The sequence below is a fragment of the Streptomyces vulcanius genome (assembly GCF_042653945.1).
Classification (GTDB): Bacteria; Actinomycetota; Actinomycetes; order Streptomycetales; family Streptomycetaceae; genus Streptomyces; species Streptomyces mangrovi.
In genome coordinates this window covers 56,691-157,465 of sequence record NZ_JBHSFK010000029.1, presented here as the reverse complement: position 1 = coordinate 157,465, position 100,775 = coordinate 56,691, and the positions used below count along the sequence as shown (strand labels likewise).

92 protein-coding genes, 3 tRNA genes and 7 pseudogenes (1 of these 102 only partly in view) are annotated in these 100,775 nt (G+C 69.7%); 52 read left to right on the top strand and 50 right to left on the bottom strand.

All coding sequences use genetic code 11. The features are described 5' to 3' along the window. Positions 1-921 (bottom strand): AfsR/SARP family transcriptional regulator (locus ACFPIH_RS36530; protein ID WP_385878445.1); only part of this gene is annotated, 921 nt, incomplete at its 3' end. Positions 922-1,102: 181 nt separating this feature from the next. On the opposite strand from ACFPIH_RS36530, the gene ACFPIH_RS36525 reads away from it, so the two are divergent. Next, complete coding sequence (locus tag ACFPIH_RS36525) at positions 1,103-1,543, top strand: Tat pathway signal protein (RefSeq protein WP_381180974.1); 441 nt, start codon at positions 1,103-1,105, stop codon at positions 1,541-1,543. 197 nt (positions 1,544-1,740) lie between these two features. Next, complete coding sequence (locus ACFPIH_RS36520) at positions 1,741-2,256, top strand: cupin domain-containing protein (RefSeq protein WP_381180976.1); 516 nt, start codon at positions 1,741-1,743, stop codon at positions 2,254-2,256. A gap of 102 nt (positions 2,257-2,358) precedes the next feature. Here the strand turns inward: ACFPIH_RS36520 and ACFPIH_RS36515 are convergent, their stop codons facing one another. Beyond that, positions 2,359-4,236 carry an amylo-alpha-1,6-glucosidase gene (locus ACFPIH_RS36515; RefSeq protein ID WP_381180978.1) on the bottom strand — a complete coding sequence of 626 codons (1,878 nt, stop codon included), beginning with the start codon at positions 4,234-4,236 and terminating at the stop codon, positions 2,359-2,361. Positions 4,237-4,260: 24 nt separating this feature from the next. Here ACFPIH_RS36515 and ACFPIH_RS36510 point away from each other — a divergent pair, with 24 nt between their 5' ends. Together ACFPIH_RS36510 and ACFPIH_RS36505 are read left to right on the top strand one after the other, a co-directional pair. Next, positions 4,261-5,469: a carbohydrate ABC transporter permease gene (locus ACFPIH_RS36510; RefSeq protein WP_381180980.1), complete on the top strand. Its 1,209-nt coding sequence runs from the start codon at positions 4,261-4,263 to the stop codon at positions 5,467-5,469. Between the two features lie 91 nt (positions 5,470-5,560). Continuing rightward, positions 5,561-6,244: a carbohydrate ABC transporter permease gene (locus ACFPIH_RS36505; RefSeq protein ID WP_381180982.1), complete on the top strand. Its 684-nt coding sequence runs from the start codon at positions 5,561-5,563 to the stop codon at positions 6,242-6,244. A gap of 13 nt (positions 6,245-6,257) precedes the next feature. On the opposite strand, the gene ACFPIH_RS36500 is transcribed toward ACFPIH_RS36505, so the two are convergent. The 7 genes from ACFPIH_RS36500 to ACFPIH_RS36470 all read right to left on the bottom strand — a co-directional run bounded on the left by ACFPIH_RS36500 (position 6,258) and on the right by ACFPIH_RS36470 (position 14,707). Next, positions 6,258-7,559 carry an RNA-guided endonuclease InsQ/TnpB family protein gene (locus ACFPIH_RS36500; RefSeq protein ID WP_381180984.1) on the bottom strand — a complete coding sequence of 434 codons (1,302 nt, stop codon included), beginning with the start codon at positions 7,557-7,559 and terminating at the stop codon, positions 6,258-6,260. Further along, positions 7,528-8,388: a carbohydrate ABC transporter permease gene (locus tag ACFPIH_RS36495; protein ID WP_381180986.1), complete on the bottom strand. Its 861-nt coding sequence runs from the start codon at positions 8,386-8,388 to the stop codon at positions 7,528-7,530. Before ACFPIH_RS36495 ends, ACFPIH_RS36500 begins: the two co-directional genes overlap by 32 nt. Position 8,389: 1 nt before the next feature. After that, positions 8,390-9,001, bottom strand: a complete 612-nt coding sequence (locus ACFPIH_RS36490) for a carbohydrate ABC transporter permease (protein WP_381180988.1) — start codon at positions 8,999-9,001, stop codon at positions 8,390-8,392. 515 nt (positions 9,002-9,516) lie between these two features. Beyond that, positions 9,517-10,551 carry a LacI family DNA-binding transcriptional regulator gene (locus ACFPIH_RS36485; RefSeq protein WP_381180990.1) on the bottom strand — a complete coding sequence of 345 codons (1,035 nt, stop codon included), beginning with the start codon at positions 10,549-10,551 and terminating at the stop codon, positions 9,517-9,519. A 63-nt stretch (positions 10,552-10,614) separates the two neighbouring features. After that, a complete protein-coding gene (locus ACFPIH_RS36480) occupies positions 10,615-10,932 on the bottom strand; it encodes a putative quinol monooxygenase (RefSeq protein ID WP_381180992.1) in 318 nt (105 codons plus the stop codon). A 29-nt stretch (positions 10,933-10,961) separates the two neighbouring features. After that, complete coding sequence (locus ACFPIH_RS36475) at positions 10,962-13,523, bottom strand: GH32 C-terminal domain-containing protein (protein ID WP_381180993.1); 2,562 nt, start codon at positions 13,521-13,523, stop codon at positions 10,962-10,964. Positions 13,524-13,744: 221 nt separating this feature from the next. Beyond that, positions 13,745-14,707, bottom strand: coding sequence for a carbohydrate kinase family protein (locus ACFPIH_RS36470; RefSeq protein WP_381180995.1), 963 nt, complete (start codon positions 14,705-14,707; stop codon positions 13,745-13,747). A gap of 256 nt (positions 14,708-14,963) precedes the next feature. Here ACFPIH_RS36470 and ACFPIH_RS36465 point away from each other — a divergent pair, with 256 nt between their 5' ends. The 5 genes from ACFPIH_RS36465 (at position 14,964) to ACFPIH_RS36445 (ending at position 19,710) form a co-directional block, all read left to right on the top strand. Beyond that, positions 14,964-15,980 carry a sugar ABC transporter substrate-binding protein gene (locus tag ACFPIH_RS36465; protein WP_381180997.1) on the top strand — a complete coding sequence of 339 codons (1,017 nt, stop codon included), beginning with the start codon at positions 14,964-14,966 and terminating at the stop codon, positions 15,978-15,980. Positions 15,981-16,134: 154 nt separating this feature from the next. Further along, positions 16,135-17,130 carry an ABC transporter permease gene (locus ACFPIH_RS36460; RefSeq protein WP_381180998.1) on the top strand — a complete coding sequence of 332 codons (996 nt, stop codon included), beginning with the start codon at positions 16,135-16,137 and terminating at the stop codon, positions 17,128-17,130. Further along, positions 17,127-17,963, top strand: a complete 837-nt coding sequence (locus ACFPIH_RS36455) for an ATP-binding cassette domain-containing protein (protein ID WP_381181000.1) — start codon at positions 17,127-17,129, stop codon at positions 17,961-17,963. The genes ACFPIH_RS36460 and ACFPIH_RS36455 overlap by 4 nt, the downstream gene beginning before the upstream one ends. A 76-nt stretch (positions 17,964-18,039) precedes the next feature. Continuing rightward, entirely contained in the window at positions 18,040-19,071 is a 1,032-nt protein-coding gene (locus ACFPIH_RS36450) for a LacI family DNA-binding transcriptional regulator (protein ID WP_381181001.1), read from the top strand. Positions 19,072-19,137: 66 nt separating this feature from the next. Then, positions 19,138-19,710 carry a protein kinase domain-containing protein gene (locus tag ACFPIH_RS36445; RefSeq protein ID WP_381181003.1) on the top strand — a complete coding sequence of 191 codons (573 nt, stop codon included), beginning with the start codon at positions 19,138-19,140 and terminating at the stop codon, positions 19,708-19,710. Positions 19,711-19,884: 174 nt separating this feature from the next. Here the strand turns inward: ACFPIH_RS36445 and ACFPIH_RS36440 are convergent. Beyond that, a pseudogene (locus ACFPIH_RS36440) lies at positions 19,885-20,082 on the bottom strand (IS1380 family transposase); the annotation flags it as partial. A gap of 409 nt (positions 20,083-20,491) precedes the next feature. On the opposite strand from ACFPIH_RS36440, the gene ACFPIH_RS36435 reads away from it, so the two are divergent. From ACFPIH_RS36435 to ACFPIH_RS36380, 12 genes are all read left to right on the top strand, one after another. Beyond that, on the top strand, positions 20,492-21,580 hold the full coding sequence (locus ACFPIH_RS36435) for a C40 family peptidase (protein ID WP_381181004.1): 1,089 nt from the start codon (positions 20,492-20,494) through the stop codon (positions 21,578-21,580). A gap of 4 nt (positions 21,581-21,584) precedes the next feature. Then, positions 21,585-22,487 (top strand): hypothetical protein, encoded by a 903-nt coding sequence (locus ACFPIH_RS36430; protein WP_381181005.1) that lies wholly within the window; start codon positions 21,585-21,587, stop codon positions 22,485-22,487. 348 nt (positions 22,488-22,835) lie between these two features. After that, the gene (locus ACFPIH_RS36425) at positions 22,836-23,093 is read left to right on the top strand and encodes a type II toxin-antitoxin system VapB family antitoxin (protein ID WP_381181007.1); all 258 of its coding nucleotides are present in this window, start codon (positions 22,836-22,838) and stop codon (positions 23,091-23,093) included. Next, entirely contained in the window at positions 23,090-23,503 is a 414-nt protein-coding gene (locus tag ACFPIH_RS36420) for a PIN domain nuclease (protein WP_381181009.1), read from the top strand. Before ACFPIH_RS36425 ends, ACFPIH_RS36420 begins: the two co-directional genes overlap by 4 nt. 310 nt (positions 23,504-23,813) lie before the next feature. Next, positions 23,814-24,620, top strand: coding sequence for a DUF6461 domain-containing protein (locus ACFPIH_RS36415; protein WP_381181011.1), 807 nt, complete (start codon positions 23,814-23,816; stop codon positions 24,618-24,620). Positions 24,621-24,716: 96 nt separating this feature from the next. After that, positions 24,717-25,361: a dihydrofolate reductase family protein gene (locus tag ACFPIH_RS36410; protein ID WP_381181013.1), complete on the top strand. Its 645-nt coding sequence runs from the start codon at positions 24,717-24,719 to the stop codon at positions 25,359-25,361. A gap of 986 nt (positions 25,362-26,347) precedes the next feature. Continuing rightward, on the top strand, positions 26,348-26,986 hold the full coding sequence (locus ACFPIH_RS36405) for an RraA family protein (protein WP_381181015.1): 639 nt from the start codon (positions 26,348-26,350) through the stop codon (positions 26,984-26,986). Positions 26,987-27,136: 150 nt separating this feature from the next. Then, complete coding sequence (locus ACFPIH_RS36400; protein ID WP_381181017.1) at positions 27,137-27,628, top strand: DUF2975 domain-containing protein; 492 nt, start codon at positions 27,137-27,139, stop codon at positions 27,626-27,628. After that, positions 27,628-27,849 (top strand): helix-turn-helix domain-containing protein, encoded by a 222-nt coding sequence (locus tag ACFPIH_RS36395; protein WP_381181019.1) that lies wholly within the window; start codon positions 27,628-27,630, stop codon positions 27,847-27,849. The genes ACFPIH_RS36400 and ACFPIH_RS36395 overlap by 1 nt, the downstream gene beginning before the upstream one ends. A 144-nt stretch (positions 27,850-27,993) precedes the next feature. After that, positions 27,994-28,116 carry a hypothetical protein gene (locus ACFPIH_RS36390; RefSeq protein WP_381181021.1) on the top strand — a complete coding sequence of 41 codons (123 nt, stop codon included), beginning with the start codon at positions 27,994-27,996 and terminating at the stop codon, positions 28,114-28,116. A 154-nt stretch (positions 28,117-28,270) separates the two neighbouring features. Beyond that, positions 28,271-29,383, top strand: a complete 1,113-nt coding sequence (locus ACFPIH_RS36385; protein WP_381181023.1) for an alpha/beta fold hydrolase — start codon at positions 28,271-28,273, stop codon at positions 29,381-29,383. A 1-nt stretch (position 29,384) separates the two neighbouring features. Then, positions 29,385-31,772 carry a GMC oxidoreductase gene (locus ACFPIH_RS36380; RefSeq protein ID WP_381181025.1) on the top strand — a complete coding sequence of 796 codons (2,388 nt, stop codon included), beginning with the start codon at positions 29,385-29,387 and terminating at the stop codon, positions 31,770-31,772. A gap of 143 nt (positions 31,773-31,915) precedes the next feature. Here ACFPIH_RS36380 and ACFPIH_RS36375 read toward each other — a convergent pair. Continuing rightward, positions 31,916-32,306: pseudogene (locus ACFPIH_RS36375) on the bottom strand (zinc ribbon domain-containing protein); the annotation flags it as partial. A 637-nt stretch (positions 32,307-32,943) separates the two neighbouring features. Here ACFPIH_RS36375 and ACFPIH_RS36370 point away from each other — a divergent pair. Beyond that, positions 32,944-33,237: a hypothetical protein gene (locus ACFPIH_RS36370; protein WP_381181027.1), complete on the top strand. Its 294-nt coding sequence runs from the start codon at positions 32,944-32,946 to the stop codon at positions 33,235-33,237. Positions 33,238-33,376: 139 nt separating this feature from the next. Here the strand turns inward: ACFPIH_RS36370 and ACFPIH_RS36365 are convergent, their stop codons facing one another. From ACFPIH_RS36365 to ACFPIH_RS36355, 3 genes are all read right to left on the bottom strand, one after another. After that, entirely contained in the window at positions 33,377-34,060 is a 684-nt protein-coding gene (locus ACFPIH_RS36365; RefSeq protein ID WP_381181028.1) for a response regulator, read from the bottom strand. A 52-nt stretch (positions 34,061-34,112) separates the two neighbouring features. Beyond that, complete coding sequence (locus ACFPIH_RS36360) at positions 34,113-35,315, bottom strand: sensor histidine kinase (RefSeq protein ID WP_381181030.1); 1,203 nt, start codon at positions 35,313-35,315, stop codon at positions 34,113-34,115. A 299-nt stretch (positions 35,316-35,614) separates the two neighbouring features. Further along, entirely contained in the window at positions 35,615-36,823 is a 1,209-nt protein-coding gene (locus ACFPIH_RS36355; protein ID WP_381181032.1) for a sensor histidine kinase, read from the bottom strand. A 200-nt stretch (positions 36,824-37,023) separates the two neighbouring features. Between ACFPIH_RS36355 and ACFPIH_RS36350 the strand changes: the two genes are divergently transcribed. Further along, positions 37,024-37,434 (top strand): hypothetical protein, encoded by a 411-nt coding sequence (locus ACFPIH_RS36350; protein ID WP_381181034.1) that lies wholly within the window; start codon positions 37,024-37,026, stop codon positions 37,432-37,434. A gap of 170 nt (positions 37,435-37,604) precedes the next feature. Beyond that, a pseudogene (locus tag ACFPIH_RS36345) lies at positions 37,605-37,802 on the top strand (hypothetical protein); the annotation flags it as partial. Positions 37,803-37,887: 85 nt separating this feature from the next. Here ACFPIH_RS36345 and ACFPIH_RS36340 read toward each other — a convergent pair. Then, on the bottom strand, positions 37,888-38,724 hold the full coding sequence (locus tag ACFPIH_RS36340) for a hypothetical protein (RefSeq protein ID WP_381181035.1): 837 nt from the start codon (positions 38,722-38,724) through the stop codon (positions 37,888-37,890). Next, positions 38,705-39,019 carry a hypothetical protein gene (locus tag ACFPIH_RS36335; protein ID WP_381181037.1) on the bottom strand — a complete coding sequence of 105 codons (315 nt, stop codon included), beginning with the start codon at positions 39,017-39,019 and terminating at the stop codon, positions 38,705-38,707. The genes ACFPIH_RS36340 and ACFPIH_RS36335 overlap by 20 nt, the downstream gene beginning before the upstream one ends. A 483-nt stretch (positions 39,020-39,502) precedes the next feature. Here ACFPIH_RS36335 and ACFPIH_RS36330 point away from each other — a divergent pair, with 483 nt between their 5' ends. The 4 genes and pseudogenes from ACFPIH_RS36330 to ACFPIH_RS36315 form a co-directional block, all read left to right on the top strand. After that, positions 39,503-41,284, top strand: a complete 1,782-nt coding sequence (locus ACFPIH_RS36330) for a substrate-binding and vWA domain-containing protein (RefSeq protein ID WP_381181039.1) — start codon at positions 39,503-39,505, stop codon at positions 41,282-41,284. 59 nt (positions 41,285-41,343) lie between these two features. Further along, positions 41,344-42,159 (top strand): hypothetical protein, encoded by an 816-nt coding sequence (locus ACFPIH_RS36325; RefSeq protein ID WP_381181041.1) that lies wholly within the window; start codon positions 41,344-41,346, stop codon positions 42,157-42,159. Between the two features lie 385 nt (positions 42,160-42,544). After that, positions 42,545-43,216: an SDR family oxidoreductase gene (locus tag ACFPIH_RS36320; protein WP_381181220.1), complete on the top strand. Its 672-nt coding sequence runs from the start codon at positions 42,545-42,547 to the stop codon at positions 43,214-43,216. Positions 43,217-43,938: 722 nt separating this feature from the next. After that, a pseudogene (locus tag ACFPIH_RS36315) lies at positions 43,939-44,319 on the top strand (alpha/beta fold hydrolase); the annotation flags it as partial. 26 nt (positions 44,320-44,345) lie between these two features. Here ACFPIH_RS36315 and ACFPIH_RS36310 read toward each other — a convergent pair. Then, entirely contained in the window at positions 44,346-45,134 is a 789-nt protein-coding gene (locus ACFPIH_RS36310) for a hypothetical protein (protein WP_381181042.1), read from the bottom strand. 202 nt (positions 45,135-45,336) lie between these two features. Continuing rightward, on the bottom strand, positions 45,337-45,699 hold the full coding sequence (locus ACFPIH_RS36305; RefSeq protein WP_381181044.1) for a hypothetical protein: 363 nt from the start codon (positions 45,697-45,699) through the stop codon (positions 45,337-45,339). Positions 45,700-45,862: 163 nt separating this feature from the next. On the opposite strand from ACFPIH_RS36305, the gene ACFPIH_RS36300 reads away from it, so the two are divergent. Next, positions 45,863-49,411 (top strand): BTAD domain-containing putative transcriptional regulator, encoded by a 3,549-nt coding sequence (locus ACFPIH_RS36300; protein ID WP_381181046.1) that lies wholly within the window; start codon positions 45,863-45,865, stop codon positions 49,409-49,411. Positions 49,412-49,429: 18 nt separating this feature from the next. Here the strand turns inward: ACFPIH_RS36300 and ACFPIH_RS36295 are convergent. From ACFPIH_RS36295 to ACFPIH_RS36270, 6 genes and pseudogenes are all read right to left on the bottom strand, one after another. Then, a pseudogene (locus ACFPIH_RS36295) lies at positions 49,430-49,606 on the bottom strand (carbohydrate kinase family protein); the annotation flags it as partial. 73 nt (positions 49,607-49,679) lie between these two features. Beyond that, a pseudogene (locus ACFPIH_RS36290) lies at positions 49,680-49,943 on the bottom strand (transposase family protein); the annotation flags it as partial. Between the two features lie 366 nt (positions 49,944-50,309). After that, entirely contained in the window at positions 50,310-50,621 is a 312-nt protein-coding gene (locus ACFPIH_RS36285) for a hypothetical protein (protein WP_385878433.1), read from the bottom strand. A gap of 255 nt (positions 50,622-50,876) precedes the next feature. Beyond that, entirely contained in the window at positions 50,877-51,392 is a 516-nt protein-coding gene (locus tag ACFPIH_RS36280) for a GNAT family N-acetyltransferase (RefSeq protein WP_381181050.1), read from the bottom strand. 407 nt (positions 51,393-51,799) lie between these two features. Continuing rightward, positions 51,800-52,228, bottom strand: coding sequence for a hypothetical protein (locus ACFPIH_RS36275; protein ID WP_381181052.1), 429 nt, complete (start codon positions 52,226-52,228; stop codon positions 51,800-51,802). Between the two features lie 953 nt (positions 52,229-53,181). Beyond that, complete coding sequence (locus ACFPIH_RS36270; protein WP_381181054.1) at positions 53,182-53,730, bottom strand: AfsR/SARP family transcriptional regulator; 549 nt, start codon at positions 53,728-53,730, stop codon at positions 53,182-53,184. 142 nt (positions 53,731-53,872) lie between these two features. On the opposite strand from ACFPIH_RS36270, the gene ACFPIH_RS36265 reads away from it, so the two are divergent. Together ACFPIH_RS36265 and ACFPIH_RS36260 are read left to right on the top strand one after the other, a co-directional pair. Continuing rightward, on the top strand, positions 53,873-54,274 hold the full coding sequence (locus tag ACFPIH_RS36265; protein WP_381181056.1) for a hypothetical protein: 402 nt from the start codon (positions 53,873-53,875) through the stop codon (positions 54,272-54,274). Between the two features lie 122 nt (positions 54,275-54,396). After that, entirely contained in the window at positions 54,397-54,954 is a 558-nt protein-coding gene (locus tag ACFPIH_RS36260; protein WP_381181058.1) for an NmrA family NAD(P)-binding protein, read from the top strand. A 266-nt stretch (positions 54,955-55,220) separates the two neighbouring features. On the opposite strand, the gene ACFPIH_RS36255 is transcribed toward ACFPIH_RS36260, so the two are convergent. The 5 genes from ACFPIH_RS36255 to ACFPIH_RS36235 all read right to left on the bottom strand — a co-directional run bounded on the left by ACFPIH_RS36255 (position 55,221) and on the right by ACFPIH_RS36235 (position 57,246). Continuing rightward, complete coding sequence (locus tag ACFPIH_RS36255) at positions 55,221-55,628, bottom strand: PIN domain nuclease (protein ID WP_381181060.1); 408 nt, start codon at positions 55,626-55,628, stop codon at positions 55,221-55,223. Beyond that, entirely contained in the window at positions 55,625-55,858 is a 234-nt protein-coding gene (locus ACFPIH_RS36250; protein WP_030606313.1) for a type II toxin-antitoxin system VapB family antitoxin, read from the bottom strand. Before ACFPIH_RS36250 ends, ACFPIH_RS36255 begins: the two co-directional genes overlap by 4 nt. Before the next feature lie 223 nt (positions 55,859-56,081). Then, positions 56,082-56,420 carry a helix-turn-helix domain-containing protein gene (locus tag ACFPIH_RS36245; protein ID WP_381181063.1) on the bottom strand — a complete coding sequence of 113 codons (339 nt, stop codon included), beginning with the start codon at positions 56,418-56,420 and terminating at the stop codon, positions 56,082-56,084. After that, positions 56,417-56,665: a type II toxin-antitoxin system RelE/ParE family toxin gene (locus ACFPIH_RS36240; protein ID WP_381181065.1), complete on the bottom strand. Its 249-nt coding sequence runs from the start codon at positions 56,663-56,665 to the stop codon at positions 56,417-56,419. The genes ACFPIH_RS36245 and ACFPIH_RS36240 overlap by 4 nt, the downstream gene beginning before the upstream one ends. A 137-nt stretch (positions 56,666-56,802) precedes the next feature. Further along, entirely contained in the window at positions 56,803-57,246 is a 444-nt protein-coding gene (locus tag ACFPIH_RS36235) for a winged helix-turn-helix transcriptional regulator (protein WP_381181066.1), read from the bottom strand. Positions 57,247-57,358: 112 nt separating this feature from the next. Between ACFPIH_RS36235 and ACFPIH_RS36230 the strand changes: the two genes are divergently transcribed. The 3 genes from ACFPIH_RS36230 to ACFPIH_RS36220 all read left to right on the top strand — a co-directional run bounded on the left by ACFPIH_RS36230 (position 57,359) and on the right by ACFPIH_RS36220 (position 59,723). Further along, positions 57,359-57,997: an FMN-dependent NADH-azoreductase gene (locus tag ACFPIH_RS36230; protein ID WP_381181067.1), complete on the top strand. Its 639-nt coding sequence runs from the start codon at positions 57,359-57,361 to the stop codon at positions 57,995-57,997. A 207-nt stretch (positions 57,998-58,204) separates the two neighbouring features. Then, entirely contained in the window at positions 58,205-58,885 is a 681-nt protein-coding gene (locus tag ACFPIH_RS36225; RefSeq protein WP_381181069.1) for a DsbA family oxidoreductase, read from the top strand. A gap of 205 nt (positions 58,886-59,090) precedes the next feature. Then, on the top strand, positions 59,091-59,723 hold the full coding sequence (locus ACFPIH_RS36220) for an NAD(P)-dependent oxidoreductase (protein ID WP_381181071.1): 633 nt from the start codon (positions 59,091-59,093) through the stop codon (positions 59,721-59,723). Positions 59,724-59,827: 104 nt separating this feature from the next. On the opposite strand, the gene ACFPIH_RS36215 is transcribed toward ACFPIH_RS36220, so the two are convergent. After that, positions 59,828-60,307, bottom strand: a complete 480-nt coding sequence (locus tag ACFPIH_RS36215; RefSeq protein WP_381181073.1) for a TetR/AcrR family transcriptional regulator — start codon at positions 60,305-60,307, stop codon at positions 59,828-59,830. Between the two features lie 4 nt (positions 60,308-60,311). Here ACFPIH_RS36215 and ACFPIH_RS36210 point away from each other — a divergent pair. Then, positions 60,312-61,168, top strand: a pseudogene (locus ACFPIH_RS36210) (carbohydrate kinase family protein); the annotation flags it as partial. Positions 61,169-62,020: 852 nt separating this feature from the next. Here the strand turns inward: ACFPIH_RS36210 and ACFPIH_RS36205 are convergent. The 3 genes from ACFPIH_RS36205 to ACFPIH_RS36195 form a co-directional block, all read right to left on the bottom strand. Continuing rightward, a tRNA-Ile gene (locus ACFPIH_RS36205) sits at positions 62,021-62,094 on the bottom strand. A gap of 211 nt (positions 62,095-62,305) precedes the next feature. Beyond that, positions 62,306-62,378: transfer RNA gene (locus ACFPIH_RS36200), tRNA-Asn, on the bottom strand. A gap of 5 nt (positions 62,379-62,383) precedes the next feature. Further along, positions 62,384-62,456, bottom strand: a tRNA-Asn gene (locus tag ACFPIH_RS36195). Between the two features lie 158 nt (positions 62,457-62,614). Between ACFPIH_RS36195 and ACFPIH_RS36190 the strand changes: the two genes are divergently transcribed. From ACFPIH_RS36190 to ACFPIH_RS36175, 4 genes are all read left to right on the top strand, one after another. Then, positions 62,615-62,917, top strand: coding sequence for a YtxH domain-containing protein (locus ACFPIH_RS36190; protein ID WP_381181074.1), 303 nt, complete (start codon positions 62,615-62,617; stop codon positions 62,915-62,917). A gap of 54 nt (positions 62,918-62,971) precedes the next feature. Continuing rightward, on the top strand, positions 62,972-64,429 hold the full coding sequence (locus ACFPIH_RS36185) for an FGGY family carbohydrate kinase (RefSeq protein WP_381181076.1): 1,458 nt from the start codon (positions 62,972-62,974) through the stop codon (positions 64,427-64,429). A gap of 163 nt (positions 64,430-64,592) precedes the next feature. Further along, positions 64,593-66,326, top strand: a complete 1,734-nt coding sequence (locus tag ACFPIH_RS36180; protein ID WP_381181078.1) for an ABC transporter ATP-binding protein — start codon at positions 64,593-64,595, stop codon at positions 66,324-66,326. Further along, positions 66,326-68,254, top strand: a complete 1,929-nt coding sequence (locus ACFPIH_RS36175) for an ABC transporter ATP-binding protein (RefSeq protein WP_381181079.1) — start codon at positions 66,326-66,328, stop codon at positions 68,252-68,254. Before ACFPIH_RS36180 ends, ACFPIH_RS36175 begins: the two co-directional genes overlap by 1 nt. Positions 68,255-68,297: 43 nt before the next feature. Here ACFPIH_RS36175 and ACFPIH_RS36170 read toward each other — a convergent pair whose 3' ends face one another. From ACFPIH_RS36170 to ACFPIH_RS36150, 5 genes are all read right to left on the bottom strand, one after another. Next, positions 68,298-69,488: an RNA polymerase sigma factor gene (locus ACFPIH_RS36170; protein ID WP_381181222.1), complete on the bottom strand. Its 1,191-nt coding sequence runs from the start codon at positions 69,486-69,488 to the stop codon at positions 68,298-68,300. A gap of 115 nt (positions 69,489-69,603) precedes the next feature. Beyond that, on the bottom strand, positions 69,604-71,508 hold the full coding sequence (gene dnaG / locus ACFPIH_RS36165) for a DNA primase (RefSeq protein WP_381181081.1): 1,905 nt from the start codon (positions 71,506-71,508) through the stop codon (positions 69,604-69,606). Positions 71,509-71,656: 148 nt separating this feature from the next. Next, positions 71,657-72,922 (bottom strand): NAD(P)/FAD-dependent oxidoreductase, encoded by a 1,266-nt coding sequence (locus ACFPIH_RS36160; RefSeq protein WP_381181083.1) that lies wholly within the window; start codon positions 72,920-72,922, stop codon positions 71,657-71,659. A gap of 156 nt (positions 72,923-73,078) precedes the next feature. Continuing rightward, a complete protein-coding gene (locus tag ACFPIH_RS36155) occupies positions 73,079-74,383 on the bottom strand; it encodes a deoxyguanosinetriphosphate triphosphohydrolase (protein ID WP_381181085.1) in 1,305 nt (434 codons plus the stop codon). A gap of 74 nt (positions 74,384-74,457) precedes the next feature. Continuing rightward, complete coding sequence (locus ACFPIH_RS36150) at positions 74,458-75,243, bottom strand: sirohydrochlorin chelatase (protein ID WP_381181087.1); 786 nt, start codon at positions 75,241-75,243, stop codon at positions 74,458-74,460. A gap of 182 nt (positions 75,244-75,425) precedes the next feature. On the opposite strand from ACFPIH_RS36150, the gene ACFPIH_RS36145 reads away from it, so the two are divergent. Next, positions 75,426-76,100, top strand: a complete 675-nt coding sequence (locus tag ACFPIH_RS36145; RefSeq protein ID WP_381181089.1) for a SanA/YdcF family protein — start codon at positions 75,426-75,428, stop codon at positions 76,098-76,100. A 19-nt stretch (positions 76,101-76,119) separates the two neighbouring features. Here ACFPIH_RS36145 and ACFPIH_RS36140 read toward each other — a convergent pair whose 3' ends face one another. Together ACFPIH_RS36140 and ACFPIH_RS36135 are read right to left on the bottom strand one after the other, a co-directional pair. Then, positions 76,120-76,728, bottom strand: a complete 609-nt coding sequence (locus ACFPIH_RS36140; RefSeq protein WP_381181091.1) for a hypothetical protein — start codon at positions 76,726-76,728, stop codon at positions 76,120-76,122. Beyond that, entirely contained in the window at positions 76,718-77,245 is a 528-nt protein-coding gene (locus ACFPIH_RS36135) for a SigE family RNA polymerase sigma factor (protein WP_381181092.1), read from the bottom strand. Before ACFPIH_RS36135 ends, ACFPIH_RS36140 begins: the two co-directional genes overlap by 11 nt. Positions 77,246-77,415: 170 nt before the next feature. On the opposite strand from ACFPIH_RS36135, the gene ACFPIH_RS36130 reads away from it, so the two are divergent. Then, on the top strand, positions 77,416-77,709 hold the full coding sequence (locus tag ACFPIH_RS36130) for a hypothetical protein (protein WP_381181094.1): 294 nt from the start codon (positions 77,416-77,418) through the stop codon (positions 77,707-77,709). A 74-nt stretch (positions 77,710-77,783) separates the two neighbouring features. Here ACFPIH_RS36130 and ACFPIH_RS36125 read toward each other — a convergent pair whose 3' ends face one another. The 3 genes from ACFPIH_RS36125 to ACFPIH_RS36115 form a co-directional block, all read right to left on the bottom strand. Beyond that, positions 77,784-78,422 (bottom strand): hypothetical protein, encoded by a 639-nt coding sequence (locus ACFPIH_RS36125; RefSeq protein ID WP_381181096.1) that lies wholly within the window; start codon positions 78,420-78,422, stop codon positions 77,784-77,786. Positions 78,423-78,445: 23 nt separating this feature from the next. Further along, positions 78,446-79,189 carry a DUF6215 domain-containing protein gene (locus ACFPIH_RS36120; RefSeq protein WP_381181098.1) on the bottom strand — a complete coding sequence of 248 codons (744 nt, stop codon included), beginning with the start codon at positions 79,187-79,189 and terminating at the stop codon, positions 78,446-78,448. Between the two features lie 148 nt (positions 79,190-79,337). Beyond that, positions 79,338-80,984 carry a M4 family metallopeptidase gene (locus tag ACFPIH_RS36115; RefSeq protein ID WP_381181100.1) on the bottom strand — a complete coding sequence of 549 codons (1,647 nt, stop codon included), beginning with the start codon at positions 80,982-80,984 and terminating at the stop codon, positions 79,338-79,340. A 144-nt stretch (positions 80,985-81,128) separates the two neighbouring features. Between ACFPIH_RS36115 and ACFPIH_RS36110 the strand changes: the two genes are divergently transcribed. From ACFPIH_RS36110 to ACFPIH_RS36100, 3 genes are all read left to right on the top strand, one after another. Continuing rightward, complete coding sequence (locus ACFPIH_RS36110; protein ID WP_381181102.1) at positions 81,129-81,566, top strand: gamma-glutamylcyclotransferase family protein; 438 nt, start codon at positions 81,129-81,131, stop codon at positions 81,564-81,566. 217 nt (positions 81,567-81,783) lie between these two features. After that, complete coding sequence (locus ACFPIH_RS36105) at positions 81,784-82,371, top strand: hypothetical protein (protein ID WP_381181103.1); 588 nt, start codon at positions 81,784-81,786, stop codon at positions 82,369-82,371. 112 nt (positions 82,372-82,483) lie between these two features. Next, positions 82,484-83,179: a class F sortase gene (locus ACFPIH_RS36100; protein ID WP_381181105.1), complete on the top strand. Its 696-nt coding sequence runs from the start codon at positions 82,484-82,486 to the stop codon at positions 83,177-83,179. Between the two features lies 1 nt (position 83,180). Here the strand turns inward: ACFPIH_RS36100 and ACFPIH_RS36095 are convergent, their stop codons facing one another. Next, positions 83,181-83,963 carry a sulfite exporter TauE/SafE family protein gene (locus ACFPIH_RS36095; protein WP_381181106.1) on the bottom strand — a complete coding sequence of 261 codons (783 nt, stop codon included), beginning with the start codon at positions 83,961-83,963 and terminating at the stop codon, positions 83,181-83,183. A 301-nt stretch (positions 83,964-84,264) separates the two neighbouring features. Between ACFPIH_RS36095 and ACFPIH_RS36090 the strand changes: the two genes are divergently transcribed. Genes ACFPIH_RS36090 through nirD form a run of 3 tightly spaced genes read left to right on the top strand, consistent with a single transcriptional unit; the run spans position 84,265 to position 87,418 of the window. Then, the gene (locus ACFPIH_RS36090; RefSeq protein WP_381181108.1) at positions 84,265-84,450 is read left to right on the top strand and encodes a hypothetical protein; all 186 of its coding nucleotides are present in this window, start codon (positions 84,265-84,267) and stop codon (positions 84,448-84,450) included. Next, entirely contained in the window at positions 84,450-87,068 is a 2,619-nt protein-coding gene (gene nirB / locus ACFPIH_RS36085; protein ID WP_381181110.1) for a nitrite reductase large subunit NirB, read from the top strand. Before ACFPIH_RS36090 ends, nirB begins: the two co-directional genes overlap by 1 nt. Continuing rightward, positions 87,065-87,418, top strand: coding sequence for a nitrite reductase small subunit NirD (gene nirD / locus ACFPIH_RS36080; RefSeq protein ID WP_381181112.1), 354 nt, complete (start codon positions 87,065-87,067; stop codon positions 87,416-87,418). The genes nirB and nirD overlap by 4 nt, the downstream gene beginning before the upstream one ends. A 135-nt stretch (positions 87,419-87,553) precedes the next feature. Here nirD and ACFPIH_RS36075 read toward each other — a convergent pair whose 3' ends face one another. Both ACFPIH_RS36075 and ACFPIH_RS36070 read right to left on the bottom strand, forming a co-directional pair. Then, positions 87,554-89,056, bottom strand: coding sequence for an ATP-binding protein (locus ACFPIH_RS36075; protein WP_381181114.1), 1,503 nt, complete (start codon positions 89,054-89,056; stop codon positions 87,554-87,556). After that, complete coding sequence (locus ACFPIH_RS36070; protein WP_417801381.1) at positions 89,056-90,129, bottom strand: response regulator transcription factor; 1,074 nt, start codon at positions 90,127-90,129, stop codon at positions 89,056-89,058. The genes ACFPIH_RS36075 and ACFPIH_RS36070 overlap by 1 nt, the downstream gene beginning before the upstream one ends. 254 nt (positions 90,130-90,383) lie before the next feature. Between ACFPIH_RS36070 and ACFPIH_RS36065 the strand changes: the two genes are divergently transcribed. Then, positions 90,384-90,989 (top strand): carbonic anhydrase, encoded by a 606-nt coding sequence (locus ACFPIH_RS36065; protein ID WP_381181116.1) that lies wholly within the window; start codon positions 90,384-90,386, stop codon positions 90,987-90,989. After that, the gene (locus tag ACFPIH_RS36060) at positions 90,986-93,142 is read left to right on the top strand and encodes a SulP family inorganic anion transporter (RefSeq protein WP_381181118.1); all 2,157 of its coding nucleotides are present in this window, start codon (positions 90,986-90,988) and stop codon (positions 93,140-93,142) included. The genes ACFPIH_RS36065 and ACFPIH_RS36060 overlap by 4 nt, the downstream gene beginning before the upstream one ends. Before the next feature lie 30 nt (positions 93,143-93,172). Here the strand turns inward: ACFPIH_RS36060 and ACFPIH_RS36055 are convergent, their stop codons facing one another. Further along, on the bottom strand, positions 93,173-94,138 hold the full coding sequence (locus ACFPIH_RS36055; protein WP_381181120.1) for an oxidoreductase: 966 nt from the start codon (positions 94,136-94,138) through the stop codon (positions 93,173-93,175). 168 nt (positions 94,139-94,306) lie between these two features. Between ACFPIH_RS36055 and ACFPIH_RS36050 the strand changes: the two genes are divergently transcribed. From ACFPIH_RS36050 to ACFPIH_RS36040, 3 genes are all read left to right on the top strand, one after another. After that, positions 94,307-95,464, top strand: coding sequence for an alkaline phosphatase PhoX (locus ACFPIH_RS36050; protein ID WP_381181122.1), 1,158 nt, complete (start codon positions 94,307-94,309; stop codon positions 95,462-95,464). Between the two features lie 105 nt (positions 95,465-95,569). Beyond that, a complete protein-coding gene (locus ACFPIH_RS36045; protein ID WP_381181124.1) occupies positions 95,570-96,028 on the top strand; it encodes an excalibur calcium-binding domain-containing protein in 459 nt (152 codons plus the stop codon). A 123-nt stretch (positions 96,029-96,151) separates the two neighbouring features. Next, positions 96,152-96,598 (top strand): TIGR03668 family PPOX class F420-dependent oxidoreductase, encoded by a 447-nt coding sequence (locus ACFPIH_RS36040; protein ID WP_381181126.1) that lies wholly within the window; start codon positions 96,152-96,154, stop codon positions 96,596-96,598. 798 nt (positions 96,599-97,396) lie between these two features. Here ACFPIH_RS36040 and ACFPIH_RS36035 read toward each other — a convergent pair. From ACFPIH_RS36035 to ACFPIH_RS36025, 3 genes are all read right to left on the bottom strand, one after another. Further along, a complete protein-coding gene (locus tag ACFPIH_RS36035; RefSeq protein WP_381181128.1) occupies positions 97,397-99,691 on the bottom strand; it encodes an FtsX-like permease family protein in 2,295 nt (764 codons plus the stop codon). Beyond that, entirely contained in the window at positions 99,688-100,356 is a 669-nt protein-coding gene (locus ACFPIH_RS36030; protein ID WP_381181130.1) for an ABC transporter ATP-binding protein, read from the bottom strand. The genes ACFPIH_RS36035 and ACFPIH_RS36030 overlap by 4 nt, the downstream gene beginning before the upstream one ends. Positions 100,357-100,453: 97 nt before the next feature. Continuing rightward, positions 100,454-100,775, bottom strand: the 3' portion of a protein-coding gene (locus ACFPIH_RS36025; RefSeq protein ID WP_381181224.1) for a hypothetical protein. The gene runs 65 nt beyond the window's last position; only the last 322 of its 387 coding nucleotides appear in the window; its start codon lies off the right edge, out of view — the gene reads right to left on this strand; the stop codon is at positions 100,454-100,456.

Below are 100,775 nucleotides of genomic sequence, written 5' to 3'. Positions count from 1 at the left end.
ACCGGGAGCCGGGACGGCAGCTGGACCGGGAGCCGGGACGGCAGCTGGACCGGGAGCCGGGACGGCAGCTGGACCGGGAGCCGGGACGGCAGCTGGACCGGGAGCCGGGACGGCGGCGGGACCGGGGGCCGGGACGGCGGCTGGGCTGACTGTGGGGACCGCGGATGGGACGTTCAGTGCGGGATCGGTGGTGAGGATCCGCTGGTGCAGTTGCCGCAGCGGGAGGCCGGGATCACAGCCGAGTTCTTCGGCCAGCAGCTGCCGGATCCGCTGGTAACGGCTGAGGGCATCGGCCGGGCGGCCACAGCGGTACAGGGCGAGGATGAACTGGCCGGCCAGCCGTTCGTCCAATGGGTGCGTCTCGACCCGGGCGGACAACTCGGCCAACAGTCCGCTGTGATGACCGCAGCGGAGCCGGACGTCGGTGTGGTCCAGCTCGACCGCGACCCGTTCTTGGTCGACCGCGTCTCGCAGGGCGTTGATCCAAGGCGTGTCCAGACCCGCGAAGGCATCTCCCCGCCAGAGGCCCAGTGCCTGCCCGAACAGAGTTGCAGCCTGCTCGTCCTGCTCGTTCCGCACGGCCGCCCGGGCCCGTGCGACAACGTCACGGAAACGGTGCAGATCCACCGCCGTCGCCTCGACCTCAAGGACATAACCACCGGAACGCCGGACGATATCCGCCCCCTCGGCGACGGCCAAAGCCTGCCGCAGACGGGAGAGGTAGCCATAGAGCGTGTTCCGGACCCGCTGCGGACGACGGTCGGCCCAGACGCGCTCGACGAACTGGTCCACCGAGACCACCCGGTTCGCGTCCACCAGCAGCACCGCCAGCACACACCGCTGCCGGGCATGACCCAGATCGACGATCCGGCCGTCCACAAGCGCCTCGACGCTGCCGAGCACACCGAACTCAACCGTCACCGCACGCCCCCGAGTCTCAGATCCCCACCCTGGCATAACACCTTCGACCAGCCAATTCAACGTTCGCCCAAGGTTCACCGACGGTCGGCCGCGCACCTTGGTCCAGGTCAGGAAACAGCGCGACGGACCAACCCGGAGGCCCAGCTCGGCTGGCGTCCCGCCGCACAGGAGGAGGACCACCATGGTCAATGGCATCACGCTCAAGGGCATGCGGAAGAAGATCGCGGTCGCGGCGGCCGCCGCAGGGCTGGTCATGGCCTTCGCCGGCCAGGCTCAGGCCGCGACCTATTACCAGAGGACGTCCGACGGCTGCGCCTCCGTCAACGGCTCCTACATCTACTGGCAGGTCGGGACGGCCGGCGGCTACGCCCTCTACGACACCAACTGGGACTTCGAGATCTGGGACAACTGCGCAGACGGCAAGGGCGCGGGGCTCTACACCACCTACCAGAAGTGGGAGAATGGGGGGTGGAACTACCACGGCTACACCAAGCTCGGTTCGGACAGCAACGGTTTCAACAACACCCCCGGCTACGCGAACAGCAACGGGTACAGCGTCCGCGACGTGAAGCTGTACGTCTGCTTCGTCGGTGACGGCAATTCCTGCGTGTCGCTGTTCTAGCGTTCCCAGGAGTCGCTCCGGGCGAGCCCCCGGCATTCGCCGGCGACACCCCGTAGGGGGCACACCCACGGCCCCGGTGCGCCCGTTCTCCCGCTCATGGACGACGGGCGCCCCGGGATGCTCGGGACCTGGTTGCGCGGCACCGGCTGAAAGCCCCGAACCCGACTGAAGGCCCTGAACTCGGGAAACGAGGACACATGACCGATGGACTGCTGCTGCCGCCGGGTGGCGGCCGCCGGATCCAGACCATGACCATGAAGGCGGGTGCGGAACAGTCGACGACCTGGTCGACGTTCGAGGCCGAGGTCGCGCCGGGATTCGATGTCGGAGCGCACCTGCACCACCGGGCCGAGGAGGTGTTCTACGTCCTGGAGGGCGAACTCGATCTCCTCGCCTTCCACCCGACCGCCCAGGCCACCGGCGACTGGCGCTCCTGGGAGTCCGAGACCGGTGCGACAGTGTTGCGGGGCGGACCCGGGAGCTTCATGTTCGTGCCCGCCGGATGCCCGCACGCCTTCTCCAACCCTGGGGCCGAACCGGCCCGGATGCTCTTCCTGGTGTCCCCCGCGGGCCACGAAGCGTATCTCCAGGAGCTCACCGACCTCCTGGGCGCCTCAGGGCCACCGGACCAAGCCGAGATCGCGGCCCTACGGCTCCGCCACGACATCCACCAACTCACCCCGCTCACCTCCCGGCCGCGGACCGAGGGATGAAACCGTAAGTCCCTTGGGGACCTTGACGGGCCCTGTGTTCGGGGAGTGCGTCATCATCCGGCTCGGCTCATGAAGGGGACGACGAACCGCCCGGGGTCGTCCTCAGGACCGCGACGCCGTGTGTTCCTCGACGACGAGTCCCGCAGGGGCCGAAACCGACTCGACCCGGCCGTCGGAGCCGATGGTGACGTCGAGCCGCTCCCCCGCGACGGTGAGCCCTGCGACCGTGAGGGCGCCGACGGGAAGCGGGCCTGTCGGCCGGACGTGGAGGCGGCCGGTGGGGACGTCGGGCTCCAGTCCGGTCAGTGCGGTCATGAGGGCGATGGCCGATGCCGCCGACCAGGCTTGTGGCCGGCAGGCGGCCGGGTAGGGGACCGGCGCGGGGGTGTCCGCGCGGGCGTCGCCGCCCCACAGTTCCGGCAGCCGGTAGTCGAAGGCGGGCGCCGCGTCGAGGATGCCCTCGATGAGCCGGGCGGCGGCTTCGGGGTGTCCGGTGCGGGCGAGGCCGGCGACGGCGATGGCGGTGTCGTGCGGCCAGACGGCGCCGCAGTGGTAGCGCAGCGGGCCGAAGCCTCCGGACCGGGACGACATCGTCCGCAGCCCGTAGCCGTCGGACATGTCGGGGGCGGCGAGCCGTGCGGCCACGGTGTTGGTCTCGTCGGCGTTGAGGATGCCGGTGGCCAGCAGGTGACCCATGTTGCTCGTGACGGAGTCGACGGGGCGGCCGGAGCCGTCGAGCGCCATGGCGGGGTAGGGCCCGTGCCCGTCGGAGACCCAGAACCGGGCGCGGAAGCGGTCGGCGAGGCCGGCCGCGAAGGTCCGCCAGCGTTCGCCGTCGGCCGGTCCGAAGGCGTCCGGCGGTCCGAAGGCGTCGAGGAGTGCCGCCCCGGCGAGGGCCGCCTCGTAGGCGTAGCCCTGTACTTCGGCGAGAGCGAGGGGAGCCTCGGCGAGGCGGCCGTCGGCGAACCGGGCGGCGTCCGCTGAGTCCTTCCAGCCCTGGTTGGCCAGCCCGGTGCCGCTGTGGTCGATGTAGGAGAGGAACCCGTCTCCGGCCCTGGCCGCGGCCTCGATCCAGCCGAGGGCCGCCTTGAGAGAGGGCAGCAGCGGTTCGATGTCGGCGGCGGGCAGGCCCCAGCGCCATGCGTCGTGGAGCAGGCAGATCCACAGGGGGGTCGCGTCGACCGTGCCGTAGTAGACCGGCGGCAGGCGGAGGCCCATGCCGTCGTCGAAGACCCCGCGCCGCACCTCGTGGAGGATCTTGCCCGGCTCTTCTTCCGATGCCGGGTCGGTGCGGGTGCCCTGCTGGGCGGCCAGGGTGCGCAGGGTGCCCAGTGCGAGGTCGGTGCCCAGGGGCAGGAGCATCCGTGCGGCCCACAGGCTGTCCCGGCCGAAGAGCGTGAAGAACCACGGGACGCCCGCAGCGAGGAAGGTGTCACCGGGCGACGCGGCCGTGGCCATGCGCAGCGAGTGGAGGTCGTCCAGGCTCTGCGCGACGAGGGCGGGCAGGCGGCGGTCGTCGGCGGTGACGTCCGGACGCTGCCAGGTGGGCCGGGGGCCGGCGGCCGTGACGACCGCGTCGGGTTCCGAGACCTCGACGGCCAGCCGCAGGTCGACGCTCTCGCCTGGCTCGACCGTGAGGGTCCAGGTCAGCGTGGAACGCTCGGCGTCGGGCGTCGCGCCGGGGGCGGTGACGGCGACCTCGATGGCCTTGTCGCCCCAGCGCAACACGCCGTCGCCGGAGAGCAGTTCGCTCGTCGGCCTGGCGGCGCCCAGTTCCCGCAGGACAAGGCGTTCATCGACGGCGCCGCGTACGCCCAGGCCCCGGTGAATGTCGCGAAGATCGACCAGGTGCTCGCCGACTTCGACACCGGCCTTCAGTCGCTGCCGGGCGCCGACCCGAAGCAGATCCTCGCGCGGCTCCAGAAGAACGCGCAGGCGGTCGTAGGCCAGTAACCCGGACCACCCGGACCACCCGGACACGAACAGAACGAGAGTGAACCTGCGATGAGTGAACCGAATCCCGGGCCCGCACAGGGCCCGGGCAGCGGCCCGGCACCGGCCCGGACGGCAGACACGGCCAAGGCCGGCGGGGGCCGACGCCGCCGTGACCGAGCCCCCCGCGGCGGTATCCGGGGCCGGGAAGGTCTCGCGGGCTGGCTGTTCGTCTCACCCGTCATCGTCGTGCTCGGACTCTTCCTGGTCGTGCCCATTGTCATGGCGCTCTGGGTGAGCCTGTCCGACTGGAACGGTCAGGGCAGCCCCTTCTCGTCGGGCGTGCACTTCGTCGGCGGAGAGAACTACGCGCCGCTGGTCACCGAACCCGGCCTGGCGCAGAGCGACTTCATGATGAGCCTGCGCAACAACGGCTACTACGTGCTCTTCGTCGTCCCGCTGCAGACCGCGCTCGCGCTGGGCCTGGCGCTCCTGGTCAACGGAAGACGCCTGAAGGGCAAGGGATTCTTCCGCACCGCGTACTACTTCCCGTCGGTGACGAGTTCGGTCGCGATCTCGGCCGTCTTCCTGTTCATCTTCTCCTCCAGCGGTGTCGTCAACTCCCTGCTGGCGAAGGTCGGAGTCGACGGACCGGCCTGGTTCGCCGATCCGCGCGGGGTCGTCCATCTCGCCCTCGGCGCCTTCGGCGTGAACTCCGACGCGCCGCCCTCCGCACTCGCCGACACAACGGTCGGCGGCCTGTCCCTGTGGGACTGGATCTCGGGCCCCAGCGTGGCCATGTGCGCGATCATCACCCTGGTCGTGTGGACGACGGCGGGCACGTTCATGCTCATGTTCCTCGCCGCGTTGCAGGACATCCCCCTCGATGTCGAGGAGGCCGCCGAGATCGACGGCACCGGGCGCTGGCAGCGGTTCCGCCACGTCACACTGCCCATGCTCAAGCCGACCCTCTTCCTCGTCCTGCCCCTCGGACTCATCGGCACCTGGCAGGTCTTCGACCAGATCTACGTCATGACCAGGGGCCAGCCGGCGAAGACGACGATGACCCCCGCGTTCCTGTCGTACCAGTCCTCGTTCATCGACAACGAGTGGGGACAGGGCAGCGCCATCGCCTTCATCCTCTTCGCGATCATCGTCGCGATGACGCTCCTGCAGCGGTTCGTCCTGCGCGACAAGGACGAGGCCCGCGCCAAGGCCGCCACACGGCGCGCGGCGAAGGCGGCCCGCTCCGGGTCCGGCCCGACCACGGGGGCGGCCTGATGTCCCGCACCGCCGCGACGGCCCACCCCGCACACCCCGGAACCGACGCCGCCCCGGCGGCCACAGCCGACGTCCACAACAGAGGCACGCGATGAGCCCACAGCACCAGCTCGCCGACGCAGACGACAAGCACACCACCACCCGCCGCACAGGCGCAGGCACACGCCGCGGCGGTGGCCTCACCCGCGCACTCGGCTACACCGCCCTCGTCGCCATCGCGCTGCTCTACATCTACCCCTTCCTCATCCAGCTCGCGACGAGCTTCAAGACCGACGCGGACGCCACCAGTCATCCCCTGTCCCTGTGGCCGCAGCACTTCACGACAGCGGCCTTCGGCCGGCTCGCCGAGGCGGACTATCCGCGCTGGTTCGCGAACTCCGTCGTCGTCTCGCTCTTCGTCACCGCGGGCCGCGTGTTCTTCGACTCCCTGGCCGGATACGCACTGGCCCGGCTGCGCTTCCGCGGCCGGGGCGCGCTGTTCGCCGCCGTCATCGCGGTCATGGCCGTACCCGGTGTCGTCCTGCTCATCCCGAAGTTCCTCGTCCTCAACCAGCTGGGGATGTACGACTCCTACTCGGGCATGATCGTTCCGCTGCTCGCCGACGCCGCGGGGGTGTTCATCATGAAGCAGTTCTTCGAGTCGATCCCCGTCAGCGTCGAGGAAGCGGCCCGGATCGACGGCGCGGGCACCTTCCGGACCTTCTGGTCCATCGTGCTGCCGATGGCCCGCCCGGCCCTCATCACCCTGACCATCCTGTCGTTCCAGGGATCTTGACATCCTCCCCCTCTTAAAAGAGGGGGATTCCAACCCAGGTGGGTTGAGGTTCACGGGTGCTCGAACGGCTGGTGGCCGTTGTCACCCCTCCGGCACCGGCTGTTCGCCGGGGGCGGGGGATCCCGCCCTGTCCTGCCGCGACGTTGGATGCTGCGTTGGTGTCCGCGTTGCAGGTGAAGCCACAGGAGGAGCAGACGAACTCGGCTTGGCTCTTGCGCGAGTTCTTGTCGATCCATCCGCAGGCACTGCACCGCAGAGACGTGTACGGGGCCGGGATGTCCTCGACCCGGCCCGGCGCCTTGTGCCCGGTGCGCTGACGCAGGAGACCCCAGCCCTGGGCGAGGATGCCCCGGTTCAGCCCCGCCTTCTGCGCCACATTCCGGCCGGGCCGCTCCACGCTGCCCTTCGCGGAGCGGGTCATGTTCCTGATGTTCAGCTTCTCGAAGCGGATCAGGTCGTAGGACTTGGCGAGCAGGGTACTGGTCTTCTCGCACCAGTCCTTGCGCCGGTTGGCCTCGCGTGCCTTGAGCTTCGCGACCTTCGCGTACCCGGCCGCCTTGGCCTCGCTGCCTTTGGGGGCGCGGGCGGCGCGCCGCTGGTGTTTGCGGATCTGTGCGCGTTCCCGGGTGGTGAGTTGCGGGCAGTTGAGTTTCCGCCCGTCGGAGAGGGCGGCGGTGATGGTGACGCCGCGGTCGATGCCGATGATCTCGCCGGTGCCGGGTGCGGGTGTCGGCTGGGGGACGACGGCGAACGCGGCATGCCACTGCCCGTTGCGGAAGGTGACGCGGAACGTCTTCGCGTCGGGCAGTTTCGCGCCCTTGCCGTCGGCGCTGAGGCGGAAGCGGACCCAGCCGCAGCCGGGCACCTTCACCTGCGCCCACCGCCGGTTCAGCTTGCGCACCACGACCGAGCGGCCCATGACCTGCCGGCCGGTCTTCGCGTTCAGCTTCACCGAGCCGTCTGCGTGGTACTCGGGGACGCGGTCGGTGCCGATGACACGGAAACCCTCGTGCATGAACTTCTTGCGCCAGGTCGGCTCACCGAACCCGGACGTGAAACGCGCGCTCTTGGCCGTGCCGAAGTCCCTGAGGGCCTGCTGCTGCACGTCCGCGTTCCCGGCCGCCAGCCACTCATTGGCGCGCCGGGCCTCGGTGAGCTGACGGCACTGCTCGGCAAACCCCGGCGCGGACCCGCGGCCCGGCTTCCAGTGCGCATGCTGCTCGACGGCAAGGTTCCACACATACCTCGCGTGCGCGCAGTGCAGCAGCATCTGCCGCACCTGCTCACCCGTCGGATACAACCGAAACCGCGCCATGCCGCGAACGTAGACCACACGTTCCCCAGCCGCGCACAACATCGATCACCATCACCCATGCGAGTGACCACCCCACCCACTGCCGGCCGCCAGCCACGGGCCCCAGGACCTCGGCGTCCCGTCGCCACCGCCCGTCCGTGGCCACCCTCGGCATCCCGGACGACGACGCCGGACCGCCCTGGCGGCGATCCGGCCATCCCTGCCCCGCACCACAGGAACGGGCATTCACCCCGGCCCCGAAGGACCGGGCACCCCGCCCGAAAGCCAGGTGGAAGAGGAAGACGAAGAGGGCGTTGCCGACGAACGGCAGGATCTGCACCTGGTAGGTGTCCAGCCAGCCTTCGGTCACGACGAGCCGGCCGCCGTCCAGTTGCAGCCAGGGCAGTTTGTTGACCCACCAGACCATGGGCAGGGCGAAGGTCTCGAACGGCACGATCAGCGTCGCGATCACGGCGGTGAGCACGATCTTCTTGCCGCGCCACCGCATCCGGGACAGCGCGAACGCCGCGAGGCTGTTGATGAAGATGCTCAGCACCACGGTGATGACGGAGATCCCGACGGAGTTGAGCAGGAACCGGACGGCGGGCACCCGGTCGAAGACCCCGGTGTAGTTGTCCAGGGACAGGTGGCCGACCGGCAGGAACGCCTTGATGCCGTCCAGGTCACCGAAGATCTGCTCGTCGGGCTTGAACGACGACACCAGCATGAAGACGATCGGGAACGCGAAGAACAGTGCGAGCGCGATGCGAGCCGCGTGCAGGCCGATCCGGCGCGGCGACGGCCTCCGGCGGCGGCCCGGGTGGGCGGGAGCAGGGGATACGGAGGTCATGTCAGTCCTTCTCCCGGGTGAGGAAGCGCTGGACGAGGGAGACGGCCAGCACCAGAACGAAGAAGACGAGGGAGATCGCGGACGCGTATCCGGTCTGCTGCTGGCTGTATCCGGTGCGTACGGCCTGGTAGACGACCGTGCTGGTGGAGTCCAGGGGCCCGCCCTGCGTCATCACGCTGACCTGCGTGAACAGGGCGAACGCGCTGATGGTGATGGTGATGAGTACGAAGGTGCGGGTGGCGCTGAGGCCGGGCCAGGTCACGTGCCGGAAGCGTGCCCAGCGGGTGGCGCCGTCCATGTCGGCCGCCTCGTACAGCTCCTGCGGGATGGTCTGCAGTCCGGCCAGCCAGATGATCATGTGGAAGCCGACGCCCTGCCAGACGGACATGACGATGATGGCGGGCATGGCCGTGGACGGGTCGGTCAGCCAGTCCGGTCCGTGCACCTGGCCGAGGGTGAGGTGGGAGATGAGCTCGTTGACCAGCCCGGTCTTCTGGTACAGGAGCGTCCACAGGATGGAGACCACGACCATCGAGGTGACGACCGGGAGGAAGTAGACGGTGCGGAAGAAGTTGACGCCCTTGACCTTGGCGTTGACGAGCAGCGCGAGCACCAGCGCCAGACCGCCCTGCAGCGGGACGACGACGACGGCGAAGTAGAGTGTTGGACAGGTCCAGCGGCGCGAGGTACCCGCCCCAGGCCCAGTTCGGGACGTTGGGCCCGTCGACGTCGAGGAGGCACGGCAGCTTCTTCGCGGAGGCCGCGGCGACCACCGAGTCGTTGTAGGAACCCTGCGGGAACGCCTGGATCTTGACCTTGTACTTGCTCTGGCCGGCGTTGAAGTCCTTGACGATCTGCTTCACGACGCCGTACTCGGCGGCGTTGCCGGCGTTGTGCGTCCACAGGGTGAGCGTGTTGCCGTCGGCGCCCGACGAGCCGGTGCTCCCGCTGCCGCCGCACCCGGCCACGAGCGCCGCCGCGGCGAGGGCGGCTATGCTCGACACGGCGAGGCGCCTGGTTCTCGATTCCACCGGGTCCCTCCAGATTCACTGGGCACGGTCCTGACAGACCGTGCCGGCGGCCGGTAGTGACGGCCGCTTGTACCGGTGGTGCTTCGCCGTTCCGAGGTCAGAGTCGGGGCGGCGAAGCGACCGATGCCCGTGCCACCAGTGGGCAGGGCAGCATTTCCTGGGCAGCCGGACCGGTCCCCCGGTCCTTTGCGCCCGTGAGCGCGAGCAGCTGTGCGACAGCCCGCGCCCCCATCTCGTAGTGCGGCAGGGCGACGGTGGTCAGCCCGGGGAACATGCCGTCGCAGATCAGTTCCTGGTTGTCGAACCCGATGACGGACAGGTCGGCGGGGATCGACAGCCCCAGTTCGGCGGCGGCGTGGTAGACGCCCATCGCCATCCGGTCGGCGAAGCAGAACAACGCGGTGGGCCGTTCCGCCGCCCGGAGCAGCGTGAGTGCCGCCCGGTAGGCGCCGGCGGCGGAGGCGGTCTCGGCCACCACCAGCCGGGGGTCGAACGGGACGCCGGCTTCCGCGAGGGCCTGCCGGTATCCCTCCAGGCGTCCGTGGGTGGCCGGGATGTCGTCGACGTTGTTGAGGAAGCCGATACGGCGGTGGCCGTGGCGGAGCAGTTCCCGCACCGCCGTCGCCCCGCCCTGGACCTCGTCGGGTACCACCGACGGTACGGACGGGTCGTCCGCGCGTGCGTCGAGCAGCACCGTGGGGACCGAGCGCAGCTGCTCCGGCACCTCCACGACCCGGTGGTACATCGACGCGTACAGCACCCCGTCGACCTGGCGCTGGAGCAGCAGTTCGATCTCCCTGCGCTCCAGCTCCCGGTCTCCGCCGGTGTTCATCATGAGCAGCAGGAGGTCGTGCTTGGCGGCCTCCTCCTGTGCTCCGAGGATGATCCGGCCCGCGTGGGGGGTGGTGGCGATCTGGTCACTGACGAAGCCGATGGTGCTCGACCGCTTCAGCCGCAGGCCACGGGCCAGTCCGTTGGGCGCGTACCCCAGTTGCCGGGCCGCCTCCAGAACGCGCTGCCGGGTCTCGGTGTTGACGCGCTTGCCCTCGACCTCGTTGAGGATGTGGGAAACGGTCGTGACCGAGACTCCGGCGGCTGCCGCCACGTCCTTGATCCCGATCCGCCTGCCCATGTGGTGCCCAATCGTTTTGGCAGGTGAGTGCGGGATGAGACTGCGCCCCGGCGGGGGACCATGTCAACGGCTCGTAAACGAATCTCGTCGCCGCAGGGGGTTCAGGAACGTCAGCACGGAGGCGTCCTCTTCGATCAGCGGGGTGAGGACGGCGTTGAAAGGGCCGCCGTACGGGGCGTTCAGGTGCGCCTGGAAGGCGTCCTCGTCCCGGTACACCTCGAAGATCCAGAAGGCGCGCGGGTCGGCTGCCTTGGTGTAGACGTCGAAGGCGATGTTGCCTTCTTCCTCGCGCACCTTCAGGGCGTAGTCGCCGATCAGGCGGGCGACCTCGTCCTCCGCTCCCTCGCGGGCGGTGAACTCGGCGAGCAGGGTCTTCTTCACGGTCTCGTTCTCCTTGTCGGCTGCGGGCGTCACTCGTGGGCGGAGCCGAGGTGCCAGACGACGGCCTTGTCCAGCTTCACCGTGCCGTTCTCCGCGAAGACCTGCACTCCCTGGCTGGCGGGGTCGGGGAAGATCTGGTCGGTGATCGCGGCCTCGCCGCTGCCGCCGAAGACCTCGACGGACGACCAGTCGACGAGGATCCGCAGCTTCACCTTGCCGTTCTCGGCCTTCAGCGGTGCGGTCTGGACGCCGGGGAAGGTGCTGTTGAAGTCGACGGCGCCGGAGTGGGTGCGGTCGACGTACAGCTCCTGCGTCGTGGTGTCGTAGCCGATGACGGTCTCCTCGCCGTTCGCTCCCGTGCGCACCTTCAGGCCGAACCGGTCGGCGTCCTCGAGGGAGAACGTGGCCTGGATGTCGAGCGCCTTGCCCTTGGCCGCGGGGCCGATCAGGGTCTTGGAGGCACTCGTGACGGTGACGCCGGACGCGGACACCGCGTGCGGCTGGCGCAGGGATGTCACGCTGTTCACGGGCTGGCTGATCAGCCGGATGCGGCCGTCCACCGTCCGCAGGGCCATCTCCCGGGGGATGCTCTGCGCGCCGCGCCAGGGCGACGTGGGGATGGCCCCGCCGTAGTCCCAGTTGTTCATCCAGCCGATCATGTACCGCTTGTCGCCCGGCGCGTTCTCCCAGGACACCGCCGCGTAGTAGTCCTTGCCGTAGTCGGCCCAGTCGGCGCGCTGGACGACGGACTTCGCGGCCGTGTCGGCGGCGGTGAACCGGTCGGCGAGGAGGTGGCCCCAGCCGGCGGTGTTCATGTCGACGATCTGGATCTGCGCCTGCTTGCCGGCGTAGGGGCGCATGTCGAAGGAGGCCCAGTCCAGGGTCTCGCTGTTGGAACCGGTGGCGCTGCGGACGACCTTGCCGTCCACGATCAGATTGACGGACGTCTCCTGGGAGACGGGCTGGGCCTGGGTGTCCGAGAGCATGATGTGGTCGACGTTGAGGTGGCCCCAGCCACCGCTGTTGTCGTCGACGATCTTGATCTGGGCCTTCTTGCCGGCGAGGTCCTTGACGTCCCAGGAAGCCCAGTTGAGTGCCTCGCCGTCCTGTCCGGTGGTGCTGCGGACCACCTGGCCGTCGACGAGGAGTTCGACGGCGGTCGGGTTGTCGGAGCCGGCGGGGTGGTTGCCGCCGCCCACAAGGAAGTTGACGTAGTCCTTGTCGAGGGTGAACTCGGGCGAGGTGAGGGTGCCGGTGGTGGTGTCGCCGTTCAGGTAGCTGTTGACCAGGCCGCTGCCCAGGAAGCCGGAGACCTCCTGCTGGTTGGGGAGGGTGCCGGCGGCAGGTGCGGTGCCGAAGGCGTCCCCGGTCGTCGTCCAGTCGCCGTAGGTGCCGCCCTCGAAGTCGGCGAGGACCGTGCCCGCGGGCGGCGGGCCCTGCTCCATGACGGTGCCGTCCACGTGCGGGTGCCGGCCCCCACCGACCTTGAAGTTCAGGTACTTGCTGTCGACGGTGAAGGAGGGCGAGGTCAGGGTGCCGGTGCCGGCGTCACCCGAGTGGAAGCTGTTGGCGAGGCCCTTGCCGTCGAACCCGTCGACCGCACCCTGGCCGTCCACCGCCCCGGCGGCCGGCGCCGTGCCGAACGCGGTGCCCGTGGTCGTCCACGAGCCGAAGTCGGTGCCCTCGAAGTCCTGCACCACGGTGCCGGTGGGCGGGGTGTAGGTGCCCTTGTCGTCGGCGGTGAACTTCTTGCCGTCGAAGTCGCCGACGAAGTACTGGGCGGCCGAACCACCCGCGATGCCACCGGGGTTGATGTTGACCACCAGGACCCACTTGATCTTCTTCTTGTTCCCGTCGACCGCCAGGGGGAACAGGTCGGGGCACTCCCACACGCCGCCCGTCGCGCCGGACGGCCCGAACTCGCTCTGCAGGTTCCAGTCCTTGAGGTTCTTGGACGAGTAGAACCGCACCTTGTGCTCGGCGGACATCGACACCGTCATCAGCCAGCTCTTCGTGGGCGCGTACCACTGGACCTTGGGGTCGCGGAAGTCCTTGGAGCCGATGTCGATGACGGGATTGCCCTGGTACCTGGTCCAGGTACGGCCGCGGTCGGTGCTGTAGGCGATCGACTGGGCCTGTACTCCGGTGTCCTTGTTGTAGCTGGTGTAGATCGCCACCATGGGCGGGTTCTCCTTCGTGCCGAACCCGGTGGTGTTGTCCCAGTCGACGACCGCGCTGCCGGAGAACACCATCTCGTTGTCGTCGTACGACAGGGCGAGCGGCAGCTGCGTCCAGTGCACGAGGTCCTTGCTCACCGCGTGGCCCCAGGACATGTCGCCCCAGGAGTTGCCGTTGGGGTTGTACTGGTAGAAGAGGTGGTACTCGCCCTCGTAGTACACGAGGCCGTTGGGGTCGTTCATCCAGTTCTTCTCCGGCGTGAAGTGGAACTGGGGCCGGTAGGTCTCGGAGTACGGCGGGGTGTCGGCGGCTACGGCCTGGGGGGCGAGCGGGGCTGCGGACAGGGCGCCGACGGTCGCCACCGCCGCCATCATCCGTATGCGGGCATGCCGGGATACACGTCTTGAGCTCATGGTGTCTCCTGTGCTGTGGCCGTCCACCGGGCCGTGCCTGCGGCTCCGGCGTGGACCGCCCGAGAGTGACGCCCGGGTCGGCGTCGTCGTCCACGCCGTCGGCCCAGGGGTGTCATCGTTGACTTGTGTCATCGATGACATCGAGTGGCCCGATGATGAGCGGAATCCGGCCGATGCGTCAACGGTCCGGGCGGAATTACCCGGCGCGGCCCGCCCGCCCGTCAGGCGCCGCCGGTGGCCGTGAGCTGCTCCAGCTGGTTCCGCCACGGCGGATTGGGACCGGCGACCGAGCAGGTCAGGGCCGCGACCCGAGCGCCGAACCGGCAGGCCTCCGCGACCTCGCCGAGACCGAGACCGGCCAGCCGGCCACCGAGGAGCCCGCGAGCACCGAGATGATGCAGCAGACCGGCGGTGAAGGAGTCCCCCGCCCCGACCGTGTCGACCACCCGCGTGACCACCGCCGGAACCCGCACCCGTTCACCGTCGAGCGAGGCCAGGGCACCGCCGGCGCCGAGCGTGATCACAACGAGCCGCACCCCCGCGGCATGCCAGATGTCGCACGCCCGCTCGGGCGAAGTGCCCGGCAGGAGGAGTTCCAGATCGTCCTCGCTCAGCCGCAGGATGTCCGCGAGCGCGCACCAGTGCGCCAGCCGGGCCCGGTAGACCTCGGGGCGCACCAGCAGCGGCCGGACGTTGGGATCGATACTGATCGTGGCCCGCGCAGCCACCGCCGCCAGGAACTCCTCCACCACCGCCCCGCCGGGCTCACGCACCAGCGCCAGCGACCCGGTATGCACACACGCCGTCCCGGACAGATCCACCCCCGCCAGCTCCCCCGCAGTCCACTGCCAGTCCGCCGTGTTCTGCGCGTGGAACGAGAACGCGGCCTGCCCAGTGTCATCCAGCTCCGCCACCGCCAGCGTGCTGGGCTCCGCAGCGGCGACGGCGTACGACAGATCCACACCGGACCCCTCCAGATGCGCCCGGAACAGCCGGCCGAACACATCGCCCGACAGCCGCGCCAGGAAGCGGGCCGGCGTGCCGAGGCGCGCCAGGGCCACCGCCGTATTCGCAGGTCCCCCACCCGGCAGCACCCGCAGAGCGAGTTCGGTCGAGTCGTTTACCGATGCGGCGAAGGCGTCCGCGACGCACTCCCCCAGAACAGTGATCTGACGCGGGCTCATGGGCTGCTCTCTCTCGGAAGGCTCGGAAAGACCGGGCAAAGGGGCCGCGCGGCGGCACAGGCGCTGACCAGCCGCGCGGCGACGGGGGCTACGGACGTTGCCGATTCGTGACGAGCAGAAGGCATTGACGTTGCCGGGATCCGGAGTCCATCATCCTCGCCAGGCAGTGTCAACGATGACATAAGTCAACGTTGACACCCCGGGCGGCATGCTCTGATCCCAACCCCGTGCCGCCCGCTACCCACAGGAGTCGATGATGTCTCGCACCACCCGCCTGTCCTCCTCCCTCCTCAGAGCCGCCGCGGTCACGGGAGTCGCGGCCCTCACCCTGACGGCCTGCGGTTCCGGCTCCGGTTCGGGCTCCTCGGGCTCCGGCTCGGGCACCGTCAAGGTCGGTCTGATCACCAAGACCGACACCAACCCGTTCTTCGTGAAGATGAAGGAGGGCGCGGAGAAGGCCGCCAAGGAGAACGGCGCGCAACTGTCCACGGCTGCGGGCAAGTTCGACGGGGACAACGCCGGGCAGGTCACCGCCATCGAGAACATGGTCGCCGCCGGGGTGAAGGGCATCCTGATCACCCCGAGCGACTCCAAGGCGATCGTGCCCGCGATCGAGAAGGCCCGCGCCAAGGGTGTCCTGGTCATCGCCCTGGACACCCCGACCGAGCCGGAGAGCGCGGTCGACGCCCTCTTCGCCACCGACAACCTCAAGGCCGGCCAGCTGATCGGCGAGTACGCCAAGGCCGCCATGAAGGGCAAGACGGCGAAGATAGCCGCCCTCGACCTGGCGCCGGGCGTCTCCGTCGGCGTCCAGCGGCACAACGGTTTCCTGAAGGGCTTCGGCGCCACCGACAAGGACGTCGTATGTGCCCAGGACACCGGCGGTGACCAGGCCAAGGGCCAGACCGCGATGGAGAACTGTCTGCAGAAGTCGCCCGACATCAACGTCGTCTACACCATCAACGAACCGGCCGCCCTGGGCGCGTACACCGCGCTGAAGGCCAAGGGCCGGGAGAAGGACGTGCTGATCGTCTCCGTCGACGGCGGCTGCACCGGCACCCAGGCCGTCAAGGACGGCAAGATCGCCGCGACTTCGCAGCAGTACCCGCTGAAGATGGCCGCAGAGGGCGTCAAGGCCGTCGTGACGTACGCCAAGGACGGCAAGAAGGCGTCCGGTTACACCGACACCGGCGTCACCCTGATCACCGACAAGGCGCAGGACGGGGTCACGTCGAAGGACACCGGCTACGGCCTGGAGAACTGCTGGGGCTGAGCCGCCGCACAGGACCGTACGACACCGCCACTCCCCTCAGCGGGGCGGTCGGCCCACCTCCCCGACCAGGGACGACCGCCCCCCTTGTCCCGGCGGCGGGGGCTTGCGCCCTCGTCCTCCGACAAGGGCATCTGTCTTCCGACAAGGACTTCGCATGACAGCGACGACAACGCCGTACGCCGAGCTCAAAGCACCGACCGCGGCCCGCAGACTGCTCACGGCGCCGACCACCGGCCCGCTGGCCGCCCTCCTCCTGGCCTGCGCCTTCTTCTCCTTCTCGACCGACCAGTTCCTGACCGGCGGGAACTTCTCGCTGATCGTGCAGCAGGTGATGGTCGTGGGCACCCTCGCCATCGGGCAGACCCTGATCATCCTCACTGCGGGGATCGACCTGTCGTGCGGGGCGGTGATGGCGTTCGGCAGCATCGTGATCGCCAAGATGGCGGCCGAGGGCTCCGTCCCACCGCTCGTCGCGATCGCGCTGGGCATGGCCGTCTGCGGCGGATTCGGCCTGCTCAACGGGCTGTTGGTGCAGAAGATCCCGCTGCCCCCGTTCATCGTGACCCTCGGCATGCTCAACGTGGCGTTCGCGCTGACCCACATCTACTCCGAGGAGCAGACGGTCACCAGCCTGCCCGGCTCGCTGACGGCCCTCGGGGAGACCTTCCCCCTCGGCCACACCGACATCACCTACGGCTCCCTGGTCACCATCGCCCTGTTCCTCCTCCTCGCCTACGCGCTGAGCAGCACCGGCTGGGGCCGGCACGTCTACGCCCTGGGCAACAGCGCCGAGGCCGCCCGGCTGAACGGCATCCGCACCTCCCGCCTCACCATCGGCATCTACACCGTGGCCGGCCTGCTGTACGGCGTCGCCGCCCTGCTGCTCATCTCCCGCACCGGAGTCGGCGACCCGCAGGCCGGGCAGACCGACAACCTCGACAGCATCACCGCCGTGGTCCTGGGCGGTACCAGCCTCTTCGGCGGACGCGGATCGGTCCTGGGCACCTTCATCGGCGTGCTCATCGTCGGCGTGTTCCGCAACGGCCTCCAGCTGATGGGCGTCGCCTCCATCTACCAGACCCTGATCACCGGTGTCCTGGTGATCCTCGCGGTGACCGTCGACCAGATCTCCCGGAAGAAGGCCCGATGACCGCCACCCCCTCCCCCACACCCGTGCTGCAGGCCCGCGGTCTGGTCAAGCGGTACGGCCAGGTCACCGCCATCGACGGCGCCGACTTCGACCTGCTGCCCGGCGAGGTCCTCGCGGTCATCGGCGACAACGGCGCCGGCAAGACCAGCCTGATCAAGGCCCTCACCGGCGCGGTGGTCCCGGACGCGGGCGAGATCCGCCTCAACGGCAAACCCATCACCTTCTCCGGCCCGCAGAGCGCACGCGCCCACGGCATCGAGACGGTCTATCAGGACCTCGCCGTGGCCGCCTCCATGGACATCGCCTCGAACATGTTCCTCGGCCGCGAGCTGCGGCGCCCCGGCCCCCTCGGCAGTGTCTTCCGCATGCTGGACAAGAAGCGCATGCGCCAGGAGGCCGCCGAGCACATGGCCGACCTGAAGATCGGCCTGCGCTCGCTGACGCAGTCGGTCGAGACGCTCTCCGGCGGACAGCGGCAGGCCGTGGCGGTCGCCCGTTCCGTCGCCTGGGCCCGCAGCGTCGTCGTCATGGACGAACCCACCGCCGCCCTCGGCGTCAAGGAGTCCGGCCAGGTCCTCGACCTCATCCGCCGAGTCCGCGACAAGGGCATGCCGGTCGTCCTGATCAGCCACAACATGCCCCACGTCTTCGAGATCGCCGACCGGATCCACGTCCACCGACTGGGCCGGCGTGCCGCCGTGATCAAGCCCTCCGACTACTCCATGGCCGAGGTCGTCGCCATCATGACCGGCGCTCTCACCGTCGACGAGGCCGGAGATACTGTCGTAGCGGATTCGGAGGCCGCGAAGGCCGCCGGAGTCCAGGCCACCTGACAGCACAACCGAGCTCTCCCAGTTTCCGGCCGAGGCCGCGGCCGGAACCGAGAGCCCTCAGGAGACGGTTTCCTCCATGGCAGCGAACCGCCGCCCCACCCTGGCCGACGTCGCCCGAGAAGTCGGCGTCAGCGCGAAGACGGTCTCCCGCGTCCTCAACGAGGACGGTCCCGCCTCCGCGCAGACCAGGGAACAGGTACTCGCCGCGGTGGCCAAGCTCGGCTTCCAGCCGAACCTCATGGCCCGCAACATCCGCGTCGGCGGCCCGGACACCACCGTCGGCCTGGTCATCCCCGACCTCGCCAACCCCTTCTTCGGAGCCGTGGCCCGCGCCATCGAGGACACCGTCCGCGACCGTGGACTGACCCTGCTCATGGGCTCCTCCGCGGACGACCCCGAGCGGGAACGCTCCCTGACGGACAAGTTCCTCGCCCGCCGCGTCAGCATCCTGATCGTCGTTCCGTCCGTCGGCGCCGACCACTCCCACCTCAAGTCCCACCGTACGGCGGGACTGCCCGTGATCTTCCTCGACCGACCCGGAGCCGGCCTCGCCACGGACAGCATCGTCAGCTCCAACCGTGCCGGAGCCCACGACGGCGTCGCCCACCTCGTCGCCCACGGACACCGGCGCATCGGCTTCGTCGGCGACCTGCCCCTGAAGCTGTACACCCGCCGTGAACGTCTGGCCGGCTACCGCTCCGCGCTCCAGGAAGCCGACATCCCCTACGACCGCTCGCTCGTCGCCAACGCCCACGACCAGCAGGGCGCCGAGGCCGCGACCGCCCAGCTCCTCGGCCTGGCCGATCCCCCCACGGCCCTGTTCGCCGGCAACAACATCATGGCGCTGGGCATCGTCGCCGAACTGGCCCGCAGCAAGCGCAAGGACGTCGCCTTCGTCGCCTTCGACGAGGTGGCGCTCGCCGAGGCACTCGAGCCGGCCCTGACGGTCGTCGCCCAGGACGCGGAGGAACTCGGCAGGGCAGCCGCGACCACCGCCCTGGCCCGCCTGGACGGCGACCGCACTCGCGCCCGCACCATCACCGTTCCCACCCGTCTGATCGTCCGAGGCTCGGGCGAGCTTCCCGTCCCTGCGCTGCAGGAGGCGTGACGCGCCGTCGCGACCGGTGCCCGCCATCCACGCTGCCGGGCCAGGCAGCAGACCATCGCCGAGCCCGTGACTCGACTCCTACGACCGCGTGTTCATGTGCTGCTCGCCGAGGACGGCCGGGTGGTCCTCACCGACTTCGGCATCGCCCAGGCCGCCGAGTCCTCGGCTCTCACCCGCACCGGCCAGTTGGTGGGGTCGGTCGACTTCATGGCTCCCGAGCGCCTGGTCGGCGCCAAGCCGGGTCCGGAGGCCGACCTGTGGGCGCTGGGCGCAACGCTTTTCCAGGCGGTCGAGGGCCGCTCGCCATTCCTCCGGGACACGGTGGCGGAGACGATGTACGCCGTTGCCATGGAGCCGGCTCCCGAAGTGCGAGGCGCCGGGCCGCTGACCCCGCTGGTCCAGGGTCTGCTCGCCGGCAACCCGGCCGACCGCATATCGGCCGAGGACGCCGAGCGCCTCTTGCGGGCAGCGGACGCCGACCCGGGACGCATACGCCGAGCCACACCCCGGGCCGCGCCCGGGCCGGCGCATACGCACCAGAGGCCTCCGCGCTTCGTCCGTCCTCCGTGGTGGCTCCGGAACCGTGCCGATGCTGCTCCGCCTCGGTCCGGGAACTCTCGGTCGCCTTGCTGTCCATAGTCGTGTCCCGCGCTGCCGGTGCCCGAACGTCCAGCATGAGGAAGGGGCCACGCCTTCATCACCGCCGCCAAGGACCAGATGAAGGGAATGGGGCACCGCCCTTTAGGGCACACCCATCGCGTGCGGGGACTGCGGTGGCCAGTTCACCGTCCAGCAGCAGGGTGCGGGTCCAGGTCGGTCCTCGGCTCCGGCGTGCGCGCGGTGGCGGACCTCCAGGTGCTGGATGGATCCGCCGCCCGCGATGGGAGTGTCGGTGAGGAAGACCTGGTGGGGCATGCCCCCGTCCAGGTCGAACAGCGAGAGCTGGGCGCCGGGATGCGGGCGCTCACGCCGCACGATGATCCAGGTGCCGTCGGGATGTCCCGAAAGGTCGCCGGCCTTCGGAGGCGTCGGCCGGGCGGTGGCGCTTTCACGGCTGCGCCCCACGAGAGCGAGCGGGGGTGCGTCGTGCAGACCGCCGTCGACACCGGCGAACTGTCGGTACGGGGCTCTGGAGAGCGCCGTGAACTGCTGCGGGAGAACCAGCGCATCGTCGCCAGGACCGGCGCCCGCATGCGGGCCGAGACGCGCGAGGAGTGGAAGCGCCGGGCGCCGAGAGGGCGACGGTTTGGAGAAGTTGCGTGCGAGCAGGTTGACACGCGCGGGGATACAGGGGTCAGCCGTTCGGGGGACGGTACTGTGTTCGAGACTTGAACGGCCCTCCGCATGAACCGCGGTGGCGACTGCGATGAGCACGTCGTCCGTCTGCGCCGCCTGCACGCGACCTCTGAAAGTGGAGCTGATGAACGTGTCGACCGGCGCCGGACGGCTGCGGAGTCGGGCCTCCTTAGCAACCCTGGCCCTTGCGATCGCCCTGATATCCGGGCCGAGTTACGCGGCCCCGAGCGAGCCCGACCCGCAGGGCGACCAGTCGATCGAGAACATCCGCGGCGAACTGGACGACCTCTACCGCGAGGCGGAGGTGGCCACCGAGGCGTACAACACCGCGGACGAGAAGGCGGCCAAGCAGGAGAAGCGGCTGACGTCGCTCCGCGAGGGCCTGGCCCGCACCGAGAGCCGGGTGGACGATCTGCACGACCTCGCGGGCGCGGCTGCCCGGACGCAGTACCGCGGGGGCAATCTCGCTGCCACGGGCATTGAGTTACTGCTCGGCGACCACCCCGACCAGGCCCTGAACGAGGCGTCCCAGGCCCGCCAGGCATTGCGGAGCCTGGTCAACGTCTCCGAGACCCAGCAAACCGCCCGCATGGAGCTCAGCCGGCAGACCGACACCGCCGCGAAGCAGCTTCGGGAGCTGAAGAGCAGCCGCGCGGACAAGGCCGAGGCGAAGCAGAAGATCGAGGGCAAGATCGCCGAGGCTGAGCGGATCGAGGCCGGGCTTGAGAAGGAACAGGCCCTCAAGCTGGCCCAGTTGGAGAAGGAAGAGGCGCAGGCGGCCAAGTCGAGGTGGACGGGCCCCGATGCCGGCGGCGGCACCTCGACCGGGACCGGCTCGGGCGGCGGCGGGGCGAAGGCGAGCGGAGCAGCCGCGCAGGCCGTCGGCTTCGCGATGGCGCAGATCGGCAAACCGTACGTGTGGGGCGCCGTGGGCCCCTCGTCGTACGACTGCTCGGGACTCACCTCCGCGGCGTGGGCGGCGGCCGGGCACCCCATACCCCGTACTTCGCAAACGCAGTGGCAGGGAGTGACCCGGGTCACTCTGGCGTCCGCGCAGCCCGGCGACCTGATCATCTACTACAGCGACGCCACACACGTGGGCATGTACATCGGAGGCGGGCAGATCGTCCACGCCCCGCGGCCCGGACGCACGGTCACGACCGCGCCCGCCGCCGAAATGCCCATCCTCGGTGTCGTGCGACCCGGAGTCTGAGCGGATGTCCCACTCGCTGACACCCCGTGACAAGGGGAACCTGCCCGCGCTCAGCGCACCGCCGCTGATCCGACTCGACGCCTACGTGGCCGAGGACGGGTCGACGGTGGTCAACGGCCATCTCCTGGAGATGGGCGGCAGGCGTCCGCCCAACGAGGCGATCCTCGACGCCGTCGCCATGTTCGCCCGGACCCTGGGGGCCCCGGTGGCGGCCACCGTCATCGACCGCACCGAGAAGCAGGTGGCACGCCTGCGTGTGTACCCCGACGGATCGAGCCGGACCATCGACGAAGAGGACGACCTGCCGCCCGGGCGCGAGCGTACCGCCGCGGAAGAGGAGGCGTTCCCGCCGCTCGCCCGCGTCGAGCGCATCATCCAGCACGCGCAGCACGAGGAGCTGCACGCCGCGTTCGTCCTCGCCAGCGCGCTGCGGGAGCACCTCACGCTGCGCAGGGGCGCGGAGGACGAACTCGCCCTGGAGGCACGGGCGATCGAGGCGTACCTCGCGTATCTGCGCGGCGACTACTCGCTCTCCATCACCCTCGCGCTGACCGTCGCGCGCATCCGGTGCCGCACCGACCTGAACCGGGCGGCGCCCGATGTGGCCCGCGCCACCGCGGCGTGGCAGCGGCTGATGGACGACGGGCAGGTGGTCACCCGGGGACAGGAGTTGCTGCACATGTGGGAGCGGCTGTCCACGGAGGGCCTGCTGCTGGAACCGTCCCACCAGGCCATGGCCCACACCGTCCGGAGCCGGCTCGAACAGGGCGGACGGTCCGTACCGGCTCCGGCCCTGACCACGGGCCAGGAGCCGCTAGCCCCCGAGGACAAGCCCCTCAAGCCCGCGCGACGGGGGCTGCGGCGTTTCACCCGGCGGCCCGGCCGGTCCACCGAGTCATCGCCCTAGCCCCGGACCATCTCCAGGACGCCCCCTCAGCGACCACTCACCTCAAGGTCCGCTGTCGGCACTCAGGCCGCCGCCCCCTGGCCGACGTCGTCCTACCCGTGCCTGCGCGGGTAGGACCGGTATCTGCGCCGCCTCCGCTGCCTGCGCGGAATCAATCCGGAGCCGAACGCGCCGGGCGGCCGCGGCATGGCCCACCTCGGCGACCTTGGTCGGCGTCGTGCGGTTGCGTCGGCTCCAGATCCCATGGCATGACCCCGCAGACGCGGGCCCCCTCACGGCATCGCGGTACTCATATATAAAAGATCTTGTATCTTGATATATTCTGGCTGGTATACAGAGGAGGCCGCCATGAGTCGCACCGTCATCGACCTCGACGACGAGGCCCTGGAAGAAGCAGCCAAGGAACTCGGCACCACCACCAAGCGCGACACCATCAACACCGCTCTGCGGGAAGTCACGGCCCGCTACCGGCGTCTGCGCGCACTCGAGGAAGCCCGCGAACTGGTGGCCGACGGCGCCCTGAACATGGACCTGCTGCTGAACAAGCACGCGTACCGCCCCGCGGGCACGGCAGGCGACGAGCGCGGCACCGGAGCGGACGGGTGACCGTCGCCGACTACCTCATCGACACCTCCGCCCTCGCCCGCGTCCTGCTCCGCCAGAACACCGCCGAATGGGACGACAGGATCGCCGCCGGCCTCGTCGCGATCTGCGACCTCACCGAACTGGGAGTCCTCTACTCAGCCCGTTCGGCTGCGGACCGCACCCGGCTGAAGGCGGCACTCGACGCCCACTACGCCTGGTGCCCGATGCCGGACGGCATCTACCGCCGCTCCCGCATCGTCCAGGAACAACTGACCGCCAAAGGGGAGCACCGCAGCGCGGGCCCCGTCGACCTCCTCGTGGCCGCCGCCGCAGAGGAAGCGGGACTGACACTGCTCCACTTCGACCACGATTTCGAAACCATCGCCCGCACGACCGGGCAGCCGGTCCGCATGATCGACCTCAGGCAGTAGCCCCTGCACGGCCCCACGGACGGGCACCAAGCCTCTCGCCGGCCGCACCCGCAGCGGTGGTATCGCGGCGGACTCGAAGACCACCGGGCGGCACTGCCGATTCCTTGCGTCCTGCCAGCGTCCCGAATTTCGACGTCCAACCCCTCGCACGCGCCACCCGCGCCCTTGTCAGGCTGTTCTCAGTCGTCTGCGGCGGATTCCCATTCCACCGCGCAGAGGCTCCGCACCCAGTACTGAGGGGCGGAGCCTCTGCAGCGTGCCTGCTCCCTGATTCACGGTCTTGTCAGTGGCAGCAGGCAGACTGCGGTGCATGACTTCGGTGACCGCACATGACTATGCCTGGATACGTTCCTCTCCGTTGTTCCGCTCCGCACTGGAGACCGGGTACACGCTGAGCCTGGTGCGGGGCGTCGCCCCGGGGGAGGTGCTGCGGGTGATGGAGGCGGAGCCGCAGGGCACGTGCACAGGAGCGGACGCGCTGATCAAGCGGCAGGACGAACTGCTCGACCCGACGGACTACTGGGACGAGTCCTTCCTCGCGGGCGCGTTCACCGTCCCGGGCGAAGGTGGCGACTGGACGCTCGTCCTGCACGTCGGAGACGGGGGCATGGGGATGCAGTCGCGCTTCCTGGAGGCCCTGTCGGCCGACGGGTGCGCCGCGGTGCACTCCAGCAATGGAGGCAAGCCCATGCACTTTTTCCACTGGTACGAGGACGGCGAACTTCGGACCACCTTCGAGTGGCCCACAGTCAGGGGCGGCAACACGCCCGATGCCCTCAACTCGGTGATGCGTGATGTCGGTTTCGAACTGTCGGACGACGAGGGCGAGACGAACAGTCGCGTCGACACCAAAGCGGCGGTCTTCGCCCTCGCCGAACGGCTGACCGGGGTTCGGGTGACGGAGGAACTGCTCCGGGATGCCGAATACCAGCTCGGGCATGTACCCGAGGAGCCCGCCGAGGAGTGGACCAGCATCGTCATCGACATCACCGACGCCCACGGGGAACGCTTCTACAAGGAAGTCACCCGCGACGAGGTCGAGGTCGCCACCGCCCGCGCCCGCGCCCAGGCCGCAGAACCGATTGTCATCCCCGGGCCTTCATCGCCCACTACCTGACCCGCGGGCTCGTTTTGGTGCAGTAGCAACGATGAGTCTGCCGGCGCCCACAGGTCTACCTCTCGACCGAGACAATCACCTCATCGGGAGTACGGCATGGGCCTCATCCACATCGAGCTGTTCGCGACCCTCGACCTCGTCGGGCAGGCGCCCGGCGGCCCCGACGAGGACCCGGAGGGGTTCCCGTTCGGCGGCTGGCAGGCGCCTCTGCTGGACGAGACCGCCGGGGCGCAGGTCGCTGCCGCGTACGAGGGCACGGACGCCCTCCTGCTCGGCCGCCGGACGTATGACATCTTCGCCGCCTACTGGCCGCACCAGGAGAGCGGCGAGGACAACGAGATCGCCAGGCTCTTCAACAGAGTCCCGAAGTACGTGGCCTCCCACGGCAGGCCCGACCTCGCGTGGGCCGGGTCCACGCAGCTCGGCCCGGATCTGGCCGACGCGGTGCGCGAGATCCGTGACAAGCACGAGCACGTGAAGGTCGTCGGGAGCCTGGACCTCGTGCAGACCCTCCTGCTCGAGAAGCTCTTCGACCGTCTCGACCTCTGGGTGCACCCGATCGTGCTCGGCGTCGGGAAAAAGGTGTTCGACGGGGGCGCGGTGCCCACGAACGTCACACTCCTCGAACCGCCCGTAGCCGGTCCGAAGGGCACCGTGTACCTGCGCTACGGGCTCGCCGATGGCACGCCCGGGACGGGGGACATGAGCGCACCCGATCGCGGTGTCGGGCGTGACGAGTGAAGTCGTCGGCGGTGATCCGCCAGGTCGGCATTCCGACCGGAGGAGCCCGAGGTGCATGCCGCACCCGCGCGCAGTCACACCGGCCGCGTAACCAGCCAACCGGCCGCTGCGTAGGGCGCGGTCGACGGCGTCCCCGGTCGACGATCTCTGCCCGGGCCGTGTTGATCAGGTAGGCCCCCGTTTCATCGTGGCCAGCAGTTCGTCGCCGAAGAGGCCCTCGGTTTCGGGGCGCCGCTGCACCGACCGAAGTGGCGGACCGTGGGCACCTGGGGCGGCCGAGCAGGTGTCCCGAGGCGCGGCCGTCCGAATGTGTGGTGGAGGGCGAGAAGGCCGTCGAGTGTGTCCGGTCGTTACTCGCGGAGCATCGCGCCGCCGTTGACGGTGAGAAGGCCGCGACGATGGTGCGGGCCAGTTCCTCAGCGACCCCGGCGCTGCCGAGGCTCTGCTCGTCGAGCTGGTCGAGTGCGGCGACGACGAGCCCGCCGTAGGCCGCGACCAGCCAACGCTCGCCCGAGCTGCGTGCGGCGGCCGTGGCAGCGTCGCGATGTCAGCTCTCCTACGCGCCCGACAGCGCCACCAGTTCCGCTCAGCTCCAGAATCACCGCCCCCGACCCCGGTCCGCCGGCCCTTCACCGACATCAGCAGCACCGCGCCGCGGGTGCTGCTGCGGCTCGCAGCCGTCGAGCCCCTGGACGTCCACAAGGTGGAGCTGGCCACCCAGCGCGTGGTCAGCAGCTGCCCGGCTCACTCCAGTCATACGACGCCGACGGCGGTTGGGTGGTCGGCGACGGCGGAACCGTCCTGTCCTCACGCGCCGGCGGGCGGTGGAGTCCACAGCCCATCGGCCCGGCCATGATCGTGGGCGACGAGGGCACCGTACTGTCGACGCCGGACGGCGGCGCCACCTGGGTGCAGTACTTCGACAGCCCGGAAAGGGACGCGGCCGCGCGTCCGCAGCCACAGCAACGATGAAGGACAGAGGAGCCATGCCAGACGCCACCGAAGCCGCCGCTTCCCCGTTCGCGGACGTTCCGACCACCACCCTCGCCGACGTCCTGGGCCGGGAGCAGGTCATGGACATCGGCATCCGCCCGTTGTGGTCGCCGGTGCCGCGCGTGGCCGGACCGGCGTTCACCGTGAGGTGCCCTCCCGGCGACAACCTCATGCTGCACGCGGCCATCCACCGCGCCGCACCGGGCGCCGTCATCGTCGTCGAGTCGGGCGACCTGGACTACGCGCTGGCCGGCGGCAACGTGTGCGCCGTCGCGCAGCGCCGGGGCGTCGCGGCCTTTGTCGCCGACGGGCTGATCCGCGACCTCGCCGAGGTCCGGGACCTGGGCTTCCCGGTGTTCGCCCGGGGGGTGATCCCCATTCCCGGAGGCAAGAAGGCCGTCGAGCCGCTCAATGCCGAAGTGCGCTGCGCCGGAGTCACGGTGAACGCCGGCGACATCGTCGTCGCCGACGAGGAAGGCGTCGTGGTCGTCCCCTCCGCCCGCGCGCAGGAGACCCTGTCCGCCGCCCGGACCAAGCTGGCCAAGGAGGCCGACGAGACCCTCGACGCATGGGAGGAGGCCCACCGCACCCGCATCGACAAGATCCTGCGCGACCAGGGCTTCGAGGGCTGACACGGACGATTTCGCCCCGGCGTCACTCCACCCTGCCGGGACGAACCGAAGCGAGACGGTGTGAAACGGCCGTCCACCCTCCACCCCAGCCCTTGCCTAACCTATCGAAATTCGATAGATTCCCATCGTCATTCGATGGAAGGGTGTGCGATGGGAAAGCTGACCGTACGTGCGCTGCGCGCCGTGCTCGTGGTCGTACTCGCCGGCACCGTGTTCGTACAGGCATTGATGGTGTGGGTGTTGGTCAGCGGGAGCGACCCGGAGGACGGGTCGCTCCCGCTGACCGGGCTGCGCGTGGTCACGATCCTGGGCATGGTGTCGGTCCAGGTCGCCCTGGTCTGCGTATGGCGGCTGGTGACGATGGTGCGACGCGGAACCGTGTTCTCCCACGCCGCCTTCCGGTACGTGGACGGCGTGATCGGCGCGATCGTGGCGGCTGCCCTCGTGTGGTTCGCGGTCACGGCCCTCAATGCGCCGGGCCAGCGGGACGACCCGGGCGTCACCGTCATCATGGGCGGGGTCGGCGTGGCCATCCTGGGGGTCGCGCTCATCGTGCTCGTGCTGCGGATGCTGCTCGCCCAGGCCGTCGCGCGCGACGTCGAGGCGGCGCAGATGCAGGCCGAGTTGAACGAGGTGATCTGATGCCGATCACCGTCGACATCGACGTGATGCTGGCCAGGCGGAAGATGTCCGTGGGCGAGCTCGCGGACCGCATAGGGATCACGCCCGCCAACCTGGCGGTACTCAAGAACGGCCGCGCCAAGGCGGTGCGCTTCGCGACCCTCGCCGCGCTCTGCGAGGTGCTCAAGTGCCAGCCGGGCGACCTGCTGCGCTGGGAGGCCGAGGACGCCGCAGGCGGATGACGTGTCCCAGGACGGTCGTGAAAACGCCGGGCACCACCGGCCCACGACACGGCACGTGGACGGGTTGACCCGCACCGCACCGCCCTGGTCGACGATCGCGGCACCGCAGAGCAGGCCACACCCGCACGATGGCGACCTGGCGCGATGGCGACCTGGCGCGACCTGGCCGCCGGAGCACTGCGACCGACCGGCGTCACGAACATCGCGGCCGGCCTGCGCCGCAACGCCCGCTCCGCGAACGCACGCAGCCGCGGTGAGGTGCCTTGAAGAGCGACGGCAACCCAGCCTGACCTGGCATCGGCGCCGTGACGTGCCGATTTCAGGTTTTCCGCAGGTACACCGAAGCCGGGAGCGCCACGATGACCTCTGCCTGGCCGCCGACGCCATCGTGGGGCGGCCGACCGACTGAGGGGGGACAATCGTGCCGATCCAGAAGGGCGCCGCCGTCCCCCGTCACACCACAACCGGCGTTCCCGACGCCCGGGTCACCGTCCACCCCGTCACCACGGACGACGGACTCGGCCTCCAACTGACCCGTTTCCGCCGGGCGGAGTGCGACGACGTCGTACTCCTCGTACATGGACTGACCGCGTCCAGCGACCTGTTCATCATGCCCGAGCACCGGAATCTGGCGACCTGCCTCCTCGACAACGGTTTCGCGGACGTATGGACGCTCGACATGCGGATGAGCAACCGCTTCCCGTACAACACGGAACCGCACGCACACACCCTCGACGACATCGCCCTGTACGACTACCCGGCCGCGCTCGCCGAACTGCGCCGGCATGTCGGCGAACGGCGGGTGCACGTCGTGGCGCACTGCCTCGGGTCGATGACCTTCCTCATGAGCCTGTACGCCGGCGCCGTACGGGACGTCACCAGCGTCGTCACCAGCGCGGTCGGCCTGCTGATGCGCGTACCGGCCTGGTCGCGCTGGAAGCTGGCGTACGGCCCCGCGCTCGTCGAGGGCGCGCTCGGGCTGTCCCAGCTCGACCCGCGGAGCGGCGACGCGGCCTGGTTCAGCCGGAGCGGGTTGTTCGCCCGTCTGGTGTCACTGGCGCACCCGGAGTGCGACAACCCGGCCTGCCACATGGTGAGTTTCATGTGGGGCACCGGCTGGCCCGCGCTCTACAGCCACGACAGACTCGACCCCGTCACTCACGACCGCGTCGCGGACCTGCTCGGCCCTGTCGGGCTGGGCTACCACCGGCACATCGGCAGGATCGTACGAGCGGGTCGTGCCGTGAAGTACGACGACGCCGAGCCGCGCCACGCGCGCCTCCCGGACGACTACCTCGCGGCGGCGGCCAAGGGCGGCCCACCGGTGCTGTTCCTGACCGGCGAGCACAACCGCGTCTTCGGGGACTCCGTCGTCCAGGAGCACGAGGAGATGTCGCGGGAGACGGCCGACCCCGACCGCTACGAACTGTTCGTGGCCCCCGGCTACGGCTACGTGGACACGATCATCGGCCGGGACGCGCACCGGGACGTGTTCCCGCACCTCCTGGACTTCCTCCACCGAAGGGCTGTATGAGATGACGGAGTCGCACGCCGAACACGTCGGAACCGTCGTCGTCGGCTCGGGATTCGGCGGCTCCGTGGCCGCGTACCGGCTGGCCGCGGCCGGACAGCAGGTGGTCCTGCTGGAACGCGGACGCGCCTACCCGCCCGGCGGCTTCGCCCGTTCCCCTGCCGAACTCGGCCGTGCGTTCTGGGACCCGCGGGCAGGCCTGCACGGCCTGTTCGACGTGTGGAGCTTCCGCGCCTTCGACTCCGTCGTCGCCAGCGGACTGGGCGGCGGATCACTCATCTACGCGAGCGTGCTGCTGCGCAAGGACGAACGCTGGTTCGTCGACGAACAGCCGCTGCCCGGCGGCGGCTACGAGTCCTGGCCCGTCGGCCGCGCCGAACTCGACCCGCACTACGACGAGGTCGAGCGGATGCTCCGCCCGGTCCCGTACCCGCTCGACCGCCCCGGCTACACGGACACACCCCGGGCGCACGCGATGCGTGAAGCGGCCGAACGGCTGGGCCTGACGGCGGAACGGCCGCCGCTCGCGATCAGCTTCGCCCCAGAACCGGGCGCCGGCCCCGAGCCCGGACTGCCGATGGCCGACACCGACCAGGGCAACCTGCACGGTGTCGGTCGCCGCACCTGCCGGCTGTGCGGTGAGTGCAACCTCGGCTGCAACGACGGTGCCAAGAACAGCCTCGACCACACCTATCTGTCGGCGGCACGGCGGCACGGTGCCGAACTGCGCACCGGGCACGAGGTACGCGCGGTGCGGGCACTCGCGCGAGGCGGATACGCGGTGGACTACGTCAGACACGGAAGACACGAAAGAAACGGACCAAATGGCGAAGGGGGAGGGGAAAGGGGTGATCCGGACGGCCGCGGGGACGGAGGAGGCGCGTCCGGATCACCCCACCCCTACGGATCACCCCGTACCTCCCGAACGCTCCACACCATCAGCTGCGACCGTCTGGTCCTCGCCGCCGGCACCTACAACACGGTCTCGCTGCTGCTGCGTTCCCGCCGGAACCTACCCGGTCTGAGCCCGGCGGTCGGCAGCCGGTTCTCGACGAACGGCGACCACCTCGCGTTCGTGCTCCGGGCCAGGCGGGGCGACGAGCCCCGGCCGATGCGTCCCAGCCGCGGTCCGGTCATCACCAGCTCCATCCGGCTGCCCGACGAACTGGACGGCGTACCGGGCGCGGGGCGCGGAGGGTACATCCAGGACGCGGGATACCCGGGTTTCGTGGAGTGGCTCGTCGAAGGCGCTCACGCACCGCAGGGAGTCTCCCGGGCGGCCCGCTTCCTGGCCGGGAGACTGCTCGACCGGATCTCCCGCGCCCCTGACCCCAGCCTCTCGGGCGCGTTCGCCGAGCTCCTCGGCGACGGCGCGTTCACCGGTACGTCCCTGCCGCTGCTCGCGATGGGCCGCGATGTGCCGGACGGCGAACTGCGCATGCGTGGCGGCCGGTTGGACAGCACCTGGACGGTACGGGGCGGCAGCGCGGCCCAGTTCGAGCGGACGCGCACACTCATGCGGCAGATCGCCGGCGCGCTCGGCGGCGGATACGCCGACCATCCGCTCTGGCACCGGGGCCGCGTCCTCACGGTGCACCCGCTCGGCGGCGCCCCCATCGGCCGGCACCCCGGCACCGGGGTGTGCGATCCGTACGGCGAGGTCTTCGGCCACCCGGGCCTGTACGTCGCAGACGGGGCGGCGATGCCCGGCCCGGTGGGCCCCAACCCGGCCCTCACCATCGCGGCCCTGGCCGACCGTATGTGCACCCGTCTGCTGGAGCACCGGCCCGCCACTCCACGGGCGGCCGCGCACCGCACGTACCCCCGCCGTACCTCTCTCCAGTTCACGGAGGAACTGCGCGGACGCTACGCACCCGGCGCGGACGGGTCCCGGACCGAACCGTTCGCGTTCCGGCTCACCGTCACGGCCGACGACGTGGACGCCTTCCTGGAGGAACCGGACCACGAGGCGCGCGCGGACGGCTGGATCGACAGCCCGTCCTTCGGAGGGCGCCGCCCCGTCCTGCACGGCAGCGTCCGCCTGTTCGCGGACGGCCGCGGCACGATGCGCTACCGGCTCCACTTCACCGACGCCGACGGCCACCCCCGCACCTTCGCCGGCCGCAAGGACCTGGCGCCCGGCGCCCCGGCCCGGCTGTGGACCGACACGACCGGGCTGGCCTTCCGCGTCCTGAACGGACACGGCCACGAACCGGGCGGGACCGACGCCGAAATACTGGGCACGGGGACGGCGAATCTCGGCGCCACCGATCTCGCCCGCCTGCTCACCACGTTCCGCACAACGGGCCCGCACGGCACCGCGGCACTCACTCGCTTCGGCCGTTTCTTCGCCGGCGAACTCTGGAACACCTACGCCCTGCGGCGCCCCTGAGAAGCTCAGGAAATACCGCCCCGTCCTAGCCCCCCGGGGCTTCGGCGTAGTCGCCGGGCATCCGGTTCATGACACACGTCGTCGTTACGCCGTAAGGGCCCGACCTTGAAGTGCTCTCCCGGCTGAAGCCGGGAGATTCCTGCTTACCTTGCGGCAGCGGGTTTGACGCGCTGTACGCGCCTGACGACTGCCCTCCCGGCAGCCGGGATGAGCGCGAGGCCCATCCGGTACAGGTGTAAGACGTTGCGGGCTGCGTTGTGGTCGGCGTTGCCCGACCACAACGCAGCCCGGGTTCCTGCACACGAACACGGCCTGGCTCTCCCGGCTGCCCGGTGTGGTGAAGCCGCACGCCGAGCAGCGTCTGGAGGTACCGGGGGCGGGGACCTTGACCACGGTGCCGCCGAGCCGGGCGGTCTTGTACGTCAGCATGGTGACCGTGCGGCCCCATGCCTCCTGGCTGATGGAGCGGTTCAGCCCAGCCTTCTGGGCAACGTTCTTGCCTGGCTCCTCGACGGTTCCCCTGGCAGACTTGACCCGTCGAAGCCACCAAGCACCTGGGCACCCCCTGATCCTCGACTTCCAGCACACCGCACGGGCCGACCACCTCGTGACATCGCCGCCCGGGCGGTCTCGGCCGCGCGAACCAGGGGCTCTCTTCTTGGCCGGGAGGACGCGGTCGAGCCTGCGGTCGGCCAGCGTCCGGACCAGGCGGGTGACCAGGCCCCGTTCAGCCGGCCCGACACCCCCACGGACACCTACATCCGCGCAGGTCAGAGCCATTCGAACTATCAAGCCCGGCCGCGAGGCCGAACTCACGAGCAGCGGATTCTGCTGCGCGGCTGGCTTCCTGCGCACGTCCGGGTCGGGGTTTCAACCTGGCGCCGGCGCCGCGGGTGATCTTCGCGCCTGTCTTGGGCCGCTCCGCGCCATAGCTCTTGGCGAACGTAGGCCGGGAGCAATCACTCCACCCGGCTTACAACCACAGCTACACCCCTGGTGGTACACCCGCAACCACCCTGGTTGCAGGCGCAGTTCAACCCGCGGTTGGTCGAGAGGGAACAGCCCTTCCAGTTAGCTTTCCCTGTACCCGGACAGCATCGCCCCGAGTGGGCAACTGCACCACCGCTGGGCGACGGTCTCCCCTGTATTCGGGAACTGAAAGGACCTGGAAATGAAGCGACTGCTCATGAGTACGTTCGCCATCCTGACCTTGGCCGGCTCCGGCCTCGGGGTCACGGCGAACAGCGCCTCCGCCGCAGCGTCCGCGATCACCTGCGCGAAGGTGTTCGACGACGGCAACACGGCCGGGATCAAGTGCACCGGCGGCGCCTTCAACGGGTGGGCGAGGTGCAAAAACGGCAAAGACGCGATTGGCGCCACCGCGGCTTCCGGGACGACGTCCTACGCATATTGCACGAGCTACAACTCCTCACTCGCCTACCCGCGTGTTTGGGGCTACGGGTGAGCGTAGATGTGGGCCAACAGTAGGGCAGCCGACCGCGTGCCGGCCCGTGCGGCCGACGCCGCCCGGCGCTGGCGCCCGGCTGCGGTCGCGCTCCTTTGACGCTCCCGGGGGCCTTTGACGGCATGGCAGTTCCCACACCTCAGATGTTGTCCGTGCCCCAGGATGCGGCGCCTCGGGAGGTCAGTCCGGTCTCGTACGCGAAGACCACCGCCTGGGCCCGACTGTTCAGCGTGAGCTTGCTCATGCAGCGGTGGACGTGTGTCTTGATGGTCGCCGTGCTGAGCACGAGCCGCTGGGCGATGTCGGAGTTGGACATGCCCGCCCCGACCAGCCCGAGGACCTCTAACTCCCTGGGCGTCAGCGCGTCCAGCCCGAAGTGCGCCTCGGGCGCGGCCGGGCGGGGGGTGTAGGTCTCGATGAGCCCTTTGATCACCGAGGCGCTGAACAGCATGTCGCCGGCGTGCACGGTGTCGATGGCGGCGAGCAGCCGGTCCGGTGGGGTGTCTTTGAGCAGGAAGCCGCAGGCGCCGACCTTCAGCGCGCCGTAGACGTACTCGTCGAGGTCGAAGGTGGTCAGGACGAGGATCTTGGGGGGCGGGGGCGCAGCCTGGGCAAGGATGCGCTCGGTGGCGGTGATCCCGCTGATGCCCGGCATCCGAATGTCCATCAGGATGACGTCGGGTCTGGTCTGCGTGGCGATCTCGATGGCCTCCTCGCCGTCCTGCGCCTCGCCGATGACCTCGATTCCCGGTGCGGCCCGCAGGAGTGCGACGAGTCCCGAGCGGATGAGGATCTGGTCGTCTGCGACGAGCACTGTGGGCATGCGTGTTTTCCGCCTTCCTCGCGGCTGCCCGGCCGGGCGCCGAGACGCTTGTTCACCTGTCGCGGGACACGGGGACGGTCAGTGCGACTTCGAACCCGCCCTGCGGGCCGGGTCCGGCGGTCACCGTCCCACCGTAGATACCGGCCCGCTCGCGCATGCCGATCAAACCATGGGCAGTGGGCCCCGCGGTGGTGTCGCCCAGAACTGGTTCCTGTCCGTCATCGGCCACCCGGACGCGGACCGCGGCCTCGTCGAAGTGCACCGTGACGCTCGCGTTCGCCGCCGGCGCGTGCTTCATGACGTTGGTGAGAGCTTCCTGGATGACTCGGAAGACGCACAGGTCGACGCCCGGCGGCAGCGCGAACGGGGCACCCGTGATCCGGACGTCGACGGAAACGCCCGCGGCTTCCACGCGCCGGGCCAACTGGTCCAGCCGCCCGAGTCCGGGGGTCGCGGTGGGGTCGCCCGCCCCCTCCTGGGCGCGCGACGTCCCTTCCCTGAGCACGACCAGCATGCGGCGCATTTCCGCCATGGCCTCGTGGGCGCTGCCCGCGATGGTCTCCAGCGCCGTGCGGGCGGTCTTCGGATCGGAGGTGAAGACGTATCCGGCCAGGCCGGTCTGCACGGAGATCGCAGACACGTGGTGGGCGACCACGTCGTGCAGTTCACGGGCTATGCTCATGCGCTCGGCCATGACGGCCTGCTGCGCCTTCTCCTCCTGCTCCAGGCGCAGTTGCTCGCTGAGCACCGCGAGCCGCTCGCCGCGTTCCGCGAGCCGGCGGGACCGGTCGCCGGTCACCCACAGGACGGCTACCGTCACGGTCACGAAGACCACACTGAGCGGGCCGATGCCGGGCTCGGCGAGCCGCGTGCCCCACAGCAGCACGAGCAGCGACCCTGCGGCGCACTTCGCAGCGACCCTGCGCGGACACTGCGCCGCGACGGTGTAGAACGCCAGGCCCAGTCCACAGACGACGACCACGTGGTAGTAGGCCAGGGTCATATAGCACAGCGTGCAGGCCGCCGTGCCGATGAACACGGTCAGGGGAGCCCTGCGGCGCACGGCCAGCGGAAGATAGACCAGGACGATCAGCACGTAGGCCCATACATCGGTCTGCCGCCAGTAGCCCTGCGAGTTCGGCCAGTTGCGCAGCATGGTGCCCATGATGCCGAGCGACACCACCGCGTAGACGATGTCTGCCACCTGTGGGAAGGCCTGGCGAACCGTCCCGCCCCACGTGCGCTGCGCGAACATCGTCCGAGCGTAGGCCGCGAGCGACCACTCCACCCCGCATTCGACCACAGCTACACCCCAGGTTGTACACCGGCACGGTCCGAGCGGGCTCCCGGCATTCGCTGGGCGACGGGGCCAACTGGGTGGCTCTCCTGGAGCTGCCGGCTGTCAAGCTGCGAAGGCTGATGTGCCCGCTTCCCTGGCCGGAGGTCAGCTTGGACGACTCGTGGTTCCGGATCTCCGCGCAGATCAACGAGCACTGTGGGCAGGCGCGGTGTCGCCTTCCTCGCGGCTGCCCGGCCGGGAGCCGAGGCGCTTGTTCACCTGTCGCGGGACACGGGGACGGTCAGTGCGACTTCGAACCCGCCCTGCGGGCCGGGTCCGGCGGTCACCGTCCCGCCGTAGATACCGGCCCGCTCGCGCATGCCGATCAAACCATGGCCGGCGGGCCCCGCGGTGGTGCCGACGGGAATTGCCTCCTGTCCGTCGTCGGTCACCCGGACGCGGACCGCGGCCTCGTCGTAGTGCACCGTGACGCTCGCGTTCGCCGCCGGCGCGTGCTTCATGACGTTGGTGAGAGCTTCCTGGATGACCCGGTAGACGCAGAGGTCGGCGCCCGGCGGCAGCGCGAACGGGGCGCCCGTGATCCGGACGTCGACGGAAACGCCCGCGGCTTCGACGCGCCGGGCCAACTGGTCCAGCCGCCCGAGTCCGGGGGTCGCGCTGTGGTCGCCCGCTCCTTCCTCCTCCTGGGCGCGCTCGGTCCCTTCCCTGAGCACGACCAGCATGCGGCGCATTTCCGCCATGGCCTCGTGGGCGCTGCCCGCGATGGTCTCCAGCGCCGTGCGGGCGGTCTTCGGATCGGAGGTGAAGACGTATCCGGCCAGGCCGGTCTGCACGGAGATCACGGACACGTGGTGGGCGATCACGTCGTGCAGTTCACGGGCTATCTTCATGCGCTCGGCCATGACGGCCCGCTGCGCCTTCTCCTCCTGCTCCAGGCGCAGTTGCTCGGTGAGCACCGCGAGCCGCTCGCCTCGTTCCGCGAGCCGGCGGGCCCGGTCGCCGGTCACCCAGGCGACGGCGACCATCACGATCACGAAGGCCACACTGAACGGGCCGCTCCCGGGCTCGGCGAGCCGCGCGCCCCACAGCAGCACGAGCAGCGATGCGGCGGCGCACTTCGCAGCGACCCTGCGCGGGCACTGCGCCGCGACGGTGTAGAGCGCCAGGCCCAGTCCGCTGACGACGACCACGTGATAGTAGGCCAGGGTGAAGTAACACAGCACGCAGGCCACCGTGCCGATGAACACGGTCAGGGGAGCCCGGCGGCGCACGGCCAGCGGAAGGTAGACCAGGGCGATCAGTACGTAGGCCCATACATCGGTCTGCCGCCAGTAGCCGTGCGGGTCGGGCAGGTTGCGCAGGGCGGTGCTCGAGATCCAGACCGACACCACCGCGTAGACGATGTCCGCCACCTGTGCGAAGGACTGGCGAACCGCCCCGCTCCACATGCGCTGCGCGAACATCGTCCGAGCGTAGGGCCCGAGCGACCGCTCCACCCCGCTTTCCACCCCAGCTACACCCCAGGTTGTACACCGCCAACCACTCTGGTTGCAGGCGCAGTTCAACCCATGGTTGGGCGAGGGGGAACAGCCCTTCCGACTAGCTTTCCTACACCCGGGCAACATCGCCTCGGGCAGGCCCTGCTTTGGATGGGATCAAAACCATGAACCGTGTGCGCAGTCTCGCCACCGCTGCCATTATCACCGGCACCTTGCTGGGCGGTGGCATATCGACGGCGACCTCGGCGGCCGCGGCCGCACAGTCGATCGACTACATCGCCGGCAAGGACACCTACGCAGGGAGCTGCAAGGGTTGGTTGAACCGTGACTCCAGCAACGGCTACGTACAAGCTCTCGGCCAGTCATGGAACAACAACCAGTGTGTTGTGTACCTGGAGCGCATGCGCCTCGGCTCTGGCGGCTACGGCTGGACGCCGGTATCGAGCAGCTACTTCCTACTGAACTCCACGGCTGCGACCGGCTTCCACTGGAACGGCACAGACGCCGCCTCGCACGTCTGCATCGACAACGCAACGACCGGACAAAAGCACATCTGCGGGGACGCAGCTTGGTAAGCCGGTAGGCATTGTGGACTGAACCCGTTCTGGGTTCGGCAGAGAATCTGCCGAACCCAGAACGGTTCAACGCCTCGGCATGCAGCCCCTCGTTGCCCCGGGAGGCGGAGCCTGGTGGCCGCCATCGCTCAAGCGGGATGACGAGTACGACGCAGTAGGGCCATCTCCGCGTGCAAGGGGAGGTTCCCGTCGTCACGACCAAGATCGTGCAAGGGCAACGAACCCAGCAGCGCGACGACGCGAACTGCTGCCACTGGAACGGCCCGAGCCGGCCGTACCAGACGAGCCGGATCCTGACCGGCATGGCGAACCTGCTCCAGGACTACCCGGCGCAGAGCTACGTCACCAAGCAGTTCGCCGACCTCCAGCACAAGGACGGCAAGCCCTACATCGCCGAAGCCGCCAACGGCGACACCGGCGAGTGGACTTGGACGGCTTCAACTTCAGCGAGAACTACAACCACTCCAGCTTCAACGACCTGGTACTCACGGGCCTGTTGGGACCATCCAGGGCCTCCGGTTCGGCCGACAGCAGCATCCCCAGGCCGGGCAGGTGATACAGCGCATACCGCCCGGGTCCGAAGAACGTCTGCGCCACCGTCGAGGCCACGGTGAAGGTCATCCCGCCCGCCGACAGCTGCCACCATGTCCCGGCCCCGCGTACCGATATCGCGTCCACCGCGCACCGAACAGGATCCGACGTGCGCAGCGCGCGCCACAGAACGACGAGCCGGCTCTCGGCCACCTCAGCCCACAGGATGACTGCGATCGGTCCGGCGAAACAGGCGCCGAACGCCAGGCAGAACAGCAGGCCGACCAGGTCACGGAACCCAGGACCGGTCGGCCCGGAGACGACCAGCTCCACGATGGCCGCCACGCTGGGCCACAGGAAGATGCCGATCCCGACGACCGCGCCCAGGCCCCAGCAGACTGCGTGGAGGCAGAACCTGCGGATGAGCGGCCGACGCTGCCGGGCTGTCAGCCGTCCCGCCCGGTTCGCGTCCAGGTCCCGCTGCGTCAGGCCCATCGCGTCCGCCGGCAGCGGCCCTCGCCCGGCGGCCTCTGCCGACGCGAAGTCCGTGGGTGCCTCGGCCTCCTGCCGGTCCAGCGGCATGGCGGAGAGCAGCAGCGGGCCAGGGCCGGCCTTGGCCGACTCCAGCCAGTACAGCCGGTAGGCACCCAGCGGCGGCAGCGCCGGAGCCCCCTCCGGCACGGACAGGCGGCTGGCGCCGACCAGTGCCTCAGGTTCGCCGCCCGGTCGAGCGACGACTTCACCGACCGCGCTGGACATCCGACAGACGACCAGGCCGGCGATCCGGCGGCGTCGACGCCGCCGGGAGCGCCAACGCGAGAACGAACGGGACTGTCAAACCCCCGAACAGGGCCATCCCCGGGGCGGCCGCAGCCAGGCCGTCCGGGTTGCCCCCGGGGCCGTCCCCCGCGGCGATGGCGGCCACCCCCATCAGCCCCACCATGGCCAGCCACACCGCGAACAGCGCGTACGCGCCATAGGGCGGCCGGATCCCTCGGCCCGCGACCACCGCATACTGCGCCGGGGTCACCCGGCCGGCGGCGTTGGCCGCCACCGCGTCCTCATCCGTCCACCAGGACTCCGTTGTCGGTAGGCCCCCGAGTTCGGCACCTCGTCGCCACATCCCACGCCCCCGTCGCCGTCGTCCGGTCTCATTCCCTTGAGGATGCCCCGCCCCCGCAATGTCCACTGCGGGGAGGGCCCGGCCGCATACGGGGATTCCCATGACAGACACCGACCCATCGCAAGGTCCACGGCAGGGACGCGGACGCCGGGAGCCGGGTCCGCACGGCCGGTTCGGGCACGTACCCGAAGGTGACGCTGAACCTGCCGGCCAGGCATTACCACTTCTTTACCAGCGCGACGACGCCGTCGACAGCTCCGGCCGCGTCCTCGACTACGACACGGGGACACGGATCCCGTCCCGGCCACACGTACACGGGCTGCAAGTACGTCATCCGGCGCAACCGGCTGGACGGTCTCGATCCGGCGATCCGAGCAGAGCCCGCCTCGGGCGAGGCACGGACACGGGGGTGCCATGAGAAACGTACGCAGGCTGCCGCTGCTGGTGGCGGTCGTGGTGGGGCTGGCGCTGCTCGCGGCCGTCGGCGTGGTGGTGAGCGTGTCCGTCGGTGGTTCGGACGGCGACTGCGCGGTACGGCTGGAGGTGAACTCCTCGACGGAGAAGGGCGATCTGCTCGCCGAACTGGCCAAGGAGTACAACGACTCCGGGCGTGAGCTCGTGGGCGGGCAGTGCGCCCGGGTGACGGTGTCGGAGACGAGTTCCGGCATCGCCAAGGACGCCCTGGCCCAGGGGTGGGACGAGCGGCGCGACGGCGCGCCCGAACCGCAGGTGTGGACGCCGTCCTCCTCGCTGTGGCTGACACTGCTCCAGCGCGACGCGACCGCCGCCGACCGCAAGCTGCTCACCGACGAGAAGCCGCAGTCGCTCGCCACCAGCCCGCTGGCGATCGCCATGCCCAGGCCCATGGCGGAGGCACTCGGCTGGCCGAAGAAACGGATCGGCTGGAGGGACGTGCTGTCGCTGACGCAGAAGGGCTGGGCCTCGGTCGGCCGGCCCGAGTGGGGCCGTTTCAGCCTGGGCAAGGACAACCCGCACACCTCCACCTCGGGCCTGGCCGCGACCGTGGCAACCTTCTACGCCGCCACGGGCCGCTCCAGCGACCTGACCCTGGACGAAGTCAAGGACGCAAAGACCCGGCGGTTTGTGGCGGGGGTCGAGGCAGGCGTCCTGCACTACGCCTCCGATGCGACCGCGTACATGGCCAACCTCGCCGAGGCGGACGCTGACGGGCAGGCCCTGTCGTACACCAGTGCCATCGCCGTACAGGAGCAGTTGATCTACCTGTACAACCAGGGCAGCCCCACGGGTGAGACCGACCGGATCGGCAAGGGGAAGAAGCCGAAGGTGCCTCTGGTGGCCGTGCACCCGGCCGACGGCACGCTGATGTTCGACCACCCTTACGTCGTGCTGCCCACGGCCTCCAAGCAACAGCGGGCCGCTGCCGCCGACTTCCGCGACTTCCTGCTGCAAGACGCCCAGCAGCACCGCTTTCAGCAGACCGGATTCCGCGACCACGAGGGCAACGCCGGCAGCGAACTCGCCCGCTCGGTCAGCCTGTCCGAGCAGAGCAAGCGGAACCTGTCACTGATCGACCCGCCCGCGCCCCAGGTGCTGGCGGCGGTCCTGGACAGCTGGGACGAACTGCGCAAGAAGGCCCGGGTACTGCTCGTCATGGACGTCTCCGGGTCGATGAACCACGCCGCGGGCGGCGGACAGAGCCGACTGGAGGCGGCCAAGAAGGCCGCCGCCGCCACGCTCGGCCTCTACCACCCCGACGACGAGGTCGGCCTGTGGGCGTTCTCCTCCGAGACCGGCGACGGCACCAAGCCGTACCAGCAGATCCTGTCGCCGGGCCCCATGCGCGACAACGAACAACGGCTCACCGATGCCATCAACGGGCTGCACGCCGAGGGCGGCACCGCCCTCTACGCCACCGTGCGCGCCGCCCAGCAGGCGATGCTGGCCGACCTGGACAGCAACCGCATCAACGCCGTCGTCGTACTGACCGACGGCAGGAACGAGTATCCGCCCGACAACGACCTCGACGGACTTCTGGGGGACCTCGACGCCGGCCGACTGGAGCGGTCCGTACGCGTCTTCACCGTTGCCTTCAGCGACCAGGCCGACTTCGGCACACTCACGAAGATCGCCACCGCTACCAAGGCCACCTCCTACGACGCCCGCGACCCGGCGGTCATCGACAAGGTGATGGTCTCCGTCATCAGCAACTTCTGACCCGCCGGCACCGGAAGACGGGTTCGGACCCCATGGGCAGTGCAGACAGAGAGGACACGATGGGCAGCCGTCTCCTTCCCACCGCCGCGGCCGCGCTGTTCGCCGTCGCGGGCAGCGTCACGGCCCTCATCGCCGGCGCCCCGACCGCTATCGCCCTGCCCGTCGGCGCGGGTGTCGGCGGCCTCGTGTGGGCGGCGTACGCCATCACCCACCGCCTCACCCGCCCCGCACCATCGGCATCCGCGAGGCCCGCGACCGGCCGGACGGACAGCCAGGACGCGGACGGGCCGACGGACGCACTCCCTGAACCGCCCGCCGACGCCGCCCGATGGCTGACCCGCGCGGCAGCGGCCGCCGACAGGCTGGAGCACCAGTGCCGACATAGCCCCAGCGCCTCGCTCTGGCCCGCGCTGGCAACGGCCGCGACATCCGTACGGGCCGCAGCCGACCGGCTGACGGCAGCAGCCCACGCGGTCCGCGTCATCGACACCAGCGGCGCACCCGCCGACCACCGCGTCCTGTACGGCGAGCAGGAGCGCCTGGAGGAAGAGGCCCTGGCCCTGCCCGACGGCCCGCTGCGGCGGGCCAAACAGGACGCCGCCCTCGCCACGGGCGAACGCGCCGCGACCCTGAAGCGCCTGACCGAACTGCGCCAACTCCTGATCACCACCATGGAGGCCACCGCCCTGCGCCTGGAAGCCGCAGCGGAGCGCGGCGCCATGCTGCTGTCCCTCCAGGCCGCGACAGACGCCTCCACCGTCCCGCCGGATCTCACCGCCCTCGACCACGAGCTCGATGCCGTACAGGCCGGACTGGACACACTCGACGAGATCACCCGCTCACTGCACGGCACAGCCGGCGAACGACCGGGGTGAGGAGGCGGCGCATGGTCGGAAGAAGACGCATCGTGGCCGCGGTGCTTTTGAGCTGATCGTCGCAGGTCAGCGGCGTGGTACCGAGGGCAGAGATGGGCCGAGCACTGCGGGCAGATGCCGAGACAGTCGCGAGAAATGCGCCGATCAGCGGCCCCGCGAGCCTCGCGACCCGCGACGCGCAGATGACCGCGTGGTCGTGGTTGGCCCCTTGGGCCCTCCACGACCTACGGAGTGCCGCCGCGTGTGCGTGGAACGCCGTGTCGGGATCGGTGGCATCGCCCCCGAGGGCGTCGACGATCGCCTGCTGAAGGGCGTAGTGGTTATCCAGGTGCTTGGCCCGCAAGGCCGGCGTCGAGATCATGAGCCGCAGGCGGGCGAGCAGGAACTGCTCGCCCGCCGTCAGGTCGTCTCCGTGTGTGCAACGGCGACGGTCGACGAGATCGAACGTACCGGTGGAACCGCGCTCGCCGTCGGGGCGGAGCTGGGCGTGGATAACGACGTCGACACGCTCTTCACGGGAGTCGAGGCCGGCCTGGCTGGGCGGCCACTCGACATCCTGGTCAACAACGCGGCGGCTGCGCCCGCCGGCCCGCTCGGAGCCACGACGAGGAAGGAGTTCGACCACCTCTTCGCGGTGAACGTGCGAGCGCCGTACTTCATCATCCAGCGAGCATTGCCGTTGCTCCGTGACGGCGGCCGCATCGTCACGATCTCGTCCGTGGCGACCCGGATGGCCAACCCCGCCCAGACGTCCTTCGCCATGACGAAGGGTGCGGTCGAGACGATGACCATGACCTTGGCGAACGAGCTCGGGGTCCGGGGCATCACGGTGAACGCGGTTGCTCCCGGCGCCACTCGGACGGCGACCAACGGATCATTCTTCGAAGCGCCGGGCCTGGTCGAACTCATCGCTGCAACGACGGCGCTCGATCGGCTGGGCGGGCCCGACGATGTCGCCGACGTGGTCGCGTTCCTCGCCTCCGACGCGGCGCGCTGGATCACCGGGCAGGTCATCGACGCAAGCGGTGGACTGTTCCTCGGACCGCGCGCCGGATAGCAAGGGACGGCCCGGCCTGGCCAATTGCGACGACCGCAGAGACCCTGGGCCGGTAGCGCAAGGACTGCAGGACCGTTCCGCCAGGGGGATCTCTTCGCCATGCGAGTGGAGACACTTGAGGACGTCCTCATGCCGGGCCTGCCTGGACTTCGAGGTGCGGCAACTCACAACCGTCGGCGGCCACTTGCCGCCCGACGCGGCTGCGTGTGACCCGCCAGGCAGGTGTCCGCAATGCACGCATCCTGCCACGCGGCACAGCCGGGACCGGCGTCGGATATCCGAGTTGCCCGTCGGCGGGCGGAGGTTGACCGTACGTCTGCAGGTACACCGGTTCTTCTGCGGCTCCACCGCCGGCGGACTGCCAGACAGCCGTCGGCTGCCCCGGCGACGAATCTTCTGGACCGCGTGCACCAACGCCACCGGGAGGTCGACGAATTGGCGGCCAGGGGGTTCCTCAGCGCCCTCGGCCGCCGCCTGCAACCGGACCGCGAAACAGTACGGCGCTACCGGCAGAAAGGCCTTGAGGACCTCCGCGTTTCAGCACGGGACCGCGGCCAGGGTGTCGGGTGTCCTCGATGCCGCGCCAGGGTCAGCCAGTGGTGCGATCCTTGGCAGCGAGCACGAGCTGAGTCTGGGTCGCCTGTCCCACGAGCCGGCCCTCGTCGTCGTGTAGGTCGGTCTGGACCACCACGAGGGTCCCGCCGACATGTAGCGGGCGAGCGGAGGCGCTGCGCCCGCGTCTCGCGGCCTGGCTGGAGCAGCCGGTCCTCATCGTTCCCGAACTGCGCGCGTTCGTCCGGGCGAGTACGCGGGCCTTCCGGATACGCCGACCCGCGCCGCTGCAGCTGACCGAGGACGAGCTGCGCACCATCCGCACCCCGCTCTATCTCGTCCTCGGCAAGCGAAGCCTGATCCTGCATCCGAAGCGGCAACTGGAGCGTGTGCCGCGACTGATCCCCTCAGCCCGCGCCGAGATCATCGCCGACACCGGCCACGGCCCCCCGATCGACCACCCCGAACTGCTCAACGCCCGGATGCTGGACTTCATGGACGGCATCGACTCCCGCGACCCCGTCGCGGTCCGGGGCGCCGGCGACGCCTGACGCCCGGGACGGCCGGTCCGGCACCCTCACCTGACGTCGACGAAGTCGCCGGCTGCCGTGGACGGGCCGGTGGTGGCGGTGCCGGTGAAGAGGAAGCGGAAGTAGCCGTCGGTCCGGGCCGTGGTGGTGGTCTTCAGCGTGCCGTGGCTGCCGCTGGTGATGGTCTTCAGGGTGGTGTAGGTGGTGCTGCCCTTCTTGCGGAACTGCAGCTGAACCGACCGGCCCTGGTAGCCGGTGTAGGTGCCGCTCTCCCAGTTGGCACGGGTCAGCTTGCCGGTGACCGTGACGGTCCTGCCCTTCTTCACCGGCTCGGGCGAGGCGTTGACCGTCACCTTGGCGTACCGCTTGAACTGTGCCGTCCCGGCGACGTCGATCTCCGTCCAGTCGTCGTTGGCGTCCTGCGCCCCGGCGAGCACCTTCCAGGTGCCGGCGAGGCCGTTGTGGTCGAAGTCCCGCGCGGCGTCCACGCCGAAGCTCACCTTGCAGGTGGAGGTGGTGTGGTCGGTGGGCGACACGGTGCACGTGCCCGCCGGCGGGTAGGACGGCAGGATGCCGTCGGCGTCGTCGGTGTTGGGGCCGTGCCACAGGTAGGCCCAGGACGCGGCGACGCCGTCCGGGTCCGTCGCCGTCCACGTGATGGTGACGGTCTTCCTGGTGGTCAGGCCGAGCACGATCTCCTTGCCTCCGTTGACCACGACGTTCGAGAACGTCGTGTCGCTGGACGCGGCCCGGCCCGCCGCTTGGGCGGCTGCCGGAATCGATGCGGTAAGGGCGGTCGCAAGGGACACGACGGCGACGGCAGGGCGGATGCGCATGGAATCCCCCTTCGGGATCATGGGCTCGCCGTCTCCTCACGGCGAAGCCTGATGGCTAGACCCGTGAGGGCCGGTCGCGGTTGCCCCCTTCCGCGGCCGGTCTTGAAGGCCAGTCACCCTGGTCCGCCGGATACCGGTTCGGGAGTGCGGTGGCCGGTGTTCCGGCCACCGCAGACACGATGTTCCGTTGCCTACGGCCCGGTCACCACGGGTAGGTGTCCCAGGCTGTGCAACTGGTGCCGGCGCCGTTCACCCCGGCGCAGGTTCGCGCGCGGACGATGTAGCCGCCGCCGGTCGGCGCCTCGCCGCCGCAGCCGGCGGCGCTGCCATTGGCGTCTCCGACGATGTCGGTGACACCGTTGCTGGTGGTGTACTGGGTACGCACTCCCCAGTTGTCGGCGAACATGTCGCACGCCCCCGCGAACGTACCCCCGGTGCTGATCACGCCGTAGCCCCGTCCGGGGATGTCGAGGTACGTGGTCGCCGAGGCGCTCCCGGACATCAGTGCCAGGGACGCGCACGCGGCGCCGGCGACCAACAGGCCGCGCTTGGCCGTGGGGTTCATTTTCACAGGTTCCTGCCTTCCCTCGTGGATCACGCCTTCTCGATGCGTCGATGGTGGTCCTCCGACCTGGTCACGACCTGGTCGAAACCTTGTCCGCCCCGCACGCGCCTGCTGTGATGGACCCGCGCCCAAGTGCGGGGACGGACCGACCAGACGGGTGGGCATGACGGATTTCCGACTGCTGGGCCCGCTGGAGCTGCGGGTGGCCGGCCGAGCTGTGGATCCCGGTCCGCCTCAGCGGCGGGCAGTGCTTGCCTTCCTGCTGGCGGATGCCGGACGACCAGTACCGGTCGACACGCTGATCGACCGGCTGTGGGGTGAGCACGCGCCCTCGGAGGCCCGCGCTTCGCTCTATTCGCACGTCGCCCGGATCCGTCGGCTCCTGGAGAACCCGGCTCCAGAGCACGCGGGCCCCAGCACGCCCCCACGTGTCCTGCGCCGCGCCGACGGATACCTGCTCGACGTCCCCCCGGACGAGGTGGACCTGCACCGGTTCCGGCATCAGGTCGAGCAGGCCCGCGGATACGCCCGCACACAGGGAGAACGCGCACTGGCGCTGCGTCAGGCATGTGCGTTGTGGCGGGGAGAGCCCCTGGCCGGGCTACCCGGACCCTGGGTTGCCCGGGCCCGGGAGAGCTGGAAGCAGGAGTACCTCGCCGCGCTGGTCGCCTGGGCCCACTGCGAGCTGGAAGCGGGCAACCACGCGGCGGTGGTGGGGCGGCTGGCCGACCTGGTCGCCGAGCACCCGTTGGTCGAGCCGCTCGCCACGGCGTTGATGAGGGCGCTGCACACCGGCGGACGCCGCCCGGAAGCCCTTGCCTGTTTCGCTGCCTTGCGGGAGCGGCTGGCCGAGGAACTCGGCACTGACCCGGGACCCGAGGTGCAGCGGCTGCACCAGGCGATCCTCCGCGGAGAAGACACCGCTCCCGGCCGGAGCGACCGCGATGAGGGCAGCGGAGCCACCCGCCCCCCAGCGGCGCCCCCCACCGTCGCGACACCTCCCGTGGTGCGCAGCCGTCTGGGCGGTCGGCTGGTGGGACGTGCCGACGAGATGGCGACGTTCGACCGCGCCCTCAAGGATCTGACCACCGGTGAGTCCGCCACCCAGGCACACGTGGTGGAGCTCGCCGGTGAACCGGGTATCGGCAAGACGCGCATGCTCGCCGAACTGGGCGAGCGGGCGAGGCAGCGTGGTCTGCTCGTGCTGGCCGGGCGCAGCGTCCAGTTCGACCAGGCTCCGTACGGTGCCTTCGTGGACGCGCTGGACGACCACCTCGCCTCCGCGGACCCGGGCGGCAACCCTGTGGACGCGTTGCCCAAGGCGGCCGTGCTCCAGCTCGGTGCCGTCTTTCCCGCACTGTGGGACGACCGCCTGGCGGCGGGACCGGTACGGGCTGAGCGGTACTGGCTCCACCGGGCGGTGCGGTCGTTGCTGGAAGCCATGGCCGGTGACGGCCAGGGGCTCGTGCTCAGCCTGGACGATCTGCACTGGGCGGACGACGCGACCACCGAGTTGATCGACCACCTGATACGGCATCCGCCGAAGGCACCGGTGCTGCTCGCGCTCGCCCACCGCCCTCGGCAGATTCCGCCTCGTCTGTCGGCAGCCCTGGCCCGGGCCGGGGCGGACAGCCGGATGTCGCGGCTGGGGTTGGGCCCCCTGTCGCCCACGGACGCGGTGGAACTGTTCGCGGGCGACATGGGCCCAGGGCGCTGGCGGCGGCTGTACGAGATCAGCGGCGGCAACCCGTTCTATCTGGAGGCACTGGCCCGGGTGCCCTCCGAGCAGCTCGCGACGGCCACTCCGTTGGATCCGGCAGCCGCCGTGAGAGACGTGCCCCGACCGGTGCGGGACTCGCTCCTGACGGAGTTACAGGGGCTGTCGGATCCGGCGCGGCTCACCGCGCGTGTGGCCGCGGTTCTCGGCGACTCCTTCGCCGCCACGATGGTCGCGGCCGTCGCCGGGTCCGATCAGGCGGGCACTCTGGCAGCCCTCGACGAACTCACCGCGCACGACGTGATGCGGCCCGTGGGAGCCCCGGGCCAGTTCAGGTTCCGCCATCCGCTCGTACGTGCCGCCGTGTACGAAGGAGCGGGCGCCGGCTGGCTGCTGAGCGCGCACGGCCGCGCCGCGGAGTGCCTGGCGGCGCGCGGGGCCTCCTCGGCCGCCCAGGCCTCGCACGTACAGCGGTCGGCGCATCCGGGCGACGCGAAAGCCGCGGATCTGCTGGCACGGGCTGCCCGCGACGTGCTGACCATCGCTCCGGCCACCGCCGCGCACTGGACAGGGGAAGCCCTCCGGCTGCTGGGTGAGGACGGCCGCCTGAGGCCGGAACTGTGGTTCCAGAGGGCAAGCGCGCTCGGCGCGGCCGGACGGCTGCGCGAGAGTCGTGACCTGCTGCGCGCCACGGCCTCGCTGCTGCCCTCCCGGGCGGGGGACATGCGGGTCCGAGTCGTCGTCGCCCAAGCCACGATGGAGTGGATGCTCGGGAAGTACCAGCAGGCAATGCGCTTGCTGCTCCGGGAGCTGGAGGACCGTGAGGGCCGGTCGGAGCACGACATCGCGGAGCTGGAGATGGCGCTCGCCGCCATCGCACAGCGCACGGACGAGTTCTCCACGGCGGTCCACTGGAGCGAACGGGCCCTTGTTTCGGCGGAGAGAGCGGAAGACCCCCCACGGCTCGCCCTGGCCCGAGGCTTGCTGGCGCTCGCGTACGCTTCGACCGGCGAACACGCCCGCTCCCGCTCCCACCTCACCCGACTGCTCGGGACGCTCGACGGGGCGCGGAGCGAGCAGCCGGAGTACATCGACGCCCTGTCCGTGATCGGCTGGACGGAACTGCTGGAGGGCCGATACGACTCGGCCCTGCACCATCTCGACCAGGGACTCGAGTTGTCCCACCGCACCGGCAACAGCCTGTTGCTCAGTGACCTGTTCGCCGCCTCCGCGCACACCCACCTGCTCCTGGGACGCTTGGACGACGCGAGCAGATGCGCCGAGGAGGCTCTGGAAGCCGCGTCGTTCGTCGGCAGCGAAGAGGCGTCCTCGTTCGCCTCCGCCGTGCTCGCCGCGACTCGTCTGTGGCAGGGGGACTACGCCACGGCCAACTCCATCCTGGAGAAGCTGGTGATCTCCCGGCACACGGCCGATGATTCCGAGCCTCCACAGGTCAGGTCGGTCGCGCTCGGGATTCTCGGGCAGGCCATGCTCTTCAACGGTGCCCCGGACGACTGCGTCCGCACGGTCCTCCGCGCGGGCGGCGGCCCTGACCTGCTCAGGTTCGAAGCTTCGACGCGCACTCTGTGGTTCGGGCTGCTCACCGGCGCGGAGCTGGCCAGGGGTGACCTCGCCGCCGCCGACTCATGGTCGGACCGGGCGGCGGCCGCGGCCGGTCCTGACGGACCACACCACCAGCGGGCCTTCGTCGCGCTCTCCCGCGCCGAACTCCACCTCGCCCGGCAGGACAACGCGCTGGGAGCGCGGTGTGCACAAGATGCCGCCGAGGTGTTCAGCGCCTGCCGTATGCCGCTCTACGAAGCGATCGCCCGCATCAAGGCCGGCGTCGCGCTGGCCGCTTCGCCTGAGCGCAGGATCGACGCCCTGGCCCAGCTCGAACAGGCGCGATCGCTGTCCGGGACACGGGGTGCCCACGGACTGTCCGCCTGGGCCGAAGCGGAGTACCGCCGCCTCACCGATTCACCCGAACCCTGACCACCTCGCCGGAGCCCGTCAGGCGCCTTCGGCGGTCGCGAGCCGTGCCAACCGGTTCCGCCACGGCGGATTGGGACCGGCGACCGAGCAGGTCAGCGCCGCGACCCGGGTGCCGAACTCGCAGGCTTCCGCGACATCGTCGAGACCGAGCTCGGTCAGCCGACCACCGAGGAGTCCGCGGTCGCCGAGGTGGTGCCCTGGCCGCCCTGCTGATCGTGGCCCTGCTCTTCGCGCTCTGGAACCACCCCACGGCCCTGACCATCCTGCTACTGGTCCTCCCCGCCCGGCCGGTGTGGACATGATGGGCGTACGCCCACCGTGCCGCGGAGTCCGAGGGCGGGGCGGCAGATATCCAGATCAGGCAGCCCCTCTCGTCGGTCAGGGCGAGAAAGTGCAGGCCGTGATGGTGGTGTTTACCGGAGTGGTTCCGCCGGTTGGCCTTTCCTGTGCGGCGCTGGGTGGGGATGAGGGTGCCGTCGATCAGGACCACCTCCCCGCCCTGCTTGGCGACCTTCTTCAGGGCGCGGTCCATGCGCGGCGCCTGGGCGGCAAGCAGGGTGATCAGCTCGTCACGCCAGCGGCGGACAGTGGACTCGGACACGTTGTTTCCGCCGGCCATGTCGGCCAAGCACTGGTCATGACGCAGGACAGCCACGACGATCACCGCGATCTTTCCTGGCGGCAGGATCCGCCACCTGGACCGTATTGCCTTCAGATGGCGCCGCAGCAGATCGGCGAGGTGGTTGACGGTGCGCGTGGACAGCGGCAGACGGCACTGGTGGACGAGCGGGCAGGTGTCCTCGGCGAGCCCTTTGGTTTTCGTCACACCATTCCAACGGCCGCCGGGGGCACCCCGGTTACGCCCGTGCCAAGCCGCTCCGAGTGGCGGTGCTCCTGGTCACAGGCGGGTGGTGAACCGGCCGTCGGGCAGTTTCCGCAGCCAGCCGCGATCGGCGAGTCTGACCAGCTTGCTGCGTAGCGGTTCCAGCTTGGCCCGAACGCTGACGTCCACCCCCACCACCTCGCCGACCTCGCGGGCCATGACCGGTCCAGCAGCCTGCCGCACGGCAGCGATGATGCGCTGGTCCCACGGGAGCGAGTCTTCCTCCACGCCCGGTTCGCGGTGCGGGATCAGCATCACTGTTCGTCCGGCCACCTGCCCGGGCACTGGCCCGGCCATGGCGCGTTCCTCGGCGAGCTGCCCAGTCATCCGTTCAAGGACACGTTCGGCGACGCGGAGTTCGTCCCGCTCAGCCCGCACTTCCGCAAGCTGATTGGCCAGCTGTTCTTCGAGTTCGTCCGGCTCCGCGCGACGCACGGTGATCCGTTCCGGCAGCTCGGGATCCAGCAGGGACCGGATCGTAGAAGGCCGCCCGTTCACGGTGAGCGGGAACCGACAAGTTGGCCCCTGGAGAGGGAGATGGCAGTCCTCGACCTGACAAGGATGCACCCAGCGTCGCCTGACTCAAAGCAGGCGCTGGTAGCGGAGCTCCGTGAGCGTGATCCCGTCGTAGACGTCGTCCTGAGCCGCACCGTCAGCCTGGTAGCCGGCTCGTCCGTAGAAGCGCTGGGCTCGTTGGTTGTCACGCAGAACCCACAAAGCTGACGCCTCGAAGCCCTGGCCCTTCATTTGAGCATGAGCCTCACCGAGGAGGATCCGGCCGATGCCCTGGCCGATCAGATCCGGCGAGATGTACAGGGCGTACACCTCACTGACCCGTCCCACACCGGGCATCTCACTTCGACACGGCCCGAAGCAGATCCACCCCACCGGGCCACGGTCACCGAGCGCCACAAGGTCTCGTGACTTTCGTCCGGGTTGAGAAAACCACTGCCGCCGTTGACCAGCATCACCTTCCACCGTCATGGCATCCAAATACGTCTGGGGAACGACGCCGGCGTACGCCGCCTGCCATCCTCGGACTCGGATCGCCGAAACGGCCTCGATGTCGGCCGCATCCATCTCCCGCACGTGCACCATCGCGCCACCGTAATGGCACAGGTACCTCGGGACGAACTGCTTTACCCCGCTGTTGGTGTCTCCCCTAACGAGAGCGGCTCCTGACGAACGATCTTCTCCGCGGACTCCCGCCCACGACCAGCGTGAGCACTCCGAGAACCGGTCGCACCAGCCCTTTGATCTGCGACTTCAAGTTGACAGAGGCTCAGTGCCCCTCCCGGCAGTCGGCCCCGCGCGGCAAGGCTTCAGCGTACTGGCCGGAGCCGAGTCCGCTGCTTCTTCTGATGCGCTTCACTCTGCAGGGGAAGGCTCCTGACGGACCCGCTGCCAGCATCGCCATCACAGCGAACAACCACCGCTCGCTGGGAAGGACTCACTGTGACGGAGGCCGTGGTGATCGGTTTCTCGATCATCGGAGGCATAGGCAGTTACCGCCGGTCGGAGGTTCGATTCTTTTGGCGGGCGGCAATCGAGCCGGGCTCGTTCCGCATATGCGGGGGCACCAGAAATTTAGGGACGTTGAACAAAGCGATGGAGAGATAGACGACGCCACACAGCAATATCCCGGCGAGCGACGCTCTGAGGATGTCGAGCATCACCCCTTGGGCTGGGCCCTGGTGGCTCTGGCGCCAGATCCCGTCCGCCAGCACCAGGAGGCCACCGAACGCGAGACCGGCGGCTGTGGCCACGGACGCACGCACCATCCCACGGCGGAACTCCTCGCTCAAGGGATAGATCCTCATCGCCCCCCCATGGAGGGTGACCCTGCCGGGATCCTTCCAGAGGCGGATGGTCAGGTAGGCCTTGACCCCGGCACCGCAGATCGCCAGCAACCCGACTGCCACAGCAGAGTTCATCGCATGTCCGTTCCGAATCGTTCGCTCACCAGAGATCCGAGATGGCGTTGTTCGCAAAACTGGACAGTGCCACGCCGGCGAGAGCTCCCACGACACCACCGACAACGGTACCGGCGCCAGGAACCACCGAGCCGATCGATGCTCCTTCGACGAGGTCGAACAAGGCTGCCCCCACAAGTCCTTCTACAACCAGACGGGTTCGCTCGCGGACAGCGGGTACTTGGGGTTCGGCTACAACGGCCGGCAGGAGGGCTCCTGCTACACCGGCCGGGAGCACGCGATCTACCAGTGGAAACTGTCGTCCACGCTCTGGGGCGCCCACATCAACACCGCCACCGTCAACGCCACCGAGATCTACTCCGCCGCCTGCTCCAGCTCCTACACCGTCAACCTGCACTGGTCCGGCGGCATAGGATCCGGCACCGACTGGAGCAACCGGCCCGGCTACAACAGCTACTCCACCTCCGCCAGCTACGCCCGCGCCTACAACGGGGTCTACTGTCCGTCCAACGGCTCGGTGACGCACGGCCTGAACGTGTACACCCCGATCTCCCGTAACGCAGCCGGACACGCCTCCACTCTCAGCGCCACGCTCAGCGAGGACTCCGCCGAATCCAGCCACGACGATGGCGGATTCTCCCGGTTCTCGCACAACCCGAGCCTGGAGATCTTCTACAACCTCATTCCCTCCAACCCCTCCAAATCGACCATGTCCGCGGTCTCCAGTACGGACGACGCGGCCTGCGACACCACCTCCCCGTATCCGTACATGGGCAAGACCATCGCCACCACCCCACCGGTGCTGAAGGCCAAGGTCTCCGACCCGGACGGTGACAAACTGCAGGCCGCGTTCCGGTACTGGATCAACGGCTCCTCCACCAAGTACACCGGGCTCAGCGGCGACAACCTGAGCAGCGGCTCCTACGCCGGCTACAGCCTGCCGTCCAGCTTCATCATAATTCGGCCAACAGTCCGATGTGGTGACCGCAGCGGAGCCGAACGTCGGTGTGGTCCAGTTCGGCCGCGACCCGTTCTTGGTCCACGGCGTCGCGGAGGGCGTGGATCCACGGGGTGTCCAGACCCGCGAACGCATCTCCCCGCCAGAGGCCGAGTGCCTGCCCGAACAGGGCCGCCGCCTGCTCGTCCTGCTCGTTGAGCGCGGCTGCGCGGGCCTGAGCGACACCGTCACCGAAACGGTGCAGATCCACTGCCGTCGCCTCGACGTCGAGGACATAACCACCGGATCGCCGGACGATATCCGCCCCCTCGGCGATGGCCAAAGCCTGCCGCAGACGGGAGAGGTAGCCGTAGAGCGTGTTCCGGGCCCGCTGCGGAGGACGGTCGGCCCAGACGCGCTCGACGAGCTGGTCCACCGAGACCACCCGGTTCGCGTCCACGAGCAGCACCGCCAGCACACACCGCTGCCGGGCATGACCCAGATCGACGATCCGGCCGTCCACACGCGCCTCGACGCTGCCGAGCACATCGAACTCAACCGCCACCGCACCCCCCGAGACTCAAGTCCCCACCCTGACACAGCACCTTCGACCAGCCAATTCAACGTTCACCCAAGGTTCGCCGACGGTCGGCCGAGCACCTTGGTCCAGGACAGGGAACAGCACGACACACAACAGGAGGTACCTCATGAAGAGGCAAATCGCCCTCTCGCTCGGTGCTGCCGCACTGCTCATCGCGGCCACCGCATCCCCGGCCAGCGCGGGAACCGCCCATAACAGCGGGTCTGGCACGATCTGGACCGGCTCCGACGGCACCGTACTGTGTTACACATCGATAGAGAATCGCGACTACGACAATCACCATTCAGACGTCAAGGGCCGTTTCGAGTCGCATGTCGGCTTTGGATGCCAGGGTTGGCTGGAGCGCAAGAGCGACGAATACAACTGGACGAGAGTTTCGAACAACTATTTCATCTCGGACGGTCAGCACGCCTCAACCGCATGGCACTGGAATGGCGGCAGCGCACAATCTCGGGTCTGCATAGTCCTGACCGCCAATGGCGAGAAGGTATGCTCAACAGGCCTTTGACATAGGCGATATCCCGCACGAATTCGGCACGGCGGGCTGCCGGCCCGTTCTCCTGACCATCCGTCATGGCGACTCAACCCCTGCGCGACGTAACGGCCCAGCCTTTTCCGCGAGGTGCTTCGTTGGCAGATCCCAGGGGACCGGTACTGGTCATCGGTGCCACCGGCCAGCAGGGCGGCGCGGCCGTACGGCAACTGCGCGGGGGTGGCTGGCCGGTCAGGGCCCTGGTGCGCGACCCCGATTCACCCCGCGCCAGGGCACTGCGTGCAGCAGGAGCCGGCCTTGTCGTCGGCGACCTGGATGATCCGACGTCGCTCCGGAACGCGATGAGGGGCGCGCATGGTGTATTCCTTGTGCTGACCATGATGGTCGGCCCCCGGATCAGTCCCGAAGGCGTGGTGGCCGAGGAGCGGCGGGGAAAGGCCGTGGCGGACCTTGCCGCGGAGTTGGGTGTCGAGCACCTGGTCTACAGCTCGCTCAACGGCGCGGACGCTCACTCCGGAATCCCCTACTACGAAAGCAAGCAGCGGATCGAAGGAAACCTTCGCTCGCCGGCGCTCCCGGCGACCTGCGTCCCGTTTCCTTCATGGACAACTTCGCCACCTACAACCGGCCGGTCCTGGACAACGAGGAACTGGTCCTCGGCCTCGCTGTACAACCGCAGATTCCGATGCCGCTGATCGCGGTACGGGACATCGGCGCGTTCGCCGCGCTCACGTTCGACCGGCCACCTCCCCAACCGCGGGCTGAGAGAACAAAAGCGGCATCGGATCAGGGAACGTACGTCAGCGCAGGTGAACCGGTCGGGGGGCAGCGGGCTTCCCATGACCGGCGCAGGTCCCTGCAAGGGCCGGGCATGCCGGAACCGGGCGGCAATCAGAATCCAGGTCCAGCGGTCCGCCGATGCACTACGGCCCAGGCGGGGCGTCGGACCGGCCCCAGGAGATCAGGCTCGTACGTCCCGCTGCTGAAGTTCCTTGAGCACTCCGGCCACCGTCGCGAAGTCGTTGTCCACATGGAGGACGGTGTGCCCGTGGTGAACCGCGGTCGCACACACCAACAGGTCGATAGCTCCGGCCGCACGATGCTGACCCTGCTGGGTCAGTTTGTACTGGGCGGTGTCGACCCACCGCCAGGCATTCTTCGGAACGGGAGAGAGGTGGCAGAGTGCGTCCAGCTCCTCCACGAGCTCGTCCCGGTGGGACGGGCTGGTTGCCGAGTAGAGAAATTCGGCGCGTGTCGGCTCGCAGAGGTGGAACACCCCGGCGGCGATATGCCCCTCCCAGGGCGGCAACGCTCCGGGGGTGCGGAAAAGGTGCCACAGGGCGGACGTGTCGAGCAGGTATGTGATCACTCGAAGGCCTCGCGCCGGGCACGCTTGCCTGCGTCATGCGCCGCCGCGGCCTGCTCGAACTCGCCACGCGCACCGCGCGCGGCCAGCTTCTCGGCGGCATCGAGGCGCTTGATCCGTGCCACATAGTCCCGCAGGGCCGCGTTGACCGTTTCCTTCTTCGTCGTGACACCCATCAGCCGCATGGCCTCGGCGAGCGCTTCGTCATCGAGATCAATCTGCGTGACGGACATCGAGCACCTCCAGCATCCGTGATGTATGCCATCAGGATACATCGCCAACATTGCAGCGCGCCACGACGGAGAACCACCTGCCCGAAGCGCCGCTGGGCTGTCAGGGCTGCGGAGACGAGCCTCACACGCAAAGACAAGATGGGGTGGAGCACCATCCCTGACGTCAGGACGCGAGCTTGCCCACCGGACTGCGCATCGACCTGGGTCGCAGCCTTCGATCGGGTCAGCCGAGGACGTAGCTCTCGTCGCCGAAGTCGGCGACGCTCTTCAGCTTGCCGCCGAGCGCCTTGACATAGGCAGCGAGGGTGTCGACCTCGCTGCGCTCCAGTTGGCCCTTCTCGATGCGGGAGACGCGAGCCTGGGTGACACCCATGGCTTCGGCGACCTGGACCTGCGTGGTGTGCTGCCGCTTCCGTAACTCGGCGAGGCGGTGCACACGGGAGGCCGGGACCATCGCCTGCGCCCCCTTCTGGATCTGGTCCTTTTCGGCATCGGTGAAGGCGAAATCCTCGGCCAGGTCTCCCCGGGAGACGGCCTGCGGGTCCTTGAGGTGATCAGTCATCGTGCCCCGTCCTCTCCATCGATTCGCTTCAGATGCTCCGCGTATGCCTGCTCGGCCTGGGGCACCGCGACGCGGTACCAGCCGGACCAGTTGCCCGCCTTGTCACCGCCGACCAGGATCACGGCCTGGCGGTCCGGGTCGAACACGAACAGCAACCGCACTTCCGTCGCCCCTGCCGAACCGGGGCGGAGTTCCTTGAGGTTCGACAGATGGAGGTGGGCAATCTGCCGCTGGCGGGTGATCATCCCGCACTCCCAGGGTTCCCCAGACGCATCAGAGTGTCTCGCCAACGGCGTCTGGCGTGGGGCCTCGGCACCGGGATCGGATGCTCATGGCATGGCACACACCTCCAGTCCAGGGCCCACTCGGGGCCTGGAGGTGGTCAGCTTTTCGCGTTCATGGGTGTCGGCTTCGTTGTCGACTTCGTTGTCGCCTGGCCGGCGTGCGTGCGGTGCTCACGGATCTCGTCGTGATGGGTCGAGACCCAGTCGATCAGGGCACCGACGATGTCGAGGAGGCTGATCCCGAGGGGGGTGAGGGCGTACTCGACGCGTGGGGGGACTTCGGCGTATGCGGTTCGGGTGACGAGGCCGTCCTGGACGAGCTGCCGCAGCGTGAGGGTAAGCATGCGCTGGGAGATCCCCGGCACGGTGTGGTGCAGATCGGAGTAGCGACGCACGCCCTGTTGCAGAGTGGCGATCACGAGCAGTGTCCACTTGTCGCCGACACGCTCGAGGATCTCGCGGACGAAGTCTGACTGCCCTTCCGGGATACGGGCGCACGGCCCTGTCGGCATCGTGTCGGCGGTTACACCGGCGGTGTCCATGACGCACATACTCCTTCGGTACAGACATGAATGTGCCTTTTGTAGAGGTCTCCATACTGCCGCATGATGGCGCTGCGCACAAAAGATAAGTTTCGGTTTTGGAGGCACCTTCATGTCCTATCTGCTGCACATCGATTCCTCCTCCCTGGGCGCCGACTCGGTGTCCCGGCAGGTCGCCCAGTCTTTTCGGGATTCCTGGCAGGGGCCGGTCGTGCACCGTGACCTCGGAGCCGCGCCGGTGCCTCACCTCAGTGCCGTCGGCATCGCCGCGCGCAGCGCGGACCAGGCCGCTCGCACCCCGGAGCAGGCCGCGGCCGCGGCGATCCAGGAAGAGCTGATCGAGGAGTTCCTCGGCGCGAGCGCCTACCTGTTCACGGTGCCGATGTACAACTACTCGATGCCCTCGGTGTTCAAGGCATGGCTGGACCAGGTCATGACCGTGGGTGCCACGGTGGCGCTTCCCGACGGGCCGTCGGCCGCGGGCCGTCCTGCCCTGGTCGTATCGGCCCGTGGCGGCGGCTACGGCCCCGGCACCCCCAACCACGGCATGGACCATGTGGTCCCCACCCTGGAAACCGTCCTGGGACACCAGCAGGCGCTCGGCCTCGACGTGAGCGTCCTGACCCCCGAGCTCACCCTCGCCCCGGTCGTCCCCTACATGTCCGAACTCATACCGCTGCACGAGGCGTCCCTGGCGGACTCCCATGAGCAGGCCCGCAAGCTCGCCGAAGCCTTCCAGGCCGCCCTGTAGGCCCTGTAGGCCCTGAAAGGGTCGCTCTCGGCTGCACACACGCCCGGCGCGGGACGGCCTTCCGGATTGACCCGAGGCTGTCCGGCGCCGAGACCCGCCGTCATCCGCGGTGCCTGGCTCCCGACCCGAACCGGCCCGCAGTCCCGCCTGCGGTGACGGGACGAAACCCGCGCTCGCGGGCAGATCGTGCACAGGAATGAGGCTTCCATGACCACGTCCACCGCGCCGGAATCACCGACACCGGACACCGGCTCTCCTCTGGTCATCGAGTTGTGGACCGATCTGGGCTGCCCCTGGTGCTACATCGGCAAGCACCGGCTTGAGCAGGCCGTCACCACAGCTGCAGTCGGGCAGGTACAGGTGGTCCTTCGTTCCTTCCAACTGGATCAGGACATGGCCTCAACACCGGTATCGGTGCCGGAAGTGTTCGTCGCCAAGCACGGAGGCACGACCGAGCACGCCCGCCGGATGGAAGCGCAGATGGCCGCCTTGGCCCGCGCCGACGGCCTGCCGTACAACGTGGACCGCCCGGCCGCGAACACCTTCGACGTCCACCGGGTTCTGCATCTCGCCCGCGCTCACGGCGTGGCCACGCCGATGTTCTCGACGTTGCAGCGCGGCTACTTCGCCGGCGAGCTCAACCCGTTCGACGACGACATACTGGTCCAGGTCGCCGCCGACGTCGGAGTTCCGGCCGAGGAGACCCGCGCGCTGCTGTCGAGGGACACCTACGCACAGGCCGTCCGCGACGAACGGGCGGCAGGCCAGGCGCTCGGCATCACGGGTGTGCCGTTCGCCGTCTTCAACGGCACTCACGCCGTTGCCGGCGCCACCCATGTCCAGGGTTACGCAACCGCCATCGCGCAGGCATGGGGAGCGTCCGCATGACCGCACCCACCACGCGTCACACCGAGGCGGCCGACTGCAACACCCTCGTCGCGGCCGGCGACGGCGACTCCCACGGCACGCCTCCACCCGCGCTCACGCTCATCAGCACTCCGAAAGGCGCCTTCTGCGACGCCCAAGGCCACTGCTCGGATGGAGTTACGGACATGAACCCTGCCCCATGGCCCGGTCCCGTAGAGGTGAACCCATGCGCATAACCGTCTTCGGCGGTACCGGCCCCACCGGCCTGCTCCTGATCAACCAGGCCCTGGCCGAGGGCCACGAGGTCGTCGCCTACGCCCGTACGCCCGCGAAACTGCCCTCCCACCAGCGGCTCACGGCGATCCAGGGACAACTCGACGACGCATCGGCCATCGGCGAGGCGGTGCGCGGCAGCGACGCCGTGCTCAGCGTCCTGGGCCCGGGCACCAACAAGGCGGAGATTCCCCCGCTGGTCTCCGGCTATCACAGCATCATCGCGGCGATGCGGGAACACGGGGTCGACCGCCTCGTCGCGCTGGGCACCCCGAGCATCACCGACCCGGCCGACCGCAGGGAGCTCAAGGTCGGGCTCATGGTCACCGGCATCCGGAAGTTCCAGCCCGTGGCCTACGACGCCATCGTCCGCATCGGTCAGACCGTCCGCGACTCCGGGCTGAACTGGACCATCGTCCGCGTCCCGCTGCTGACCAACGGCCCGAAAACCGCCGCGATCAACGTCCGCGCGGTCGGCGACAAGGGCGGTGTCCGCCTCTCGCGGACCAACGCGGCCGCGTTCCTCCTCCAGCAGGCCGCCGACTCCACGCATATCGGCGCAGCACCGTTCATCACCGACAAATAAAGGAAGGGTGCAGGGCCCATGCCAAGCTGATCGAGGCAGTGCCCAAGCGTCCGCGACAAGGGTGACGGCCCGTGGGTGTTGGCCGCCCCGGTCGAGTCACTCACTTACGCGGCCGTCGGAGGGGGCGCTTCGTTCGACGCCATGGCCGACTGGAGAGTCGCGAAGGCGACGTCCAGGTGGTCGGAGAGCGGACCGCGGTGCGCGTCATGGCCCCAGTTCTCGATGGCGAGGCGCAGTACACCGATGCCGACGACGGCGACGAGGCGGAGTTCGGACTGGCATGTGGGGTCGGGCCAGCGTTCGGCCAGAGCGGCGTACAGGGAGCGTTCCTGACGCTCGTAGTTGGCCTGCTTGCGTGCCCGCAGGGCGTCGGTCGAGCGCATCAGCCGGTCGATGGCCAGGGCCTCTTCCGTCTGGTATCGGGCGGTCAGCGCGTGCATCGCCTGCTGGACGGCCGCCAGGGGGGCGGCTTCGGGTGGCTGTTCGGCGACGACGGACCGTACGAGCTCCTCCAACTCGCCCACCCAAGCCGTGAGGATGGCGTCCTTGGAGTCGAAATAGTGGAACAGGGTGCGGCGGGACACGTCGGCCCCCGCCGCGATCGGCACCCCCACCCGCTTCCTCGGGCGCTTCTCCACGGATGTCTTCGGCACCCTCTTCCGTGCCCGCCTCAGCGCCTCCGGCGTCGACCTGACCGGCAGCGTGACCGCCCCCGAGCCCAGCACCCTCGCCGTCGCCGACCTCGACGAGACCGGCCAGGCGACCTACACCTTCTACGCCGACAGCGCGGCCGACTGGCAGTGGACCGACGAGGAACTCACCACCACCGGGTGGGACAGCGCGGCCTGCCTGCACACCGGCTCCCTGGCACTCATACGCCAACCCGGCGGCACCCGCATCGAGGACCACCTCGCCAAGGCCCGCGAACACGTCACCGTGTCCATCGACCCCAACGTCCGCCCCCTGCTCGTACCGGCCGCCGCCTACCGCGAACGGCTCCCCCACTGGTGCGCCCTCGCCGACATCCTCCGCCTCAGCGAAGACGACCTCGCCCAGCTCCTCCCCGGCGTCAGCCCCGAGAAGGCGTGCGACACCTGGCGCGCCGCCGGCGCGCGCCTGGTCGTGATCACTCTCGGCGGGCGCGGTGCCCTCGCCTCCCTCGACGGCCACCGCGTCACCGTCCCGACCCCGGCCGTGGACGTCGTCGACACAGTGGGGGCCGGGGACTCCTTCACCGCGGGCCTGCTGCACCGCCTCGCCGCACTGGGACACCTGGGCGGCCGACTCGATGCACTGAGCCCCGAGGACGTCACCGACGCCTGTACCTCGGCGCGGGCGTCGCTGCCCTGACCTGCTCAGTCCCGGGCGCGAACCCGCCCTGGGCAGAAACCTCCGCGATCTCCGTTCCCGCGACATCCGGACGCCGTCCGCTCCGTCGGCAGTAGTCCAGTGATCGAAGCGCAGCGTTGCGACTGGATGCCGGGGCGCTCCGCCAGCTGCGATATGCGGTAGGTCGTCGCACCACGGACGGTAAGGCCTCGCCACAACTCGAAGGTCAAGCCCCATCGCCAAACCACCCGAACCCCCGCCTGGACGGACAGCCAAGAACCGTCCGTATGCAGGTTCACTCGCCGGAACCTCCAGGATCGCGGGGACCCGCGCGCTTCCCCCTTGGACGTGCTCGCCGACGCCGGCCCGCCGATCGCGCCAGCGCGGTCTACCACCCACACTGAAGGAGGCCATTCTCTGGCCCGAGGCGCTCAAAGGCGCGGTCACTGCTGCCCAGCCGGCGCACACCTGTTCGCGGCATTCCACAGCTGGACAGGGCCTATTGGTGACCGTTCCACCGGTCTGACCCGTCGAACCGCAGGGCTCTGCGCAAGAGCGGCGAGTAACCCACCAGGGCGGTTTCCTCTTGGGGCAGTTTCCCTACCCCTGGACGTCATCACAGGTCGAGCGACACGAGGGCGACAGAGTCTCCACAGCACGATGGCAGCCCATGCCGCACAACCGGCAAATGGGACACCGATTCGCCCCGTAGACACCGCCACCTGGGCCCGACCACGCCGCCCCGGCCCCTGTACGGCCCCTGGGTCTTGGCATCGGCCCTCAGCGCAGCCACCCGGACCACGAGCGGCAACCGCGAACACCTACTCCACCGCAGGTCAGATGGGTTGGAACTCCCCCGAGCGCCGCCGGACTCCAAACCCACGAGCAGCGGATTCAGTCCGTTCAGGCAAAGTTGACGCTCCGACACCCACAAATGAACGTTTCCGCAAATCACAGGCCTGCGCAGGTGGGGCGGGTGGGACTCGAACCCACGGCCGACGGATTATGAGTCCGCTGCTCTAACCGGCTGAGCTACCGCCCCATAGCGGCGTGTCGCGTACATGCGTGCGCGTCGTCTGCCGCAGCATAGCCGCTCATACGATCTCACGCTTCGGCCAGCCGATCTTGCACGACCATGGAGACCACGCTGCGGCCTGCGTGGTTCCCGTCGGCGTGGACGCCGACCCGAAATGTGACACCGGCATGAGACACCACATGAAAAAGGACCCCCCTCGGGGTCCTCGTTCACGATGCTCCCCCGACTGGACTCGAACCAGTAACCTGCCGGTTAACAGCCGGCTGCTCTGCCAATTGAGCTACGGAGGACCGCGCTCCCCCGACTGGACTCGAACCAGTAACCTGCCGGTTAACAGCCGGCTGCTCTGCCAATTGAGCTACGGAGGATTGCTTCGTTGCATCGAACGTAGCTACCTGGGTATTCGCCAGGGGGCGCTCGCTCGCTGCGACACATACATTAGCGCAAGCAGGGGGGTGCTCCGCCAATCGGTTCCCCCGGTGCCGTCGATCGTGCCAGGGGCCTACTCAAGGGAAGGGTGGCCGTCATGCGCTACCGGCTCACGTTCGTCGTCGGACTCGCCGTCGGTTACGTGCTGGGCACGCGGGCCGGGCGCGAGCGATACGAACAGTTGAAGAAGTCGGCCCGGCAGGTCGCGCAGAACCCGGCGGTGCGCAACACCGCCGAGACCGCCGCGCAGCAGGGCCGGCAGTACGCGGGCAAGGCCTACCACGCGGTGAGCGCGAAGGTCGGCGACCGGATGCCGGACTCGGTGGCCGGACGGGTACGGTCGCTGCGTGAGCGGGGGCGGACCGGTGCGGAGGACGACTGGGGCACGAGCAATACCTGAGGCTGCCCGAAGACGCGGCGCGGTCACCCCGCGCGGTGCGGCAGAATTTTCGCCATGGGGATAGTCGCCGGGTTGGACAGTTCACCCGATTTCACTCGCATCGTCGTCTGCGACGCCGATACCGGAGCCGTGCTCAGGCAGGGCTACGCGCCGCATCCGATGGAGGGCCCCGACAGCGGCGGGGCCCGGCCCAGTGACGTCGATCCACAGGCATGGCTGCTGTCCCTGGGTGAGGCCGCCGGGGGCGGGCTGCTGGAGGGCGTGCAGGCGATCGGGGTGTCCTCGCAGCAGAACGCCCTGGTCCCGCTGGACGCCCAGGGCAACACCGTCCGCCCTGCGATGGTCGGCGGGGACAAGCGGGCGCAGGTCGCCGCGGCCGATCTCATCGACGCGCTCGGCGGGCGCGAGGCCTGGGCCCAGGCGGTGGGCTGCGTACCGCAGGCCGCGCAGCCGGTGACCAAGCTGCGGTGGCTCGCCAAGACCGAGCCGGAGGCCGCGCTGCGCACCACCGTGCTGTTGCAGGCCCACGACTGGCTGGTGTGGCAGTTGCTCGGGCGGCCGGTCAGGAGGACGACCGACCGGGGCGGCGCTTCGGGAACCGGGTACTGGTCCGCCGCCACCGGCGGATACCGGCCGGATCTGGTCGAACTGGCGCTCGGTCACCAGGCCATGCTCCCCGACGTGATCGGCCCGTCCGAGGCGGCCGGTACCACCCCGGAGGGGCTGCTGATCTCCGCCGGCACCGGCGAGACCATGGCGGCGGCCCTGGGCCTCGGGCTCGGCATGGGCGACGCGGTCGTGTCGCTCGGCGCCTCCGGCTCCGTGATGGCCATCCACCCCGAGGCGCTGGTCGACCAGACCGGGATGATCACCTCCCTGGCCGACGCGACCGGCATGCACCTCCCGGTCGTCACCACCCTGAACGCCGTACGGACTCTGCGCGGTGCCGCCGAACTGCTCGGCGTGGCCGATCTGGAGAGCCTGTCCGAGCTGGCGATGAAGTCGACGCCGGGGGCGCACGGGCTGGTGCTGCTCCCCTATCTGGAGGGCGAGCGCACCCCCAATCTGCCGCACACCGCGGGGACCCTGGCCGGGCTGCGGCGCGAGTCCATGAAGCCCGAGCACTTCGCGCGGGCCGCCTTCGAGGGCATGCTGTGCGGGCTGGCGGACGCGCTCGACGTGCTGCGCGGGCGGGGCGTGGACGTACGGCGGGTCTTCCTCCTGGGGGCCGCGGCCGAGCTGGCTGCCGTACAGGCCGCCGCGCCCGCGCTCTTCGGCGCGCAGGTCGTCGTACCGCAGCCCGCCGACTACGCGGCGATCGGGGCGGCCCGGCAGGCCGCCTGGGCGCTCGGGGTGAAGCAGCAGACGCTCGACCCGCGCACCCCGCCGGCCTGGCAGGGGGCGACGGCCCAGGTCCTGGACCCGGGCGACGAGCTGGCCGTGGGGCAGGCGGTGCGCCAGCAGTACGTGTCCGTGCGGGAGCAGACCCACCCCGGGGCCTTCCGTGGATGAGGCTCCAGGTAAGAAACCGATCAGGAACCTACGCGGAAGGCCGTATATCGCACTGCTCTCGGCTTAATCAGTTGAGGTAACGCGGGTGGAGTGTTCCACGATAGGGGCCAGGGGCAACTGATTGCCTGCCCGTGCCCCGCCCGCCCACTCCGAGAGACGTAGCGTGCTCATACGACTACTGCGGACCTTTCTCAGGCCGTACAGGAAACCCATCGCCCTGCTGTTGCTGCTGCAGTTCCTCCAGACCTGCGCCACCCTGTACCTGCCCACGCTGAACGCGCACATCATCGACAAGGGTGTCGTCGAGGGGGACACCGGCTACATCCTGTCCTTCGGCGGCGTGATGATCGGCATCTCGCTGGCGCAGGTGGTCTGCAACATCGGGGCCGTCTACTACGGCGCCCGTACCGCCTCCGCGCTCGGCCGGGACGTGCGGGGGGCGGTGTTCGACCGGGTGCAGTCCTTCTCCGCCCGCGAGGTGGGCCAGTTCGGCGCGCCCACGCTGATCACCCGGACCACCAACGACGTCCAGCAGATCCAGATGCTGGCCCTGATGGCGTTCACCCTGATGGCGTCGGCGCCGATCATGTGTGTGGGCGGCATCGTCATGGCGCTCGGCCTCGACGTACCGCTGTCCGGGGTGCTGGTGGCCGTGGTCCCCGTCCTCGGTATCTGTGTGACGCTGATCGTGCTGCGGCTGCGACCGCTGTTCCGGTCGATGCAGGTGCGGCTCGACACGGTCAACCGGGTGCTGCGCGAGCAGATCACCGGCAACCGGGTGATCCGTGCCTTCGTCCGGGACGACTACGAGCAGCAGCGCTTCGCGAAGGCGAACGGCGACCTCACCGACATCTCCCTGAAGACCGGCAACCTGCTGGCGCTGATGTTCCCGGTGGTCATGACCACGGTGAACCTGTCGTCGATCGCGGTGGTCTGGTTCGGGGCCCACCGCATCGACAGCGGCGGGATGCAGATCGGTGACCTGACCGCGTTCCTCGCCTACCTGATGCAGATCGTCATGTCCGTGATGATGGCCACCTTCATGTTCATGATGGTGCCGCGCGCGGAGGTGTGCGCCGAGCGCGTCCAGGAGGTCCTCGACACCTCCTCGTCCGTGGTACCGCCGGTGGCGCCCGTCACCGAGCTGCGGCGGCACGGGCATCTGGAGATCCGGGGAGCCGGCTTCCGCTACCCGGGCGCCGAGGAGCCCGTCCTCAAGGCGATCGACCTGGTGGCCCGGCCCGGCGAGGTGACCGCCGTCATCGGCTCGACGGGCAGCGGCAAGTCCACCCTGCTGGGCCTGGTCCCCCGGCTGTTCGACGCCACCGACGGGGAGGTCCTCGTGGACGGCACCGCCGTCGCCGAGCTGGATCCCGTCCTGCTCGCACGGACCGTCGGACTCGTCCCGCAGAAGCCGTACCTGTTCGCGGGCACGGTGGCCACCAACCTGCGCTACGGCAACCCGGACGCGACCGACGAGGAGCTGTGGCACGCGCTGGGGGTGGCGCAGGCCAAGGGCTTCGTCAGCAAGCTGGAGAACGGTCTGGACTCCCCCATCGCACAGGGCGGGACGAATGTCTCCGGTGGTCAGCGGCAGCGCCTCGCCATCGCCCGTACGCTCGTCCAGCGGCCGGAGATCTACCTCTTCGACGACTCCTTCTCCGCCCTCGACTACGCCACCGACGCGGCCCTGCGCAAGGCGCTCGGCGAGGAGACCGCCGAGGCGACCGTGGTGATCGTCGCCCAGCGGGTCGCGACCATCCGTGACGCCGACCGGATCATCGTCCTCGACGAGGGCCGGGTGGTCGGCACGGGCACCCACGGCGAACTGATGGCCGGCAACGAGACCTACCGGGAGATCGTGCTCTCCCAGCTCACAGAAGCGGAGGCTGCCTGATGGCCGGGCCCATGGGGCGCATGATGGCCGGCACCGGCCCCGACAGCCGTTCGATGGACTTCAAGGTGTCCGGCAAACGGCTGCTCGGCCATTTCAGGGCGGAGCGGCTCACCCTCTACGTGATGCTGTTCTGCGTGGTCCTCAGCGTCGGCCTCAACGTGGTCGGCCCGAAGATCCTCGGCAAGGCCACCGACCTCGTCTTCGCCGGCATCATCGGCCGCGAGATGCCGGCCGGCGACAGCAAGGAGCAGGTGCTCCAAGCGATGCGTGAGCGCGGCGAGGGCAGCGTCGCCGACATGCTCAAGGGCACCGACTTCACCCCCGGCAAGGGCATCGACTTCGACCAGGTCGGCGAGGTCCTGCTGCTCGCCCTCGTGGTGTTCCTCGTCGCCGGTCTGCTGATGGCGGTGGCGACGCGCATGGTCAACCGGGCCGTCAACCGCACGATGTACCGGATGCGCGAGGACGTGCAGACGAAGCTGTCGCGGCTGCCGCTGTCGTACTTCGACAAGCGCCAGCGCGGCGAGGTCCTCTCCCGCGCCACGAACGACATCGACAACATCGGGCAGACCCTCCAGCAGTCGATGGGCCAGCTCGTCAACTCGCTGCTGACGATCATCGGTGTGCTGGCGATGATGTTCTGGGTGTCCTGGCTGCTCGCGCTGGTCGCGCTGGTCACCGTCCCGCTGTCGGCGTTCGTCGCGGCGAAGGTGGGCAAGCGGTCGCAGCCGCACTTCGTGCAGCAGTGGCGCACCACCGGCAAGCTCAACGCCCATATCGAGGAGATGTACACCGGCCACACGCTGGTGAAGGTGTTCGGCCGTCAGGAGGAGTCGGCGCAGGCGTTCGCCGAGCAGAACGACGCGCTGTACGAGGCCGGGTTCAAGGCGCAGTTCAACAGCGGGATCATGCAGCCCCTGATGCTCTTCGTGTCGAACATCAACTACGTGCTGGTGGCGGTGGTCGGCGGTCTGCGGGTCGCGTCCGGCGCGCTGTCCATCGGTGACGTGCAGGCCTTCATCCAGTACTCCCGGCAGTTCTCGATGCCGCTGACGCAGGTCGCCTCGATGGCGAACCTGGTCCAGTCGGGCGTCGCCTCCGCCGAGCGGATCTTCGAACTCCTGGACGCGGAGGAGCAGGAGGCGGATCCGGTCGCGGCAGAGCGGCCCGAGGAACTGCGCGGGCGGGTGGCCCTCGAGAACGTGTCCTTCCGGTACGACCCCGAGAAGCCGCTCATCGAGGACCTCTCGCTGACCGTCGAACCCGGCCACACGGTCGCGATCGTCGGCCCGACGGGCGCCGGCAAGACCACCCTCGTCAACCTCCTCATGCGGTTCTACGACGTCTCCGGCGGCCGTATCACCCTCGACGGCGTCGACATCGTGAAGATGACCCGGGACGAGCTGCGCGCCGGGATCGGCATGGTCCTCCAGGACACCTGGCTGTTCGGCGGCACCATCGCGGAGAATATCGCCTACGGCGCCTCCCACGAGGTCACCCGGGGCGAGATCGAGGAGGCGGCGCGCGCGGCCCACGCGGACCGGTTCGTCCGCACGCTTCCCGAGGGGTACGACACCGTCATCGACGACGAGGGCAGCGGGGTCAGCGCCGGTGAGAAGCAGCTGATCACCATCGCGCGGGCGTTCCTGTCCGACCCGGTGATACTGGTGCTCGACGAGGCGACCAGCTCCGTCGACACCCGTACCGAGGTGCTGATCCAGAAGGCGATGGCGAAGCTGGCGCACGGGCGCACGTCGTTCGTCATCGCCCACCGGCTGTCCACCATCCGGGACGCGGACACCATCCTGGTGATGGAGAACGGCTCGATCGTGGAACAGGGCGCGCACACCGAGCTGCTGGCGGCGGACGGGGCGTACGCGCGGCTGTACAAGGCGCAGTTCGCGCAGGCGGTGGCGGAGGTGGACTAGCGGCCGAAGGGGGCCGCCTCCCTTCCGGGAAAGCGGCCCCTCTTCAGTCCAGGTAACCCCTCAGCTGGTCCGCGAAGGCGTGGTCGCGGAGTTTGTTCAGGGTCTTCGACTCGATCTGGCGTATCCGCTCGCGCGTCACGCCGAAGATGCGGCCGATCTCCTCCAGGGTGCGCGGGCGGCCGTCCGCGAGGCCGTAGCGCAGTTGTACGACCTTCCGCTCGCGTTCGCCGAGGGTGGAGAGCACGGCCTCCAGGTGCTCGCGCAGCAGCAGGAACGCCGCCGACTCGACCGGGCTCGCCGCGTCGCCGTCCTCGATGAGGTCGCCGAGGGCGACGTCGTCCTCCTCGCCCACCGGGGCGTGCAGGGAGACCGGTTCCTGGGCCAGGCGCAGCACCTCGCCGACCCGCTCCGGGGCCAGGTCCAGCTGGTCGGCGACCTCCTCGGACGTCGGCTCGTAGCCGCGTTCCTGGAGCATCCGGCGCTGGACGCGCACCACCCGGTTGATCAGCTCGACGACGTGCACCGGGACGCGGATGGTGCGGGCCTGGTCGGCGAGGGCGCGGGACATGGCCTGGCGGATCCACCAGGTGGCGTACGTCGAGAACTTGTAGCCGCGGGCGTAGTCGAACTTCTCGACGGCCCGGATGAGCCCGAGGTTGCCCTCCTGCACCAGGTCGAGCATGGTGAGCCCGCGGCCGACGTACCGTTTCGCGACGGAGACGACGAGCCGCAGATTGGCCTCGATGAGGCGGCGCTTGGCCATCCGGCCCATGACGACGAGCCGGTCGAGGTCGAGGGCGAGTTCGCCCTCCAGGTCGGGTGTGCCGCCGAGTTTCTCCTCGGCGAACAGGCCGGCCTCGACGCGGCGGGCCAGCTCGACCTCCTCGGCCGCGGTGAGCAGTGGGATGCGGCCGATCTCCCGCAGGTACTGGCGGAAGAGGTCGGACGAGGGGCCGCTGGTGTCGGTGACGCGGGCCGGGGCCACGTGCTCTGGAGCCTCCTCCAGCGCCTCGGCGGGCGGCTCGGCGGGTGGTTCGGTCTCCGTCTCCGGGTGGTGCGCGGCACGGTTCTGCGGCGGGACGGCGACCAGGACGTCGGTCTCGGCGTCCGGATCCGTGCCCTCGGTGGTCGGGCCGGCGGTGGTGGTGCTGTCGGTCGTGCGGTCGGTCTGCGTCAGAGTCTGGGTCTGCACGGGGGCGACCTCCAGGATGATCGCTGCTGAGGTGAGCGGCAGCGGTGCTCCGGGGGCCGCTCCGAGGACTCAGGCACCGGGACCAGTGTGGGGGACGACACATCCCCGCCACGAGGGGCGTGCGGTGACTTTTTGGGTCCGGGCCGTAACGGCCTGCTCAGAGGGCTGCGGCGCCGTGCGTTTGCAGTGCCTGGTCGTACTGCTGGAGGACCCACAGCTCGTTCTGCACGGCGGCGAACCCCGCCTGGTCGCCGACGGCCCCGATGCGGGCCAGCTGGGAGTTGACGTCGCGGATCCGGCGTTCCACGGCCCGGCGGCGGACGGTCACCAACTGGAGTCCCGCGTAGAGCTCGTCGACCGTCTTGCGCATGATCGCCTCGACGGCCAGCTCCGTGACCATCGCGCGGACCGTGTCGTCCGGTGCCGCCTCGCGGACCCGCATCAGGTAGTCCTGCGGGTCCTGTACGCCCCACTCGGCGCCGCCCGCGTCCATGACCGCCTGGCGTACGGCGGCGTAGGGGGCGGCGGTGAACTCGTCGACGCCGTACGCGTCGAAGTGCGGGGAGACCAACTCGGGGCGTTGCAGGGCGAGTTTCAGCAGTTCGCGTTCCGTCGCGTAGACGGGGTTGCGCAGGGTGAGGGCGGGGCCGCCGGTGGCGGGGCGGGGGGCGGCCTCGTACTGCTGGGGGGCGCGGTTGCCGCCGGGGGCCGGACCCTTGCCGCCGCGGTCGCGGGCCCAACGGGCCAGCTGGGCCACGCGCTTGACGACGAACTGGGTGTCCAGGATGCCGAGCATGCCGGCCAGCTGGACGGCGACCTCGTGCTGCGCACCGCTGTTCTTGATGCGGGCGACGATGGGCGCGGCCTCGTCCAGGGCCGCCGCGCGCCCCGCCGGGGTGTCGAGGTCGTAGCGGACGACGATCTGGCGCAGCGCGAACTCGAAGAGCGGTGTGCGGGGTTCGGCGAGGTCGGCGACCGCCTCGTCGCCCTTGGCGAGGCGCAGGTCGCAGGGGTCCATGCCGTCGGGGGCGATGGCGATGTACGTCTCGGCGGCGAACTTCTGGTCGTCCTCGAAGGCGCGCAGGGCCGCTTTCTGGCCGGCCGCGTCGCCGTCGAAGGTGAAGATCACGCGGGCGCTGCCGTTGTCCATCAGCAGCCGGCGGAGGATCTTGATGTGGTCGCTTCCGAAGGCGGTGCCGCAGGTGGCGATCGCGGTCGTCACCCCGGCGAGGTGGCAGGCCATGACGTCGGTGTAGCCCTCGACGACGACGGCCCGGCTGGCCTTGGCGATGTGCTGCTTGGCGAGGTCGATGCCGTACAGCACCTGGGACTTCCTGTAGAGCGCGGTGTCGGGCGTGTTGAGGTACTTGGGTCCGTTGTCGGCCTCGTACAGCTTGCGCGCGCCGAAGCCGACGACGTCCCCGCCGATGTCGCGGATCGGCCACATCAGACGGCCGCGGAACCGGTCGATGGGACCGCGGCGGCCCTCCTGCGAGAGCCCGGACAGGAGCAGTTCCTTGTCGGTGAAGCCCTTGCCGCGCAGGAAGCGGGTGAGGTGGTCCCAGCCCTGGGGGCTGTAGCCGACGCCGAAGTGGACGGCGGCGGCCTGGTCGAAGCCGCGCTCGGCGAGGAAGATCCGGCCGGTGTCGGCCTCGGGGCTGATGGCGAGCTGTTCCGCGTACCAGTCGGCGGCGATCTTGTGGGCCTCGACCAGGCGGATGCGTTCGCCGCGCTGGTGGGAGGGGTTGTATCCGCCCTCCTCGTAGCGCAGGGTGATGCCGGCCTGGGCGGCGAGGCGCTCGACGGCCTCGGAGAAGGTGAGGTGGTCGACCTTCATCACGAACGTGATGGTGTCGCCGCCCTCCTGGCAGCCGAAGCAGTGGAAGAGTCCCTTGCTCGGGCTGACCTGGAACGACGGCGACTTCTCGTCGTGGAAGGGGCAGAGACCCTTGAGGTTGCCGCCGCCCGCGCCCCGTAGCTGGAGGTACTCGGACACGACGGCGTCGATCGGGACCGCGTCCCGTACCGCCTTCACGTCCTCGTCGTTGATCCGTCCTGCCACGAGGTGATTCTACGGGGCCGCACCGACACCTCCGGGGCGCGGGCGCGCCCCTCAGGGGCGCGGGGCTGTGACATGTGCGGCTCCGCCGCGTGGGCGCGACCAGCCACGCACGGCCGGCACCCGCGAAGTCACGGGTCTCGGCAGATGCTCAGGCGCCAAGGCTCTCCAACGGCACATGTGGATTCGCCAGAGCCTCGGTGTCCACCGGCGCCCGGTCACGGATCAGCTTCTGGATGGGCTCTGTGACGTCCCACACGTTGACGTTCATCCCGGCGAGGACGCGGCCCTCCTTCACCCAGAACGCGATGAACTCCCGTTTGCCCGCGTCGCCCCGGATCACCACCTCGTCGTACGAGCCCGGTGGCGCCCAGCCGCTGTACTCCATCCCGAGGTCGTACTGGTCGGTGAAGAAGTAGGGCACGCGGTCGTAGGCGACGTCCTGGCCGAGCATCGCGCGGGCCGCGACCGGACCGCCGTTCAGCGCGTTGGCCCAGTGCTCGACGCGCAGCCGGGTGTCGAACAGGCCGTGCGGGAAGGACGCGACGTCCCCGGCGGCGTGGATGTCGGGGTCGGAGGTGCGCAGCTTGTGGTCCACGGCGATGCCCCCGCCGTGGGCGCGCTCGGCCAGCGCCAGGCCCGCCGCCTCCGCGAGGGAGGTGCGGGGGGCCGCGCCGATCGCCGCGAGGACGTCGTGCGCCGGGTGCTCCTCGCCGTCGTCGGTGCGGACGGCGAGGACCATGCCGTCCTGGCCGACGATCTCGGTGAGCCGGGCGCCGAAGTGGAAGCGCACGCCGTGCTCGCGGTGCAGCTCGGCGAAGACGTTGCCGAGTTCGGGGCCGAGGACGCCGTACAGCGGGGTCGGCTCCGGTTCGATGACGGTGACCTCCGCGCCGTACTCGCGGGCCGCCGCCGCGATCTCCAGGCCGATCCAGCCGGCGCCGGCGATCACCAGGTGGCCGTTGTCCCGGCCGAGGGAGGCCAGGACGCCCTTGAGCCGCTCGGCGTGCGCGAGCCGGCGCAGATGGTGCACGCCCGCGAGGTCGGTGCCGGGAATGTCCAGACGGCGCGGCTCGGCGCCGGTGGCCAGAAGCAGTTTGTCGTAGTGGACGAGTGTGCCGTCGTCGCCGAAGCGGACGGTCCGGGCGCCGCGCTCGATTCTGTCGACGGTCTGGCCGAGGTGCAGCTCGATGTCGTTCTGCGCGTACCAGGCGGGCTCGTGCACGAAGACGCTCTCGCGGGTCTCCTTGCCGAGCAGGAAGCCCTTGGAGAGCGGGGGCCGCACGTAGGGGTGGTCGCGTTCGTCGCAGATCAGTATCACCCGGCCGGTGAAGCCCTCCGCCCGCAGCGTCTCGGCCGCCTTCGCGCCGGCCAGGCCTCCTCCGACGATGACAAATGTCTGATCCGCGTCGACCACGTGATGCCTCCTCGTAAACGAACAGCCACATGCGAGCGTCCCGCACAGACACGTGATGGGGGAAGGGGACGTGCCCCGATCAGGCCACGCTGGGTCAGGTTCGAGCCCGTTTGGGCGCACCCGGCCGTTCTTTTTCCTGACCTTGTCCCACTCTTTTCACGTCCTTCCCGTCTGCCCCGTCAGCCGGGTGTGAAGCGAGCGGGCGGAGGCGTCGGTGAGGGAGGCGATGTGGTCGACGACGACCCGCTTGCGGGCCCGGTCGTCGGCGGCCTGGTCGAACAGGGCGCGGAACTGGGGGTCGAGGCCGTCCGGCGCGCGGGCGGTGAGGGCCTCGGCGAGCTCGGAGATGACGACGCGCTGGTCCGCCCGCAGCAGCTCCTGCTCGGCGCGCTGCATGACGTACCGGTCGGCGACGGCCTTGAGGACCGCGCACTCCAGTCGCGTCTCGTGCGGTACGACGAGCTCGGCGCCGTAGCGGGTGAGCGGCCCGGTGCCTCCCCCAGTGCCTGAACGGCCTGGGAGGTACCCCCATCGCTCCCGGGTGGCGCCCTCGGCGGCGAGGCAGAAGCGGCCGATGAGCTGGCTGGTGGCGTCCTTGAGGCGGGCCTGGGCGGCTGCCGTGCCGTCGTAGCCGTGCGGCCACCACTCCTCGGCCAGCAGACGGTCGAGGGCGGCGGCGAGCTCGGCCGGGTCGGTGCCGGCGGGGACGTAACGGCCGATCGCGACCCGGAACACCTCCTGGCGCTCGTGCTCGGCGCGCAGGCTGCCGGGCTCGATGTGGCCGGCGTGCAGGCCGTCCTCCACGTCGTGCACCGAGTACGCCACGTCGTCCGCCCAGTCCATGACCTGTGCCTCGAAGCAGGTACGGGTGCCGGGGGCCTCCTTGCGGACCCAGTCGAAGACCGGCCGGTCGTCCTCGTAGACGCCGAACTTCGGGGACGCCGGGCTGGTGGGGTGCGCGCCCCGGGACCACGGGTACTTGGTGGCCGCGTCGAGGGTGGCGCGGGTGAGGTTCAGGCCCACGGAGCCCTCGGCGGTGAAGCGCTTGGGCTCGATGCGGGTGAGCAGCCGCAGCGACTGGGCGTTGCCCTCGAAACCGCCGCAGTCGCGCGCGAAGTCGTTCAGCGCCTGTTCGCCGTTGTGGCCGAAGGGCGGGTGGCCCAGGTCGTGCGAGAGACAGGCCGCCTCGACGAGATCGGGATCACAGCCGAGGGCCGCGCCCAGCTCCCGGCCTACCTGGGCGCACTCCAGGGAGTGGGTGAGGCGGGTGCGGGGGGTGGCGTCCCAGGCGTCGGTGCGCGCCCCCGGTGTGACCACCTGGGTCTTGCCCGCGAGTCTTCTGAGCGCGGAGGAGTGCAGGACGCGTGCGCGGTCCCGCTGGAAGGCGGTGCGGCCCGGGCGCTTGTCGGGCTCGGGAGCCCAGCGTTCGGTGGACGGCGGGTCGTAGGGCACGTAGGGCATGTTTCGACAGTAAGCGGCGGTAGTGACAATTGGGTGCCTACTGGGGTGCCGGGTGGTGCGGTTCGCCGCGCCCCTCAGGCAGCGGCGTTGCTCGCATCGCTTCTTTCAAGCGCTCGGTCGTAGCGGTGGAGCAGGAGGTCGGCCATCGCGGGGTGGGTGCCCAGGGGGGCCGAGGCGATCCACGGGGCCGCCGCCGCGGACTCCGTCGCGAAGCGGCCGGGGGCGGTGAAGCAGGAGGCGATCGCCACGCTGTCGCGCCCCCTCTCGCTGAGCGCGCGGACCGCCTCGGGGACCGTCGGGGTCGCCGTCGAGGCGTAGGCCGGGATCACCGGGACGCCCAGGCGCTGCGCGAGGAGGTGGGCCGTGCGGCGGGTGTCGGTCGCGGAGTCGGGGTCGCGGGAGCCGGCCGCCGCGAGGACCACCCCGCGCGTGCGGAGCTCCTGGGGCGTCATCGCCGGGGGCCAGCCCGCCTCGAGCAGGCGGGTGTGCAGGGCGTCCACGAGGAGGGGGTGCGGGCCGAGCGGGTCGGCCACGCGCGTGCGTACCCGCGCGGCGGCGGCCATCTCGGGGATGTCCCGCTTGACGTGGTAGCCGCGGGCGAGGAGGAGCGGGACCAGGACGGCGTCCGTGGTGCCGCTCGCGTCCAGGCCGGCCAGGGTGTCCGTCAGCAGGGGCTCGTTGAGCTCGATGTGTCCGAGGTGCACGGGCAGGCCGGGGCGCTGCTCGCGGACGCCGTCGAGGAGTGCGCGGACGGTGCGCAGGGCGCGCGGGTCGCGGCTGCCGTGGGCGACGACGACCAGCGCGGGCGGGCCGGGGCGCCGGCGTCCGCCGAACTGGACGAGACTGGACTGGCTGCTCATGACCCGATCCTCGCCGAGCGAGGTTGCGCACCCGTTGCCTGACCCTTCCCATGTTTTTTCGGGGGGTTCACGGTGCCCGGGGACGCGATGTGAGGTGCGGCCTCCGGTGCGGGCGGGCGAACCGGATCGACCTGTACCGCGTCTTCCCGGGTCGAACGAGAGATCGACGCAGGGGGCACCTCATGAACATCCGTCGACCGCGGCTGCCGCGCACCCGGGCCGGACGGCGGCGGCTGGTGCAGGCCGTGATGGCCGGGTGCGTGCTCGCGCTGCTGCCGGTGACCTGGCTGTACGTGTCGACGGCCGACCGGCTCCGTACGACGGCCGACGCGCCGCGCACCGAGGTCGCGGTCGTCTTCGGCGCCGGTCTGTGGGACGGGGAACCGTCGCCGTATCTCGCGCACCGCCTGGACGCGGCGGCGAAGCTGTACCGGGCGGGCCGGATCGAGGTCGTCCTCGTCACCGGCGACAACAGCCGCGAGGACTACGACGAGCCCGACGCCATGCGCGCCTACCTGAAGAAGCACGGGGTGCCGGACACGCGGATCGTCAGCGACTACGCCGGTTTCGACACCTGGGACTCCTGCGTCCGCGCGAAGAAGATCTTCGGCGTGAACCGGGCCGTACTGATCAGCCAGGGCTTCCACATCCGGCGGGCGGTCGCCCTGTGCGAGGCGGCGGGGGTCGACTCGTACGGCGTCGGGGTCGACGCCAAGCACGACGTCACCTGGTACTACGGCGGCACCCGGGAGATCCTCGCGGCGGGCAAGGCGGCGCTGGACGCGGTGTTCGAGCCGGATCCGCACTTCCTGGGCCCGAAGGAGCCGGGGGTGGAGCGCGCGCTGGCGGCGGGCTGAACTCGCTCCGCCCTCGCGGTCAGGACCCGTCGGGACAGGACCATTTCGAGATTCTCATGGTGCGGAGATCGAAATCGACCTCGATCGATTCCGGTGAGCTGCTGCTCGTCACGCGGGCGCGGACGGTGTCGGCCCCGGCGCTGCGGGGGTCGCCGACGGTGAAGGTGGTGGCAGCTTCCACATGCCCACACGTGGCCGCCAAGTCGCCGGCTCCGCTGCCTTCGAGAACGACTTCTCGCTTCAGTGCCGTGTCCGTGAAATGAGCGGTCATCAGTTTCCACAGCTTCGACGTCGAATCCGGCGTGGCAAAGGCATCCGGCAGAACCGAGTAGTAAGCCCGCAGTTTCTCCTGGGCCGCCGATATTTTGGCCGCCGATATTTCGGAAGCCTCCCCGTGGCGGGAGGGGTCTTTCCCCGATCGGTCCGCGCCCACGGAATTCCAGTAGGTGCCTGCACCGAGTGCCGTCACGGCAATCGCCGCAATGGCGGCAGAACGCGTACGGCGTTGACGGCGTCGGACACTTCGGCGACGCAACTCCTGTGCGGGCACCGGCCGGTCTACCCGGACACTCTCCAACTGGGCGATGCTCTCGGTGAGCCAGACAGGACGCTCGTGCTCATCCGACATGCTCCACCTCCTGGTCCGGCAGGGGGGAGAAGTGGCGGGCGAGTGACAGGCGCCCACGGACCAGCCAAACCCTGATGCTACCGGCCGGCCAGCCCGTCTCGGCACTTATCTGCTCGACGCTGAGGTCGCACAGATGGTGGAGGACAACGACACTTCTGTGCTTCTTCGGAAGCGTGCGAAGTGCCTCGACGAGAGCAACGCGTTCGGGGGACGGGCCTTCGGTGTGGCGCTGTTCGTGATGACGCTGCATGAGTTGCACACCGCGCCGCACACGCCGGAAGCGGGATACGGCGAGCCGCCAGGCCGTGGTGCGGATCCACGACTCCCGGGAACCGCCGCTCGCGAATGTCCCACGTCGGCCCCAGGCCCTTATGAACGCCTCCTGCACGACATCCTGGGCCTCCGGCAGATCGCCGGTCATCGCGTAAAGCTGGCGAACGAGCCTGGGGTAGGCCAGTGCATAGAATTCATCGAACTCCTCTTCCTCCGCGCCTCTCGCCACTCTTCCGCCATTCATATCCGTCCGCAGAACGGCCAGGGGACCTCTGTACGGGAAGTACGCACCGGCGCCGATCCCCCGCTACAGCGATTCTCTGTGATCTGTATCACCGCATCCGAGTGTCGCGTCCGGGCGCCCGCGCTGCGTAGTCCAGCTGTCCAAGTCGAACCGACAGCAGAGGAACTCCCATGCGCCATGCCGCCCCCCGCAAGTCAAGCAAGTTGGGAACGACGTTCAGGACCGCCGCGGTCAGCGCTCTCGCGCTCGGCAGCCTGACGGTGGCGGCGGGGTCGCAGGTCCACGCGGCCGCGGCGACCTCGCACTCCGCGACGGACGACGACTCCGTGCGCACACAGAAGCAGAAGGCCAAGGCGGTCGCCGCCGCGGCCAAGGAGAAGGCTTCCCCGCCCGTGACGGACCCCGCGGCGGTGCGCATCCTGAAGATGAAGACGATCGCGATGGCTCACGCGCCGAAGGGCTGATCAACCTCGTGTGAGCGCTTGGCGGCGGCCCCGCGGCCAAGCGCTCAGGAGGCACCGGCCCCGGTCAGCCGTCGTCACCAGTACGTCAGTTCCAGCACCCGCGCGCAGTGCGGATCCTCGCCGTCCGCCACCATCCGCTCCTCCTCGCCCCGCAGCAGCGAAGGCAGCGCCGCGATCAGGGCGGTGAGCGCGCCGGTCGTCCGGACGTCGGCGGCGGTCACCCCGGTCAGCCCCTCGACCCGGTAGTAGAGCCGCACCCGGTCCTGGTCCAGGAAGAGAAAACCGTGCAGCAGGGGTTCCCCGTACGTCTCGTCGTACGGGGGCCCTGCCAGGGTCCGCAGCAGCCGCAGCCCCCGGTCCGCGGCGCTCTCGGCGGCCCGCGGCACGGTCGCCGGGTCCACGGCGACGAGCGGCATCCCCAGCACCGAGCCGACCGCCGGCGGTCGTTCGCCCTCCGCGCACAGGGTGCGCAGCATCCCGATGACGTCGTACGCGGTCATGACGTCGTCCCCGACGAGGTGCGGGAACTCGTAGAGCGTCAGCTCCCGTGTCGACACGGCGGTTTCGGGCCCTACGGCGACCCGCACGGCGTCGGCTCCGCCCGGCGCGGGCAGGACACCGCGCAGGTACGAGGTCCCCGTGAGCGGGGTGTGCAGATGCTGGAGCAGGAGGGGGATCAGGTCGGCCTGGTCCTGTGCGGTTTCTTCGTCCACGGGAGAATTGTGGGCCAGGGGGCTCAGCCGGTGGTCTTCCATCCCGGGAGGGTCGGCAGGATCCGCGCGGCGAGCCGGAGGAGCACCGCGTCGTCCGGGCGCGCGAAGTCCTGGCGCCAGATGGAGATGTCGTAGGAACCGCCGCCGTCCTTGGCGTCCCGGGCCACCACCAGTCTGCGGGTGACGTGGCCGGGAGCGCCTTTGACCGTGCCGCCGCCGGCCTGGACGCCGAGGACGAACGCGTAGGTCCGGTCCGAGTAGAGCACCGCCGGGCGCCCGAGGAAGGTCCGCTCCCGGGCGTCGCCGCCCAGCAGATCGGCCATTCCCTTGACCGCGAAGTGATCGTAGGTCGCCGCGAGTTGGACGGAGTACGTGGTCAGCCTGACGTTCACCTCGGGTGCGGGGATGTCACTGCCGCCCATCGCGACCGAGTCGTCACCGCCCCCGTACGACAGCGCCTTCTCGCCCGGTGTGCCGAGCAGCGTCGTCAGGTCCGGACGGTTCAGTGCCTCGCAGAGCTGGTTCGCGGAGACGTACTTGACGCCCGCCCGCACCATCGTCGGGATCCCCGTGGGCGTCGACGTCGAGCAGGTGATCGGTCCGGCGGCGGCGCTCACCCTCTTCTCCGCCAGCTCCGCGTCGTTGCGCTGCTGCACCTTCCACAGGCCCCCCGCCAGCGCCGCCACTATCACGAACGCCGCTGGGACCTGCAACCACGCGTTCGGGCCCTTCTCGGCTGTGGTGACTCTCTCGGCTTCCTCGGTCATGTCCCCTGTTACCCCCGGTTCCCCCTGGTCGCGCGGGTTGCGCGCGGAGGGAGCCTAACGGGGCGACCGGTGCGCGGGAAAGCGAGTAGTTTTCACACCCTCCCCACATGTCCCCCACGCACCGTCCAGAACCGGCAGGCGCCCGGGCTCAGTTCACGTTGACCGCGCTCCAGGCCGCCGCCACGGCGTTGTACTCCGTGGTGCCGGCGCCGTAGAGGTCGCGGGCGGCGTTCAGGGTCGCCGTCCTCGCCCCCGCGTAGTTCGTCGACGAGGTCATGTAGACCGTCAACGCCCGGTACCAGATGGCCCCCAGCTTGTCGCGGCCGATACCGGTGACCGTCGAGCCGTTGTACGTCGGGGAGTTGTAGGTGACCCCGTTGATCGTCTTTGTGCCGCTGCCCTCGGCCAGCAGATAGGCGAAGTGGTTGGCGACGCCGGAGGAGTAGTGGACGTCGAGGCTGCCGACCGAACTGCTCCAGTAGTCCGCGGAGTTGGCGTCCTTGCTCGGCTTGTCCATGTAACGCAGGGCGTCCCGGCCGAAGCCGGAGCGGACGATCTTCTCGCCGATCAGGTAGTCACCGGCGTCGGAGGAGTTGCCCGCGTAGAACTCGACCAGCGAGCCGAAGATGTCGGAGGTGGCCTCGTTCAGACCGCCGGACTCGCCCGAGTAGGTCAGGTTGGCCGTCTTCGACGTGACGCCGTGGGACATCTCGTGGCCCGCCACGTCCAGCGCCACCAGCGGGCCGAGCTGCGTGGCGTTGCCGTCGCCGTACGTCATGCAGAAGCAGCTGTCGTCCCAGAAGGCGTTCGCGTAGTTGTTGCCGTAGTGGACGCGGTTGTAGGAACCCTTGCCGTCGTTCCCGATGCCGTTCCTGCCGTGCACGTTCTTGTAGTAGTCCCAGGTCACGTCCGTGCCGTACTGGGCGTCCACGGCGGCCGTCGAGCGGTCCGCGGCGGCGCCCGTCCCCCAGTGGTTGTCGGCGTCCGTGAACAGCGTCGCCGGGGCACGGCTGATGCAGATGCCGAAGATGCACAGGTCGGTCTTGTTCTCCGCGTCACCGGTGTACGTGTTCCCGCGCGTCGGGTCCTTCAGCTGGTACGTCGAGCCGGAGAGGGTCGTCTCCAGCGGGACCGTGCCGCCGTACAGGGACCTGCCGTCGCCGGTCGCCGTCTCGATGCTGTCCCAGGCGTCGATCTGGGCGCCGGTGCGCGCGTCGGTCAGTACGGTGCGGGCGACCGGGTTGCCGAGCGAGTCCAGGCCGACGGCGTTCGTCCGCCAGGCCAGCTTCGGGGCGCCGTGCTGTGCGTCGACCACCAGCTGCGGCTTGGCCTTCACCTGCTCGAGGGTCTCGCCGAGGTTCGCCGCGCGCAGGGCGTTCACGGCGGCGTCGGCGGCCTTGGGGGCGGAGAGCTTCGGCGTGATGGACGGCAGTGAGATCGCCGCCCTCGTCGCCCTGTCGGCGCTGCGGTACGTGCCGTCGGCCGCCAGATGGACCACGAAGTCGCCTCCCAGGACGGGGAGTTCGCGGTAGGTGCGGTCGTAACGGACGTGCTGGGTACCGTCCTTGTCGATGACGACGTCACGGACCGCGGTGCCCTGGGGGGCGGTGAGGCCCAGGCTCGCGGCGTGGCCGGCGAGGGCGGCTGCCGCGTGGTCGAGCGCGGTGGCGCGGGTGGGTCTGTCGGCCGCGTCGGCGGCCGGGGAGAGTACGGCGGCCAGCAGGGTGGCCGTGGTGACGGCGATGCCGGCGGTGGCGAGACGGGAACCTCGGACGTGCTGCCGTATCCGACTCATCAGTCTGCTCGGTCTCCTCGGGAAGGCGCCGTGGGGGGCGCGCGTGGGGGCGGCTCATGAAGCCGTCCTGAGATTTAAGGGGGCATGACAACTCATGTCCATAGCGCCCGCGTGCCGGTGCGGTGAGGGGAGAGAATCGTTTCCGTGCGCGTCTCCACCCCACCCCCCGGCCCCCACCTCCCTTTCTTCGTCTACGGCACGCTCCGCCCCGGCGAGGTCAACCACGACCTGTTCCTGCTCGGCCGCACGCTGAACGAGGAGCCCGCCCTGTTCCCGGGCGCGGTGCTGTACGACGGGCCGGGCTATCCGTACGCCCTGGAGGAACCCGCCGGAAGGGTCGCCGGCGAACTCGTCACCGCCCGCCCCGAGGCGTACGCGGGACTGCTCACCGAGCTGGACCGGCTGGAGGAGTACCGGCCGGGCGACCCGCGCAACCTCTACGAGCGCGTGGTGCGAGAGGTGATGGTCGGGAACGGGGATCGGCGCGCGGCGTGGGTGTACGTGGCCGCACCGGCCGTCGCCGCCCGGCTGCGGTCCCGGGGCAGGCGCATCGAGGGCGGGGACTGGCGGGCGCGACGGTGACGGTCACCCGTTCACACCCTCTGCGCGGCCTTTTCCAAGCCGTACCGCCCGCACGTCGGTGACCTGCTGAAACAGCGGGACGGACAACGGCCGCGCCCCGGCACCTGACACCCATTCATCCCATTCCTGACGCGCCCTCAGGAAGCGCGCTCGGCGCGCTGCCACTTACCTCGGAAGGGCAGGAACGCGACCCGAAGAGCTCGAAGGAGCAGTACAGATGCGACGTACCGCCCGGCTGCTGACCGCTACCGCGCTCGTCGTCACCGCCGCGGGCGGGATCGCCGCACCCGCGTACGGCGATCCCGTCCTCGGCGGCGCCGACGGCGGAGGCGGCGGAGGCGGGGGCCGAGGCGGAGGGGCCGATGGCGGGGGCGGCGGTCTGGAGATCCGCCCGGCCAGTGTCGTACCGGGCGAGCCGGTCACCGTGCACACACCGGCGTGCGGCGCGGACGGTACGGCGACGGGTGACGCCGGCGCGGTGGGCGCGGGGCGCTTCACGCTCGCGCCCGACACCGGCCGGGGCGAGGCGAGCGGGGAGTTCCTGGTGCCGCCGAGCGCGCAGCCGGGGACGTACGAGATCGTCGCGCAGTGCGCGCGGGGCGGCCGGCGGCTCACCGGGGACCTGGTGGTGACGCTCAGCTCGGCGCGGCAGCCGGTGGCTCCGCGCGGAAGTGTGAAGACGGGGGTCGGCGGCGCACTCGGCCCCGACCCCGTGCAGACCGCGGCCGGTGTGGCGGCTCTCACCGTCGCCGCCGCGGGCGGTACCTGGCTCCTGCATCGCCGGGCGAGAGGCGACGGGATCTGACGGACACCCTCCGCTGTCCGTCCGCCGGTACCGCATGTCCCCTCCCCCTCCGGGCCCGACGCCCCTCGCGGCCCGGAGGGGGGTACGGGGACTCCCGTAGGGGAGAAAGGTCGTGGAGCACGTGCGCGAGATCGGGAGCAGGGTCGGGAATCAGGTAGGAAACACCGTCATAGCGGCCGGCACCGCGGTCGCCCTCTGCGCGGGCGCGTGGCTGCTGCACAACGGCACCGAGACACACGCCCCGCCGCAGCCGTCCGCCGCGCAGAACGGCGGCACGACGAGCGAGGGCGGGACGGGAGAGGGCGGGACGAACGCGGTCGCGGGCGCGGGCAGACGGTCCGCCCCTCCCCTTTCCGCCTCCCCGCCCCGGCGGATCCGCATCCCCTCGATCCGCGTCGACGCCCCGCTGACCGGTCTCGCCCTGACCCCCACCGGCAGCCTCGCCGCCCCGCCCGCCGAGCGGACGAACCTCGCCGGCTGGTACGAGGCCGGCACCACACCGGGCGAGCGCGGCACCGCGATCGTCGCCGGGCATGTCGACAACGCCGACGGCCCCTCCGTCTTCTACCGCCTCGGCGCCCTGCGCAAGAACGCCGCCATCGAGGTGGACCGGCGCGACGGCGGCGTCGCCGTCTTCACCGTCGACGCCGTCGAGGTGTACGACGCCCGCCGCTTCCCCGACCGGAAGGTCTACGGCGCGGCCCCCCGCCCGGAGCTCCGGGTCATCACCTGCGGCGGCGGTTACTCGCGGGCGACCGGTTACCAGGGGAACGTCGTCGTGTTCGCCCACCTGACCGCAAGCCGCTGAGCTAGCCCGCCCACTGCTCGTACGCCAGATTCGCCACCAGCGCGAACACCACCGTGAGCAGGACGACACGGACGAAGCCGCTGCCCTTCTTCAGTGCCGTGCGGGCGCCGAGGGTGCCGCCGGCGAGGTTGAACACGGCCATCAGGGCGGCCAACTGCCACAGCACCGTGCCCTGCCAGGCGAAGGTGGCGAGGGCGCCCGCGTTGGTACAGCAGTTGACGATCTTCGCGGTGGCCGAGGCGGTGACGAGGTCGAGATGGAGTACGGCGGTCAGGGCGAGAACGAGGAAGGTGCCGGTGCCGGGCCCGACGAGGCCGTCGTAGAAACCGATGCCGAGACCCGCGAGGGCGATGGCCGCCAGGACGCGGCGGCGGCCGGCGGGGCCCGGCGCGGGGGCGGTGCCGAAGGCGGGGCGCAGGATCACGAAGGCGGCCACCACGAGCAGCACCACCATGATCAGCGGCTTGAGGACCTCCGTACTCATCCCGGCCGCGAAGAAGGCCCCGGCGGAGGATCCGGCGAGCGCCGCCAGACCGATACGGACGGCGGTGCGCACGTCCACCCGCGTCCGGCGGGCATAGGTCACCGCGGCGCCCGAGGTGCCGACGATGGCCACCGCCTTGTTGGTGCCGAGCGCGTACGCGGCCGGAGTGCCGGCCGGCAGACCCAGCAGGAGGACCGGCAGGAGCAGCAGCCCGCCCCCGCCCACCACCGCGTCGATCCAGCCGGCCGCGAGCGCGGCGAGACACAGGGCGGCGATCATGGCGAAGGGTATGTCGGGCATGACCAGGACCCTACGGGCCTGATGAATGCACAGGCCACACACCTGAGGATCTTCCGAGCCGCCGGTCTCCTGACCGGCTGCCCCGCGCGTGAGGTTTCTGCTTCCTGACCGGCTGCCCCGCGCGTGAGAGTTCGGCTTCCTGACCGGCTGCCCGCGCGTGAGGTTTCGGCTTCCTCACCGGCTCCCCACTCGCCGCTTCGAAAACCCTCACACCCCTGCCCGCCCCCCGCTGAGGGCAGCGTTCCTCACGGGAAACAGTCGTGATGCGGTCGGGTAACCTCCGCGCCGCACGCTCGACGGCATGACCTCGAACTCGCGTGTGGTGGTGATCGTCGGCCCAGGCCGGGCGCGGCACACGGTGGCCTGTGCGACCGGTAAGGACATCGCATACGACCCACCGCTCCTCGGCTCCGAGGTCCGGAACGTGCGCCGCGGCTCCGGCGGCGGCTCCTCGCTCCACCCGCTCACCAACGACGGAGGCTCCTGATGTCCACGACCGCACCTGTTGGGGACCGGCCCCGCCCCACGATCGTGCTCGTCGGCCACGGCATGGTCGGTCAGCGCTTCCTCGAAGCGCTGGCCGAGCGCGGCCTGACCGCCACGCACCGCGTGGTCGTGCTGTGCGAGGAGCCACGTCCCGCATACGACCGGGTCGCCCTCACCTCGTACTTCTCCGGGAAGTCTCCCGAGGAACTCTCCATGACCGACATGGAGTTCATCGCCGAGCACGGCATCGAGCTGTACATCGGCGACCCTGCGGAAACGGTCGACCGCGAGGCGCGGAGGGTGACCGCCCGGTCCGGACTCGCGGTCGACTACGACGTGCTGGTCCTGGCCACCGGCTCCTACCCGTTCGTCCCGCCGGTCCCGAACAAGGACGCCACCGGCTGTTTCGTCTACCGCACGATCGAGGACCTCCTCGCCATCGAGGAGTACGCGAACTCGAAGGCGACGACGGGCGCGGTGGTCGGCGGCGGTCTGCTCGGCCTGGAGGCCGCGGGCGCGCTGAAGGGCCTCGGACTCGACGCCCACATCGTGGAGTTCGCGCCCCGGCTGATGCCCGTCCAGGTCGACGAGGGCGGCGGCGCCGCGCTGCTGCGCACCATCGAGGACATGGGTCTGAGCGTCCACACGGGCGTGGGCACCCAGGAGATCGTCACCGACGAGTCCGGCGCGGTGACCGGTATGAAGCTGTCGGACGGCTCCGAACTCGCCACCGACCTGGTGGTGTTCAGCGCCGGTGTCCGCCCCCGCGACCAACTCGCCCGTGACTGCGGTCTGGTGGTCGGTGAGCGCGGCGGCATCACGGTCGACGAGCAGTGCCGCACGGTCGGTGACCCGCATGTGTTCGCGATCGGCGAGTGCGCGCTCGCGTCCGACGGCCGGGTGTACGGCCTGGTGGCGCCGGGCTACGAGCAGGCGGAGACGGCCGCGGCGACGATCGCCCAGGACGAGGCGGAGTTCACCGGCGCCGACCTCTCCACCAAGCTGAAGCTGCTCGGCGTGGACGTGGCGTCCTTCGGCGACGCGCACGGCACCACCGAGGACTGCCTCGACGTCGTCTACTCCGACGCCCGCTCGGGTCTGTACAAGAAGCTGGTCATCGGCCGCGACGGCACCCTGCTCGGCGGCATCCTGATCGGCGACGCGGACGCGTACGGCACCCTGCGCGCGTTCACCGGGTCCGTGCCGCCCGTCGCCCCCGAGTCGCTGGTCCTGCCGGCCGGCGCCGGAGACGCCGTACAACTGGGCCCGTCCGCCCTTCCCGACGAGGCGATCATCTGCTCGTGCCACAACGTCACCAAGGGCTCGATCCGGGGCGCGGTGACGGAGCACTCCTGCGCGACCGTGCCCGAGGTGAAGAAGTGCACCAAGGCCGGTACCGGGTGCGGTTCGTGTGTGAAGGTCCTCGGGCAGCTGGTCACCGCCGAACTGGAGGCCAACGGCGTCACGGTCGACAAGGGCCTGTGCGGCTGCTTCGCCCAGACCCGCGAGGAGCTGTACGAGATCGTCCTGGCCCTGCGCGTCAACACCTACCAGGACCTCCTCGACCGCTACGGCCGCGAGGGCGCCCGGGGCGGCGACGGCTGCGAGGTGTGCAAGCCGGCGGTGGCGTCGATCATCGCCTCCCTCGCCCCGACGATCGGCGCGAGCGGCTATGTCCTGGACGGCGAGCAGGCGGCCCTTCAGGACAGCAACGACCACTTCCTCGCCAACCTCCAGAAGAACGGCTCGTACTCGGTCGTCCCGCGCATCCCCGGCGGCGAGATCACCCCCGAGGGGCTGATCGTGATCGGTGAGATCGCCCGGGACTTCGGCCTCTACACGAAGATCACCGGCGGTCAGCGGATCGACATGTTCGGTGCGCGGGTGGAACAACTCCCTCTGATCTGGGCCAGGTTGGTGGACGCGGGCTTCGAGTCCGGCCACGCCTACGGAAAGTCACTGCGTACCGTCAAGTCCTGTGTGGGGCAGACCTGGTGCCGTTACGGCGTCCAGGACTCCGTCCGGATGGCGATCGACCTGGAGCTGCGCTACCGGGGGCTCCGCTCCCCGCACAAGCTCAAGTCCGCCGTCTCCGGCTGCGCCCGCGAGTGCGCGGAGGCCCAGTCGAAGGACTTCGGCATCATCGCCACCTCCAACGGCTGGAACCTCTACGTCGGCGGCAACGGCGGCGCCACCCCGCGCCACGCCGACCTGCTCGCGCAGGACCTCACCGACGCCCAGCTGATCCGCCTGATCGACCGGTTCCTGATGTTCTACATCCGCACCGCCGACCGGCTGGAGCGCACCTCCACCTGGCTGGAGCGGATCCCGGGCGGCCTGGACCACGTACGGGACGTCGTCGTGGAGGACTCCCTCGGCATCTGCGAGGAGCTGGAGTCCCTGATGGCCGCCCATGTGGCGCACTACGCCGACGAGTGGGCCACCACCATCAACGACCCCGAGAAGCTGGCCCGGTTCGTGTCCTTCGTCAACGCGCCGGACACCCCGGACCCGGTCGTCGGCTTCGTCCCCGAGCGCGAGCAGATCAAGCCCGACCTGCCGCTGCTGACGATCGGCACGCGTCCCATGGAAGCTCTGGAAGGGAGCGCCCAGCGATGACCCTGGCACCCGAGACCACCGACCTGAAGGTCCAGCTCCAGCTCGAGGACGGCTGGTTCACCATCTGCGACTTGCAACAGCTGGTCCCCGGCCGGGGCGTGGCCGCGCTCCTGCCCGACGGCCGTCAGGTGGCCCTGTTCCGGGACCGGACGGGGCAGCTGTACGCCGTCGACAACCGCGACCCGTTCGGCGGCGCGGCGGTCCTCTCCCGCGGCCTCACCGGCACCCACGAGAACCGCCCGTTCGTCGCCTCCCCCCTGCTCAAGCAGCGCTTCGACCTGCTGAGCGGGGAGTGCCTGGACGACGAGACGGTACGCATCGCGACGTACGGCGTACGGACGGCGGCCTGAGCCAGTCCCTGGTGGGAGCGCAGCCGTGGCAAGCGGCTGGAAGAAGTGGACGACGGTCGTCGCCGCGCCGGCACCGGGTCGGCCGCGCCGGCCTGGTGGCCGCCGAGGGGGAGGGCTGGGCCGGTAGTCCGGCGCTCAGCTCCTCCCCGGTGTCGCCGTCTGCAGGTGTCTGGCCTGCTGCCGGCCGCCCGGTGTGCCCGTGCCGGCCCGGCTCCCCGCCGGCGACACCACCGCGGGGAGCCGTACGACCGCGTCGAGACCCCCGCGCGGCGCCCGCCGCAGCAGCGCCTCGCCGCCGCTCGCGTGCGCGAGGCGCTGCACCAGCGCGAGGCCCAGGCCGGTACCGCCCTTGGGTGCGTCCGGAGCCCGCCAGAAGCGGTCGAAGGCGCGCCGCCGCTGCTCCTCGGTCATGCCGGGCCCCTCGTCCATGACATGCAGTTCGACCCATGTCTGGCTGGTCGAACGATGCGGGAACCGGCGCTCGTTGGGCGTGTGGTGACGCGGGTCGATCGAGACCGTGGAGCCGGGCGGCGACACCCGCAGCGCGTTGGAGAGCAGGTTGTCGAGGATCTGCTCCACCGCCCCGGGCAGGGCCAGCACCTCGCCCGTGTAGTCCCCGGCCAGCGCCAGCCACACGCCGTGCCGCTCGTACAACGGCCGCCAGGCGTGGTGGCGTTCGGCGCACAGCCCGCCGAGGTCGATCCGCTCCGGTTCCGCCGCGCTCTCGTCGAGCCGGGCCATGGCCAGCAGCGCCTCGACCATCCGGGCCAGCCGGTCGGTCTCGGTCAGCGCGGCGGTGAGCGAGCCCCGCGCGTTGAGCGCGATGTCGTTCTCCAGGTTCTCCAGCCGCAGCCGCAGCGCCGCGAGCGGGGTCTTCAACTGGTGCGAGGCCTCGCCCGCGAAGGCGCGCTGGGAGGACAGGAGGTGTTCGAGGCGGGCGGCGGTGCGGTTGAAGGTGGCGGCGAGACTGCGGACTTCGGGCGGCCCCTTGGTGATCGCGACCGGCACGGCGGTGCCGCCTACGGCCAACTCATGGGTGGCGTGCTCCAGTTCACGGATGGGACGGCCCGTCCACCGCGCGATGCCGAAGCCGATCACGGCGACCGCGGTGAGCGTCACCAGTCCGCCGAGGACGAGCAACAGCCAGACGTGGTGCACCCGTTCGTGAACCATGCTGGTCGGCACGGTGATCCGCACGGCACCCTGCCGCTCCGCGCCGTGCATCACCGGAGTGGCCACCGCCAGGTACTGCACGCCACCGATGGTGGAGGTGCGGACGTCCGCCGTGGCGGTGCCCCGCAGCGCGGCGGCGATGCCCGGCCAGGAGGGCAGTTCGCGCTGCTCCCGCTCGGACAGGGGGTGCGAGGAAGCGAGCACGGCACCCGACAGGTCCACGATCAGCACCTTGCCGCCGATGCGTTCGGCGCAGTGCGCGGCCCGCTCGGGCAGGTCCTGCGCGGCCCGGCCCGCCGACACCGACAGCGAGGCGAACGCCGACACCGACTCCGCCTCGTCCTTCGCCGCGTTGGTCACCCGCTCCCGCTCGCCCCGCGAGTAGACGAAGCCGAGCGGGATCTCCAGGGCGAGCAGCAGCAGGGCGGCGAGCGAGAGATAACTGAGCAGCAGCCGACGGGTCATCAGAAGGCCGCCGAGGGGTGGGGTGCGGGGTAGGGGCGGGCGAACGGGGAGTCGTAGGCGGGCTGTTCGTACCGTGGCAGGTCCTGGTACTCCCCGTACCGGTGATCGGCGACCTGGTGCCCCATGGACTGGTGGCCCATGGACTGGTGGTCTGCGGGCTGGTGGTCTGCGGGCTGGTACGGCTGTGACTCGTAATGGGGCGGGGAGTTCGGGGACGGCGTGTTCGGCGGCCGGGTCTGGACCGCCAGCCGGAAGCCCACGCCGCGCAGCGTCTGGATCCACGCCGGGTTGCCCAACTTCCGCCGCAGCGTGGCGACATGCACGTCGAGCGTCTTGGTCGGCCCCTCGTAGTGGGGGTCCCAGACCCGGTCGAGGATCTGCTGCCGCGAGTACACGGCTCCCGGGTCCTCGGTGAGCAGCGCGAGGAGTTCGAACTCCTTGGGCGTCAGCGTCACGGCCTGCTCCCCGACCCACACCTGCCGGGTCCGCCGGTCCACGACCAGCGGACCGACCGCGCCCTCGACGGCGGCGGACTCCACGGGCGAGGACATCGGCACGGGTTCGTAGGGGGCGGCGGCAGCGGGGGCGGTCATGTGCGCCGAGGGTGCGGTGGCGGCTGCGAAGGAGTCCCCCCACGCCGGCTCCGCCCCCTGACCCCCCGGTACGCCCTGCACTCCCGGCATGCCCTGTCCCGCGAACTCCCGCTCCGCCAGGCCACGGTGGGTCCGCCGGGTGACCGCTCGCACGCGGGCCACCAGCTCCCGCATGCTGAACGGTTTCGCCAGATAGTCGTCGGCACCGAGTTCGAGGCCGAGTACCCGGTCGGCCTCCTCGCCGCGGGCGCTGAGGATGATGATGGGGACGTCGGAGGTCTGGCGGATGCCCCGGCAGACGTCGATGCCGTCCACATCGGGCAACCCGAGGTCGAGCAGGACGACATCGCCGTACGGCCCTCTCAACCCCTCGTTCCCCGTGCTGACGTGATGCACCGTCAGCCCGAAATGTCCGAGACCCTCGACGAGCGGCTCGGCGATCGTGTGGTCGTCCTCGATCAGCAGGACTCGTACGCCCATGCGTTCCCGTCTCTCCCATGAACCGAATTCGCGTGTTCCGTGGACCCGCCACGGTACAAGAACGATCGATAAAACGCCGTGCCGATCCGGACAATGTGAGCAGCGGCTCAGTCCGGGACGAAAACTGTCCCATTTTTGTCGGCGGTTTAGTGTTCCTCTAACCTTCGCCTGGCAAACACTCCCCTACGGTGATGGAGAACTGGTCACACCCCCACGGCGACCAGCTCTGAACCGGCTCTGACCTGGGAGGAACCGTGAAGGCACTACTGAACCGCGCCCGCTCGTTCAATCGGCAGGTCGAATTCGAAAGCGGCAAATACCGGCGACTGGCCGAGGGCCAATACCCCGAGGCATTGTTCATCACCTGTTCGGACTCAAGGGTTATTCCAGCCCTGATCACAGGCGCGCGCCCCGGCGAGATATTCGAGCTGCGAAACGCAGGCAATATCGTTCCGCCGCATGGCCGGCCGGGCGCCTCGGGGGAGGCCGCCACCATCGAGTACGCGCTGGAGGTGCTCGGCGTTCAGGACATCGTGGTGTGTGGCCATTCCCACTGCGGTGCGATGGGCGCCCTCAAGTCCGGCGACGATCTGTCCGCGCTGCCCGGTGTGGACGCCTGGCTCCAACTGGCCCGCCCACGGCTGGCGGCCGTCCTGGACGGCGCCGTCGAGGATCCCCGGCTGCCTGAGATCGCGCAGCTGAACGTCGTCAACCAGCTGGCGGTACTGCGGAGTTACCCGGCCGCGCGGCGGAGGCTGGACAGCGGACAGCTGCGGTTGCACGGCTGGTACTACGAGGTGGACACCGGCCGGGTGCACGAGCTGGAGGAAGACGGACTGTTCCGGGTGCACGCGGCATGAGCGGCGCGCACGCCCGGCACTCGGTCCCGAGGATGCCCGCCGGCCCGCCGGGCAGCTCCGATGGGTTCGGGCAGGGTTACTCCGATTCGTTCGGGCCGGGCAACTCCGACGACCGGCCGGACCCGCACACCGCCGGCTGGGGGGACTTCGCCGACGAGGGGCAGTCCTTCGACGCGTGGCACGCCTCGGCCGAACGCCGCGCCTTCGCCGAACGGGCCGCCCGGCCGGGGACGACCGCCCCGCCGCCCGGCAGAAACGCCTCTCCCGGCTGGGACGCCCCACCCGGCAGGAATCCGGCCCATCCGGCCCATCCGGCCTCCGGCAGGAATCCCTCCTCCGGCTGGGACGCCCCGCCCGGCATGGGGCCCGCAGCCGAGACCCTCACCAGCGAGGCGCCGAACGCGAAGGGCCTGGGCCTGAAGGGCCTGAAGGGTCTGAAGGGTCTGAAGGGCCCGAACGGGTCGACGGCGGCGGCGAAGGGCCCGAAGATCGACTTCGCCACCGAGATCACCGCCTCCCTCGTCGTCTTCCTGGTCGCGCTCCCGCTGTGCATCGGCGTGGCCGTCGCCTCCGGCGTCCCCGCCGAACTGGGCATCATCTCGGGCGTCATCGGCGGTCTGGTGGTGGGCGCGGCGCGCGGCAGTACGCTGCAGGTCAGCGGCCCGGCCGCCGGTCTCGCCGCGCTGGTCGCGGAGACCGTCCTCGAGTACGGCGTGGCCATGCTCGGCGTGATCGTGCTCTTCTCGGGCCTGCTGCAGATCGTCCTCGGACTGGTGAAGCTGGGCCGTTTCTTCCAGGCGATCTCCCTGGCCGTCGTCCAGGGCATGCTGGCCGGCATCGGTCTGCCGCTGATGTTCAGCCAGGCGTACCCCGCAATGGACTCGAAGGCCCCCGGCACCCCGATCGAGAACATCGCCGGCATTCCGGGCCTGCTCGCGGACACGTTCGCGAACCCGCAGGCACTGATCGCGGCCGGCCTCGGCGTCGTCACGGTCGTGCTGAGCTTCCTGTGGAAGAAGATGCCGGGCCCGGTCAAGAAGGTCCCGGCCGCCCTGGTCGCCGTGGGCATCGGCATCGCGGTCGCCGCGCTGCCCGGGGTCGAGGTGAAGACCCTCCAGGTGGGCAACCTGCTCGCCTCGGTCGACGTACCGGGCGCCGAGCAGTTCGCGGGCCTGGCGGACGCGGGGATCATCACGGCGATCCTCACCTTCACGGTCATCGCCTCCGCGGAGTCCCTGTTCACGGCCGCCGCGGTGGACCGTATGCACGACGGCCCGCGCACCCGCTACAACCCCGAGCTGATCGCCCAGGGCGCCGGCAACACGATCGCCGGTCTCCTCGGTGCCCTCCCCATCACGGCGGTGGTGGCCCGCAGTTCGGCGAACGTCCAGGCGGGCGCCAAGACCCGTCTCTCCCGCGTCCTGCACGGCCTGTGGCTGCTGGCCTTCGCCATCCTCCTCCCCCAGGTGCTGGCCCTGATCCCGATCTCGGTGCTCGCGGGCGTGCTCGTGCACAGCGGCTGGAAGCTCTTCGCGCCCGAGGAGTTCCCGAAGATGTGGAAGCAGGACCGGGGCGAGTTCGCCGTCATGACGGTGACCACGGCGGTCATCGTGGCGACGGCCCTGCTGGAGGGCGTCCTGATCGGCCTCGCGGCGGGCATCGTGCTGGCCGCGGTGCGCATGTCGCAGACCGTCATCCGGCAGCACATCGAGGACGACACCGCGAAGGTGGTCATGGCCGGCAACGCGACGTTCCTGCGGCTGCCCCAGGTCATCGAGGCCCTGGAGTCCGCCGCCGAGGCGGGCAAGCCGCGGATCCGTCTCGACCTCACGGGCGTGACGCATCTCGACCACGCCTGCCGCAGCCAGGTGGAGGAGTTCACGGCGCAACAGCGCGGAAAGGGCCTGCGGGTGGAACTCCTGATGCCGGGCCCGGCGAAACGACCGATCGGCGATCCCCCCGAGGAACAGCCGACGGCCGGCTACTCCGACCCCCTCCCCCGCCGCACAACGCCCCCCATTCCCACCCCCACCCCGGATACGGCGGCCCCCGGCCCCACGGCGCAGTGGTTCTACCTCGACACGACACCCATGCCGGAGGACTTCGCGCGGCGGTACGCGGAGGAGTACGCGCAGGGCTACGTGCAGAGGTAGACAAGACCGGCAACGCCGCGAAAGTCCAGGTCAGGACTTGAGGTCGTCGTAGGACACCCCGGTCAGTTCCTCGGAGACGGCCCACAGCCGTCGCGCCACCGCGTCGTCGGTGGTCCAGGGCGCCCGCCGTGACGGCGCGGGCGCCCCTCGCCACATCGCGAACGACGGCCCGGTGAAGGAGTCCGGCCGGACGCCGGGCGCGGTCGCCGCGTAGAGGGCGGGCAACGCGCCGGCCTCGGCGGACTGGGCGACCACCCGGTTGCCGAGTTCCATCAGCCGTTCGGCGACCCGCCGCCCCTCCGCGCGCGGTCCGGCGGTCTGGAGGTTCGTCGCCGCGTACCCCGGGTGCGCCGACGCCGCCACGACACCGGACCCGTGCGCCGCGAGACGGTGCGCGAGTTCGTGCGTGAACAGCAGATTGGCGCTCTTGGACCGGCCGTAAGCGACCCAACGGCGGTACCGGCGCCCGGAGTTCCCGGATGCAAGGTCTCCCAGATCTCCGAGATCTCCCAGGTCGATGCTGCCGAGCAGATGGGCCATGCTGGAGACGGTGACGATCCGAGCGGGGCCCGCACCTCCGCCCGGTGTGCCCAGCAGCGCGGGCAGCAGCAACCCGGTGAGCGCGAAGTGTCCGAGGTGGTTCACGCCGAACTGCGTCTCGAAGCCGTCGGCCGTGGTGCCGTACGGCAGCGCCATCACACCGGCGTTGTTGAGAAGCAGGTCGAGCCGCCCTTCGTACGACGTCCCGAACTCCCGTACGGAGGCGAGATCACCGAGGTCCAGCCGCCCGAACTCGGCGTCGGCGCCCGGCACTTCGCCGCGCAGCCGCTCGACGGCGGCACGTCCGCGCGCCTCGCTCCGACAGGCGAGCACCACCCGGGCGCCCCTGCGGGCGAGTTCGCGGGCGGCGACGTACCCGAGACCGCTGTTGGCCCCGGTGACGACGGCGACCCGGCCGCTCTGGTCGGGAATGTCGTGCGCGCTCCAGCCGGACATGGACGGTACCCCTTCCGTCGCCCCCTGGACGCGAAGCCTACGGCGCTTCCGGCCACGCACCCCGCATCTCCCCGTTACGACATGTCCACGACACAGCTACCCTGCGCCTCTAACGTCACCGACCAAACGACTCGCACGACTCTGACGACTCTGACGACTGGAGTGAGCGTGGAACGTCGTACCTTCCTGCGCGCGGCCGCGATCGGCGGCTCCTCCGCCGTACTCGGCGGAACCCTCTGGCGTGGCGCCGCCTACGCCGCCCCCGCCCAGCCCGGCACCGGCCCCTACGGGGCACTCGGCGCCGCGGACGCCAACGGCATCCGCCTCCCCACCGGCTTCACCAGCCGGATCCTCGCCCGCTCGGGCCAGACGCTCTCCGGAACGTCGTACACCTGGCACAACGCCCCCGACGGCGGCGCCTGTTACGCGGACGGCACGGGCTGGATCTACGTCTCCAACTCGGAGATCAACCCGTCGGGCGGCGCGAGCGCGGTGAAGTTCTCGGCGACGGGCGCGATCACAGGGGCGTACCGCATCCTGTCCTCGACCCGCCAGAACTGCGCCGGCGGCAAGACCCCGTGGAACACCTGGCTGTCCTGCGAGGAGGTGGACCGCGGCTACGTCTACGAGACGGACCCCTGGGGCACGCAGTCCGCGATCCGCCGCGACGCGATGGGCCGCTTCAAGCACGAGGCGGCAGCCGCCGACCCGGTCCGCCAGGTGATCTACCTGACGGAGGACGAGACGAACGGCTGCTTCTACCGTTTCCGCCCGACGACCTGGGGCGACCTGTCCGCCGGCACCCTGGAGGTCCTGGTGGCCGGCACGGCCACGAGCGGCCCGGTCACCTGGTCCAGGGTCCCCGACCCCACCGGCGCCTCCGCCACCCGCAACCAGGTCTCCGGCGCCAAGCACTTCAACGGCGGCGAAGGCTGCTACTACGCGAACGACACCTGCTGGTTCACCACGAAGGGCGACAACCGCGTCTGGCAGTACAACGCCTCCGCCCAGACGATCGAACTCGCCTACGACGACTCCCTCGTGACATCCGGCACGGCCCCGCTCACCGGCGTCGACAACGTCACGGGCTCCTCCTCCGGCGACCTGTTCGTAGCCGAGGACGGCGGCAGCATGGAGATCTGCCTGATCACCCCTGACGACATCGTCACCCCCTTCCTCCGCATCGACGGCCAGTCCGCCTCGGAGATCACGGGCCCGGCCTTCTCCCCCGACGGCACCCGCCTGTACTTCTCCAGCCAGCGCGGCACTAGCGGCAGTTCGTCGGGCGGGATCACCTACGAGGTGCGCGGCCCGTTCCGGTCGTAACACACAAGGGTCACAGAAAAGCCACTTCTCCTCCCACCTCCCCCAAGCCACCCATAACCTCATCCCCCGCACACAAACACGCACAAGCACCTCCGGGGGACGACCATGACCAACCCGTACGCCACCGCTCCGGGCCCACGCACACCCCGCTGGGCCCGGAAGCGGTACGTCCTCCCCGCCCTCGCCCTGTCCCTGTTCACCGGTGTAACCATCGGCAGCGGCAACGACCCCAAGACCGAACCAACCGCCACAAAGCCCCGCCCGACAGTCACCGTGACCACAACGGCAACAACCACCGAGACCCCCACCCCGGAACCGGCGACCACCGTGACAGCCACGGAAACGGTGAAGGTCACGAGAACGGTCACTGCCCCCGCAAAGGCCAACACGGACAGCAAGTCCGAAGACACCTCCGACGACACCTCGGACGACTCCGCAAACGCAGACGTCTACTACGACAACTGCACCGCCGCCCGCGCCGCCGGCGCCGCCCCCGTCCACGCAGGCGACCCCAGCTACGGCCGCCACCTCGACCGCGACGGGGACGGCGTCGGCTGCGAGTGACTACGAGGAGTCGAACCGTTTACTCTCCTCGCGGATGCGCACGTTGACGACTCATCCGCGATGCCGGGCGGTCTCAGCAGCGAATGCCGGAGCACCTGTGCCCGAGATCGCTACGGTAGAGCTATGAAGCTTTCGCCTCACACCGCAAGGGAACGCTTCACGTCGTCTCCCATCGCGAGGCTGGCGACAGCGGACACCGACGGGGTTCCGCACGCGATTCCGGTGACGTTCGCCGTACTGAACGACGTCGTGTACTTCGCGGTGGATCACAAGCCCAAGAGCACCTGGGATCTACGGAGGTTGCGCAACATCCGCGAGAACCCGTCCGTGACAATCTTGGTCGACCACTACGCCGAGGACTGGTCAACGCTGTGGTGGGCTCGCGCCGACGGCCGCGGGGAAGTGCTGGAGGACGATCAGGAGCGAAGCTGTGCCGTTGCCCTACTGTGCGGCAAATACAACCAGTACGAGGACTCCCCTCCGCAAGGCCCTGTAGTGGCCATTCGGGTCGATCAGTGGAGTGGCTGGGCCTTCGTATCGCCTTGCGAGGACATGCCGAGCCCGAGGTGACGTACATGCCGGACACTGCGTGTTCCGTGCGCCCCGGGAAATGCGGCTGACTGCGGTAGAGGCGGCAGGTGCTTCCTATCAAGCGCTCTCAAAGGAATCAGAAGTCTCCTGGCCTTGAGGCAGGAGCCCAGTAAGCAGATGGACACGGCTCCTGTTCGAGGGGCTGCTATCTGTCAACCCGCGCGCCGACCAACCGAACGAGAGTGGGTCCACGCCCAGCCTCGAACCCACTCCGTCCACGGGTGAATGCGGATGATCCACCGTGCCCGGTGTCCCTTCGGCCGTCGTCTTTGCCCGTGAGCGTGTGACAACCCAGTTGCACACCTGGAGAGTACGGCTGGCAGACGAGACTGCGGACGCCATCCGACTCGTCACTTCCGAACTGGTCACCAACGCCGTGGTTCACACGGAAAGCATCCTCGTCATCCTCGGAGTCTCCTACGACGATCGCGGCGACACTGAGGGCCGCGTACTCCTCTCTGTCCACGACCTGAGCCCCGATCCTCGTGACGGCCCTCTCTTCAAGACACGGTTGGGAACCAACCCATTGCGGCAAGAAGGTGTGGGTCGAGTTCGACGTTCCCGCACTCGCGCCCATCGACCGCTCGCCCAGTTCACGACGCCGCACGGCAGCAGGCCTCGATCCTTGCTTCTACCCTGTTCTGGGTTCGATCCCTGTTACGCGCTCGATGTGAGGAGCACCTCATCATCGCAGCTCCCCACCAGCAGCACCCGCGTTCAACTACACAGAAGGGGCGGTACCCCTACGGGTAACCGCCCCTTCCAATCCGCACACGATCAGTCGCGCCGAATCAGCTCCGGATCGATCCGTCGCCCGATCAGCGGAAGGGATCCGAGAGCAGCAACCACAACGACACCGAGGGCGGAAGTCAGCAGCAACGGCACGCCGGCTCCGTCCCAGAAGATCTCCCCGCCTCCGGTAACGAGATAGCTGGACTCGGCTGCCTTTCCTGTGACAACGGCCAGCATCAGGCCTACGGCCAGGGGCAGCACAACCTGCGCTACCTGCACAGCCCGCAATGTACGGGGCCGCGCCCCGAGCAGGGACAGCGCGGTGACCTGCGGTCTGCGTTCGACTGCGCGGTCGGTGGCGGCCACCAAGTAGGCGGCCACGCCAATGATGAGTCCTAGGACCATCCCCATGGCGAGGATCGTCTTGACCACGGTGATCTGCTGGAGCGCGGTGACGACCACACCGGGAGTAGCCACATCGGCAGTCGGATCGACTCCGCCGATGTCGTCGAGGACAGCACGGACGGTCTCCGGTACCGAGCTGCTGACCAGAGTGAGGGTCGCCAACTCGGGTCGGAAGCCGTCGGGCAGGAAAGACGGCGGGACTACCACGTCACCGCTGCTCAGCGCCGAGATACCTGATTCATCATGATAGATAGCACTCAGCTTCGGAACGCGTAGAGTCATCACGCGCCGCTCGCCCTTCTCATTCCTGAGGTGGAACGGAAAGCTTGCACCGGGTTTGCTGTCCTCGTCGTAAGTATCTTGAGGGTTCATCACGCGGAAGGGCCGCCCCTCCGAGCAGCTCCCCATTTTAGGTACCATCCCGCGCAGTTGACTGCATGTCGCAATCACAGCATTGATCGATGGCGGGAATTCAGCTTCACGATCGGTCCACGACGTCGCCATCACACCATGCCCACGAATGCCATTGATCGTCTCGAAATCCCGCTGTCGCTCTAGGGTGACGCCGTTTAGGGAGATTCTGTACGACTGGACAGGTGAGGTGTACCTGGAAACCTGGTCCAACTCGATGAGCACTCCTTGCACGAGCGAGGCCGCATAGACCAGCAACACCAGACCGCTCGCGACTCTGAGGGCACCGCCCGGATCCACTTCGTTGCGCCGCATAGCCAGACTGAGGGGCAGGGAACGACTAGTGCGTGCCACTGTCCGTGCCAGCCCCCGCGAAAGAACGGGAAGCGACAGGACGAGCCCGGAACCAACCAGGACGACCGCCAGCGGCATAAGAATTGATGCGAGCGAGGTGTCCCGCGGCGCCTGCCCAGTCCCACCGACCACGCAATACCCAGTGACGATGCCCAGTCCGGGAACGAGTGGCAGCAGCCCCCATTTGCCAGGTGGTTTCTCAACCGCACTGCGCCGTACGGCGAGAGGATTCGTCGCAGCCTTCCTGGCTCCGGCCGCTCCAGCGAACCAAGCGAGTGCCGGGCAGCCGAGCAGGCAAACGAGATTGGTGGACAAGGACAGTGATCCGTCGGAGGGATACCAGCGGAAGCCGGGCAGACCGACGCGGGAGATCATTTGATTAGCTACCGCAAATACGCCCAGGCCGATTACCGCACCGAGTAGTGCCGCGGCAACCGTCTCAGCCGCATTGACACGCTGAACGCCCTTCTTACTCAAGCCGACCAGCCGCAGGGCGGCAAGCCGACGAGCCCTCGCCGCAGCCGACAACCGCGCGCACACGGACAGGTAGCCGGCCAACGGGAGCAGCACCACACCTGCGAGCGTGAACCGCACGATCTCCAGCGTCGAGGGCTCGACGGTTTCATCGCTTGTATACGGCTGCCCGTACGAGGTCACAGGTTCACCGTCCTTCAACTGGTCCCTGCCGACACCGATGTACGCGTACAGCTCGTCAGGATGGGCTAGCCCGTGAGCGCCGATGAGCCCCATTTCCCGCCCCGGCACAAGCTGCTCAAGGCCGGGATCCTTCCTGAGTTCCTCGTGCAGCCGTGGCGACACAAACACCTCGCCAGGAGAGGGCAGCTTGCCAAGGCCCGGTGGCGGGGCAATGGCGATGGTTCCCGGCGCGTGGAAGACGCGGATCATGGGCCGGGAGCCAAACGGATCCGTCAAGGCCAGCTCAAGAGGAGCCTTGCCGGCCTCAACACAGATCCCCCGGCCGTCGCGGCGGCATTCCCCTTCACGCGCCGCCTTGCGCCCGTCCTGCGCCGCGAGAATTCCGGGAATGGCGAGCACCATGGCCAGGCAGCAGACACCAACGGCGCTGCCGCCGGCCATGAGAAGGAACCGCAGGCGGTTTCCCCGACCGCTGCTCAGCAACAGTCGGAGCCCCAGAGAGAGTTCCTTCATTTCGCATCCCGGGCCAAGACCGAGAGGACACCGTCGCGCATTGTGTACTGGCTGTCAGCCCGGGAGGCAACTTGGGAATCGTGCGTAACAAGCAGCACGGCCGTCCCCTGGGAACGCGCGAGAGACAGGAACTCCTCCAGTACTGCAGTGGCGTTGGCGCTGTCGAGCGATCCCGTCGGCTCGTCAGCGAACACCACTGCCGGTCGATGTACCAACGCCCGAGCAACCGCGACGCGTTGGCTTTGTCCTCCGGACACCTGCGAAGGTCGCCGCTGTCGCAGTTCCGTGAGCCCGAGCCTGCCCAGAACCTCCCCTGCTGCGGTCAGCGCCTCCGCCTTGCGCTGCCCGGCAAGGCGCAGCGGCAGGGCGGTGTTCTCCTCCACGGTCAATTCTGGGAGCAGTTCGCCGTACTGGAAGACGAATCCGAAGCGCTCACGGCGAAGCGCGCTGAGTTCCTCGTCTTCAAGTTCGCCGAGTAGGCATCCTTCGAAGCGGATCTCACCCCGAGCAACGGGCAGGACCCCGGCAAGGCAGTACAACAACGAGGACTTTCCGGATCCGCTTTGCCCGGTGATTGCCGCGACTTCGCCACGATGCAGGCTGATCGCAGCGTCCCTGACGGCAAGCGTCTCGCCGTAGAGGAGGTCGACGCCCTTGGCAGACAAGACTTCTGACGTATTGATGATTGTTTTCCCCTATGACGAGAGGGAGCCCAGATGCGAACATCTGGGCTCGTTACTGGGAAGACTCCTGGCGGCCGCTCTAATACTTCTTGGAGCGCGAACAGTTGTCCGGATGGAGGCTTCCGCGGTCACGGCATGCCTTGATCTCCGCATCATCGGTGTAACGCTGGGCGCCGTCCCAATTCGAATGGTGCAGGGTGACGGTCTTCCGCTGCTTGCCGTTGTAACGCACCCAGTCGTGGCTCTCGACCCGGACCAGCATGTACACGTTGTGACCGTCTTCCGGATTGGCGTCTTTCAGCTCACCTTTCCATTCGAAAGCACCGTGGTTCTGCTGTGGAGGATTGAATCGGTACTCACCCTCCTGGAATCGAACGCCTGACGAGTTCATCACCGGCAGG

Bases quoted from the DNA above. Each gene is read 5' to 3' on its own strand.
- ACFPIH_RS36475 (WP_381180993.1), bottom strand. From the start codon at position 13,523: ATGAGCTCAAGACGTGTATCCCGGCATGCCCGCATACGGATGATGGCG.
- ACFPIH_RS36265 (WP_381181056.1), top strand. From the start codon at position 53,873: ATGAAGAGGCAAATCGCCCTCTCGCTCGGTGCTGCCGCACTGCTCATC.
- ACFPIH_RS36070 (WP_417801381.1), bottom strand. From the start codon at position 90,129: ATGGGCGTACGAGTCCTGCTGATCGAGGACGACCACACGATCGCCGAG.
- ACFPIH_RS36115 (WP_381181100.1), bottom strand. From the start codon at position 80,984: ATGAGTCGGATACGGCAGCACGTCCGAGGTTCCCGTCTCGCCACCGCC.
- ACFPIH_RS36365 (WP_381181028.1), bottom strand. From the start codon at position 34,060: ATGCCCACAGTGCTCGTCGCAGACGACCAGATCCTCATCCGCTCGGGA.
- ACFPIH_RS36185 (WP_381181076.1), top strand. From the start codon at position 62,972: ATGGGGATAGTCGCCGGGTTGGACAGTTCACCCGATTTCACTCGCATC.
- ACFPIH_RS36330 (WP_381181039.1), top strand. From the start codon at position 39,503: ATGAGAAACGTACGCAGGCTGCCGCTGCTGGTGGCGGTCGTGGTGGGG.
- ACFPIH_RS36135 (WP_381181092.1), bottom strand. From the start codon at position 77,245: ATGAATGGCGGAAGAGTGGCGAGAGGCGCGGAGGAAGAGGAGTTCGAT.
- ACFPIH_RS36075 (WP_381181114.1), bottom strand. From the start codon at position 89,056: ATGACCCGTCGGCTGCTGCTCAGTTATCTCTCGCTCGCCGCCCTGCTG.
- ACFPIH_RS36300 (WP_381181046.1), top strand. From the start codon at position 45,863: ATGACGGATTTCCGACTGCTGGGCCCGCTGGAGCTGCGGGTGGCCGGC.
- ACFPIH_RS36360 (WP_381181030.1), bottom strand. From the start codon at position 35,315: ATGTTCGCGCAGCGCACGTGGGGCGGGACGGTTCGCCAGGCCTTCCCA.
- ACFPIH_RS36510 (WP_381180980.1), top strand. From the start codon at position 4,261: ATGAGTGAACCGAATCCCGGGCCCGCACAGGGCCCGGGCAGCGGCCCG.
- ACFPIH_RS36505 (WP_381180982.1), top strand. From the start codon at position 5,561: ATGAGCCCACAGCACCAGCTCGCCGACGCAGACGACAAGCACACCACC.
- ACFPIH_RS36470 (WP_381180995.1), bottom strand. From the start codon at position 14,707: ATGAGCCCGCGTCAGATCACTGTTCTGGGGGAGTGCGTCGCGGACGCC.
- ACFPIH_RS36325 (WP_381181041.1), top strand. From the start codon at position 41,344: ATGGGCAGCCGTCTCCTTCCCACCGCCGCGGCCGCGCTGTTCGCCGTC.
- ACFPIH_RS36140 (WP_381181091.1), bottom strand. From the start codon at position 76,728: ATGTCGGATGAGCACGAGCGTCCTGTCTGGCTCACCGAGAGCATCGCC.
- ACFPIH_RS36340 (WP_381181035.1), bottom strand. From the start codon at position 38,724: ATGTCCAGCGCGGTCGGTGAAGTCGTCGCTCGACCGGGCGGCGAACCT.
- ACFPIH_RS36150 (WP_381181087.1), bottom strand. From the start codon at position 75,243: ATGAGCAGCCAGTCCAGTCTCGTCCAGTTCGGCGGACGCCGGCGCCCC.
- ACFPIH_RS36410 (WP_381181013.1), top strand. From the start codon at position 24,717: ATGGGCCTCATCCACATCGAGCTGTTCGCGACCCTCGACCTCGTCGGG.
- ACFPIH_RS36485 (WP_381180990.1), bottom strand. From the start codon at position 10,551: ATGGGCAGGCGGATCGGGATCAAGGACGTGGCGGCAGCCGCCGGAGTC.
- ACFPIH_RS36465 (WP_381180997.1), top strand. From the start codon at position 14,964: ATGTCTCGCACCACCCGCCTGTCCTCCTCCCTCCTCAGAGCCGCCGCG.
- ACFPIH_RS36130 (WP_381181094.1), top strand. From the start codon at position 77,416: ATGCGCCATGCCGCCCCCCGCAAGTCAAGCAAGTTGGGAACGACGTTC.
- nirB (WP_381181110.1), top strand. From the start codon at position 84,450: ATGTCCACGACCGCACCTGTTGGGGACCGGCCCCGCCCCACGATCGTG.
- ACFPIH_RS36155 (WP_381181085.1), bottom strand. From the start codon at position 74,383: ATGCCCTACGTGCCCTACGACCCGCCGTCCACCGAACGCTGGGCTCCC.
- ACFPIH_RS36095 (WP_381181106.1), bottom strand. From the start codon at position 83,963: ATGCCCGACATACCCTTCGCCATGATCGCCGCCCTGTGTCTCGCCGCG.
- ACFPIH_RS36045 (WP_381181124.1), top strand. From the start codon at position 95,570: ATGACCAACCCGTACGCCACCGCTCCGGGCCCACGCACACCCCGCTGG.
- ACFPIH_RS36390 (WP_381181021.1), top strand. From the start codon at position 27,994: ATGGCGACCTGGCGCGACCTGGCCGCCGGAGCACTGCGACCGACCGGC.
- ACFPIH_RS36245 (WP_381181063.1), bottom strand. From the start codon at position 56,420: ATGACTGATCACCTCAAGGACCCGCAGGCCGTCTCCCGGGGAGACCTG.
- ACFPIH_RS36355 (WP_381181032.1), bottom strand. From the start codon at position 36,823: ATGTTCGCGCAGCGCATGTGGAGCGGGGCGGTTCGCCAGTCCTTCGCA.
- ACFPIH_RS36405 (WP_381181015.1), top strand. From the start codon at position 26,348: ATGCCAGACGCCACCGAAGCCGCCGCTTCCCCGTTCGCGGACGTTCCG.
- ACFPIH_RS36060 (WP_381181118.1), top strand. From the start codon at position 90,986: ATGAGCGGCGCGCACGCCCGGCACTCGGTCCCGAGGATGCCCGCCGGC.
- ACFPIH_RS36250 (WP_030606313.1), bottom strand. From the start codon at position 55,858: ATGTCCGTCACGCAGATTGATCTCGATGACGAAGCGCTCGCCGAGGCC.
- ACFPIH_RS36435 (WP_381181004.1), top strand. From the start codon at position 20,492: ATGAACGTGTCGACCGGCGCCGGACGGCTGCGGAGTCGGGCCTCCTTA.
- nirD (WP_381181112.1), top strand. From the start codon at position 87,065: ATGACCCTGGCACCCGAGACCACCGACCTGAAGGTCCAGCTCCAGCTC.
- ACFPIH_RS36280 (WP_381181050.1), bottom strand. From the start codon at position 51,392: ATGGTGCACGTGCGGGAGATGGATGCGGCCGACATCGAGGCCGTTTCG.
- ACFPIH_RS36525 (WP_381180974.1), top strand. From the start codon at position 1,103: ATGGTCAATGGCATCACGCTCAAGGGCATGCGGAAGAAGATCGCGGTC.
- ACFPIH_RS36040 (WP_381181126.1), top strand. From the start codon at position 96,152: ATGAAGCTTTCGCCTCACACCGCAAGGGAACGCTTCACGTCGTCTCCC.
- ACFPIH_RS36450 (WP_381181001.1), top strand. From the start codon at position 18,040: ATGGCAGCGAACCGCCGCCCCACCCTGGCCGACGTCGCCCGAGAAGTC.
- ACFPIH_RS36460 (WP_381180998.1), top strand. From the start codon at position 16,135: ATGACAGCGACGACAACGCCGTACGCCGAGCTCAAAGCACCGACCGCG.
- ACFPIH_RS36225 (WP_381181069.1), top strand. From the start codon at position 58,205: ATGACCACGTCCACCGCGCCGGAATCACCGACACCGGACACCGGCTCT.
- ACFPIH_RS36395 (WP_381181019.1), top strand. From the start codon at position 27,628: ATGCCGATCACCGTCGACATCGACGTGATGCTGGCCAGGCGGAAGATG.
- ACFPIH_RS36380 (WP_381181025.1), top strand. From the start codon at position 29,385: ATGACGGAGTCGCACGCCGAACACGTCGGAACCGTCGTCGTCGGCTCG.
- ACFPIH_RS36310 (WP_381181042.1), bottom strand. From the start codon at position 45,134: ATGCGCATCCGCCCTGCCGTCGCCGTCGTGTCCCTTGCGACCGCCCTT.
- ACFPIH_RS36190 (WP_381181074.1), top strand. From the start codon at position 62,615: ATGCGCTACCGGCTCACGTTCGTCGTCGGACTCGCCGTCGGTTACGTG.
- ACFPIH_RS36240 (WP_381181065.1), bottom strand. From the start codon at position 56,665: ATGATCACCCGCCAGCGGCAGATTGCCCACCTCCATCTGTCGAACCTC.
- ACFPIH_RS36230 (WP_381181067.1), top strand. From the start codon at position 57,359: ATGTCCTATCTGCTGCACATCGATTCCTCCTCCCTGGGCGCCGACTCG.
- ACFPIH_RS36350 (WP_381181034.1), top strand. From the start codon at position 37,024: ATGAACCGTGTGCGCAGTCTCGCCACCGCTGCCATTATCACCGGCACC.
- ACFPIH_RS36235 (WP_381181066.1), bottom strand. From the start codon at position 57,246: ATGGACACCGCCGGTGTAACCGCCGACACGATGCCGACAGGGCCGTGC.
- ACFPIH_RS36175 (WP_381181079.1), top strand. From the start codon at position 66,326: ATGGCCGGGCCCATGGGGCGCATGATGGCCGGCACCGGCCCCGACAGC.
- ACFPIH_RS36370 (WP_381181027.1), top strand. From the start codon at position 32,944: ATGAAGCGACTGCTCATGAGTACGTTCGCCATCCTGACCTTGGCCGGC.
- ACFPIH_RS36090 (WP_381181108.1), top strand. From the start codon at position 84,265: ATGACCTCGAACTCGCGTGTGGTGGTGATCGTCGGCCCAGGCCGGGCG.
- ACFPIH_RS36520 (WP_381180976.1), top strand. From the start codon at position 1,741: ATGACCGATGGACTGCTGCTGCCGCCGGGTGGCGGCCGCCGGATCCAG.
- ACFPIH_RS36305 (WP_381181044.1), bottom strand. From the start codon at position 45,699: ATGAACCCCACGGCCAAGCGCGGCCTGTTGGTCGCCGGCGCCGCGTGC.
- ACFPIH_RS36425 (WP_381181007.1), top strand. From the start codon at position 22,836: ATGAGTCGCACCGTCATCGACCTCGACGACGAGGCCCTGGAAGAAGCA.
- ACFPIH_RS36415 (WP_381181011.1), top strand. From the start codon at position 23,814: ATGACTTCGGTGACCGCACATGACTATGCCTGGATACGTTCCTCTCCG.
- ACFPIH_RS36055 (WP_381181120.1), bottom strand. From the start codon at position 94,138: ATGTCCGGCTGGAGCGCGCACGACATTCCCGACCAGAGCGGCCGGGTC.
- ACFPIH_RS36105 (WP_381181103.1), top strand. From the start codon at position 81,784: ATGCGACGTACCGCCCGGCTGCTGACCGCTACCGCGCTCGTCGTCACC.
- ACFPIH_RS36220 (WP_381181071.1), top strand. From the start codon at position 59,091: ATGCGCATAACCGTCTTCGGCGGTACCGGCCCCACCGGCCTGCTCCTG.
- ACFPIH_RS36145 (WP_381181089.1), top strand. From the start codon at position 75,426: ATGAACATCCGTCGACCGCGGCTGCCGCGCACCCGGGCCGGACGGCGG.
- ACFPIH_RS36500 (WP_381180984.1), bottom strand. From the start codon at position 7,559: ATGGCGCGGTTTCGGTTGTATCCGACGGGTGAGCAGGTGCGGCAGATG.
- ACFPIH_RS36285 (WP_385878433.1), bottom strand. From the start codon at position 50,621: ATGACTGGGCAGCTCGCCGAGGAACGCGCCATGGCCGGGCCAGTGCCC.
- ACFPIH_RS36495 (WP_381180986.1), bottom strand. From the start codon at position 8,388: ATGACCTCCGTATCCCCTGCTCCCGCCCACCCGGGCCGCCGCCGGAGG.
- ACFPIH_RS36400 (WP_381181017.1), top strand. From the start codon at position 27,137: ATGGGAAAGCTGACCGTACGTGCGCTGCGCGCCGTGCTCGTGGTCGTA.
- ACFPIH_RS36275 (WP_381181052.1), bottom strand. From the start codon at position 52,228: ATGAACTCTGCTGTGGCAGTCGGGTTGCTGGCGATCTGCGGTGCCGGG.
- ACFPIH_RS36455 (WP_381181000.1), top strand. From the start codon at position 17,127: ATGACCGCCACCCCCTCCCCCACACCCGTGCTGCAGGCCCGCGGTCTG.
- ACFPIH_RS36120 (WP_381181098.1), bottom strand. From the start codon at position 79,189: ATGACCGAGGAAGCCGAGAGAGTCACCACAGCCGAGAAGGGCCCGAAC.
- ACFPIH_RS36430 (WP_381181005.1), top strand. From the start codon at position 21,585: ATGTCCCACTCGCTGACACCCCGTGACAAGGGGAACCTGCCCGCGCTC.
- ACFPIH_RS36035 (WP_381181128.1), bottom strand. From the start codon at position 99,691: ATGAAGGAACTCTCTCTGGGGCTCCGACTGTTGCTGAGCAGCGGTCGG.